The sequence below is a fragment of the Flavobacterium sp. H4147 genome (assembly GCF_029360735.1).
GTDB lineage: Bacteria > Bacteroidota > Bacteroidia > Flavobacteriales > Flavobacteriaceae > Flavobacterium > Flavobacterium endoglycinae.
Genome location: NZ_JARKNB010000002.1, coordinates 461,370 through 576,712, shown reverse-complemented (window position 1 = coordinate 576,712; position 115,343 = coordinate 461,370). Strand labels below are relative to the sequence as shown.

Genomic DNA, 115,343 nt, shown 5'->3' with positions numbered 1-115,343 from the left:
AACACAATGCAGAAGGAGGGCTTTTTAAACTGTTTCTGCCATCGATTATATCTTTTGTTTTACTGATAATCGGAATTGGTTTTGATAACTATTTTCCGCAGGATTGGTTTACAGGATATGCTAGAATTGTGTGGTATGCGATTGCGTATCTTCCGGTTGGGCTTCCAGTTCTTCGTGAAGCGTACGAAAGTATTGTGAAAGGAGATGTTTTCTCGGAATTTTTCCTCATGTGTATTGCGACAATTGGAGCTTTTGCCATTGGTGAATATCCAGAAGGTGTTGCGGTTATGTTATTTTATACCATTGGAGAAACCTTTCAGGGAATGGCGGTTAACCGAGCAAAATCAAGCATTAAAAGTCTTTTGGATCAACGTCCTGATGAGGTTCATGTTTTAGAAAACAATGTTGCAGTAAAAATCAAGGCCAGAGATGTCCAGATTGGAGCGATTATTCAGCTAAAAGCAGGGGAAAAGTTAGGTTTGGACGGTGAATTATTATCGGATTCGGCTTCCTTTAATACTGCAGCTTTAACAGGAGAAAGTAAACCTGATACTAAAAAGAAAGGTGAAACCGTTCTGGCAGGAATGATCAACGGAAATACAATTGCCGAAGTAAAAGTGACAACCGCCTACAACGATAGTAAATTGTCTAAAATTCTGGAATTGGTACAAAACGCTACAACCAAAAAAGCGCCAGCAGAATTGTTCATTCGAAAATTTGCTAAAATCTATACGCCAATAGTAGTATACTTAGCAATTGCAATTTGCTTAGTTCCGATGCTTTTCGTGGATAATTACGTTTTTAGCGATTGGTTATATAGAGCATTGGTTTTCTTAGTTATTTCTTGTCCTTGTGCGTTGGTTATCAGTATTCCGCTGGGTTATTTTGGAGGAATTGGCGCTGCAAGTAAAAACGGAATTTTATTTAAAGGAAGTAATTTTTTAGATAGTATTTCGACAATCCAAAATGTAGTGGTTGACAAAACTGGAACTATGACAGAAGGCGTTTTTAAAGTTCAGGAAGTTATTATAAAACCTGATTTTGATAAAGACGAAATCTTAAAACTGGTTAACGCTTTAGAAAGTCGAAGCACGCATCCAGTGGCAACAGCGATTCATAATCATGTCGGACCAATCGATTCTTCGGTTGAATTGAAAGATATTGAAGAAATTTCGGGACACGGATTAAAAGCTTCTTACAACGGAAAAGAATTGTATGTTGGTAATTTTAAACTTCTCGATAAATTCAATATTTCGTATGATATTGACCCATCGACTATTGTTTACACCACAATTGCCATTGCTTACGAAGGTAAATTTGCGGGCTATTTAACAATTGCCGATGAAATTAAAGAAGATGCTAAAGAAACCGTTTCTAAACTAAATTCTTTAGGGGTAAAACTGACGATGCTCAGCGGTGATAAATCGAATGTGGTTCAGTTTGTAGCTGATAAACTCGGAATTACAAAAGCTTTTGGAGATCTGCTTCCAGAAGATAAGGTGAATAAAGTCAACGAAATTAAAGCCAAAAACGAAACAATTGCATTCGTGGGCGATGGTGTAAACGATGCACCTGTAATTGCGTTGAGTACGGTTGGAATTGCAATGGGAGGTTTAGGAAGCGATGCCGCAATCGAAACTGCCGATATTGTAATTCAAGATGACAAACCAAGTAAAATAGCAATGGCAATCAACATTGGAAAACAAACGAAAAAGATTGTCTGGCAGAATATTATATTGGCTTTTGTTGTAAAAGCCTTTGTTTTGATTCTTGGAGCAGGCGGGCTCGCGACTATGTGGGAAGCTGTTTTTGCTGATGTTGGCGTAGCGCTGTTAGCAATTTTGAATGCGGTAAGGATTCAGAGAATGAAGTTTTAATGCAAATTTTTAGCAGAAGTAAATTAAATCTTCTGCTATTTAATCTGTAAATAAAAGAAGTTTATTTGCTCTGAAATAATTATATTGATTTTGGGTGAGATATACAATTTTAGCAATTTGATCTCCTGTGTAAATTTTATAAAATTGACCTTTTAAGTTGTTTTCATTTACAACAGATTTTATGAAATCAAAAAAATTAAAATCAATCCAATCGTTATCTATTTTTAAAGTTTTAGAATAAGATTTATTTCCCAGTTTAAATTTTAAAGTTGTTTTTTTCTTTTTTGGAAAGTCAAATTGGTTAGAAATATCAGAAGGATTGAATTCATTATCAGAGATTTTTGCAAATTCTTTCACTAATTCTGCGTATGGATCTTCTAAGTTTCCAAGTTCTGTATCAAACGAATAAATTAAATTTGGAAAAGCAGAAACAATTTCACTATTTTCCTGAATATCCATTTCTGCAACAACTTCTTTTCCTCGCTCAATTTCATCAGCTGTTAAGTTTGAAAATAAACCATTTTTAGTAAACTCTTCAAGTGCATTTTCAATTTCTTGACTTGTTGGTTTGTTTTTAAAATCTTCCGAATAAGGCATAATATAAGAAATTCGTTCAGACAGAATTTTTCCTTGTTCCTTATCTAAAGCCATTATTCCAAAAATTTGATTCGTTTTGTTTTCATTGTATACAGGAACTACATGAAGTCTGTAGGCAAAATTTAAGTCATTAAGAATTTTATTGAATATCTGATAATACTTTTGATAATCTATTTTATTTTCAAAAAAATCGTTTTCAGATAATTTATTGTATTTATAAAAACTTTTTTGCTTATAAACTTTTCCATTAGATCGGATAGAAACTATAAAATTTAAAAAATTGCTATCTCCAGAAGACATTTCATCATCTGATATGATTTTAAATTCAAAATCGGTATAAGCCAATTCTGGTAATAATGAAGCCGTTTGTTTATGAATTGCTTCTAAATATTCTTCGGGTTTATTGGAATAATTGTTAGGATCAATAATTGTAGCTTTTTCGCAGTAAAGAAGAAAATCAATAGGTTCCTTTATTTTTTCCTCATCTATCGCAGTAATAAGATCTTGATATTTGGTGTCTACTATTCTATATTCCTTAAGATGATCTGCAAACTCTTTAAGTTTATGTGGAGCCATATAATCGGCTTTGAAAGCCTTAAAGGTAATGTCACTGATAAATTGAAGTTTGTAACTATACGAATTATCGTTTATTTTCTGCTGAAAATACTGCTTCTGTTTTTCTGTAAGAAGCTCACATTTTTTAAGTTTTAAAAGATAATCAGTAAGATTTTCGTTTTCTTTTTTTTGTTGTTCTTCAGTTAGTTTTTGTGAATCAAAAATATCGTTTGATCCTATTTCAGAAAAGAAATTTCCGGTTGTACTTTTATATTCGCATTGAAATAATCCATACAAATATGAAGTGGTGTTTTTTGTTTGTAGTCGATTTTGACTTTTTTCAAAATCTTGTATTTGTTTTGGCTCAATAAGTTTATTATCAATTATCTTTTGTAAAATCAAATCTTGTAATTGTGCGTTTGCAAAATTGCTTGTGAAAATCAGCAATAAAATGATTTGTTTAAATAATTTCTTCATTCAAAACTCTTTGATTTATTTACTTTATGATATTTTTATTAAATCTGAAACACTTGGTAAATATATTGCATTTGAATATTAAAATTTAAGATTAATTATATTTTCATCATTCTCTAATGTAATTTCGGTTGGATTGCTTTCTGAGGGAATTTGTGTTGGATACCAATTTCGAGTTGGTTGTACTAAAATTAATAGACCGTGATGATCGCCAATAGCGGCAAATTTTTCTGTATTTGTATTTTGAGAAAAGAAATGTAATCCGTGTTCTTCGATTAATTGATTTCCCAGTTCGAGAGGGTTTTCGGTTACAATACCAATTTCGCTTATGTTTAAAATGGAAGCAGAGTTGAATTCGCCAACTTGTTCGTTATTAAGATCATGTCGGGCGATGAATTCCAGTAAATTTCCATTGTGATCGTAAAAATAAATCGAATGCGCGTTCCAGTTTTCAAAATGAGTTACAACACTTTCATCTTCTAAAACAATTAAATCAACTTTATCTTGGCACCACTGAATGGCTTCTTCAAGCTGATTCGCAGGAATATTAAAAGCAAAATGATATATAGAATTAAAGCCAGGATCTTCAACAAATTTTAAAATAGAAGTTCCGGCCTGAAACGTTATCGATTTTTGATCATTTTCTAGAATGAAAAGTCCAAAAAGGTTTTGATAAAAAGCTTTTGTTTTTTGAATATCGCTTGTTTTGATTTCTATCTGATCTATTCTCATAACTATAAATTTTGTAAAAGAAGAGGCTTCTTTTGAGTGATAGACAAATGTACTAAATGCCAGTAATACCAATGCTTACAGCGGTATTTTATGTATCAATAAAAGAATAGTAAATAATTATTGATTAGCATTAAACGGTGTCTTAAATTATGTAATAAAGCTATAAAAAAACAAATCGTATTTGTTGCAAGATTATCGAAAAATCTTTTCAGATTATAATTTACAAATTGAGATCAAATTGCAAATTTTGATTTTATTTCTAAACAAAAAAGCCCATTTCGCAACAAGAAATGGGCTTAATTAATTTGCAGATTTTGGGGCAAATGCAAATCATCAACTAAATTATTTGGGCATTTCAGGAATTATAATTCTTCGGGTTGGTGTGCTTAATGTTTCGATAAAAGCCAGCAAATCACTAATTTCTTCTTTGTTTAAGTCTAGTTTTCTTAGCATTGGATCTGCTTTGGGAATTAAGGTGTCTCTTGCTGTTCCTAAATATCTCTTTTGTACAGGAGATGGATTTCCTAAATTGTAGAATTCAACAACATCCAATAAAGTTGGAAAATGTCCGTGATGCATCCACGGTTTTGTATTTACCACTTCGCGGATTGTTGGCGTTCTAAATTTGCCAATATCTTTTACGTCTTTGGTTACATTATAACGTCCGAAATCTTCATTTTTAGTTCCGAATAAAGTCTGGCCATCATTATGAAACTTATTATCGCTGAAATAAGGCGTATTATGGCAGTTGATGCATTGCGCTTTTGTTCTAAACAAATGAAGGCCTTTTACCTGCTGATCTGTATAGATATCTGATTTTCCGCTTACAAATTGGTCAAATTTGCTTTTCGGGCTATTAATCGATCTTTCGAAAGTGGCAATGGCATATTGAATACGCTCTAAAGTCACCTTTTTATCTCCAAAAGCATCTGTAAATAACGAATTATAGCCTTGGATTTTAGCAATTCTATCAACTGCAATTGTCAGTTTTTCATTCATTTCTAACGGATCCTGAACTGGAAATTGCGCCTGATCTTCTAAACTTTTGGCACGTCCATCCCAAAATAGAGAACTGGCATATGCCGAGTTTAAAATCGTCATCGAATTACGTTTTCCGGTTTGACGGTCGTGGCCAAAAGAACGGGTTAAATTATCCGTCCATCCCAATTCTGGATTATGACAGGATGCACAGGCAATTTGTCCGCTTTGTGATAATCTTGGATCAAAGAACAAAATCTTTCCCAGACTTTCTTTTTCCTTCGAATACGGGTTATATGCAGGATACGGAACAGCAGGTAGTACGCCGATATCTTCAAATTTCGATTTATCGATGTTTGCATGTAATTGTGCCGCCGGCCATTTAGATGTATCTCCGCTGGAATACAATTTTCGCAATTCCTGAATATCGATGTAATCAGGATTTTCCACACTTTTATAAGCCGTTAAGCTTAGCAGGAAAAGAATAGGGAAGATTAGTTTTTTCAATTTTTTTGTGTTTTACGTTTTTGGTTTTTTATTGATGTTTCAGATTTTACGTTTCAAGTTTCAGGTTTCAAGTTATTGCGAGACGTGAAACCTGAAACCTGAAACTTGAAACTTTTTTAAAGTGCAACTTCTTTAGGACATTCAATGCTTAAAGCGGCGGGTTTTGGATAGGTTTTGTTGTTATACATTCTGTATTGTGCGGTTACGGTTCCGCCAAAAAGTTCTTCATTCGTCAGTTTTAATTCAAAGGTAATTTCAAATAATCCTGAACTGATTTCTTTGTAAGTTCCCGAACCTGATATCGCAATGCTGTGACTGTTTTTGTTGGTTCCTGTAATGGTTATATACTGTGGAATAACTAATACATTTCCTTCGGTTTTGCTGTTTCCGTTTGCTGGAAAAAATTCTAATGCCGATGTAATATTAAATCCCGGAGAGTTTGCTGCTGTTGTACTTTCGTTAGAAAACCATCTTTTTAAGTTGAATGAATTTGTTGTATTGGTTCCAGAAGCCACATTAAACCCAATTCTAAAGGCATCGTGATAAACATCATCATTTGGATTTGTAGTGCCTTTATCGCTGTACAAAATGGCATTTTCATGATCTTTTGTGACTACCACCGGAAATGTAAAAGCATTGTACGCCTGCCAAGCGCAGGTACCGCTTTTGTCAAACCAAGTTTCGCCATACGTTAAATAAAACTGATTGCTTAAATCATAAAATTTAGAAGCTGGATTTGAATTTACATCACGTGTTGATTTAATAGGTTTCACAATCTGAAGGATGGTGTTTCCTGTAGCGGTATAATTTCCTGTATTAACTAGTGAAATGGAAGATTCGTAATAGACATCATCATTTTGAATGTTTTCTAAAAGAGTTAAATGATAGGTAATAGAACTTCTGTTATCGCCATAAGGATCGTGGCTTAAAGAATAATTGAATCCGTCCAGAAACTTGAATATTTCAAGATTATCAATTTCAGATGGGAAAAAACCGTTTGGGAAATTAACTTTAAAATCAACCGTTTCTCCAGCTTCACCTTTAATTACTATTCGGTTTACTGGAAAAGTGTAATTAGTGGCGATAGTTCCTAAATCTATTTTAAAACTATTGTTTGGATAGGTTGTATTTAGATTTCCGATGTGAATATTTGGATCAGAAATGGTTTCGAGTTTTAAAGTAATACTTTGATTTTCTGTCCATCGTTTATTAAAAGAAACAAAAATAGTATCGGTTAATTTAGTTCCTTGAAAGACTAATTCGTTAACTGGATTTACGGTAAAACTTTCATTATCGTTTGAAGATGATACTGCACTAAAACTCGCACTCACAGCCGATTTTAAATTGGTATGCGTTAACGCAACCGGAATTTTTAAAGTCTTTACAGATTTATTTTCATAACTGCTCAATGGAACAGTTGAAGTACTTACAGCCGGATATTCTAAGGGAACTCCTGCTGATGTGGTTAAGAAATTGAATCTCACAAAAGGATCAACGGTAGAATCTAATCTGTAATCATCCTTTGAACAAGAGCTTAACAAAGCTGCAGCAGCCACTAAAAGCGATAAAATTTTAATACGATTCATTTTGTTTTAGGTTTGGATTAAGATTAATGTTGCGTCTTGGTATTGGAAGTACATATTTTAAAGACGGATAAGTCATGGCACAGCTAAGTGAAATACAGCCGTCATTTCGGGTAACATTTTTTTTGTTTCGGGCAATATCGAAGAATAAATGTCCTTCAAAACAAAGTTCTTTTCTTCTTTCTAAAAATAAAATCTCGTTTAAGTTATCAGTACTGTTAAGTGTAGTAGCATTGGCACGAGAACGAATGGTATTGATATCTGTTTTTGCTTCTTCCAAACGATTTAAAGCTATGGCAGCTTCGGCACGAATTAAGTATTGTTCGGTTAATCTAAAAGCAGTATATCCGGCATTTCCTTGAAACTTTTTGGTGAAATAATAATCCTTTTTTACCTGATTGCCTTCCACTAAAGTAGAAAGCGGCTGTTGAAGAAATAACTGTCGGCGTAAATCGGTGCTTTCGTATAGATTTAATAAATCTTCGGAAGCTACGTAACTGTTATAACTGGTTTCAGATGTATAACCAAAGATAGATGAAAGTGAACCTCCTACATCTCCTGCAGCATTTTTGGGAATCGAGAATTCTAATAAAACTTCAGATATTGGCAGATCCGATTGTTCCCATTGCGAAATATAATCAGCAGCATTTGTTAGTGTTACACCAGAATTGATAATAACATCATTTGCAGTATCGTAAGCATTTTGCCAGTCTTTTTTAGACAAATACACTCTTGCTAAAAGAGCTTTTGTATTAATGCTGTTGAAATACGAATAGGCAGGCCCGTTTAAAAGTGCCGTATTGGAATACAAAGGCAATGCCGTTTCGATGTCTTTAATAATCAACGCATATGTATTGGCGACGGTTTCTCTCGTTGGATATTGAATGCCTTTTGTAATGGATTGTGTATTGTAAACAATTCCCAGATGTGAAGCGTCTTCAGTATAACCGTAGTTTTGGCTGTAAACTTCACTCAACAAAAAATGTGTATAGGCTCTAATGGTTAAAGCGTGGGCTTTGATTAGGTTTTTTTCTGCTTCAGTAGCATCAGGCAAAGCATCTACAAATTCCAAAAGCAGATTGGTCTGATTGATAATATCATAACTTGTAGCGTAAAACGAACTAAAGTTAGATTCTTCGGCTTGATCGTCAAACGAATAAATATTGCTTATAACAGATGGAACGCTGATTTCGCCTTTTTTAGTACTTAATAGCGATGGTGTAAATTTTAAATTTCCGCCCTGTGAATCAGCATAAACGGCAAAACGCTCTGTTCGTAAATTGCTTTCTACATGTGAGTACAAACCGTAAATGGCTTGAAGAAATCCTTCTTTTGTTTTTAACTGTTCTGTTATCGAGATCTGGGTGCCAGGTTCCTGCTCTAAAAAATCACTGCAGCTTTGGAACAGAAAAACAACAGTAAAAAGCATCGGAAATGTTGATCGGATTATGTTTTTAATGTCTTTCATTTTCTTAAAATTTTGTATTAATTCCACATGAAATAGTTCTCGCTTGCGGATACGTAAAACTGAATTCTCTAATGCCATTCCTTCCCGCAGGACTTTTTTCTTTATACCAATACAAAGCATTTGATACATCTGCAAAAACAGTCAAAGAATCTAAAAATGTATTTTTTACGGGTACATTATAACTCAAATTGATATTGCTGATTTTTACATACGTAGCATCGTATATATACTTACTCATATTGGCAATCAGAGTGTTATTGCTTGGCGCTGGCTGCGAAACGATATCGCCTGGATTTCTCCAGTAATCATAAGCGTTTACAGACATGTTTCGGTTTGAAGTGGTATTGTATTTTGAAATAATCTGATCTGATACTAATTTATCGCCGCCTAACTGAAAAGCTCCTGTAATCGATAAAGTAATGCTGTTGTTTAAAGAGAAACTATTATTAAATCCTCCAAAAGCTTTTGGCTGAGAATCACCAATTGGAATCCAGTCCGCTTCAGAAAATAATCGGGCATATGTTGCGGCATCATAAACCTGTCCGTCTTTTTTAATCAAATCTCGTCCTGTTGCCGGATCGACACCAACCCAGTTTACACCCCAAATAGTACTGGTGCTGTAACCAATTTTTTGTGCAAGGGCTAGATTTGCTGTCGAATAATCACTTCCAAGACCTTTTAACTGTGTTACTTTATTATCGACAGTAGAAATATTAAAAGAAGAAGTCCATCTAAATTTACCATGCTGAAACCATTTAACTCTGGTGCTAAATTCGAAACCTTTGTTGTACATGCTGGCAGCATTCAATTGTACGCTTTCATATCCGTTTTCAGACGGGATTTCACGGCTTGCAATAATATCACTTAAATCATCATAGTAATATTCTAATGTCATTTCGATCGCATTAAAAATATTAAAATCGAAACCGGTGTTGAATTTGGTGTTTTTTTCCCAGCTTAATTTTCCGTTTGGCGATACGCTGGGAGAAGATTCAATGTTACCGTTATATCCGTTTTGAGAAATGGTGTACAAACCTTTTGAACGGTAAGAACCAATTCTTGAATTTCCAGTGGATCCGTAACTGATTTTTAATTTTAAGAAATCAATCCACGAACTTGATTTTAAAAAGTTTTCGTTGCTGGCCACCCACGCCAGACCTGCGCCACTGTTTAAAGCAACATTGGTATCGTTACCAAAAACGGAGCTTTCGTCACGTCTGAAGTTTCCTAATACATAATATTTCTTTTTGTAATTGTAATTAAGCTGTGCAAAAAACGAAACACGCGAATTGTAATTGATATCGCTGCTGTAAATTTGTTTGGCTTTTGATTCGTCGATTAACGGAGTCTGTAAATTATCGTCCTGTAAAGCATCTTGGATTCTGTTAATTGAATTTGGATTAACAAAACCTATTGCGGACTCATAATTAAAGTTTGTTTTTTCCTGAGAAAGTTCAAAACCAGCAACACCATCAATGGTATTATTTGGGTTTATTTCTTTATTGAAAAGTGCTTGTCCCTGCCAGTTCCACTTGGTAGAATTACGTTTGTTCAACAATCGTCGCCCCCAGTTGGGATACGTGATTCCGTCTAAGGTAAAAGAACCGCTTGTTCTTCCGCTTTCATTTTCTCCCGAAAAATAGCGATCTTGAACTTTGTCTTTGTAATCAATCCCAAATAGAGTTTGAAATCTAATATTTTTATTGAATTCGTATCCTAAATTAAGACTTCCTAAAATGCCAAAAGTTTCAGTTTCATTTTTGTTCTGTTCAATGGCCGCTAACGGATTTCCTCCTGTTGGTCCAGTTAATCCCATTAAAGAATACGAACCATCTTCATTATATGGAGAAAGAATAGGGAGGTAAGCAAAATCATAATAGATATTTGGCGCATCTTTTTTGATATAACTCGGATTTAAAGACAGGTTTACATCCCATTTTGAATGACGGTAGCCTAAATTTATTCCTGCATTAAATTGTCGGGTTTCATTTCCTAATTGCGGCTCGTCGATATTTAAATATGTCAAATTAGTACGATATGAAAATTTAGAAGTAGCCCCCGAAACACCAAAATTATATTTGTTGTAGATACCCGAATTATTCAATAAGTCAAACCAATTGGTATTGATGCCGTTGTAAGGAACAGGAACATAACCCGAAGTTGTATTTTTTAAATAATCATTTCGAAGTTCATTGTATTGCTCTCCATTTAAATATTTAATTTGATTGATTGCTGTTGATGCTCCAAGCTGATTGGAAAAAGTGAATTTGGCTTTTCCTTTTTTTCCCTTTTTAGTCGTAATTAAAATAACACCATTTGCACCATCGGCTCCATAAATACCTACGGCTGCAGCATCTTTTAAAACCGTAAAACTTTCGATATTATCTGGAGAAATCATCGCCAGCGGATTCGAAAAAGCTTCTGCGGTATTTCCCTTTCCGTTAAAAAAGTCATTATCGATTCCTACTTCTTCTGTCATAATAACGCCATCGATAATAATTAATGGCTGAGTAGAAGTTCCTAAAATAGAACCGCTTAAAGATTTTAAAGTTCCTTGTCCGCGAACATTTATTTTAACCGGACCACCCACACCAGAAGTATTTTCAATCAAAACTCCCGCAATTTGTCCTTCCAGCATTTTGTCGACACTTTCAGAAGCCTGCTGTACGGGAATATCTTTTGCTGTAATGCTTGAAATACTTCCTACGATTTCTTCTTTTAATTTGGTAGTTCCGTAAGAAGAAGTAATGATTACAGGATTTAGCTCATCGGTAGCTTCCTGAAGGTAAAAAACAAAATCTTTCTTGTTATCTGCTTTTTGATATTGTGTTTCCATTCCTAGAAAACCAGCTTCCAGAATCATATTAGAAATATTATTTCCTTTTAACTGATATACAAATTTTCCGTTAAAATCCGTAACAGCGCCCATTCCAGTTCCTTTAATACGGATTGTGGCTCCCGGAAGCGGTTGTTTGTCTTTTGCATTATACACCGTTCCGCTTATGAATCGTTCCGTTTCCTGTGAAGTAGCATTAGAAGAATCAGCAGGAGCAGAGCTGGTCAATAAAACCTGTTTTTTCTGAATGTAAAACGAAATGTTTTTGTCTTTTAATAATTGTGTTAGAGCGGTTTCAAGAGTTGCATTACTGACATCTAAATCCGCCAGCTGATCGGCATTTATTTTTCGTGTATTATAAAGTATCCTAAAGTCACTCTGTTCTTCAATAGTTTTGATAATTAGGCTTATAGGTTTGTTTTTGACGTGTATGGAAATTAATTTATTTTGTGAAAATCCTTTAAAACCAGATATGAGAATGGCTAAGAAAAACAGAATTTTTCTTAAAACGGGTGGTATCGTAAATGTCATGTTTATTTATTTATCGAGGATTGGTAATGGTTATGGTTTTGTGTGTAATAGAATAATTAAAAGGCGTGTCACGCTTTAGCAGCTCTAAAATGTTCTCGACACTAGATTCGCTGATTTTAATGGTACCTGTAAAACTCTGTCTGGCCAAATCAGAATTTTCGTTAATAATCTCAACATCATACGTACGTTGAATAATTTTGGCAATGGTAGAAAACGGAGTGTCTTTAAAAGCAAGTTCGCCTTTTGTCCAGGCAGCATAAAGGGCTGGGTCAACATGTTTTAAAATCAGTTTTTTAGAATTATTCTGCCACGTTGCCATTTTATTTGGCGTAAGCAGAATGGCATTTGAAGGATTTGCGGCTTCCGACATTTGAATGCTTCCTTCAATTAATGTACTGTTAACTGTCGGATTTTCAGGATAAGCGCTCACATTAAAAGTGGTTCCCAGAACTTCAATGTCAGCCTGATTTGCATGCACAATAAACGGATGCGTTTTGTCTTTGGCAACTTCAAAAAATGCTTCACCGGTTAAGTATACATTTCGATTTCCATTAATGCCAAATTGTTCTGGATAACGTAATGTTGTTCCGGCATTTAAACTCACAATAGTACCATCTGAAAGTTTAAGTTTGAAACGTTTTCCATAAGGAACAGAAAGGGTATTATAAATCACCTTTTGATCCTGAACTTTACCAAAGTAGATAATCTTAGTCGGAAATTTTTTTGCAATCAAATCACCTTTTTCATTTAACAAAGCGGTTTCATTTTTCCCTGAGAAATATTCCAGACGGCCGTCGCCCAATTCCAGAACAATTTCTTTTGAAGTTTCTGATTTGCTGTTAAATAAATAAAGCGAAGTTCCTAATCCTACAAACACTAAAACCACGGCAGCATATTGTGCATACCTTTTGATTTTGTTTTTGGGTTTCATTTGGATTACTGGTGCCGATTCAATTGATGCATCCAAAGAAAGTGTGGTCAATGCCCAGATTTTCTTTGCTTTTACAAATTGGTTTTTGTTTTCTTCCGATGCTTCTATCCAGTCAAAAAGTGCCTGAACTTCTTGTTCTGAAGCTTCGTTAGAAAGGTATTTATGTAGTATTTCCGATGTCATATCTGAGTTTTAAAACGTCTCACCATTTATAAGTACACCTCAGAATTAAAATACCCTATCTTTTTATGCTTAATTATTATAAATAAGTATAAAAATTAAAAACAAATAATCCGATAATTTGCTTTTTAAAATCTTCAAAGCCTTTGTCATGTGAGCTTCAACAGCTTTTAAAGAAATTCCCAGTTCCTCGGCGATTTCTGCATTTTTTTTATTCTCAAAGCGCTTTTTTATAAAAATCTCTCTGGTTTTTGGAGGTAAATCGCTGATAGATTGTTGAATAATTCGTTCTAATTCGGTTAATTCTAAAGTGTCGAATTGTATCGAATTTAAAATTTCGATATCCAATTCTCTTTCTTTGTGGTTTAAGAGGTCATTTTTGAATTTATCTTTCACTTTTTTGTGACGAATTAAATTCAAACATTTGGATTTGGCGTATGTAAACAGGAAAGCCTGAATTCCGTTAATAGATTCTATATTTTCCCTGTTCTGCCATAGGTGTAGTAAAGCTTCCTGAGCCAGATTTTCGGCTTCGTCCTGATCGTAAATAAACTGAAAGCTGAAAGATTGGATTCTCCTAAAATATTTATCGTAGAAAAACGCATATGCCGTTTCGTCTCCGCCTTTAAAGGAATGGAAAAGATTTAATTCGAAACTATGGTTATGGTTCATTAAACGAAATTTACTTTTGGAAAAGCAATATTAAGTAAATTTTAAAAACTACTTCATTCTGCCCTGAAAGCGGCAAATATAAAAGTTTATTTATATTAGTTCTAAATAAAATGTATTTATTGAAGGTTTTGAAAAATTTTATTCAGAATAGGTTTAAAATGAGTCAAAAGATGAAGTAATAATGAGAGAAAGGCATAAAAAAAACTCCCAATTCTATAATTGGGAGTTTAAATTTTAATTGAGAATTAAACTGACTCTTTCAGAAAGTTCTTTGGCTAATTCCGGTGTTTGTCCTTCTCTAATGACATACGGAATAAGTTTTCTTTTCTCTATAATTTTTTCCTTTGAATAAACCAGACTAAAGTAATTTACGGGCGAGTTAATATTTGTTTCCTCTTTTGGAAGTTCTTCATAATAATAACGGGATCTTTTTAAATCCGGATATTTATGGATCAGATAATCATTTAAAGTAGTACCATTTCCTTCTTTATATAAATCCTCGCGAAGAATTCCTGTTACCGTTATTTTATTGATAGTATGTTTTAAGCTTCGGTAGGTTTCTCGAGTCATTGAAAAATCAGAAGATTTTGGTTTTCCTTTTTCAGATAATTGCCGTACAACCGAAAGCCGCACATAATCACCATTGATTTCGGTAACCTTAAAAACAAAATATTTTTTTTCTGAACTCTGACTGCCATTAGAACCCACTTGTTTGCTGAAAAGAAAACTGCCTATCTGCAGTTTATGTTCTGGTGTAAGCATCGCTTTTTTCCACAAATAAGGCTGATATACGATTTCTCTAAATGCATAAATTACAAGAAGCACCAATATGCTTATTAAAAGTACTTTTTTCATTAATTTAAATTTGTTCGAATACTGTTTTTGTTGGTGTTTTTTCAAAAATTTTGCTAAAATAGTAAAATATTAATTCAAGTTACACCTGCATATGTTAAGTTTTTGCGATAAATTTTAAAAATGAATTTTGATCTTGTTAAAACTGAAATTTGTTGGTTTCAGCCTAAAAAAGGTTTGCAAAGCTTTATCAAAACTTTGCAAACCTTTGGATTATTTTTGTGGTTTGATAAAAAACTCAACGGTTTTTTACGAAATTCCGCCATCCAAAACCAATAAGTAAAAAGTTGAAAATCGCTAAAGGCAAAAAGGCTTTTAGAACACTTACACTTGTTGAATCTGTAAAAGTTTCCACTTTAAAATTTTGCCAGTTTTCTTGATCTACTGAAGCATTATCGAAGATTTTGGGATAAAAATACAAACGCATTTTTTCATGAAAAGTCTTTGTTTCTTTTAAGAATAAAAGCTGGTTTTGTAAATCAGATTTCGCAATTTCGTTTAATTGAATCTGTGTATGAAGCGTTGGAATAAACTGTGCAATTAATTCTCCGGCACGGTTTCGCTGTTCTAGTTTAGTTTCTAGTTCTTTTGATTCCGCTGCCGATTCGTCGTCACCCATTTGCTGCATAGCATAATACCACAGCCAGCTGAATTCTTTATCTGCTGGAATTTTATACGATCGAAACTGTGGATAATGTTTATAGAATTTCTCCATGGTTTCATTTTTATCTGTATCCCATTTTTCATGATAGGCATTTCGCTGTTTAAGTGTTAGTTCCAAAGCTTCTGGAACTTTGTATGTATTCACGATATAAGTGTTTACAGCGGCGGGAACAATAATAATTAAAAACAACCAGATGGTTAATAAAATAACTGCATTGTAATTGGAGTTTTTTTGAAGCGAAACAATAAAAAAGCATACTGCAAACCAAAATAAGATGTATAAAACAGCAATTCCGTAAAAGATTAGAAATGATTGATCAATTGGAATTTTAAGAAAGAAAACCGCAGTTAAAAGCAGTACCGTTACAAGTGCAGTTAAACTTAGGATTCGTACATAAAACAGTTTTAAAATGTACAAAAATGTGTTAGGGCTTTGTGTGGCTACAATTTTCCAAGTTCCAGATTCTTTTTCTTCAGAAATGATATTGTATGAAAAAGCAATAATCAAAAGAGGGAAGAGGTATAAAAGCACAAAACTAAAATCGATATTTCCAGCGAGAAGATTACTTGGATTATTAAGCTCCGAATCGTATTTCTGACCTTCGAGTCCGCGAATGGTAACACTTTGAATCGATGGATTTACATCGCGCTGTCCGATTGACAAAGCGTTTATTGGAAGCGTTTTATTGGCTAGAGAAAATTTGATGTAGTACAACAAAAGACCCATTTCGTCTTTATGAAAATTGGCATTTCGAGCAATATGTTCTTTTTGATAAGCGGCTGTTTCGGCAATATTATTTTCTTGTTTTTCTTGAAATTGATGCCCGATTAACAAGCTTATAAAACCAATAATCAGTAAAAAAAGCAATCCGATTTTGGTTCCTTTTGAGCGTATAAAATTTTTAAATAAGAGTTGTAACATAATTAGACTGCTTTAAGATTTTTGGAAGCAAAACGGATAAGGACAAAAAGAATAATTATCCACAGTACGATCGAGATGATGGATAGTATTTCTGTTTTTAAAACTTCTGTAATACCTTTTGGTTCATAATGAAATTCTTCTACATCAGCCCAATGTTCTTTGCCAATGGTGAGTGGTTTGTCATTCGGACCCGGCTTTTTATTACTGATGTATTTAACCTGTAACGCATTCATTTTCTGCGCCATGTTATAGCGGTATATTTCGGCTTGTTTTTGAAAATCGACGTACGAATCATAATCTGTATTGGATAATCCCATCGATATATTTTTCATTGCGATATAGGGATTTAAGAACGAAACCGCTTTTGAAAAACTATTCTGCTTAGCATACACTTTCAGCAATTCTTCAAGGTGTTGGTTGTAAATTTTCGAGCTTATTTTTTCGCCTTCTGTCATAATAAATCCGGAATAATTAAAAGGAAGTTTTTGTACCGAATCGACTTTGTAAACACGCAGCAGAGAATCTTTTATAGCTTTATAATGAACATCATTTGGGTTGTGGCTGTCGCCTTGTTTCAGAATGTCTTTTTCGATATCACTTCCAAATTTTACTTTGGAAGGAGCTTCATACAAATAAGCGCCCATTGCCTGGGTGGTTCTTGGCAGAATAATAGTCAATATCAACCAGATTCCAATTAAAGAAACTAATGCTTTTTTTGAAGTTTTGCTTGACGCAGAAACCACAACAGTAATTACGCAGAAGAACATCAGATAAATAAAATGAAATACAATAAATAAGATCATTTTGAAAGTTTCATCTGCCGAAATGGTAAAGTTTTGAAGGATCAGCCAAATAAAAAGCAAAACAATTATAGTGGGAATAAAAAGCATCAGAATCACACTAGCGATTCCGAGTACTTTACCCCACAAAAGCTGTTTCCAGCTGATTCCTTGACTTAAAAGAAGTTTTAAGGTTCCGTTTTCTCTCTCGTAAGCAATGGCATTAAATCCTAAAAAAAAGATAAGCAAGGGCAGTAAAATCTGTAAAACCATTGCAGTGCTGATTTCACCAAATCGGAGCAAACTATTGGAAAATCCAGCTTCAGAGAAATTGGCTGTGTTTTGCTTATGTGCTTCCAAGAAAATAGCATTTCCAAAAAAGGGTTCCATTCCAAATTCGAAAACACTTAAAGAAGTGCTTTTACGAAAAGCAAAGTTACCGTAATGTGCCATTCTATGCGGATTCTTATCGGGATTTTTCAACCAGTCTTCACGTGATTCGTGCTGGTATTTTTCGCTGGTTTCGTTTTGGTTTTTGTAATTATCCCAGCCGGAAAAAGCGGCAAACAATAGCAGTACACCAATAAAGAGGGTTATAATGTATACAGCCGAATTTTTAAATACAGATTTTTTAAAATGTTGGGCTATAAGAATTTCTGTTTGTAATAATTTCATGATCAATTAAAATTTATCTGTTGGTTTAATTTTTTTAAACACATAGAAACATAGTTTTTGAAAGATTTTAAAAAAGGTGTTTCACTTGTATAAATTCACATAGCTATGTGTTAAAATGTTTACCCCAACGATTTAAAATTTATAAGTTACCGTTAGGCTTCCGTTTCTTGGACTTCCCGGAAATAATCGTAAATAATTCTGTGCGCCTAACCAATAGGTTTTGTTAAGTAAATTACCAGCGTTTAAAGCAATTTGCACATTACTTTTACTAGGTTTATAAAACAAAGCAGCGTCAAAAATGGTGAAATCTGGAAGTGTAAAATCACGTGTAAACCAAGGAATTTTACTGCTCTGGTACTGAATTCCAAAACCAATTCCGAGGTCTTTTAAAGCAGAATCTCCGGCAAAATTATACCTCGTCCATAAATTAGCACTGTTTTTTGGCGTGTTTTGCTTTCGGGCTCCAATTAAGGCAGGGTTGCTGTCTTTGATGATTTCGGCATCAATATAACTGTACGAAGCATTAATCTGCCAGTCTGGAGTAATATAACCTGCTAAATCGCATTCGAAACCACGGCTTCTTTCGGCACCTCGTGTTACAAGCAAATCTGGATTAACAGGATCATTGGCGTTCATTAAAATATTGCGCTGGTTGATTTCGTATACAGCAGCATTAAAACTCATCGTATTGTTTAAAAATGTGGTTTTAATACCTACTTCTTTCAAATTACTTTCAAGCGGATCAAACAAACTTCCGCCTGGCAGCGAACCCGTTTGAGGCATTAACGTAACGGTGTTTGATTGCGGCTGATAACCTTCTAAATAAGTGGTGTAAATGTTCACAGCACTGTTAACTGCATACGTAATTCCGATTCTTGGCAGCAATGCCGATTTTTTAACGGTCAATTCATTGCTTGTTTCATAGTTGGTAATATCTTCAAACCATTCGTTTCGTAATCCCAATAAAAAAGTGAATTTTTCCCACTGGATTTGATCTTGAATATAAATTGCATTTGTAGTAGTTAATGCTGATGGAAGCGCTGTTCGCACATTCAGTATATAATCTTCAGGACTTGTAAGTGTATATTTTGGATTACTTAAATTGAAATATTCGACATTTGGTTTGGGCATAGTTACCCCATCAATAGTTACGGTTTGATAGTTAGAAGCATTTGCCAATACAAAAGAGCTGGCCACCGTTCCGTCTTTTAATACATAACCTCTTGCTGCATTTTGTCCGCCTCCTTTGTTTTTATTCCAGCTGCTTAAATCATAGCCTGTCAATAATTTATGATTGAGTTTGCCGGTTTTAAAATCGAAATTAAAATAGGTACTCAGATTGTCAATATCCCAGTTTTGCTGACGCTGTACAAATTGCATCATTGCCAGATTGGTAACAGGCTGATTGTTCATATCAACTGCAAAAGCGTTTGTAGTGCGGTGTTCCTGAAGATCTTCTGTCCAGGTTTGTTTCATGTAAGTAGCATTAAATCCAATTTTAGAGTTGAATTTATGTGCAAAATTGGTGGTTAGGATCATTTCTTTTGATTTGAAGAAATCACTTGGAGCACCCAGATTTAAACTAATTGGAGTTTTTGTTAAACTTGTTTTTCCGGCAACAGCACCAAAAATAGGTTGTCCGCGATCCAGAATTCCAGTCATGTCACTTAGAATCAGTTCAGTGTTTATAGCCGTTTTTTCATTCGGAATATAACTGAAAGAGGGTGAGAGTAGAAACGATTTATTGTTCACCAGATCACGAAATGATTTTGCCTGCTGATAAGCTCCATTTACGCGGTATAAAAGTGTCTTTGATTCATTTAAAGGTCCTGTAAAATCTAGTGTTCCGCGAAGTGTACTAAAACTGCCCACACTCATGCTGATTTCTTTTCGATCAACAGAAAGTGGTTTTTTCGTAACCAAATTGATACTTCCGCCCGGATCTACAGATGAAAATGTGGCACTCGACGGACCTTTTATAACTTCAACACGTTCGATATTGCTTGTTAAAGGCTGAAGAAAATAATACTGGCGTGTTCGCATTCCGTTAATGATCTGTCCTTCTTCATTTTGGCTGATTCCTCGAATGGTATATTGATTGTAATAACTGGCTGGAATTACTCCGCTGGACATTTTTACAGCATCGGCCAGATAAAATGCGGCTTTATCAGCAATAAGTTCTTTGGTTACAGTAGAAATGGATTGCGGAATGTCTTTGTTAAGCGTCGCCGTTTTTGTAGCAGCAAACGAATAATCGCTGTTGTATTTTTTTGACGATCGTCCCACAATTTCTACTGTTTGCAGTTCATTACGATCAATTTCTAAAGCAATATTTAAAAACTCAGCGGTTTTAATTTGCACGGTTTTATAACCTTCAGCCGTTATTTCTAAAGTTCCTTGACCTTCAAGTTTAAAATTTCCGTCTTGATCCGTTTTCACTTTCTGATCAGAATTTAACAATTGAACGGAGGCACCCATTAGGCTTTCTTTTGAAGCGGCATCAAATACTTTTCCTTTGATTTCTTGAGACTGCACCTGATTTACAAGACCTATTAAAAATAGGATAGAGAATATATTTTTCATCTTAAACCGTTTGTAAGTACAAATCTTCAAGTTCGTTAGCCGAAATTTTATCTGCTTCGATCACTGTGACTAAATTTCCCTGCTTCATAATGCCAATGTGAGAAGCTACTTCTCTGGCTCTGAAAATATCATGAGTTGCCATTAATATGGCCGTTCCATCAGCAGAAAGTTCTTTTAAAATCTGCGAAAATTCATTTGAAGCTTTAGGGTCAAGTCCGCTCGTTGGCTCATCTAACAACAATACTTTTGCCTTTTTAGCAATAGCAATGGCGATGCCCACTTTTTGACGCATTCCTTTTGAATATCCGCCCAGATTTTGATCGTGTGCGGTAATTTGCAAACCTGCTTTGTTTAAAAAATAAGTTAGCTCGCCTTTTGAATATTTGAAACCAGCCAGAGAAGAGAAAAATTTAAGATTTTCCAGTCCGGTCAAATTAGGATAAAGCATTACGGTTTCTGGAATATATGCGACATGTTTTTTGGTTTCCTGCGCCTTTTCGGTAACGGATATATTGTTGATTTCTAATTCTCCCGATGTAGGTTGAATGAATCCAAGAAAAAGATTAATGGTAGTGGTTTTTCCTGCGCCGTTCTGACCTAAAAGGGCAAAGATTTCTCCTTCGTTTATAGTTAAGTTCAGGGCATTTAAAGCGATATGATCGCCATATTTCTTGGTCAGATTTGTTGCTGTAAGCATAAATTTGGATATAAGTGGTTTAAAAACAAATAGAAACTTCAGGCATTAAAAGATTAAGGCCTTTGTTTGCGTTTGGATAAAAAAGTGATAGTCAAAAATAGGGTTGGACACATTAAAAAAATGCATCCAATATTTTTGCTTAGAATTATGTGATTGAATTAAATCGCAGGAGGTGCTCTCAGGGCAAATAGACTCCCTTTGAAATAGGCTGCAGAAAAGCTGGCATAAAAGAACTTACCAGTAGTTTCGGCCGTTATTTTATGAAATGAAAAAGTTTGAAAAGAATGTGGAATAAAAGTGCTGAACGCAAAATGGCATATCGGACAATTATTCTCGGCCGTATGACTGTGCGTTATTTGTGTATGTCCAGAAAGATTTTTGTGTTCACAGTGTTTTTCGAATAACTGCTTAAAAACATGCTCGTAGGAATGAACAGTCTGAAACAGCATTGCAAACAATACTGCCAAAGACATAACAAAATTCACTACTACAATTTTTCTTTTCATTCGGTGGTATTTCTGTGCAGAATTTTAGTTTTTATATAAATAAAATAAACGCAACAGCGTTGCAAATATAAATATCTTATTTTTGAAATGCTGCAAAAAAGGGCTTTATTTTTTTATAAAGCCAGCTCAAACCCTGCCAATACAACCGTTTTACAGGTTACTGTACAATAGTTGCAGTGTGTGAAAATCTGATGAGCCGTCGAAATATTTATGAATAACTTCTTGAAAAACAGGCTGATTGTTTTGAACGCTCGCGAATAATGTCATGCAGGATTTTAGCTTTTCGACATCACGGGTTCCAAAAATATCATTCACGCTTTCTTCTTCTTTTTTAATTAATTCAGAAGTAATTTCAATTAAGTGTTTTCCTAAAATAGGATGCTCTAAAAAGGCAATTGCTTCATCGGCATTTTTAATTTCGTAGAATTTAGAAGTGTCGCTCGATCCCATTCCTTTTATCTGCGGAAAAATAAACCACATCCAAGGAGATTCTTTTTTACCTTTTTTAATTTCGTCTAGAGCTGTTAAATACAATTTGTTTTGAGCGTCTAAAAAACGAAGTAATTCATTGTTATTGTAAGCCATTATTTACTGATATTAATTTGGGGTATCAGGTGATAAATCTACTGAAAATAACTTTAGTTGTATATTATGAAATCCTTTTTTTAATGGTAATTTTTTAAAATATTACAAACAAAATGTGTCATTAAAAACTGCTGTAGAAATTTAGCTGCAAAACATTACTTTTTGATGATTCTAAACTAACAGAATTTTGAAAGGCTGATTTTAATTAGCCAAAAAAATCTTGTTAACGACTTTTGATATTGTTATATAAAGCCATTTTTGTTGGTAATCCTGTTATAATTTTCCTATTTTTACCTAAATAGGACATTTGGCAAGGCTTTCAAATGGTAATTTTTGATTGAATCTTCTCTTAAAAATGTCAATTCTACTAATTGGGTTTCTGCCCATCTTAAAAAAATATACGCTTATGAAAATAGGATTAATCGGATTCGGAAAAACTGGAAAATCAGTAGCTTCAATACTATTAGAAAATAAAAAATTCAGCCTTGAATGGGTTTTAAGACAAAGCAATGTTTTGGAACACCGATCAGTTCCCGAGTTTTTTGGAATCCAGTCTGATGAACCCGGCTTAATCTATTCGAGTTCTCATACTTCTGTAGAAGATTTATTAGAAAAACATCCTGTTGATGTCATTATTGATTTTTCTTCAAACGAAGGAATTTACACGTACGGAGAAACTGCTGCCAAAAAGAAAGTCAAAATCATTTCGGCGATTTCTCATTACAAAGACAAAGAGCTCAAATTATTGAAAAAACTGGCCGATAAAACAACAGTTTTCTGGTCTCCGAATATTACACTTGGAGTAAATTATTTATTATTTGCCGCTAAGTTTTTAAAGAAAATTGCTCCATGGGTTGATATTGAAGTAAATGAAGAACATTTTAAAACGAAACAAGGAACTTCTGGAACGGCTGTAAAAATTGCCGAAGCTTTGGATATTGAAAAAGACAAAATCAATTCGGTTAGGGCAGGAGGAATCGTTGGAAAACATGAAGTCATCTTTGGTTTTCCGTATCAAACAGTTCGACTCATACACGAATCTATTTCGAGAGAAGCTTTTGGAAACGGGGTTATTTTTGTAGCCGAAAATCTAAAAGAAAAAGAAAAAGGACTCTACAATTTTGAAGATATTTTAACGCCTTATTTTGCGGTATAATCCAAAATCAAAAAACTCGCTAAATCGAAACAATTTAGCGAGTTTTTTTATTGATTGGATTGAAACTTTAATGTTTACTAATTGGGATTGCTTTGCTGCTTCCGTCAATTTTCAAGAAATAAACTCCAGCAGCCTGTTCAGAAATTGAAATGGTATTTCCTGAACCTTCTTTAATTTTTGCTCCCAAAACAGAATAAATCGTCCATTTTTGCTCTTTAGACAAGTGGAATATTCCTTTTGATGGATTTGGATACACAATGATTTTATTCGATTCTCCATTCGGATTTTCGATGCCCAGATTACAATTGTTTACCGTAAAATTCACCTTTTTAGTATTGCTTCCGTTAGAATTGGTCACTGTTAAAGAAACTTCTCTAGTGCCTTCCGTAGAAAACATTACCGTGTGTGGTCCTGCTCCAGTTGCAGTCTCAGGGTGTGCATCTGTACCAAAATCCCATGTATAACTGTCTACTGTACCAACAGAAACTGAAGTAAATACTACATCAGCATTAATACATCCTGTTTGTGCACTAAATTCGAAATCGGCAACAGGAGCAGTATTGTTTCCTGATAACACAAATTCCATTTTATTAATGTTGATGTCGTTTTCATCAAAATACAAGGTAATAACATGATCGCCCTGCGTTAAAGGAATATTAGGAACAGCAACGGTCTGCCATGCCTGAAATCCTCCCGTATTTGGAATGTTTAGGATTCCGGTTACATTTACTCCATCAACTTCTAAATGCAGTTTACGCGTGTTGTATGGAGTTGAAATACGTAAATTAATTGTGTAATTTCCAGTTGTATTTACTCTGGCAGTGTATTTTAACCATTCGTCTTTGGCAACATAAGCCAAGTTAAATCCGCCTTCACTGCAGGCTTCAGTTCCTACGCCGTCGCCAGGTCTGTAAGCTGTGTCACCACCGCCGTTTTTGTCTAGAAATGCTCCCGGACCAACATCGTAATTTTCAGCTTCTATAATTCCCGGAATTTGAGCAACTAATCCTTGATAAGGTGCATTTTGTAAGGTCGTTGCGTTGTAAAAAGCAGTATACGTTATGGTTCCGGCTGCAGGAGCTTTAAAGGTTTGATTGGCCATTCCGCCTTGAGTCCAGTGATCAAAATCGTAACGAATATTGTCAATATATTGCGGAGTTGGCGCATTTAAAGTTTGTAAAGCTGCATTAGCAACTACTTGTTTGGTTGAAGGTGCTGTAACAGGTTTTTGATTGAATTCTAAATTAAGCGGAACCGGGGAGCTAGTCACTGTAACATCAACCAAATTTGGTTTAATATCTACGAAATCTGTTGCTGTTAATCCGTTACTGTCCGTTACTTTTATGGTAAATCGGTACCAGACATTTGGTGTTTTTTCTCCTTGATTAGAAGCGGTAAAATCTCCTGATTTCACACCTTGCGGACTTGCACCTGGATGCGAATGTCCTGCTCCCGGAATGTCTTCGTGGAAAAGATCGATACTCCATGAAAAAGCACTTGCAGGTAAAGTTCCGTCTTCAACATCGGTAGCGGTAGCTTCAAAATGTACTACATCATCAGCATTCCATTTTAAACTTGGAAGCGGTGAAACGATTGATACTGTTGGTTTATTGCTAAATGGTGTAACCGTTAACGTTGCTGGATTACTGGTAATATTTCCAGCTGTATTAGTCACCACAACTTTATAATCGCCGGCATTTGCATTGGTTACGTTAGGAATAGTATAACTTGCTCCCGTCGCACCATTAATTGGGTTATTATTAAACAGCCATTGGTAAGTAAGACCAGTTCCGCTTGCCGAAACGGTAAAAGTTACCGGATTGGTTTCCATAATACTTTGAGAAAGCGGATGATTTACAATTGTTGGAGCGGCAGTTTCGATATAATCTAATTTGATTAAAGAACCATTGTTTCCATAAGCGCAATAGTATATATAGCCGTCATTTCCTAACATCATACCTAAAGCTTGCTGCTGCGGAGCTGAGTAAAATTCTGTCGAAACGGGATCTGCAATATTTGGATCAAAATACCTGATGGCATTTCGAACAAAATCTTTAATTATAAATTTACCATCCATATTTGGGTATCTTGGAACATCAGGATTGTACAAAACACCATTTGTTAAAGCATTTCCAATACTTCCTGTTGCATAGGTAAAGATAGGATTGGTAAATAAATTGGTTTCGGTTTGTTTTCCGTCTCCTCCTTGCGGATGTCCCCAAGCATAATTACGGATTGTTGGATTGCTGATTTCGTTTATTTCTTCCCAAGAAGTTCCAACATCCAAAACAAATAATTTGTTCGCTTTTGGATTGGCAACCAATCTCCACGGATTTCTAAAACCATACACCCAGATGCTTTGTCTTTGTACAGAACCGCTTCCGTAATAGGGATTTCCAGGAGCAGGGAGTCCGTTTTCAGTAATACGAAGAATTTTTCCTTTGTACGTGTCTAAATCCTGCGCATTTGTGTTCTGCTGACTGTCTCCAACAGTAACGTATAAATAGCCGTTAAAGAATTTTAAATCACCGCCATTGTGAAAGCCGCCTCCAATGGGTTCTAAAAGCAAAATTTCCTGTCTGCTTACCACCTGATTGGTGTTGTCAATTTGAACACGTTCAATTCGGTGACGGATTACAGTACCATCATTAATGGAATAAAATACATAAATGTAACCATTTGTTGCGAAGTCAGGGTGAAGGGTAATTCCCAATAATCCCTGTTCATTATCCGTAACCGTGTTTACGGTAAATACAGTTGAAACAGCATTGTTTTGAAATACTTTTACAATACCGCCTCTTTCTGCAATGAAAATTCTGCCGTCTGATGATTGTTCTAAGGCAAGTCCTTCTTTAATTACAGCAGTTGGAGCAAGATTTTGAGTGATGTACTGGCTGTAAGATTGTGATGAAATCAGTAAAGTCAGAAGTAATGTGAGGTAAATTAATTTTGTCTTCCTGAAATTAAATTGTAGTTTTTTTTCCATAATTATTCAGAATTTTTAAAGATTTGGGTAATCAAAATTAATCTTTTTCTGTACAATATGTTAAAATTAAAGTGTTATCTTTTTTAATTAAGATGAGAAACTTCCTTAGAGCAACACTACTACAGGATGAGAAGTTTTTTGTAAAGGTTTTGTAGTGTTTAATTAGAGTTTCTGTTTCATGTAAATTTTAAAAGATTAAACAGCTTACAGGGTCTCTTTTGGAAAATTTCGTTCCAAAAGCAAAGAAAAACTTAGCATCTTAGCCACTTCGCAACTTTAAAAAAAACTATTTCCCAATAATCTCTTTTCGGTGTAAAGTTCCCCAGTCTTTTAAGGCCATAATAACATTCGTTAGTGATTTACTATGTTCAGTTCTCGAATATTCAACTGTAGGAGGAAATGTATCATACACGGTTCTCGTAACGAGTTTATTGATCTCGAGATCTTTCAATTCTTTGGATAGCATTTTATCAGTGATTCCGTTTATGTCTTTTGAGATTTCCTTAAACCGTTTTGGCCGTTCCGAAAGTGCAATCAGGATAGGAAGCTTCCATCTGCCGCTTAAAATCTCCAATGCGTCTCTTACCGGCAGTAAAGCGGCCATACATTCTTTTGGTTTGCATTCTTTTACTGCAATTTCGTTTAGTAAATCTTCTTCTGTATTCATATTTTCTGCGTTACTATCTTAGAGGATAGCGCTATCCTTGAGGATAGTACTATAAAATGGAAAGTAAATGTAAATAAGTTTGTGTCGTAAAACAAATAATATAAAATTATGAGCCAAAAAATTCTTCAAATAATAACCAGCACCAAAGGCGATACTTCATTTAGTAATCAGTTGTCGAATGCTGTTATCGAAAAACTGAAAGAAACAGATCCCCAAAGTGTGGTGCAAACTCTTGATCTTTCTAAAACACCTCTGCCATATTTAACGGATTTGCATATCAGTGCCGTTTATACTCCAGAAGAAAACCATACTGCTGAGCAGACAGCTGCTATTCAATATTCAGATGAAGCGATAAAAAATCTATTAGAATCTGATGTTATTGTAATTGGTGTGCCGTTATATAATTTCGGAATTCCAGCAGTTTTAAAAGGTTGGATTGATCAGATTGCCAGAGCAGGAAAGACTTTCAGTTATGCCGATGGTTCTCCAAAAGGATTAGTAACCGATAAAAAAGTATATTTATCGATCGCTTCAGGAGCAATATTTTCTGAAGGTCCATATAAAAGCTACGATTTCTCAGAATCATATTTGCGAACTGTTTTAGGTTTTCTAGGAATGACTGATGTAACTACATTCCGCGTGGAAGGAACTGCGATTCCTGATTTTGCCGAAAATGCGCTTCCAAAAGCATTATCTTCGGTTGAAGAATTTGCTTTTTAATAGATATAAAAAATCCCAGTTTTTAAAACTGGGATTTTTTTGTTTTAAACGGTTTATGTTCTGTATCTTGACTCAAGATGATCATTTATATTGAATTGATTGGTTTCAATTTCATTTAAAATTTGTAGAAATGTCGTATTCATTTTCTGAATTGCAGGTCTAGCATCATGAACTAAAGAATATACAGAGTGATTTTTATCAACTGCAATATAATTTCCGTCTTCTAAATCATAAATAACATAAAATGTTCTGCCGTTATAATCAATATCAAATAATTCATTATAATTTAATTTCTCTTTCAGCTGGTTATCTAAATTATCATAGAAATAATCAATATCATTTGGCGGAAATTCAAAATGACTAATTGAAAAGCTTGTGTTATCAATAGAAGATAATTTAAATTCATTTAAATCGTAATGAGAATTCTGAATCTTTAAACCAGAAACTAGGTTATCTTGAATCAAAATTTCAATTTCTTCAAACTTGTTCGTTAATTTAGAAAATATCCTTAGACCAGAAATTTTAAAATTGTTTCCTCTTTTTTTAAACTTGTAGTAGGTTTCATTTTTATAAAACATAACAACATATTGAAATTCAGGAAATAGATCCCATTTCCCGAAATCAAAAAAAGTACTATTTTTTGTTTGTGTTTTTATTAAAGATACATTTTTTGAAAAATCTTCTGGTAAAGCATTTATTATGGCGTTAAAAAGAATTTTTTGCTCTTTTCGCTTAACGCTGAATTTGTAAGGGGGAAAAATTGTTCCCAAAATTTTTTGTAAAATATTCATTCTATTTTTCAATTATCATAGTAACACCTTGTCCACCGGCAGCACAAATTGAAATAAGCCCTCTCCCAGAACCTTTCTGGTTTAAAAGTTTAGACATAACACCAATTATTCTGCCTCCAGTTGCCGCAAATGGATGGGCCGTTGCGAGACTGCTTCCTTTTACATTTAATTTTTCACGGTCAATTGCACCTAGAGTTTTCTTTAAACCTATTTCGGCACTCAGTTCAGGACTTTCCCAGATTTTTAAAGTGGCCAAAGTTTGTGCGGCAAAAGCTTCATGAATTTCATAATAATCGAAATCCTGAAGGTTTAGATTGGCTTTTTCCAACATTCTAGACACAGCAAATAGCGGAGCCAATAAAAGGTTCTGCTGATTTTTGACATATTCTATAGCTGCGATTTCGGCAAAAGTGATATAAGCCAAAATAGGAAGTCCGCGTTCTTTCGCCCATTCTTCGCTCGCTAAAATCACGCACGAAGCGCCATCGGTTAATGGAGTAGAGTTTCCTGCAGTAAGCGTTCCGTTTACTTTATCGAAAGCAGGTTTTAATTTGGCTAGTTTTTCAATAGTACTGTCGCGTCTTAAATTATTATCCTTTTCGAGTCCATTAAATGGTGTGATCATGTCATCTAGAAAGCCTTCATCATACGCTTTTGCCAGATTTAAATGACTTCTTAAAGCAAATTGATCTTGATCTTCTCTTGAAATTTTATAATATTTTGCAGTGATTTCAGTATGTCCGCCCATCGAAAGTCCAGTTTGGGTTTCTTCATTACGAGGCACTAAAGGCGATAAATCTGTTGGACGAAGTTTTAAAAATGTTTTAATTTTTCCGCCTAATGATTTTGCTTGTCGGGCTTCCAGTAAAATTTTTCTCAGTTTCTCACTAACAGCAATTGGCATATCGCTGATAGAATCAACACCTCCCGCAATTCCTGAATCTATTTGTCCTAAAGCAATTTTGTTGGCAATGTAAACAGCACTTTCAATTCCCGTATCACATGCTTGCTGCAAATCGCAGGCTGGAGTAGCAGGATCAAGAGCGGTTTTCATTACACATTCTCGTATTAAATTATTATCGTAAGTATGTTTAATTACAGCGCCTCCAGCAACTTCACCTAACAATTGTCCTTTTAAATTGTATTTGTCAATAAGTCCATTTAAAGCGGCAATCATCATCTGCTGATTTCCAACATTAGAATAGGCAGTATTAGCTCTTGCAAATGGAATTCGGTTATATCCCACAATAGCTACTTTGCGGATGTTTTGTGTGTTATTCATACTTTTTCAGATTGGGTTCGATTGAAAATTTTGAAGTTAAAGGTAAGCAGATTTGGTTTTATTATCCTTTTTTGCAAGTTATATTTTAGTTTCTGAAATAGAAATTTCACTAAAAATTAGAATTAAAAAAGGCTTTAGCCAAACTAATCCAGTTTGGCTAAAGCCTTTTTCTTTTCGATTCATTTATGTAGCTAAAGCTCGACGCTATTTTATCCTTTTTTAATCAACGGAATCAATTTGGTTCCGATCAGTTCTATTGCATTCATTAACTGTGAATGTGTCAATCCAGCATTATCCATCTGGAAAGTAAATCGGTCGACACCACCAAGTGCTTCGCTGTGGCGCAGGATTTTTTCTGCAGCTCTTTCAGGACTTCCCACAATTAGAACACCTAAATCATCAATTAAACCATCAAATTTACCTTTTGTTACTGGAGGCCAGCCTCTTTCATAACCTAGTTTAGTCCAAAGTTCAGCATAACCTGGGTAGTATTCTTCAACAGCTTTTTCGGTTGTAGCAGCTACATATCCTGGCGAATGTAATCCGACTTTTAATTCGTGCGGTTTAAAACCAGCGGCTTGTCCTGCTTGACGATATAAATCAACTAAAGGTTTGAAACGATGTGTTTGTCCGCCAATAACAGCCACCATTAGAGGTAATCCTAAACTTCCGGCTCTGATAAACGATTCGGGTGTACCGCCAACTCCAAGCCAAATAGGCATTTTTTCCTGTAAAGCTCTTGGATAAACGGGAAGGTTATTCAATTCTGGACGAAATTTTCCATACCAAGTAATGAATTCGTTATCTCTTATCTGCAACAGCAGTTCTAATTTTTCTTTGAAAAGCGCATCATAATCTTTAAGATCATATCCGAAAAGGGGATAGGCCTCGATTGCAGATCCACGTCCTACAACAATTTCGGTTCTTCCTTTTGAAATTAAATCTAATGTGGCAAAACTTTGGTATACTCGTACTGGATCGGCGGCGCTTAAAACGGTTACAGCACTTGCCAAACGTATATTTTTGGTTCTGGCCGCAGCCGCGCTTAAAATCACAGCAGTTGCCGAATCCAGAAATTCTTTTTTATGATGTTCTCCAATTCCGAAAACATCAAGTCCGCATTGATCTGCAAATTCAATTCTTTGAAGAAGCTGTTCCATTGCGTCAACACTGCTCAAAGTGTTATTATCACCATACATTGCCGAAGCAAAACTATCTATTCCTATTTCCATGATCTAATTTTCAATTTTTAAATACCAAATTCCAATTCAATGACAATATCAAATTTTTTAAATTCCAAATTCCAAATTCCAAAATCTACAATCTACAATCTACAATCTAAAATCTGAAATTATCAATGTGAAAAACCAAATGAAATACTCGTTATAATAATCAGGATTACAATTATAGTGATAACCACATACAGGTAATCTTTCTCAAGCATAAATGAAAACAAGGAAAGCAAAACCCTGAATACAGGAGTTAAAAACAATAATATAATCCCGAAGAAAATTAAATATTCACCGCTTCCATCAATTACACCGCTGATAACGGTTGAAATTACTTCAAATATATTTCGGTCATTTTCTTTAAAAACAGAATAATCTTCAATTTCTTGTCCGTGGTGCATTAAATAAATAATACCGCCAATAAAAGCTACAGATAATGAAATCCAGACACCGTATCGTAATAAGTTTCCAATAATGGTTTGAAAATCTTTTTCTCCAAATTTTTCGTGCTGCATACTATTAGATTTTTCCATTAAGTCCGTTATAAATCATGTTAACTGCCAATACAAAAATCAGGCATGCGAAAAAGATTCTTAATTTTTTCGGATTGGTTCTTACCAAAACTTTGGCTCCAGCCATAGCTCCAAACAATACACCAATCACAACAGGCATACAAATTCCAGGTTCGATATATCCTTTTTGAATGTAAATTACAGAACTCGCCATTGCGGTAACTCCCATCATGAAATTACTCGTAGTTGTAGAAACTTTAAACGGAATACGCATAATATTATCCATTGCGATAACTTTAAAAGCTCCTGAACCAATTCCTAATAAACCAGACATCATACCGGCAATTCCCATCATACCAAAACCGCCAATTACATTTTTGGTTCCGTAGCTTACAACTTCGCCGTCATGCGTTGGGTAAGTGCCTTCAAGTTTTAGCTTTTTGGCCAGCGGACTCGATTCTAATACAATATGTTCTTCTTTCTTTCGAAGCGAATTAATAGCAGAAAAAATTAACGTAAGTCCGAATAAAACGGCGATGAATGAAGTAGGAGCGATTGTAGAAAGTAAAGCACCGCAAACGGCTCCAATAGTAGTAGCGATTTCGAGGAAAATCCCAAGTCTCATGTTGGTAATTCCTTCTTTTACATAAGCAGCTGCAGAACCCGAAGAAGTCGCAATAACTGAAACTAAAGCTGCACCAATGGCATAATGAATATCGACACCAAGAATAATAGTGAGGAGTGGAATAATGATAATTCCGCCTCCTAAACCTGATAATGAACCTATAAAACCGGCTAAACAAGCCCCAAGCAGCATAATCAGGGTAAAAGTAAGTACTGTCATTTAAGATATGTTTTTGTATTGGCTAATTTACGAATACATATCTGTTTTGAGAAAAATTATGACCTTAATAAAACCTTAAAAATTTTTATGACTATGGTTTTTTAGTCTCAGTATTCAGTTTTCAGTGACAGTATTCAGTATTCAGTATTCAGTATTCAATTTTTAATTTCGATTTAAAGACCGCGACTGCGTACTGTGACTGAAAACTGAAAACTGAAAACTGAAAACTGAATACTGCGACTGTAAACTAAAAACTATATCCTATTATCAACAGCAAAAGATGTCTTTCCAATATTTGCCAGTAACAAAGCTGCTGCGGCACTTGTCCAAACAGAGTAATCAAGAGGTGCTTTTACCGAAACTGAAACGGCCATAGAGAATGCAAAAAGAAACATTAAAATGGTAGTTCCTAAAGCCGCGATTCTGGTTTTGAAACCCAATAATAACAGCAGACTCAGTAAAACTTCAAAAAAAGTAGCGATGCCTCCTAGAATTTCCGCGGTTGCTTTGTTAGCAAAAGAATTAAGAGTTTGTGTGTAGATTACAAAATTTTCCCAGTTTCCCCATGCAACACCTGTAGATCCTGGTGCGCCCCAAATTCCAAATCGGTCAGCTACGGCTGAGAGCATTGTGATTCCTAAAACGATTCTTAAAATTAAACCTGCTTCTAATATGGTTATGTTTTTCATTCTGTAAAGTAATTTATTCAGTGGTATTTAATTTTTCCCCACTCTTTAAATTCAATTTATATCGAGTGGAAAATGGATTGTATTTTTAATAACGACATTCTAAGCTTCAAATTGTTTTATGTATAGGATTTGGATTTATAAACGCAGTTTAAACAAGAAATGACTTAAGTAAAAATCACTATTTCTAATGATTTTTACTGTTTGCCGAAGCCTTACATTTGTGACTGGATTTTTTGTTTTTTATTTTTTTGGAAGTATCAAAATAAGAATTTATGGCGACGAACTTCTTTTAAAAGTAGAATCCTATTTTAAATATTGGGAAAGAAAAGGGACGGATTTATCCGTCCCTTTTTGATTGTCTGAAAAAAGTTTTATTTCAAGGTAGTTTTAATTACAATTGCTGCTTGCTGTACTGCTGTTTGAATAGCGGGAACATTTGCAATTGGATTTAAAAGTCCGTAATCATGAATCAATCCGTTGTATCTAGTTAAGGTTACAGGAACTCCGGCTTCGTTTAGTTTTCTGGCATACGCTTCGCCTTCGTCTCTTAAAACATCATTTTCAGCAGTTTGCACTAAAGCGGGAGGTAAATCTTTTAATTCTGCTAAACTTGCTTGTAAAGGAGAAGCATATTTTTCGGTTCTTTTTGCAGTGTCAGGTAAATAATTATCCCAGAACCATTTCATCATGTTTTTAGTTAAGAAACGTCCGTTAGCATATAAATTATACGATTCAGTTTCAAAATTTGCATCGGTTACAGGCCATAAAAGAACTTGTAATTTAATATGAGGTCCTTTTTTATCTTTTGCCATTAAAGTAATAGCAGCCGTCATATTACCACCTACACTGTTTCCAACTACCGCAAGGTTTTTACCGTCTACACCAATTTCTTTTCCATTTTCGGCTACCCATTGAGTTGCTGCATAAATCTCGTTGATGGCAACAGGATATTGTGCTTCAGGAGAAGGAGTATAATCTGGGAAAACCGCTACAGCACCGCTTTCTACGACTAAATCTCTTACTAATCTTCTGTGAGTTGGATAATCACCTAAAACCCAGCCTCCGCCGTGAATAAAGATAAATACAGGTGCATTTGCTTTAGCGCCTTTTGGTTTAGTAATATGAATTTTTACTTTTAACCCATTTTGAGAAATTATTTTTTCAGATTCTTCAATACCTGAATAATCTACTTGCACTGATTTTTGTGCGCCAACCAAAACATTTCTAGCATCGGCAACTGATAATTGTTCAAGAGGTTTTCCGTCACCTGAATTTAATGCATTTAAAAAGCTTCTTACTTCTGTAAAAATTTCTGGGTCATTTTGTCCTTTAAAAGGTCTTTCTTGTGCCATAATTACGGTATTTAAAGTTAATAATGCTACTATAAATATACTTCTTTGAATTGATTTAATTGTTTTCATGATGTTATGTTTTAAATTTAATTATTTGATTTTTAGTTAATAAGATTTGCCTGCAATACAATTTCAAACGAAAAAGCCTGACTTACCGGACAAGTTTCTTCGGCACCTTTTGCGATTTTTAAAAATTCTTCTTCAGAAATGCCGGGAACTTTTGCGTTTAAGACTAAAAGTGATTGTGTAATTTTCCCTTCGTTTAAGGTAATGGTAGATTGTGTAGTTAATTCTTCGGCAATAAATCCTGCAGTCGCCAAATCTAGACTTAGTTTCATGGTAAAACAGCCGGCGTGTGCTGCTGCAAGTAATTCTTCAGGATTTGTTCCAATGCCATCGGCAAAACGGCTGTTGAAAGAATATTGAGTTTGATTTAATACCGTACTGTCTGTAGTCAGAGTTCCTTTTCCAGTTTTAATGTCACCGTTCCAAACGGCTTGTGCTTTACGTTTCATATCTAGTGTTTTATCATTTATAATTTGATAGGACAAAGATATGGCGGTAGTAAAGCCTGAAAAATAGACAAAAGTCTATTCTAATTGTACATTTTTCCCTTGAAGGTATTTTTTCTTGAAATTAGATGGAGTGTCGCCTACTTTGTTTGTAAAAAGGCGGTTAAAATAAGCCGGATCTTCGTATCCAAGCTGGTAAGCAATTTCTTTTACACTTAAAGAAGAATATCCCAAAAGTCGTTTTGCTTCCAGAATAATGCGGTCTTTAATAATATCGTTGGGCTGTGAAAGTTCTAAACGATTAAATTTATTAGAAAGCGTTTTAGGGGCAACGCCTAGAATTTCGGCATAATCTGCGACGGTATGTTTGCTTCTGAAATGAATTTCGACCAATCGGCTGAAATCTCTGAAGAAATCCATTTCTTTTGAAGGTTCGTCATTTAAAACTCCCAGCTGTTGTACTTTCCAGATTCGGGTTGCTTTTATGATAAGCTGTTTTAAATACGTTCGGATCATTTCTTCCTGTGAAGAATCAGGCGAAACAAATTCTTCTTGGATTTGGTCGTAAATGCCTTCTATAAAAACAACTTCTTTTTCAGGAAGAACAGTCATTGGCATTTCAAAAATATTATTGAATAATAATCCGTCGCAAGCCACTTCGGCATCATGAATTTGCACGCAATAAAAATCACGATTGTAGTACATGAAATAACCTTGCTTTTTTCCTTCTTTGGTAATTTGAAGGTATTGATTGCTGTTGATAAAGAAAAGGGAAGGACTTGTGGTTTGATATTGTTTAAAGTCAATCGTAATCAGATAATCTTCTGGTAAATAAAGTACTTTGATGTACGCTTTGTAATCGTCACTATTAATTTCGTCGACTGTTTCTTGATTTAAAATCAGAAATCCCAGTTTTTTATAATTAGATTCGAATACTTGGCGGTTCATTATCGTTTATTTTAAATCAAATGTAAGGATTAGACTTAGTCTGTTTTGTTTTTTTGAATATCTTTTTATCAGAATAAAAATCGAAAAGATTCTATTTTTAAGCTATCTGTAGATGCTCTAGTTTTTTTCCAACTAACGTTTTTTCGCCTACCACTTTAAAACCTATTTTTAGATACAAGTTTTTGGCCAGCGGATTATCTTCTTCAACCAATAATCCTAAAACATGATTGTTTTTATGTACGAATTCGTCAATAAGAAACTTTAAAATTTTTGAACCAATTCCTTTTCCTTGATAATTGGGATTTACGCCCAATGAGTCAATATAAAATTCTCCAGCTCTGGTTTCAAATTCAGGATCAAAATCGGGATTGAAATTTTTTCGGACATATTCAATTATCGGATTTCGTAATACTTCTAAATCAGAACCATTGTAGAGGTTTACAGCACCAATGATTTCATTCTCAGCTTCAGCGACATAACAGTTTTGGTAGGAATATTGATTGTTTTCCTGCTCAATAAAGTGCTGCAGGAAATCTTTCGCGGAAGCGTAATCTTCTTTTTTAATAAACTTATAAATGATATCTTCCATTGCAAGTAATAGAATTGGCGCAATTTGGGCTGAGTCTGATTTTTCGGCTTTTCTGATAATCATTTTTTTGGAAGTTTTGTTTTGCAAATTTAGGGAAATATTGGTTTAGCATAATTTTAAGCTTTTATATCGAAGCTAAATGTTCTCGCAAAGACGCAAAGTTTTTGAGCGTTGTAAATAAAAAACTTTGCGACTTTGCGACTTTGCGAGATTATATTTAAGTAGATAATAAACGAAACAAACTGCCGAATTTGTACCGATATAGTACTGAATTATACCACTTTTAAAATTTAGACAGCTTGTATCTTTGTTTTGTTATTAAAAATAAAAACACATATATATATGAAAGCTATAGGATTTAAAACCTCGTTACCCATAGAAAATCAGGAAAGTTTTATTGAATTTGAAACTTCAAAACCAGTGCCGGGCGCGCACGATTTATTGGTAAAAATTGATGCAGTTTCAGTAAATCCAGTCGATTTTAAAATTCGTCAGAGCAGTGCAAAAGACACAGTTCTGGAAACTCCAAAAATCATAGGCTGGGATGCTGTTGGAATTGTTCAGGCAGTAGGCGAAAAAGTAACTTTATTTGAAGTAGGCGATCCTGTTTATTATGCCGGAGATATTACCAAGCAAGGAAGTAATGCCGAATATCAGATTATTGATGAAAGAATTGTGGGTAGAAAACCAAGTTCGTTGAGTATTGAAGAATCGGCGGTAATTCCGTTGACTGCTTTAACAGCTTGGGAAATTTTATTTGACCGAATCAGAATTAGTGCCGAAAAAGACAAAGGAAAATCAATTTTGATTATTGGCGGTGCTGGCGGAGTAGGCTCGATTGCCATTCAATTGGCAAAGAAAATCGCTGGTTTAAAGGTTATTGCAACAGCATCTCGTCCTGAAACGGTTGAATGGTGCCAGAAACAAGGAGCCGATTTTGTGGTAAACCATAAAGATCTAATTTCCTCTGTTCGTGAAGCCGGTTTTGAATATGTAGATTATATTCTGGATTTTGTAGACAACAACATTTATTGGGATACAATGGTGGAATTAATTAAACCTCAGGGACATATCGCTTCTATAACGGGAAGCAGTGAACCTGTTGCTTTAACAAAATTGAAAAGCAAAAGCGTTTCGTTTTCATGGGAATTAATGTACACCCGTTCAATGTTTCAAACCGAAGATATGATCGAGCAGCATTATATTTTAAACAAAGTAGCAGATTTACTTGACGAAGGTGTTTTAAAAACGACTTTAAATCAAACTTTAAACGGATTTACAGCTGCCAATTTGAAAAGCGCACATGAACTTTTGGAATCTGGAAAAACGATTGGAAAGATTGCGATTACGTTCTAATTGAAATTTAAGAAACTGCTCTGTGATAGGTTGTATCTAATTATTTAGAATAATTTTAAATAATCTAATTGTATCGTAATTAAATTTATGTATTTTAGTCGCTTTATAGGCCAAATTTATACATAAACTTAAACCCAATTGTTATGATTTCAAAAAACACAGATCTTGGATTGTTGCTGGTACGCATCAGCGTTGGTGGATTAATGCTTTTCCACGGTATAGCAAAACTGCTGCATGGTATTTCTTTTCTTGTAGAGAATATGGGCGCTTTTGGATATGCTGTTTACATTGGTGAAGTTTTAGCACCAATTGCAATTCTTTTAGGTTTCAGAACCAGAATTGCTGCCGTTCTTTTAGCCATTACTTGTATTGTTGCCGTTGCGGTGGCACATGCTCAAGACATTTTTTCAATTAGTGATCACGGCGGATATGCAAACGAATTACTAATGCTTTATCTGTTTGGAGCGATGGCATTATTCTTTACCGGAGCTGGTAAATATTCGGTTTCCAAAACAAATACTTGGGATTAATCTTTGCTGTTTAAACATAATTGAAAGCCCTAAATAGGATTATTTAGGGCTTTTTTAGTGCAAGAGATGTAATTCTGTAAGTCTTTCCTTAAATTATGTAATTTTTTTCCGTTTTAATAGTTAGATATTTGTTGGAATATAACCCAAATTAAATAATAAATGCTATGAAGAAATTAAAGTACATTTTCATTCTTTCGAGCGCCTTACTGGCTTTTAGCTGTTCAAGTGACGATAAAGATCCAGAAAACGGTGGAGGTACTGTAACCAATCCAGTTGAGAATGGTCAGGCAAATACACAATACAAACCTGCATTTACTGGACAAACCAGAATTAATGGTATGACCACTAATACCGAATATAAAGCTGAAATTATAACTTCTGCATTAACAAGTCCTTGGGGCGTTAAAGTACTTCCTGATGGTCGTCTTTTGGTGACTCAAAAAACAACTGGAACAATGCGTATCGTTACAACTGCTGGAGTAGTAAGTGAACCTATTACAGGACTTCCTGCTGTTAATCCTGCGAATCAGGGTGGTTTATTAGGTTTATGTCTTGATCCTGATTTTGCAACAAACAGAATGATTTACTGGGTTTTCTCAGAAGCTGTTGCGGGTGGTAATATTTCTTCTGTGGCAAAAGGTAAATTAGCGGCTAATGAAAAAACAATTGAAAATGCAACTGTAATTTATCGCTCAAGTCCTGCTAATCCAAGTGATTTGCATTATGGCGGACGTATTCTTTTTGACCAAAACGGGAATTTAGTAGTAAGTACTGGAGAACGTTCGGTTTTACAAACAAGACCTTTAGCACAATCTTTAACAGCTAGTCTTGGAAAAGTAATAAAAATTACAAAAGATGGTCAGCCTGCATCTGGAAATCCAACTTTTCCAACGGCAGGAGCATTACCTGAAATCTTTACGTACGGACATAGAAATCCACAAGGATTAGCAATGCATCCCGTTACCAAAGAAATCTGGGAAAGTGAGCACGGACCAAGAGGTGGTGACGAAATCAACCGCTTAAAATCTGGAACGAATTACGGATGGCCGACTATTACCTATGGAATTGAATACAGCGGACAGCCAATTGGTGATGCGATTCAGCAGAAAGAAGGAATGGAGCAGCCTGTTTATTACTGGGACCCAGTTATTTCGCCAAGCGGAATGACATTCTACAGCGGTAATCGCGTACCTGAATGGGAAAACAACCTTTTTATTGGTGCTCTTAGCGGTATGCACATTGCGCGTCTGGTTATTAGAGATAATAAAGTAGTAGGTGAGGAAAGACTTCTTGCCAGCGAAGGCCAGCGTTTTAGAGATATTACACAAGGAGGAGACGGCGCTTTATATGCCGTAACCGATCAAGGAAGATTATACAAAATCGACAAAAAATAAGATTTTGAAATTTCTACATACGTAAAAATGGCGCAATACTGCGCCATTTTTCATTTAGGGTTACTTATCTTTAGAATGCTTTAGAAAAAAAGAAATTGAGGCAGTTTAAAAATACTTAAACAAATCTATACTGAAAATACGATCCTAGTTTGATTCTTATTTTATAAAACATTCCAAAGATCTTATAAAGTACAATCTCTTAATGTGATTTATTTTTATAAGTAATTTAAAATGAAAAAGATATGAGATCAATTTGGACAGGTTCAGTAAGTTTTGGATTAATTAATATTCCTATAAAAATGTTTTCGGCAGTGCAGGAGAGCAGTCTTGATATGGATATGCTGGATGCAAAAGACCATTCGAATATAAAATTCAAACGTGTCAATGAAAACACAGGAAAAGAAGTTGATTATGCCAATATCGTAAAAGGCTACAATTTAGAAGGTAAATATGTCATTCTGGAAGATTCTGATTTTGAAGCGGCAGATGCCATAAAAACCAAAACTATTGATATTGAAAGTTTTGCTTTCGAAAAAGAAATCGAAAGTATCTACTACGAACAACCATATTACCTTGAACCCGACAAAGGTGCTATGAATGCGTATGGCTTATTACGCGATGCGTTGCAAGCTTCTGGAAAAGTGGGCGTTACGCGATTTGTATTGCGAAACAAGGAAAGTCTGGCGATTTTAAAACCGTATAAAAATGTAATTGTTTTAAACAGAATCCGTTTTGAACAGGAAATTCGAGGAACTGATGAATTAAAATTGCCCGCCATGTCTAAAAAATCAACTAAAGAAATGGATATGGCCGAAAAATTAATCGATCAGCTGACTGAGAAATTTGATATTTCAGGTTTTAAAGACGAATATACTGCTAAACTTTTGAATATTATTAAAAAGAAAGCCAAAGGAAAACCACAAAAAGCAGCTCCAAAAATGAAAGTTGTTCACAAACAAAACGACGATTTAATGTCGATGTTAAAAGCTAGTCTTGAAACGAAAAAGAAAAAATCCTCTTAATTGGATTTTAATTCGTTTTGATTTTCTTCTAATTTGTGAATGATCTTTTTAATATTGGCACCTTTTGATAAAACAGGCGTCCATAAATCGCCTTTTTTCTCAAAACGTTTCAGCACATTTTTAATGGTAAATTGCGAAGGATGCAGTTTATCATTCACCTCGCTCCATTCCAACGGAGTCGAAACAGTTGCACCTGGTTTTGGGCGCACCGAATAAGGCGCTGCCAAAGTTTGTCCGCGACGGTTTTGTAAAAAATCGATATACAGTTTGTTTTTTCTCTTTTTAATGCTTCGTTCAATCGAAGTAATATCCGGAATTCGAGATTGGACTTCCTGGGCAATTAACTCGCCTAAAATTTTAATAGAGTCATAATCATACTGCGCTCCAAGCGGAATGTAAATGTGAAGTCCAGAAGCTCCAGAAGTTTTGCATAAACATTCGGTATCCAGTTCGTCTAAAACTTCTTTAACGACAAGAGCTGTTTTTACAACTTTTGTAAAATCATCATCTGCAGGATCTAAATCAATAACCAGCCAATCAGGATTGTGAATATGTTTGATAGTAGAGTTCCACGGATTCATCTCTATACAGCCTAAATTGGCCATATATAGCAATGTTTCTTTGTTGTTGCAGATCAAATAATCAATATTGGCATTATTCGATTCTGAAAAGACTTTTTTGGTTTTCAGCCACGACGGAATTTTATCGACATCAACGTCTTTCTGATAAAAACTAGGACCATCAATTCCGTTAGGAAAGCGGTTCATCGATTCTGGACGGTCTTTTAAATAGGGCAGAATCAACGAAGAAACTTCATCATAATAATGAATAATGTCGCCTTTGGTAATATTGTCCTTCGGAAAATAAACTTTGTTTTGATTGGTAAGATGCAGAACTGTTTTTCCTACTTTTAAATCATAATCATTTTCTGTTTTGATTTCCGTTTTATGGTCTTTTAAATCTATCATTTCTTCAGGATTGAGTTGTGTTTTGTTTTGATTTGGAGAGGATAAAAAAACTTCTTCTGCCTTTTTATCAATTCGGATTCCGAGATAAACCGGATGTCTTAAATTCTGGTCTTGTGTCCATTCTGAAAATTTCACTTGACAAACGACTTTCGGTTTAACCCATTGAATTTTATCTCGTAAAGGCACTTTTTCGTTAAGCGGAGATTTATCGATAAAATGCGGTTTAAGCTGCGTGTAAAGGTCTTTAAGAACAGTTTCTGTAAATCCCGTACCGCATTTTCCAATATATGTTAGCGTTTTACCATCATATTGTCCAAGCAGAATGGCGCCAAAATATTTTCGGGAATTTTTAGGTTCCGTAATTCCAATGATAATGGCTTCTTCTTCGTTGGCTGTTTTTATTTTCAGCCAATTGCTGCTTCTTCTATTAACGGTGTAAGTGCTGTCGGCCTTTTTAGCAATGATTCCTTCGGTTTTATTTTTAGCGGCTTTTTCAAACTGTTTAATACCGTCGCCAATCGTGTGTTCAGAATAATGAATATTCGAAAAATCGTATTTATTAAAAAGAATCTTAAGGAGTTCTTTTCGTTCTAAAAGCGACAATTCGGTTATGATATTTCCGTCTAAATTGAGTAAATCAAAAACGTAATATTTTAAGTTTCCAATTCCAGTTTTCATATAGTTTTGAAGGAGTTGAAAATCGGCTCTTCCGGCATCATTTTCTACTACAACTTCACCGTCCAGAACTACGGTATGATCTATTTTTTTTAATTCTTCGGCAATGAGCTTGAAATTCGCATTAAATGAAATTTCATTTCTGCTCAATAATTCTACTTCATGCGGATTAATAACGGCAATAGTTCGATAGCCATCATATTTCTTTTCAAAAATCCATTCTTCGTCGTCAAAAGGTTTTTCTTTTACAGAAGCAAGCATGGGTTTTAAAAATTCGGCTTTTTCAGTTTTTTTGCTGGTCTTTTTTTTAGCAGATGTTGTTTTAACTGGTTTTGCGGTAGTTTTTTCGGTTTTTGAAGCTGCTTTTTTGGATTTTTCTTCCAATTGTTCCAGACTTCTTTTCGAAATAACGGATTTGTCTTTTTCTAAAATATCAATATCCGAATCGGCATATTTATCGTCTTTTTTAATCAAAAGCCACGCATTTTCCTGTTTTCCATGAAGTTTAACCAATGAAAATTCGCCTTTAAGTTTTTTTCCTTTTAGAATAAAACTCAAACGCCCTTTTTTTAAATCGCTTAATAACTGCTTTTCGTCAGAAGCCGTTTTTTCATCAGAAGTATACGTTCCATTATCCCAAACAATCACATTTCCAGCACCATAATTTCCTTCAGGAATCGTGCCTTCAAAATCTTTATAACTGTACGGATGATCTTCTACCATCATAGCCAGACGTTTTACTTCTGGATCCATTGACGGTCCTTTTGGCACAGCCCAGCTTTTCAGAACACCGTCCATTTCTAACCTAAAATCGTAATGAAGATGCGATGCGGCGTGTTTCTGCACCACAAAAATCAATTCGTTTGCTGATTTCTCAATTTCCCCTTTTGGTTCGCGGGTTTGTTTAAAATCTCTTTTTTGTTGGTATTTAGACAGTGACATAAGCTGAATTAGTATTAAAAATGTTACTAGAATAGAGTGTAGAGCAAAGTGGCTACAATAGCAAAAATAATATGGGCAAAGAACAGCTGAATATAATAACCGTTAAAGTCAATTGGGGGTTGCTGCGAGGTTAATTTAAACATAAATACCCAGCTGATTATACCAATTACACCGCTGATAACTCCCAGAAGGATAGCACCTAATGGTGAAATTGGTACAATATCTTTAGCCCATACTATGTGATATCCCACAACAAATAGAAAACCTATAATGTAATGTATCAACCACCCCCAAGTTTTTTGAGATTTTTCGGAAAGACTTATATGAGTTTTCTTTAGAACATAGCCAAGTAAAACCGGTTCTTTATACAATTCTCTAAAGCTTTTAGACATTGCATAACTAAACAAAGTCATAGCCGTTGTAGCACCGATTGAAACTATAATTAGCTGTATAATAGTATATAAATTCATAAAATGCCTTTTTTGAATTAACTCTAAGTCAAAGTTAATTCAGTAAGGTTGGTTTACTTTATACTATTGGATTTTGTAATTATATAATTATCAGTATATAAACTCAACAAGTTTCTTAGTGTGTGATTATTTCAAGGCATTCTTTTAGAATAGAAATCGCTTTTTCCATTTCTTCTTTTTCTAAATGTCCGAAACCTAAACGAGTGGCAGTAAGATTTTTGGTTTGGTATAATATGGTTTTAGGCAGAAACAAACCTTTGTCTGAACATTCTTTTTGAAACGTAATCAGATTGAAATGATCCAGCCATTCGACCCAGATTGCCAGTCCGCGTGGTGGAATTTTAAAGGTAATACTGCCGTTTAGTTTTTCGTTGAGAATGGAAACAAAATGGTCACGGCGCTCTTTGTAGATTTTTTTATTTTTTTTAGAAAGACGATGCACTTCTCCTTCGGTAATCCATTCGGTTAAAACTTGTTCTTTTAAGACGTCGATTCCGGGTTCGAGAATGTTTTGATGTTTTTCGAGTTCTTTAATAAATTCAGAAGGTGCCGCGACAAAACCGTAACTGAAACCCGAAGGAAGCGATTTACCAAAAGAACCAATATAAACCACTTTTTGGTTAGAATCGAAAGCGGCTAAAGGCAAAACGGGATTATTATCGTAATGAAAATCAAAATCATAATCGTCTTCTAAAATCACAAATCCGTATTGATTTGCAAGTTCCAAAACTTCCATTCGTTTTTTAGCGCTGAGCGGAATGGTGGTGGGATAATGGTAACTCGAAGTGAGGTATAAAACCCGAATAACAGAAGTTTCGCAGATTTCTTTTAAACGTTTAGTGTCGATTCCGTCTTCATTAACAGGAATAGAAATAATCTGTGCTCCAGTATTGGTTAAAGTCATATTTGACATATAATAGCCCGGAGAAGCTACAACTACTTTATCGCCGGGTGCAATAAGCACTTTGGTCACAAGATATAAAGCAATTTCGTGGCTGCTGGTCGTAAGAAGATTTGATGTCGAAATGCGAATACCGCGCGTAAGATTGAGATAATTCGAAAAATGCGTTTTAAAGTTTAAATGCGAGCGAAGCTGCACCTGTTCATACGCTTTGAATGTTTTTCGTCTTTTTAATTTCGAAACATATAATCTTGCCAGAACATCGGTCTGCATTAAACGTAAATCAGGCATTCCGTCATTGAATTGATACGGGAGATTGCTTATTTCGGTTGGATTTTCAAGAATAGTCGAACGCTGAAAGCTAAAGCCGATATTGGTTTCTGCCGTAATTTCTTTTGTAATAAAATCGGTTTTACTTTTTTGTTTTTGCTGCGATAAAATAAAAGTTCCTTTGTTGGGAAGCGTTTCAATCCAGCCTTGTGATTCCAAATCCTGAAAAGCTTTGATTAGAGTATTTCGATTGACGGCTAGTACTTTACATAAAATACGGGTTCCGGGAAGTTTAGTTCCTTCGGGTAAAAATCCTGTTTGTATGGCTTTTATAAACTCAAAAACGATCTGTAGGTAAAGAGCAGTGTTTTCTTCTGGCTTAAGCTGAATAAAGCTTTTAAAAGGAATTTCAACCGGACTATCCATAATTATAAAACTGGTATACTTGATTAGTACGGCAAGGTACTACTTTTGCCAAAAAAACAATAACCAAGATGAAAAAAATCTATATTGCTGTTCTAACAGTGATTTGTACTAATTTTTACGCACAGACCAAAAGAGATTCCATTACCGAAATGGATGAAGTTATAATTAATGAAAACCGTTTCAGTACGCCAATTTCAAAACAAAACCGAAATGTATATGTGATTTCGAGTGCCGATATTAAAAAACTGCCAGGAAGAACGCTTCAGGAAGTATTGCAATATGCAAACGGAGTAGATATCAGACAAAGAGGACCTTTTGGAAGTCAGGCTGATATAAGCGTAGACGGAGGAAGTTTTGAGCAAACTGTTGTTCTTTTAAACGGAGCTAAAGTGATCGATTCGCAGACAGCGCACAATATGCTGAACCTGCCGCTGCCAGTAGAAGTGATCGAAAGAATTGAAATCCTTCGCGGACCAGCAGCGAGAACTTTCGGAATCAACAGTTTAACGGGAGCAATTAATATCATTACCAAAAAGCCTACCGATTCTGGAATTTTAGTAAGTACGTATGCTGGTTCTAATTTTGAAAAGAATACAGAAGGAAACGGAGATACTTTTTACGGAACAGGCGTTCAGGCAGGAGCAGTTTTAGGGAAAGAAAAACAACAGCATTCTATTTTTGCTTCTCATGATAAAAGCAACGGATACCGCTACAATACGGCTTTTGAAAACAATAAAATATTCTATCAGGGAAATGTACAGCTTAATGATTCTAATGAAATTTTAGGATCTGCAGGTTATATTAATAATGGTTTTGGTGCGAATGCTTTTTATGCTGCGCCGGGCGATAAAAACTCTACAGAAAGAGTGCAAACTACTTTTGCGAATTTACAATCGAGACATTCAATTACAGACAGCTGGAAAATTATGCCGAGAGTAAGTTACCGTTACAATTATGATGATTACCGTTATTTGGGTAATTCTAATTTAAATGTGGGAAGAAGTCAGCATTACACCAATTCAATTGCAGCTGAATTGAACTCAACAGTGAAGTTGTCTAAAGGTGAAATTGGTTTTGGTGCAGAATTTAGAAACGAAGATATTCATTCGTCGAATATTGGCGATCATGACCGAGAAAACGTAGGATTGTATGCGGAATACAGAACAAGTTTCTTCGAGAGATTAAATATTAATCTGGGAACTTATTTAAATTATAATTCGGATTACAAATGGCAGATTTATCCGGGAATTGATGCGAGTTATGAAATCACAGATTCGTTTAAAATTATTGGAAATGTAGGAACAAGCCAGAGAATTCCATCTTTTACGGATTTGTATTTAAAACAAACTGGAAACATCGGAAATGCTAATTTGGATTCTGAAAATGCTTTTCAGAGCGAAATTGGATTTAAATACAATAAAAAGACATTTACTTTTAATGCGAATTATTTTTATAGAAAAATTACCAATTATATCGACTGGATGCGTAATCTCACAACAGTGCCATGGCAGAGCCAGAATACTGGAGATTTAAGTACAAACGGAATCAATCTTCGTGGGACATACAGAATTGATTTTTCAAGAGATTCAAGATTGAATATCAATTTAGGATATTCGTATTTAGATTCGGATTTTAAAAGCTCTCGTACAGAGATTTATTCAAAATACTTGATTTCGTCTTTAAAACATCAAGTAACAAATACAATTGATTACCAATACAGAGATTTATCAATATTGTTTGCTACTCGTTTTAATGAGAGAATTACCGGACCATCTTACTGGATTAATGATTTTAGAGTAAGCCAGTCCATCAAGAAATTTACAATCTTCTTAGACGCTCAAAATATATTCAATGCTACTTATTATGAAGTAGGAGCAATTCCGCTTCCTTCAAGATGGTTTAGTTTAGGCGCAAAGTTTGTCACTTTTTAAGACCAGCTTTTCAGTAAATATTTCTGAAAAGAAGAATTGTATCATTTTTTTGGGAAAATTTAAAAGGCTCAATTCGTATGAATTGAGCCTTTTGTTTTTATAGCGTTTTATATGTTTATTTGATGGTAATCGTCATATTCGGAACTACAATTGTTCCAGTGGTACTTCCTGTGTATCTCTGCGCATATACTTCAATGTAATCCCCATTAACCATTTCAGTTCCTGCATTTAAAGGCAAAACCACAATATCATTGGTTGCTTGGCCTCTTCCGTATATTTTATACTGGCTTAAAACACTTCCGTTTTTAGCAATATAAATGATATAGGTTCCCGCTGCAGGTACTTGAAAAGAGATAGATCCTGTAATTTGGAAGATTCGTTTCTTTTTTCCTAAATATTTAAGCCTGTTTGCTGCATCAGTCGTAAATCTAAATAAATTAGAATACGTAGTAGTAGGTGTTCCACTTCCTACTTTTACAATATCACTAGGATTAGCAGTGTTGAAAGCAACTGAAAGTCCATTACCAACAGGATAGTCCATTGCGAAATCTCCTGTTGCACTGGCATCACTTTCGGTTGGGATTCCGGCAGATCTAACATTCCAGCTATTGTTGAAATTAAATCCTGTATATGATCCTGTGGTGTATCCTTTTACATATCCAGCTGTATTTGAACCTGTAAAAACTACTGATTCCAGAACAGCATCTCCGGTAATACTTAATCCGCTGGTAGAAACATCAAAACCAATTGCTGTACCGTCAACCTGGCTGAAACCTCCTTGTTTTTCAACTAATGTAAAGGTTCCGGTTAATTTTTCGTAAGTTCCGGCATTATTACTGAACCAGCCTAAATTGCTTAAGAGTAATTGTGTGATATTATTATACGTAATACCATTTGTGTTTCCGGTATATTGAATAATACTTAGAAATACCAAACCAAATCCAGAAACGGTTCCCACACTGGCTGAATTGGCTACAACAGAATCTCTAAAAATCAGGTTTTCTGTTGCTGCACCGCTAAGGTTAAAAACACTTCCTGTTGCAGCACGAAGCGTAACTGATTTAATACCTCCGCCCGTTGAACCTTCAAAAATGTTTCCGGTAGCTCTAAAAATTACATCTTCATTTGGGTCAAGACCTTGTATATAAGCGTTATTTAAATCTATTGGAAAGTTAAAAACGATGGTACCGTTTATTTCATATAGTGTATTGGTATTCAGAACATATTTTGATCCTCCGCCCGCTGCCAATTCTGCTGCTAGAACTACGGCTAAATTATCAGTACTTTTAATACGTTTAAAATTTAATCTAGGACTAACACCGCTGTTGATAGCCACCCACGAAGAGGTTCCCGAGGAGTAGAAATAAAAAGCTTTTAAATCGGTATCATAAACTAATAATCCGTCTGCAGGAGTAGCAATTGCAGTTCTTTGAACCGTGGTCATACGTGGTGTAAGCATTCCTTGTGTAGTAGAAGTAATATCCAATACAGAACTTGCATTTGGAGTTACAGTTCCAATTCCGATTTGTGCATGGGATGCGAATGAAAAAAGAATGAAAAAGAATGCTAGAAATGTTTTGAAGTCTTTAGGTATATACTGGTTTATCATAGCTTTTAATATTAGTTAATAGGTCGATTAAGGTTGTAGCTGTATTTGATAGTTAGTTTTTTGAATTGGTAATGATTATCTTTTGTGATATCTTTTCGTTATCTGAAGTTAAAAAGGCGGCGATATAAATTCCGTCGCTTAAACCAGATGTAGAAAAAGCATAGTTTTGTTCGGCGCCTAGATTGTCTTTAAACAATACCACTTTACCAAGCATATCGTATAATCTAAACGATTTAAAGTTTGTAGATTCAGGATTTGAAGCTCTTAAAACCTGATTGGTGTTATCTTGACTAATATAGAAGTTTGATTTCGTCGCTTCTCCAACACCAAGTGTAGAATTGGTAAAGGTAATTTTGAAGCGGTCAGTGTATACACCAGGAGCAACTGTAACTTCATAACTTCCATTTTTTAAGTCATGATACGAAGAATCCAATTCATCGTAGAGGTAAATATTTTGAGTATTGTCAAAGTTGACAACTATAGGAGCAGAAAATTTAAAAGTTGAACTGGTTTCTGCTTTTACAATAAGTGGAATTCTTTTAGAAGTATCAAAATTTACTCCCTGTATGATATAATTTCCTCCTTCCAGCCAAAAGTTAGCATCATTAGGAAGTGCCGAATCCATATTGAGCGCATCAAGTCCTCTGTCAACCCCATCAGTGGCTTCTGGTAAAAAGGCCAATGCAAGCTGTCTTGTAAATTGGTTGTTGATGATCGTATTTATTCGAATATGAGGAATTTCCTGAACTTCTTCTTCAGCTTCATTTTCGGTATTTTTAGAAGTGGTTTTGGCCGTAGTTTTATCTTTTGCAGGTTTGTTAAACTGCGACAATCCTGAACCTTCTTTGTAAAAAATACGATATGAATTTCTAAAAGTAACCGTTCCGTTTATAACACCGTTTATTACGAAACCTTGTCCGATAGGCGAATATTTTCGTTGAATCGAAAGTCCCGAAGATGGTCCGGTAGTATTCACACTTCCGTCAGGATTGTAAGTATTAAAAGTGGCAGGAACGTAAATACCATTTGAGCCTAATGATCCCGGAGAATAACTTCCGTAACCACCTTTGTAAGCTGTTAAAAAATGTGAATTTACAGTTTTATCCTGTTCCCAGAAATAGGCGATTCCGGTGCAGGCACTATTTAGCGGATCTAATAAAAAAGCATTTAAATGAAGCGCAGAAGGATAAGGATTTCCAGTAAGGGTAGAAGCATTGGAAGCGCCCACAGTTACGGTAATATTTCCGTCGTTTGGTTTTCCTCTAAAATCATATCTCTGAGCACCAGTTCCTCCGGGATTATTAGCACCGCTTCCTTCAGGATTTGTAGCATCTGAGCCGCTGGTTCCTTTCATGGTAAAACCTTCTCCAGGCGCAATTGTTGTATTGCCCGCTACCTGAACCCATTGCGAATAATTATTCGCATTGGTCAATTTATAAATCCAATACGAGGCAATCGCTAACGGATTTGAGGTTCCATCATAATTTCCCAATGCTAGAATTGTAGCAGGAGTAGACGCTGTAGAAGTTGTAGGCCTGTTTAGCAACGTAATTCCAAAGTTATTGTTTCCGGTAGATGAGGTGTTAATACCAACTGGAGAGCACCAATAATTGTATTCGAAATTATCTGAAGTTCCTTCTTGATAAACCGATATGGTTCCCGTTCCGGAATTGGTTGAAGTAGCAGTGGTTCCCTGTACAAGCTGAGAAAGATTTCGCAGATACAGATTTGAATTAGCAGCGAGATTTATATTCTGACCCACGTACAAAACCTGATTTTGAACGTATACAGGAGTGCTTGCGCCAACATATATTTGTGAAAAAGCTTGTATGGAAATCAGAATAAAAAGGAATGTAATTTTTTTCATAAACTTCATTTTTATTTTAGAATATACTTTAGATAGTAGAGATGATAAGGCTTAGAAATATGTTTTTTTTAGAAGCTTAATTTTATATTTCTTTTTAAGGACAAAAATGCCGAATAAGATTCCGGCAGCAAATAATATTCCTTCCAGTTCATTTATGGGAAGTCCCGGTGGATTAGGCCCCGTTGGAGGATTAGGTAAACCAGGCGGCGGCGGAGTCTGCGAAAAAACGGAAAGGGAAAACAAGAGGATTAGGCATATAATTCTTTTCATTTTTCATTTTTTATGTTAGGGCATATTTTAAAAAAACGATTTAAATGTTTTTAGACTAAGGCTCATAAAGATTACTAATCTTACAGATTTTACCTTTCTTTGGAAATCATGTTTAACAAATATAAAATTTAAACTCGTATAATTCTTACAGTATTTTTTTAAATTATTACATAATTCCCATGTTTTTAAGAGTTTAGACATGATAATTATGTAACTTCTTACGGAAATGCCTGCTTTTACGATATTTTGGACTCTTTAAGATTTCTTTTTGAATAAACGATAGGAAAGTGGAAATAGTAAAACGTTTTTTAAAAGATAACCCTATATTTGCTCCAGATTTTGGTCTATTTTTCATTAAGAAGAATAGTTAAAAGGGAATCAGGTGTAACTCCTGAACAGACCCGCTACTGTAAGTTCTATTACGTCTTTAAACGATACTTATGCCATTGTTCGCTGCCGCGGATGAGAAGGCTGTTTTAAAGATGGAACAAGTCAGGAGACCTGCCAGAATCATATAGTTTAAAACTTTCGTGGTATGAAGTGGAAAACAAAGAAATTACCGGCTGATATACAGCGGGATTCTTTTCTATGGTTTTTTATATCATCATCAGAAAGTTGGTTTAATTCAACAATGATGTACAATTTTAAGAAAACCTTTTTCGCCGCTTTTATTTTATTGATTCCTGTTTTGCTTCACTCTCAAACGTTGGCTGATAGTTCTCGGGTTTTAAAAGAAGTAGTTTTAAAAACGAAACCCTATCAGGAAGTTATTCCTGTACAAAGCCTTTCGGGTGTTTTGCTCGAAAATCTGTCGGCTCATAATGTGGCAGATGCGCTTCGTTATTTTGCCGGAACACAAATAAAAGATTACGGCGGAGTGGGCGGACTCAAAACTGTTGATGTACGTAATATGGGTACGCATCATGTGGGTGTTTTTTATGATGGTATTCAGCTTGGAAATGCACAGAATGGTGTAACCGATCTTGGGAAATATTCGTTAGACGATATGGAATCACTTACGATGTATAATGGACAAAAAAGTGAAATTTTCCAGTCGGCAAAAGACTTTTCAGCGGCATCTACAATTTATTTACGCACGAAAAGACCTGTTTTCAGCGGAAGCAAAAAATCAAATCTGCTCGTTCGTTACAAAACCATGTCAATTGATTACCATGATCCTTCTTTGCGTTGGGAACAAAAACTGAGCGATCATGTAAGTATGAGTGTCAGCTCTGAATTTATTAAATCAAATGGTCAGTATAAATTTAGATACAAAAGAAAAAATCAGGACGGAAGCACGGCTTATGACACTACAGCAACGCGTTGGAACAGCGATATACAAGCGCTTCGATTTGAATCAGGACTTTATGGAAAAATCAATAATGGCTCTTGGGATGCCAAAGTGTATTATTATGATTCTGAAAGAGGGGCGCCGGGTGCTATTGTAGAAAATAAATTTAAAGATGGCTTCAGACAGTTTGACAAGAATTTCTTTACTCAGGCTTTTTTAACGAAAGATGTTTCCGAGAAATATAAATTCCAAATCAGAGGTAAATACGCATACGATTACACCCATTATATTGCAAGAGATACCACACAAGTTTTAGGAGAACCTGTAACCGAAGGAGCCCAATCTGACGATAGTTATTATCAGCAGGAAGTGTATTTTTCGGCAGTAAACATGTACAGTATTTTAGAAAATTGGGATGTTTCTCTTTCCACTGATTTTCAGTACAATAAATTAAATGCCACCAGAAGGGGAATTCAAACTCAGTTTTCTTTTCCACAACGTTATACTGCATTATTTTCATTGGCAAGTTCCTATCGATATGACGGATTTAAAGTTCTTGGAAGCGTTGTGGGTACTCGTGTAATCGAAGAAGTTCGTTACAATGCAAAACCGCCTAATAAAACCGAATTTACGCCTGCTTTGTTTCTGGGTTATACACCATTTAAGCAATATGATTTTAATTTAAGAGCGTTTGCAAAACGCATTTTCAGAATGCCTACTTTCAATGATTTGTATTATACAATGATTGGTTCCAGTACTTTACGACCGGAATATATGAATCAGTACGATGTTGGTTTTACATATAACCTGCCTTTTAAAGAAAGTTTTTTAGACAGACTTTCAATTCAAGCCGATGCGTATTACACGAATACCAAAGATAAAATTGTCGCTGCACCAACCGGAAATCTTTTCCGTTGGATGATTACCAATATAGGGCAGGTGAGAGGTAAGGGAATCGAAACAGTTTTAAATGCGGCAGCCCATATTGACCAAGTAAATCTTACTGCCAATCTTACTTATACATACTCTGAAAGTCGTGATTTTACAAAATTTGTTGGTTTAGAAATCTCATCTTATGGCGACCAGATTCCCTATACACCATGGCACAGCGGATCGGCAATTTTGAATGCTGGATACAAAACATGGAATTTTAATTACAGTTTTATTTACGTTGGAAAACGGTATAACGGAAATGTCAATAATATCAAAGTAAATGAAGTTCAGCCTTGGTACACTCACGATTTGGCTGTGCAGAAATCTTTCCTCTTCAGCAAATACAAATTGAATACTGCCGTGGAAGTGAACAATACTTTTAATCAGCAATATGAAGTGATTTACAATTATCCGATGCCGGGCAGAACCTTCAAATTTATAATCAGTATCGAATTATGAAAAAGAACCTTATACAAATAATTCTAAGTGCTTTTGTAATCTTTAATCTGGTTTCGTGCCGAGAAGATGAAACGATTTTTCTTTCTTCAAATACTAATGTGGCGGCTCCACGAAGTGATGGAAATATTGAGGGATTTTATCTGCTCAATGAAGGCAATATGGGAATGAACAGAGCCAGCCTTGATGTCTTTAATTATCGAACTGGAAATTATACTACAGATGTGTATTCAGAACGAAATCCATCGGTTGTAAAGGAGCTTGGAGATGTAGGTAATGATATAAAAATTTATGGTAACAAAGTATATGTTGTTATAAATTGTTCGAATAAGGTTGAAGTACTTGAAAAGTGGACTGCAAAGCGAATTAAGAAAATTGATATTCCTAATTGTCGTTATGTTACTTTTTACAGAGACAAGGCTTACGTAAGTTCGTATTCAGGTCCAGTAGCGATTGATCCGAATGCCGAAATTGGATTTGTAGCCGAAATTGATACTACTTCTTTAGAAATAAAACGTAAAGTTACCGTTGGTTATCAGCCGGAACAAATGGTAGTGCATAACGGAAAATTGTATGTGGCCAATTCGGGTGGCTATCGTGTTCCTAATTACGACAGAACCGTTTCGGTAATCGATCTTGAAACTTTTACTGAGATTAAAAAAATTGATGTTGGCATTAATTTGTACAGCATGCAGATTGACAGCAGGGGAGATATTTATGTGAGTTCACGAGGAGATTATTACAACACGCCGTCAAATCTTTTTGTAATTGATACCAAAACCGACGAAAAGAAAATGCAGCTTGATATTCCCGTTTCGGGAACTTGTTTGGTCGATGATCTATTGTATTATTACAGTGTATCATGGAGTTATTTAACGGGAAGCAACAAAGTGAGTTATGGGATTTTAGATACTAAAACCAAGAAAATCGTAACGGACAAAATTATTACTGATGGTACCGACAAAAAAATAATGATTCCGTATGGACTTCAGGTAAATCCCGAAACCAAAGAAATATATATTACTGATGCTCAAAACTATGTCGTAACAGGATATATCTATTGTTTTACTCCCGATGGAAAATTAAAATGGAAAACCGCCGCTGGAAATATTCCGGCTCATATTGCTTTTATTACGAAGAAGTAAAGTTGTTAGTTGTCAGTTGTTAGTTTTTGGTTTTTGGTTATGGGTTAATTAGTATTGTGGTGCTCTAAATTATATTGTAAAGAATACAACCTATAGCAGGAAACCACTTAACTATTCTGTATAGGCTATTATAGGATTGTATCCTTACAGAAAAGGAGCGTAACAGATTCAGTTTAAATTTGTGTTCATAGTTTTTGTTTTTTTATGGGATTAAATGTTTTATGGATGATCTATAATACTGATATGATAATTCCATGTTAGTTATCTATTTGACGTTTAACAAAATATCGGCTATCTGACCTATTAAAGCGGAATTTTGAAGAATTACAAAAGAATCTTCGTCTTCAGAATCTGTATCATCAACATCTGATTCCATTTCTGCTTGTGATATGTCTTTATCTCCTGCAGCTCCTGTAAATCTTTTTAAGGATTTTAATCGGGATTCTAAAATCGTTACTAGATTTACTAAATAATCCTCTGCTGATTTTATAGAATTCATTAAGGTCTGTAGTTGTTTTTGAGATGATTTAGAGATCCAGCCATATCCTGTATAATCACCTAGAAGCGCTTGTTCACCTAACTTGGTAAAATAAGCCTGACAAGCCATACAGGCTACTTTTGTACCGCCAATTTCTTGTATTTTATTTTTTGTATCCCTAATACTGGCTAGTATGGCTGATTCAGCGTGTATATTGTCTTTATTAGCAGGGACTCTCATACGTTTTTTAACATGCGCTCTGGCAAACTTTCTGGCACTTGTACCAGACACACGTTGGGCATTATGTTTATTTTCATCAAAAAATTTACGTACAATTCTTTTTTTCAAATCTATTTTTGATTCTCCTTTTTTAGCTGCTATTGAATTTTTAAAAGTACCTTTGACTACTAATTTTCCTTTTGATTTATAACTGACTGATTTTGCAAGATCTTCAATTCCTTTTACTCTTCGATTTACGCTTATAGAACGTATATTTTGTCTGTAATAATCTCCTAATACACTTTTGCTATTTATTCCGGTTTTCTTGTTTGAATTTGCCGTATTTCCAGATACATAAATTGACTCAGAAGCATCTAATGTTGATTTTACTAAAGCAATTTGTACCTCTGGGGTAACATTGTTCTTTTGTTTTGAATTAACCAATTCTTTTATCATCGAACTGAAATTGGCTAATCTTGCTTCGTGTTTTGTCATATGAAGGGTATCTGTGGTACCCAGTCCAGTTAAATGAACGGCGGGATTCATTGGCGTTGTAGCTGAATCTGTTCCTAACTCTGCTTTTATTTTATGAATATTGGCTATTTTGTCATTTGCTTTTGCAATATGCTCATTTAGTTCTTTCATTTGTCTTTCGAACTTCTCTTTGGGAGTTTCCTTTTTTTTAACCTTTTGAAAGGTAGAAGAAGAAAAATGCTTATTGAGCAGTTTTTTATTTGGATTTAAAACCAATTGATCATTAGCTGTAGCTTTCTTCCCCATTACATCAGCTTCATTTTCTAAACCCTTATTATCATTTACATTTACTTTACCTTTCATTTGCAAAGTAGGTTTTACCCGTCCTTGTTTTTGCTGTACTACGTGCCAAGCTTCATGTGGTAGATGTTTTTCTTGACCAGATGCCAGATGTATATTTGTGCCTTGTGCATATGCATGTGCATTCAGCTTTGCCGGCTTGTCTGAGTTATAATGTACTTTTATGTCATCCATAGAATGACCAGAAAGATTTTCTATGCCTGATTTCAGGTTATCTGGTAATCCAGTATTGTTTGCTTTTTTTTGTAAAATAGATGCAGGGCGGTTATCCTGAAGTTCGACTGCCTTATTCTGGATGACCGTGCTGTTTGAATTGGCAGCAGCTGAATTGGTTTGGGATTGGGCTTTTATTTTTTGATATTGTTGCATATAGAATCAGTTTAATAAAAAAACGTTATTTACTTGTGGTGTTCCATAGTGTTTTTATTCTTTTTTGTTTCTCCATTTTGCCTAATATCAGCGTATGAATTCATACTTTAGGTTTTGGTTTATTGCCAATCTCTGTAGACTCTGCATTTTTAGAGTTGCCTTTTGGTTATTACTCAACAGATCGTGTTATGCTGCCAATAATTGCATTGGGGAGTTGATTAATTAAAGAGTTTCTAACAGTACTGACTGATAGGGTATGTAAAGCATAAATAACCACATTAAATCCAGCATTTCCATTAAGCTCGGCATGCCCTCCATTTCCTCCAGGAATATTGTCTATTGCATCATCTATCTGATCTCTGGTTACACCATTTACTACAAGACGAAATGTATTTGATCTAGCTCCAATACGTTGGATTAATTTTTCTTGATTATTGCCAACTTTTCTTTGAAGAGTAATGTTAGTAGTATTGATTAATTTTTTTTGAATTGTTCTTTCAGGCCTATTGTCCATAAGCTGAAATGTAGATTTACCCTTACTCTTTTTCTGAGCAACTACAGATGCTGCTGACTGGCTTTTTTTTTCTTCTTGCGTTTTGTCTGTATATGCTTTCATTTTTTCTTTTAAGTTTATTTTCTTTTGAAAAGAAGTTGCTTAGTAATAAGGTGTAAAAAAAGATGGTTTTTACATTAAATAATTTTTTGCGAGTTTCTTATTTGCCTCCTTTTGCCGCATTTTCTGCAGCTCTTTTTGCTTGTAATCGCTCTCGTTCCGCAGCTCTTTTTGCTTCTCTTTTTCCGTCTTTTTCTGCTCGTTTTTCTGCATGTTGTTTACTTTTTACATTTCCATGACCTGGGTCTTTTCTAGCCATACCTGTTCCTGAAGCTTGTTTAGGATGCTTTGTTAATTGTGCCACATTCTTTTTGCTACTAGATATTGCATCTCCTATTTTTCTTTGCAAAATAGATTCTGGACGGTTATCTACAATTGCCTTTGAATTCTTATCATTATTCTTGTTTTGAATAACAGAGTTAGCAACTATAGTACTTTTATTTTCTTTTGAATTCTCTACTTGTTCATACATGATTTTAAATTTTTTAATTGGTTATTTTTAGTGTTTATAATAGAATATAATTTTGCTCTAGCTTTTATTAATATCTCGGCGATGGGGGTGTTTTCTAAAACTCTTTTAAGGTTGCTATTTGAAGTTTTTAAATTTTTCTAATAACTTTTCAAACTCCACTCGTTCGGTTTCTATTTTACGCTCATTCATCGCTCGTTCAATTTTTAGTTCGACAATTCCTAAAACAGATTTTTTAACGATTCCTCCCAAATTGGAAATGCTATTAAATTCACGTAGCGCTTTCTCAATTTCTTTCGGATCTTGGGCAACTTTTGGTGTAGCTACGGCTTTAGCAGGTACTGTTATATTATATCTTTTTTCAAATACCTCGCGACTATTTATTTTTCCGGTAGTTGGGTCAATAACGACAGATTTACCACCAAAAAAATCGGCATGCGGTTGAACTACCAGCCATGCATGTCCTTCGTCATCGGTTTTGTCATATCCTCCTTCCATTGTAGTTGGAATACCCAATTCTGCCAATACTAGATGAAAAAATGCTGCTTTTTCCCAACAAGTTGCAGCATCACCATGTAACATGACACCCAATCCTCTTTCTCTACGTGTCTTGCCATCTTCAAGAGGTTGTCTATGTTCATCAAAAGCATCTATTTTTCCTTGACGGTTATAAGGAATTCCTGTATGCACATGTTCCATAGCATGCGTAAATTTCTCTCCTAGACTGACATTTGCATGTTTAGCTGCAGAACCTTTTTCAAATTGATCTTCTAAATAAGCATCAGCATTTGGATTAACTCTTAAACGGGTTTTACCAGAGGGCGTATCAAAGTGTCTGTCGGTTTCATCTACCATATTTACATTTGTGCCGAGACGCTGTATTACGGGAAGGATTGCATTGCTAATTTTTGTTGGGACAACTTTTTCAGCTTTTGAATTAGTAGTCAGATTTTCTTGATGTGCTTTTAATTGCATTTCCTGAGGAGAGAAATTTGTTGCTATCTTTTTATTTTGCACGATATCTTTCGAAGCCTTACTCTTAAATTGATACGCTTTTGCCCCCATAATATCTGCTTCTTTTTCCAATCCTATGTCATTGTTTACAAGGGTATTGCCAATTTTTACGGTAGGTTTTACACGTCCTTCCATTTGCTGTACCACATGACCAAGTTCATGAGGCAGATGTTTTTCTTGGCCAGGTGCAAGATGAATATTTGAACCTTGTGCATATGCATGGGCTTGTACGGCAGCTGGTTTGGATGAATTATAGTGCACTTTTACATGATCTAGGTTTTTATTGCTCAAATTTTCCATTCCTGATTTCAAATTATCGGGCAAACCAGTAGTATTAGCTTTTTTCTGAACAAGATTTGATGAAGTACTGCTTAGTTTTTGTTCTACAGCAGATCTCGTACGGTTATCTTTTAACTGAACTGCTGAAGTGTTTTTATTCTCGTTAGCTGCAGTAATCAAAGGAAGATTTTCAGGTGATTTTTTATGTTGTAGTGCCATTTTTTCATTTTTTAAATATGTATCTTATTTAAGTTTTCAACAATACAATTTCTACAGGCCCCAAAGCCCCCGAATAATCAATTGAAGAACAAAAAGGATGGTTTTTAATAAGCAGTTTTAAATATTCAAGTTCTGGATCGTAATACGGAATATCGATTTTTTGTCCAGTAATAAGTTTTATTAAATAATGACTCTTTATCATTTTTAATTTGAAAAGCGGCTGGTGAACTGTGTACAATATGTTTTCCATTTCGATTAAAAAATCATCTTTAGAAATTGAATTGGTAAACTTATTGTCGTATTTTTTTAACAGAAAAGTGATATGAAGCTCGATTTTTTCGACCAATTCATCAATTGATTTTTTTTCTGTTTTTACAATTAGAAAAAGACTTTTGGTCGTAATTAAATATCCGTTTACGACTAATTCATGCTCTTTTATGAAATGATTTAAGGCCATTACGATTACAGTGCTTCTGTAATTAAAATCAAAATGTTTCTTCCAGTTCCCTAGTTTCAGTTCTATTTCATGCGAATAAAAATGCCTTTTAGAAACCATTGATGCAGGTTTATCATCCGTTTTTCTCATATCAGTTCATTTGAGTGACACTTATAGTTCGGTTTTCTTTTTTAAATTCACGCCTGATGCCTTCAATTAAAACGGGAAGGGTTACTATTGTTTCATTTTTTTGAATGGATTTCAAAGCGCAGTATCGAAGTACATTGACAATGGCACCTCCGGCAAGCTCATATTTTTCGGCTATATTTTCCAGATCAATAGCAGGATCAAGCTGGCATTTGCCTGAAAATGCATTTTCCCATAAAAGCAATCTTTCATCGGCTGCAGGCATCGTAAAATGTATCATAGATTGAAACCTTCTCGAAAAAGCTTCGTCCATATTTTCTTTTAAATTGGAAGCCAGAATAACAACTCCCGGAAAATCTTCAATCCGCTGTAACAAATAACCCGTCTGCTGATTGGCGTGTCTATCGTTTGAAGATGAGGTTTGTGTTCTTTTTCCAAAGAGAGAATCCGCTTCATCAAAAAACAGAATCCAATCTTTATGCTGAGCCGTATCAAATATTTTCGAAAGATTTTTTTCGGTTTCACCAATATATTTAGAGACAATCATCGAAAGATCTACTCTGTATACTTCGCGATCACTGCTTTTTCCTAATAAGGTTGCAGTCAGCGTTTTTCCAGTTCCGGGCGGTCCATAAAAGAGTGTTCTGTAACCTGGTTTTATCTTGTTGTCAAGTCCCCATTCGTTCATTAAAACGGAACCGTACTTCAGCCAAGCTTCGATTTCAAGAACTTGCTGCATGATATGATCTTCCAATACCAAATCAGACCAATTGAGTTTGGTGGAAATCTGTTGGGCAGGAAATGAAACACTGTGTTCCAAACGCGGTAATGTTCCAGTTAGGAAAAATTGAAGCCAGCGTTCGTTTACTGAAATCAGCTGATTTAAAAGCGGAACATTTGCTTCCAAAGCTTCAAGAAATATAACATGCTCTTTTATTAGAATATTTGATGCATGAAGCACTTGCAGCATTTCAACACGAAGTTCAGGATCGACAGCTGTTGCTAAAAAAGCAAAAGTTTGTCCCGTGGGTAAAAAACCGCTGTGATTTTTGCTGACAACACCTCCAAACTCCGTAAATCCACGATCATACATGGCATTTTTACTGAAGAAAATATCCAGTATTTCAGGTCGTATTTGAGGAGCCAGAACTAGAGCCAGACAAAGGCGCTCGTACAGATTAAGATTCCATTCGTTTAATTTTTGGTGGTAAGCGCTGTTTTCTTCATCAAACCCATCAGGCATGGGAATATCCTGCCATCGGTTTTCATGACCTTCCTGAAGCAGATAACTGCAGATTACCTGATCGATAACCTTTTGCAGCCAATCCATTTCGGCATACAGCGAAGCTACATTTTGATTAGTTTCCATACCCTTCAAATAATTTCTCAATGTCATCCAGACTTGCATTTGCCCATTTAAAATAGAGTAGTGCCGTATTTGGATTTAGTTCATTCGACTGCATCATATCCAGAAGATGATCTTGTGCGTTTTGCAGTACTCTTTCTGAATTAAATTCGACCGTATTATCAAAATGGGAATTAAAAAGTTCATTTGTCCATTCAGAAGAATGATTGTTTCTGCTGATAAAATCACTAATGAAATAGGAAATTTTTTCCTCTTGAACGATCAGTTTTTTAGCTTTAAAATAAGCCGGTTTTCGTTTGGTTTCGTGATGATAATAATCGATGTCTTTGGATTGTATCGTTTTGGTATTTGAATGTCCGAAAAGATCAGCCAGACCAAAATTTTCAGTATCACTTGCGAGTTCGAGTTCGGCAGAAGATTCTCCTGCAATAGCAAGGGTGGTGCTGTTGGCTGTGGCACTTTCGGTCACTACATACAATTCCCTAAAGGAATAAATAGACTGTGTAAGCTTTATAATCAGGGATTGCTGAATTTCGTTCCAGTTATTAATTTTTACAGATTCGGGCTGTTCTGCTTTAAAAATAAAACTGCCCGGATTTGCAAAAGCCAATATCTGACGGCTGAATTCAAACTGCCCGTCAATAGGAGCCTGGCCATGTCCTCTTCCCGAATACGGTTTTGAAATACCATCGCTAAAACTCCAGTTAGCACTATTCTGTGGTATGGTACCGCTTAAATCAACATCCTGAGGGTTTACAATCGAATTGCGATATAAGTTTCCCAGTAAAACGATTTCTCCGTTTTTGATTTGAAAATAATCTCCCGGAAACAGGTTTTGATTTAGGGGTTTTGTGGGTACAAATCCTCCTGTTTTTAAGTAAAATTGTCTGTAGAAATTTTTATAAATACGATCCATAAACTTAAAAATTAGTGAGTTTAAGTCCACTGTACAGAGGACTGTACAATGGACATTTTGAGTTAATTAAGATGCCAAAGCCGCTGCGTTTGCTGCTGCTAGGGCTGCTTGTAAAGACTGTAATTTAATTTGTGCTTTATTCAAATTAGTGTTGGCAATATTCAGCTGTTTGTTCGTCTGGTCATTTGCTGTTTTGGCATTTTCATACGCTTCTTTAGCATTGTCGTAGGCTCTGTAAAGAAGGGCTTGTAGTGAATTTCCAGAAACAGCTTTTGTAGAAATTGCTAAATCATGATTTTCGCCTGTAAGGGTTTCATACAGTTTTGTAGCTTGTTTGTTTTCAAGTGTTATTACTGCTTCAGCCTCTAAAACAGAAGCTTCAGCCGCAACCGTCGATTTTAAAGCAATCAGTGTGAGCGCAACGGCGTTATTAGCATCTGTTCCCGCTGAAGCCAGTCTAGCAATCAGATCATCAGAAATCAATGGATTTAACGCTTTTTTGCGAACTACCAGATTGGCCAGTTTATTTACCAATTCTACAGAAAAAATTAATTGGTTAATAAGCTGACTGATACTGCTAGAAACAATCGAAGTACTTGCTGATGACAAAATCATTTTGTTAAACGTGATGTCTGAGTTATAAGCCAGATTGTAAGCGTTTTGAACAACCTGATCGACCAATGCCTTATTGCTCAAAGCATGTGTACGGTTGTTTTCTGCAGTAAGTAAATATCCTTGGTATCTTTGTGATTTTTCTACAAGCGATGTTACAATAGCTTGCTGCTGCTGTACTTCTGCGGTTGTATCTATAACTTGATTTGTTAAGGCATCTATTTCAGATTTTTTCTTTTCGGTAATTCCATATTTTGTTGAAATCGGAGTTAATAATAAAGCTTCCATATTTTTAGAATATTAATTATTTATGATTTTAAATTGTAAGTGATAAGATCTGTGTTTTCCCAGTCAGAAAGATTGTTGGAATATTGGGCACTGTTAATTTTATTGCCATTGAAATAGGAAAGAACTACAGGAATATATTGTTTTTGATCCACTAATGGATTTCCAAAATTATCCGTTGTTGTACCATCAATATTTACATCATAGGTGTCGAATGAAGCATTCTCTGCTTTTTCACCTTTAGCGGGAACGGCAGAGATGTAACTTCCCGCTGGAACATTCTCGGCAAGAGTTAGGTTGAAGAAGAAAGCACCGCTGTTTTGAATTGGTTTTGGATAATTTTTCTCTACTTCTGCTAATTCTTCTTTTTTAGATTTCTGCTGATTTTTGGCAGTACTAAGTCTTGTATTTGCTTCTGCCAATGAATTTTTAAAATTCGAAAGGTTTTGTTTTGCAGCTGCATTTTTTGGATCCTTAGCCAGTTCAGCTGTTAAATGCTTAATGTTGGCATTTAGATTATCTACTTCCTGACTCAGCTTATTAATTTCATTATCAAATAATTCGATAGTTTCATTTAGCTGTAAAATTTCAGTTTTGTCTTCCAGCGTTGTTAAATCTTCATTTGTCAACAAATCATCCGGATAAGGCAGAAGAATGAATCTGTAATCAATATTTTTATCGCTTACTAAAGCATCTTTTTTAACCTTGAACTCGTAATCGTATATTTTTGAACGTACAGGTTTGTCAGCTTTGTGTAACGTATGCGTTAATTTGAAAGATTCAGATGCCACAGAAAGATAATCGTCAAATGTGTTGATTTCTTTTTTGTAATCTTCTGTAAATTGGATTAGTAAAAAAGCAACATATTTTTCTCCTAGTACAATAGCTTGATTGTCTGAGTCTAACAGATTCTCCATGGCAATTACAGCTTTTAATTCCTGATCAGGATTTGATGGTGTAGGAACTCTAAAATACTGTGAAGAATTGCGTAGTAAATCTTCGGCAGTAGAAATCGTAAAGAAGGACTTTTTACTTTCTTTTACGATAATGATATTATAGCTTCTTACCGGATCTTTTATAACCTGATTTGCCGCATCTCTAAATGAAAAAGGACTTTTAAAAGGATCGAATGAAACGGTAAACGTTTTTTTAACAGAATCAAATGGAACGGGTACCGTAACTACTAAATTTTGGTTGAAATTTTTATTATTGATATCATACGCTTTTTTCGCCGCTTCGTATTCCACTTTACTGCATTTAATAGCACCTTCGGCACTTCGAGTAGTCATGCTTGCCTGCGACTTCGTATCATTATCGGCTGTTAAAATCGCGGTAATTGCAGTCAAATCTGCTGTGGTAACCTGAAGCAGACTGTTTACAGAATCGCTGGTTACTTTTGCTTCATCGGCTACAACTCCCGAAGTTACTTCTGCAATAGAGGCTGATGCTTCCATAGCCTGCTGTGAAGTTAACTCGGCATTGTACGCTGTTTTGTTCATTAAACTATACACTTCTTCACTCTGACGGTAAATCTGAGATCCGTAATCGGCAGCGTTTATAATACTAAAAATGCTTCCTACATCGCTTGCCAAACGTACAATCGCATTGGTCGCCACTTGTATGTTTGCTGCAGCAACTGCTACGTTGTTTACAGATTGCGAGGTATACGTTTTTTGCTGGTTGGCAGACAGTAAAAGGTTATCGGACATGTTTTTGTTTTTGACAGCCACACTGTTAATGTGCTGTTTGTCTTCGTACATTTTAGTTGTAGCGTCCAGTTTTTCATTGGCTACAATCTCGGCGCCCTCTGCGTAATACAGCGTAAACATAGAGGCATTTAACTGCGAATCGAGTTGTTTTTTACCCAATTGCTGACTTTCTAATGAAGTTAAAACACTAGAATGTAAATTTTCATTGTAGGTGTTCATAATGGTTCTTTTTATTGATTAATTACTTATTTTATAGGATCTTATTTTTAGATTTAGTAAGGCCAGACTACATGAAGCGGTTTTGCCATCCAGGGATATTTAATAATTGAGAAAGCAAAAGGCGATCTGGAAATCAATATGTCGTAAGCTCTTTTTTCTACGACAAGTTCCCAGCGTTCTTCATGCTCGGTTAAAAGACCGTTTCGTACGAGCCAGTTTCCTCTAAAACCATCAATAGAACAATCTCCAATCGCATCCCAATACGAAATTGCAGCAGTGATTAAACCGGTAATTAAGGTTTTGTTTTGTTCCGGAATTTCGATTTCATCGGGTATTGGCTGGTTAAGCGGAAGTCCGCACATGACTTTGTTCAGCGGTAAAAAATTCTCTTCGGTTACGGTAAGTCCGGTTACCACATATTGTAAATACTGTGCTGCGCTTATCTGATTTTCAATACTGGTAAATTCGTTATTATGAACCAGATTTAACCTTTCAAAAAGCATATGGACATAACTGTTCAAAAGCACGATTCCAGCATTTCGAACGGGAATACTTTCTTTTACAGTAGTTTTTGTGGATTTAACGGGTTTTTGTTTTTCAAATTCTGAAAGCATTTCCATGTTCTTTTTCGTTTTAATAGTTTGTTTTTCTACCTGTGTAATTTCCCTGAAACTCAACTGAAGCGACAGCGGAAATTGATAAATGTGTTTTTCGATATCCATAAGGAAACTCTTTTTAGAAATTCCTTTTTTAGTTACGACTTCCCAGATTAATTCATTCCAGATTTTATCAATCGAGATTAATCTCCAATTGTCATTTGCGGCAGCGTTAAGTACTTTTCGCAACAGCAGACTTTGTAAATCTTTGGCATGAATTCCTTTTATAGTAATGCGGCCCAAAGTGTGATAGAATTTTTCCAGAATACGTAAATACGATTCTTTGCTCTGATCCAATTTGCTTACAGAAGCGCAAAGAACATTGAAATGAATATTTCGGCTCAGCCAGTCTGTTTGTGCTTCAGAAACAAATTCTTTTTTTAAAATCTGAAAGAATATTTTAGTGTCGGCAGCAATAATTTGATTTAATAAATCACTGATTTCAATGTTTTCCGAAAGATGAACTAACAACGGAATTTCTTTCTGACAGATAATTGAAACATACCAATCGTATTTTTCTTTAGCTGTAAATTTTTGGTCAAAGAGTAAAGACTCTGACGATCTTGTTTTTACTGGGTTTTCAAACGTATTTTCATCTAGAAATGCATCATTTTCAGTTTCTTCACTCAAAACATCTAATAGCTTTTCTGTTACGTAATTATCTTTTATTTCTTCGTACGTTTTTTTAATTTCTATGTTTTGAGAATCAATGCCGAATTTGTTTTTCGCATATGTAGTAAATGCTTTTTCAATCAATTTTTGAAATAGAACCTGATTTCCTTTGTACGCATTATAATTTAAAATAACAGTCCAGAATATTTCATTTAAATCCATTGTGATACGCGCATTCGAAACTGATTTTGATTTTGCAATCCAGATTGTTTTTTCCTTAATCCAATTGGTTTTTAGCGATTTTCCGTTCTTTAAAAAATATCCGATTATAGCATCGCTTTCTTTTTGGTTTTGTTTTCGCAATGTTGAAAATCTAGGATCATCATAATGAGCCGTAAGTACATTGGCCAGCGAAGTTTGCGCTTGCTGCGATGTATTTTGTATTAATAAAGCCAGTTCAATAATGTTTATCGAATTGTTGTTTTTCAGCTGGATTAAAAAGCTTCTTTTAATGGAAATTCCAAACGCTTTGATTCTTTTGGATTGAAGCAGTTTGGTAATAAACCTAAAATAATCAATGTGTTTGACAGCCGTTGTTTTTCTGGATAATTGCAGAATAACCGTTTCAAGAAACACAGACGAATTATGTTCTGGATGCAATAACATTTCTTGAATACTAAACAGCAGCAGATCATCTGTTAAAAGTTCTTCGGGCAGATCGTATTTTTCTTTTGAATTTAATATTTCATATACCATTTGAACCGTTTGTATCAGTTTGGTTTTCTTATAATTGGCCGTTTTGATAATCAATTGCAAAAGCTCTCGGTTTAAAAGAAGCGGAATAATTTTTTTGATGAATTCTTTGTTTTCATACGAAAGCATCACTTCAAAAGCCGTTTTAGGATGCAGATAAATATTCTTAATTAATGATTTCTGCAAGTCTTTAAAAACCGTATTTTTTGAAGCACTTTTTTGGAATTCGGTTTCTAGTTTTACCACCAGATTTTTAAAATGAACCGCCGGATAATTCGAATTTTTTTTGTCGATTTCATGGCAGTACATGCTGTTTAAACGCGTGTAAAGTATAGCCGAATTACTATTTTTTGCCGTTACCGGAACAACAGCGCTGGTAAACGATCCCAATAATTGAACTGGTTCTTTATGATTTGCTTTGCTCAGTTCTGTAATACAGTGCAGTAAAAAAGTAGTATGAGCTGCATTTTTATTTTTGATGAGAAAAGCAATCGACGTCTGCCAAAGGAATTTCGGATTGTTTTTTAGTTTTAATACCGAACTCAATGTATTTAAATACAATACCGAATCTAGATTTAAAGATGAAGAATCAGTATCTAGTTTTGAAAATAGTATTTTAATGGCATTTTCATCTAAATCTTCAATTAGAGCAAAAACAGCCGTTTCGTTTTGCAATACACGGCTCAGCAACGTTTTGAATTTCGACGGATTTTCAGAATTCAATACCGCAATCAGTTCGTTGAGATCGTTTTTCTGAGTTCTCAATTTACGCTCTGATTTATGTATTAAAAGCTTTTCTAAAAGATGCCAATAATTGGTTTGTACCTGCGGAACAGTATGATGCATTTTTTGTGCTTCATATTCCTGAGTCAGCATTTTTAAAGTGTATATAAAATCGTTGTTTCTCGTGGTATTGTCGGATATTTTAACCACTGTATTTTCAATCAAAACAATCAGTTCGGCATAGGCAATATTGTAATGATTAGCCATTTGCAGAATACTGCTTTTCATAAAAGCGACTTTATTAAAAAGCGTTCCGCGTTCCAAAAGCAGGAAGTTTAAAATAAAAAAATACAGGTTTTTTCTAAAACTTGCGGTACTGGTTTGTATAATCGTTTCCTTCACCTGAAGCGTTGTAATAATCGAACTAAACTCTATTATCGTATCGCTGTTGTTAGGTTCAAGCGCCGTAATTATTTTGTTGACGTTTTTTTCATCAAACTGCCAAGAAATTCTTTTGCGGACTTGTTCGTGTTTGATTCCTTCTTTTTTGATAATGGCAATAATTTCCGCTAGATTGTTCTGAAGTAGTTCTGCCATAATTTGGTTTACAGAACCTTCTTTGTTTTGGTAACTCCACGGTAAAAATCCCTCAATTAGAAAAACAGTCAGGTTTTCCAGAATTGATTTTTCTTTGTTGTAAACCGATATTAAATTCTGTTTCTGATGGTTCTGATAAATAATCAGTTCTTCGATTTTTTCTTTTAAAAGCGTGCGTATTTTGGTACTCAAGTCAAATTCGAGATCACTGTAATCACAGATTCCCAAATCGATTTCTAACGATTCTATACGCCAGCTTTGTTCAGGCGGGCATAATTCGTTAAATACAGATGCAGCTTCTCCCGGAAGGGAAATTTTACTCCAGTGGCTCAATCGCTCCTGAAGTTTAAATCCTTCTTCTCTTTGGTCAAAAGTAGTGTTCCACTTTAGACTCGATACAATATGGCGGTTAATTTCTTCCATGGTTTGACTCTAAAATTTGGTTTAAACTACTAATAACATTCAGGGCAGGCTGAACAGGTTTTAAATGCACCGCGGCTTCTGCCTGACTTAATGAGGTCAAATCTTTAAATCGCAGGCTTTTGTGCCAATTGATATAATTGAGAATAAAGGCGCCAAAATCCTGACTGTTTATAAAAACACATTTGAAGCTTAGATTGACAGGCAGACTGATTTTTAAAAATTGTTTCAATCGTTGTTTGAATTCCTTGGTTTGAAAAGCCGGCACAAAATCGGGAAACAAAATCAATAGGTCTTTTTTAAATACTTTCGAATTCATCGAAACGCTTCCGTCGCCAGAGGCAATACTTATTCTGAAAGCATAATTAGAAACTTTAGATTTTATGAATTCATTTTGGTTTTCTATAATAGATTCAGTTTCTGATGTAAACGCAAATTGAGTTCCCGAAAAGGACAAATAGCCATTTTGCAATTCTTGGTCTAATACCGTTTCACTAGAAGTATTTAAAATATTATTTAACTGAGAAATGGTTTGAAAATCAAGGTTTTCAGACTGATATAAAACAGTGTTTTCTTGATTTTCCTTTATAATTTGAAGATTAAAAAACAGTGATTTTAAAAGAAGTGCTGTTTCCAGAAAAATACTTCCTTTTCTTTTCTCGATAAACCACAACGTTTTCTGAACCGTCATATACACATTAGAATCGGTACTTTCTGGATTGCTTTTCAGACTTTCGAATTGGGCATTTATAAAATTGGAATAAATGTTTTTCAATCCAAACAACAAGTTTAGTTTCAATTCAATTCCTGAAAAATTGTTGAAATCGTTTTGGTGTATTTTTTCTTTTTTGTTGAGTTCTTCTGATTTAAAAATAAAATCAGTGGTGTGTTCATTTATGTATTGAAAATGCTTTTCTTTCATCTGAAAGAAAGTTTCATCAGGTTTTCTTTCCGTTGTCTGTGCTGTTAGGAAATTATAAGCTTTTTGACGGTTGTAGGACAATAATCCTAAGTTTTGCAGATACAGACTTTTTACAATAATCTGGTCTTTTCTTTTATCGCCGGTATAAATTGTATCGTCAATAATCGAATCGATTACTTTAGGTGATTCGCCATGTCGGGCTAAAAGATGGTTGAGCAGTTTGTTTCTGCGTTCCAAATTGGTATCTTCTTCCTCCATAATCTTCATTAAACCAAAGATGTACGGATTGTACGGATCTTGCTGGTATTCGAACCAGCTTTTCTCTTTTAGTTCGGTTTCAGACTCATTTCCTGTCGAATAACTAAACGTTTTATTGTCTTTTAATAAAGGTTTAATATGCGGAACATTGTACAAGGACTGATAAAAATAACTTGGCGAAAACATTTTGTACGGAACGGGATATTCAAGATGTTTCTGCTGATATTTATCTTTTACCGCATAAAAAGTTTCTTCGTCTGAGGGTGCGCCACAAACCGAATTTTTAAAAGAAAATAGTTTCGAAATATTTGCCAGCTGCGAAAATTGATTCGCTAAAACTTGATCAAACAAGGTTAAATAGCCTTTTAATTGGCGTGATTGTGCAATTTTTACAGGCTGCGAATGATCTTCTATAGTATCTGCACCAACGCCGTACTGCTCAGGGAAAGTATTCTGGATAGAGTAGTAGGTGTTAATATCTCTAAAACTGCTTTTAGGCAGTTTTTTGGTTTCTTTTTTATTGAGAATCGCGGTGGTTTTCTCGTACGTATCTTCAACAATATTTAAAGCATTTACAGTAATATCGCAAGGCAGATTTTTACCGTTGCAGCTTAAAACAAGATTATTGGTTTGATAAGAGTTTAAAACATCAATAGCAATAATCTGATTGATTTGTGATTGTAAAACAGAAACCGCTTTTCCATCCTGAAGCAGTTGTAATCCCGAAACCGAAACCACGCCGCTGATGGATTCAATTATCGGAATTAAATCAATTACTTGTACAGAATCTGTTTTTAAAGTCAGTTCATTATCAGGAATCCAGCCGTTTTTTAAGTTTGGACCGTCATATATTTCGGCAGTTGTGTATTCAGAAATTAAAGCACTTTCGTAACCTGTTTGTACTACTTTGGCAAAAATAAACGAACGAATTTTATCCTGTAATTCCAGTAAAAGATCATATTGATTGATGTTTTTCTGGATTTCGATTAAACAGCTTATCAAGCAGTTTATAGGCTGTAGCGCGATAGGTTTATTGAATAATTCGCCTAAATTTCGGCTTTGGTTCAAATAATAATACGCTTCATTGCAAACATTGTCACGATCAGAATCATTGCTGATTTGCGGACTTATATAAAGATAAAATTGATAGACTTTGTTAAACGGATAATTGTTGCTGTTGAAAGTTGTAATAAGCACATTATCAATGTTTGGTACGGCATCTATCAGGTATTTTTTATAATCGTTTATGGTGTACGGAGCGGTCGTTAAAATCTCTGCCGGCAGATAAAACTGGTCTTCGATTTCAATTTTTCCGTTGGAATTAGTCAGGATATCTGGTATGCTGAAATCGGTACAATAACCTAATTCTGTAAGGGCATAACAGATTTGGTCTAAAATAGTAATCCCGGGATCTGACGGATTAAAATTCGTCCATTCGTACCCAATATGACTTTGGATATAGCCAAGCGCTTTCTCTTTCAGGCCGGTAAAATCCTGATGGAGCGGAAGCTGATCTTTTACTATGTAGTTGACTGTATCCATTTTTTAGTTTGAAAAAGTAATGTGATGCTGCGGAGCTGAAACCAATAAGGTTCCTGATCCTTCTGCTTTAAGCGATGTTCTGTTAATAATGCATTTATCGGCTTTGCTGTTATTTAAATAACTTGAAAACGAAAGGTTGTTGACTACTCCCACGCCTTCAATACTCTGAATAAAAGAACTGACTTTGGCGTTAATAAGTTCATGACCAATTTTTACCTGACGCTGGCTGCTTTCAATCCACGGTGACAAGTATATTTTCAAAGCCTGATTGACATTTTTTTGTACCAAAGTGGGCTGATAACCGTTTAGAACTTCAATTTGAACCGAAACAATCACATATTCCAGATTGAAATTGGATACGTTAAGATTTAAAAACGGTGAGGCATTTTCTTTTAAAAAAGCTTCAACCTGATCTTCCAGACAATTGTTTACCAGCGGAATAAAAGCATTACTGTCTGTAGCAAACGACATTTTTTTGGCTAAATACACCTTGCAAGTATTGGACTTGTTATGATTCACCACTTTGGTATAATAGATGTCGCTGAAATTTTCTGTGATAAGCGTATAAAAATCGGCAGGGTTGGCGGCTCTGTTTTTGGTTTTTATACTACTGCTGATGCGCTGGTTTCTCTGCGTATCGTTTTCTGCAGCTTTTCCTCCAAAAGAAGGAAATGGCTGTGAGATTACGGCTAGTTTAGGAATTGCTGTCTGCGGTTTGCTGATAACACTGCTGCCAACTTGCGGAATTGTGGTATCCAGAAGAAAAGAGGTTCCTGTACGCTGTACACTGAATCCGTTAGTTTGTACAAAAACGGTTTGTGAATACGCGTCTGGACTGCCGGAAACGACAATAGAAATCCAATTGTTTTTTCCTGGCATAAAAACTCCCGTATTGTTGCAGTCCGCAGGAATAGAAAGTTCAATAATACCAGAACATCTAAATTGATTGGTACCATCGGAAAGTACTCTTAGCTCTTTCCAGCCGGAATCGTTTAAATAGAAATACTGAATACTGTTTTCTGGGGTTACCGTAATTGAATTTCGGGATAATTCCAGATAGAGATTTAAGGTGCTGTTACAGATTAACTGTTCCATTTCGATGAATAAAGCTCCTGAATATTCAAATGAAGGATAAAGAGGCACGCCTCCCGATGTATCGTTTGAATTACCTGTAATGGCTGTATTGGTAGAAACTGTCGCTTGTGCATCACTGTCATATATTTTATAACTGCTGAATGGCGAGTATAAAAAATATTCCAGCGGATAATCTTCGGCTGAATTATCAAATTTGTAGGTTTTACTGGCCGAATAGTCGGCTTTTATTGTTTTGATTTTAGGCGAAAAGGGCGGATTTGCCGATGGTATAAAATCCAGAGTTTCATCTTTTTTGGCAGTAGCAATAAGACTGCCGTTTTGCAGCGCAATACTCGCTACAATGTTCGGATATATTTCTGAACCAAAGCCATATTCTGGTCCTGACAAAAGCATTTTGATAAAACCTGATGAACTTCCATCTGTAAATTTTAAAGGCTCGTTCTGAATATTTGGATCTCCTTTTAATACCGTATTTGTATTTCCCTGAGGGGCAATATAAATATAATGGCTGCCGGAATCTGTTGTAGAAGCTTCGGCATTCTTTTCCTGATCAACATCAAACAAATAAACAGGATTTACGGCAGGAGTAGTGGGTACAAATACACAATTTGGACCTGTATAATCGTATTTATACAATTCAATTTCGTTCCATGATTTATTTTCAAGCAAATCAAAATCAACTGTAAAAGAATAATTCGCAAAATACAAATTCACATTTTCGGATGCTGTCTTTTTTGAAAAAAGCCTAATTAAAGGTATTCTAGAAGCCGTAGGATTTGGTTCGGTAATAGGTTTTGTTGTTGGCGGTGCTTTTGGCGGTATGGGCTGCGGAACTAATTTTGACAAATATCTGTTGTAGGAATCATAATAAGTTGAAAAATCAGTTGGCAGTTTATCCCAGTAAATATGAATGCTGAAATTATTTAACGGTTTGCTAAATATCTCGCTGCTGCCAATAATAAAATTCGAATTCTCTAAAGCAATTGGCCCAAAAGGAGGAAAGGGATTTTTGGTATTCAATTCTCCAAAATCATTGTAAAGCTGTAAAGTAGTAACATCGGTTACTTTTACAGAAATGGTTATGGCAGTAACTTTAGGTGAAACTTTTGGATTATCAATATTTTTAAATAGAATCTTCAGCATTGGCCAGCTGGTTGTTAAACCGTCAGGATTTACCAAGAATGGTTCAATTGCAATTGTCGAAGGATCAATTTTAATAGTGATAGTTACTGTATTTCCTCCGCTGACTACAAAATTGGAAGGAGTCAGTACTATTGGGAGCCATTCTTTTTGTGTGCTTAGAAAATATTGGGCATTTTGCAAAAGACTTAAACTAATAGGTGCATCAAAACTAAGGTCAAGTGTTATTGTTCGATCTCCTTCACGCAGTAAAAGCATAGGCGATGCAAAAGCAATTCCTAAAGGTAAAGCTTGAATGGCAGGATTGTTTTCTCCAAATGTAGGCCAGCTGATTACGTTGCCATCTTCATCTTTTTGAATCGCTGTCGGTTTTGCAATGGGTTGTAAATTATACGCTCCATTCAGCAGATTTTGATAATTGAGTGTATAGGCGCTCGTAACAATCGCTGGATTTAAAACGCTGTTTTTTTGAGCGGCAAATAATATCGGATTTTTTTGTGCATCAACGCCTCCATTAAACAATGTTCCGGCTGGCAAAACATAAACAGAATCTGGCTGCGAGAGCGTAGCACTTAAAAAAGCTGTATCGGCAGAAGCAGGTAAATTGGTTTGCTTTAAAATATCAGAATAATAAAAATCCAAGTGTTTTTGAGAAATACCGTTTAACTGTTCCTGCTGTACTTTTAAAAGATCGATAAAAGAACGCAAAAGGGTAGTGTCTGGATAACGGCTTTTTCTGTTGCTTAGGTTTTTAAATTCTGTTAAGGCATGAAAAATGGTTGTTTCCAGAAAATTGTATAATCGATCTCCCGTTATGGTTAATGCATTTAAGGAAGCAGCATTTTTATTTCCTGTTTCTAGAAAAACTTGTTCGGTATCAAAACCAAAAACTTCCCAGAAAGGTCTTTTGCCTTTGTTGCTATTCCATAAATCATCATTAATATCGACATACGTATTGCTCGGTAATCCAGCAAATCCAGCGTTTAATGATTGCGTGTATAAATACTGACGGAAAGACTGAACGGCCCAGAAATCGGCACTCAGCATATTTTGTACTTCATGCAGCATATATTTTTTGAGATTGTACATCTCATCTGTCATCTGCATATAATACGTCCATCTTTCTATTATTTTATAGGTTTCAGTAAGATGGTCAAATAGTTTGTTTAAAGCAGTTGAAGTCTGATTGGCTGAAGCCTTTGTTTGATTTAGTTTCTGTACTTCGTTGCAGTTTGTTTTGTATTGCGAATGCAGTTTTTTATAATTGGTTTTGGAAATAGAAACTACTAAAAAAACGGGATCTTTCAATAAAAACGGATTCCAGCTGCCTTCGATTGCATTTTGGTCATTGTAAAAATTGATCAGTCTGCTAAATTCTGCAAGAAAATGCAGCCAGTCATGCTCTTTCCTTCCGTCTATTAAATGCGGAGCTGGAACGAGTGACTCGTTAATGGAATTTAAAGCACTATTTTGATCAATTGCAATCATTTTTTTCGGGCTAGGTTAGTTCCTTCTTTTAAATGGAAAGGAAATACATAGTTGTGTCTTGTATTAGTTTGTGAATAGACATAAATAATCAGCACTTCGATGAGTCCGTTTAAGACATCTGTTGAAGCAATTTGTACATCCTGAACCAGTATTCTGGGCTCGTAACGAAGCAGGGCATATTTTATCGTTTCAATGATTTCTCCTTTTAGGGCATTATCAATTTTTCTGAACATAAATTGCTGCAAACCAGATCCAAAATCTGATTCTAAAGTACGTTCGCCCTTGCGGGTGTTGAGAATAATATTGATAGATTCGTTTATATTGGCTTCATTTGCCGATAAATTAAGCTGATAATTACCCGCAGAAAATGATACGGGAAACGACCATCCCGAACCTAAAAACAAACTCTCTTTTTTACTGATGCTATCCACCTATCATTACGGTAAATGCTCCCAGAATAATAGTTCCTCCGTGAGCGGTTTTATCTCCCATTCTTGCGGCAGGCATACCGCCAATCATTACTGTTGATGATCCTTGTATAATCGAATCTGGTGGTCCAACACAAACAAGCATATCGCCAACTCTTGCTGCAGGTAATCCTGCTATTAAAACGGTTGGCATTCCTGGGCCTACGACTGGTCCGCCTACATGAGGGATTGGCGGAAGACCTGGAGTTACCATTGGACATTCGTGAAAATCTGTAAGTCTTGCTGCTGGTGGCATATCTTTTATTTTTAAAAATTAATTAATCATTACCATAGCTCCTTTAAGCGTTAACTGCATACCGCCTTGTACCTGAGCCATTTGTGCGCCTTGAGCAGAGTACTGCATATCGGCATTTTCTTTAATGTTTAGTCCTTTTGTAGCAACATCACCACCGCTGGACTGAATAGTAATTCCTTGTGTTCCTTTGATGTTTACATTTTGCTGTGCCGAAATATTGATGTTTTTCTGACTGGAGATATCTATTCCGCTCTCCGACATTACAATACTGTTGCTGTTTTGATCTTGAATGGTGATTTTTTTGTCTTTATCGCTTAGAATAATGGTGTTTTTACTTGGAGTAGCTACTGTCCAAACTTTGTTTTCATCATCAAATTCAACTGAAATTCCAGATTTTGATACAATGGCTTTGGTGGAGTTTTTGTTATTCGGTGTTAATCCTGTAAAAGGTTTTATGCCGCTGCTGCTGTACATACTTCCTAAAATTACCGGATAACGAGGGTCTTCGTTAAGAAATCCAAGAATAACTTCGTCTCCCACTTCTGGAAGGAAAAAAGCGCCGGCACCGTTGGTTGAATAAAAGTTAGAAAGTCTTGCCCAGATTCCTTGTCCGTTAGGATCAAACAACGGAATATTAACTAGAATTCTAAATTGACTGTCTGGATCTTCAGACATTTGTTTTACCGTACCGTTAAATAATCCTCTTACTCCGGGAATAAGTCCTGAAGCGGGAGGTGCCATAACATCTGGTTCTTCGGTAAACCAAAGCGGGGAAAGTCCTAATTGAACTTCTGTAACCCAATTTCCTTGAGATAGATCGTGAACAACGCCGCCAATAAGGTAATCACCATTGAAACGGCTTCCAAGACCTGCAAAAGTCATGTACTTTCCGGGATCAACTAAACTGGTCCCTATAAATTTGGCTTCGCCTGTTATTTTAGAATATTCGCTTTTAATAATCTGCGCTTTTGACCAATTGGTTAAATCAGCAGTTTCTAAAGGTGCAGTGGTTTGGAGTTGGAAGGTCGAAAGTCCCACAACATCAGATAATTTTTTGGTACTCAAATTTCCTGCTCCGCTTACATTAGCTGAGGCTTGACCATTTACAACAGCCTGAGTTTTAAAATCCCAGCTGTTGGCAGTTGCATTTCCTAATTGTGTAACGGCATTTAACTTGGCATTGAATTCATATAAATTATCTCCATAAGTCACTGTCGCCACTGAGGTAGTCGTATTATCTGGAGCTTGAACGGAAACGGTTCCGTTTATAGTAGTTACGATTAATCCATTGGCTTCAGCAAGCGATAAAATATAATCCCAGTCCGTTACATAATATTGTACTTGTTCTGGCCATTGTGTTGAGGTAGACGCAACGCTTGGTGTTAATCCTGAATAAGTTCCTATAATTGAGCTTATAATATCACTGTCTTTTTGTTTGGAATAGGTAAGACTTTTTCGTCCTACAATCATTTTTACGGCTTCATCACGGCATTCTACTTCCAGAGCAGATCCTATTAAAGAATCAACACGAACTGTTTGGCTCATGATGATTCCTTTAAAAATGACCGTATTTGTATTGTCATAACCTGCTTCAATACTGATAGTGCCACCTGGAACAAAAGTGTCTGAGGAACTTGCTGTAAAATCCTGAACAGTAGGATCACCGTCTAGAATTGTAATTTTGGCACTTGAAATTCGGTTTACTCTTTTTTCAACGTGAATAGCATACACGCTTAATTCGTCTGGTACAGTTGCACCATTTACTTTAACTGTGAATGTAGCGATTCCACCACTTGATATGTTGTTAGAAGTACTCATGATTTGGAGGGTATTAAAGGTGGAAATATTAATTTGTCGATACCACTGAGGTTTCTGAATTTGTTTAGTTTGTTATACGCTGCAACTTGTACGTAATAGGAATCATCATTCCATGTTTTTAAGCAAAGCTGAGGCAGAGACATTCCTTCGGTTACCGTTACGATATGCGTAAGGTCTGGTGACTCGGGAGCGTCTGTTCGGGTTACAGTTTCCGGAGAAACGTATTGGCTGAAAGACAGTGAGATTTTGGCTCTCAGCGGACTTCCGTCTGGTTTAAATAAAGTGTAAGAGATATCAATTGAATTGAGAACTCCGCTGAAGGTAATGTCTTGTCCCCATTGTATTTTTACAAAGTTCGGACGGTGAATTTTACCATTATACGTGTAAATAATGGTTTCCAGCGCTGTAATTTCCTGAGACATGCTGATGCGTTTTGGATCTACAATTCCGGTACAGTCAATTACAATTTCAAAATTCAGTTTATCGCTTGGGGTGCTTTTATACTTCTGCGAAGTCGAACTTGTGGCCGGAGCCTGTTGTTCGTTGTATTCGATGGCTTTTTCCAGTTTAATGTTTTCTGGATTTATCATAACGGTATACGGATTCCCTGAGAGTTTGTTTTGAAACTCTTCATCGGTATAACCAGTCATTTTTAATAATTCCAGACTTGCCATTGGTTTGTTTTTTTAACGTTTGTAACTGTTCTCCTGATTTTTCTCAGAGATTAATCTTTTGCATTCTTCCAAAACTTGTTTTCTAAGCAAGGAAAGTTCTTTTTCTTTTGCGGCCGAATTGCTTTTGTTGTGCGAACTCACAATTTCAGTTTTGATAACCAGCTCTCTTATTTCGATGGGCATGATGATTAATTAAAAAGTTTGTCAAAATTGGTATTCGATGAAATATTGAAATAGGTATAAGCAAGCTCGATAGATTCGATTGCGATACCACTTTCCTGAGAGTTTAAATCAGAAATAGAATATTTTACCGGATACGCATTGTTAAAAGTCCACTGCATACAAACAATACCGCTGGCATTCAGCAGACTTAGTATTACATTGTGCGGCTGGATAGGAATTGCCAATCCTTGATCGATACAATTGGCACACCAGCTTACTAATGAAGATCCTACAGGTACAATGGCTCTTTTTAAAACTAAGTTTGGACTGTTAGAAACTGTTGGGAGGCGGTACTTAAACCTATTTTCGCCTCCGCAAACAATTTCTTCTATACTTAGTTCTTTAGAAATTCCTGACACCTCTTTGAAAGCCGCATCCACACCCGAAAAAGAGAGTGTAAAATAAAAGCTTACAGGATAATCATTATTTTCCGCCATTTTTAATAATTAATTGTTCATGAGCAATTTCAATAGTGTCTACTGCAACTTCATTTCCGTCTGATTTTAAATCAGTACTGGTAATTTTGGTTGGCCAGGCATTATTTAGTGTCCATTGCATGGTTACACCGCCTTTTTCGTCCAAAAGTTTGATGATTACCGTTCTTCTTTTAATGGTATTCATAACCACCTGCTGGTGCCAGTCCCAAAAAGTATTATCGTTTACAAAAATGCCTCGCTTCATGGTTACGTTGCCGTATTTTGTAATTCCCGGCATTTTTTCTACAGAAAAAAGCGGGCTGTTGCTTTTGCGATATTCTATAATTTGGTTTTCGACATCCATTCCTGTAACTTCTTGAAAAGCTACTTTTGTCAATTCAGTTCCCAGGTCTACTTCAAACCTGAACTTTGGCATGGGCCATGTTGCGCCTTGTACGCTTCCGTCATCTGTTGCCATATTCTTGTATTTTTATTTAAAAGAAATTCTTTAAGAGATTAATGATTTGATTAACTAGAAGTTGCCATCTGTTGTTGAAAGGTCAACACGATAAACTCTGCTGGATGTACTACCGCTACTTTTACAGTAACATTCATAAAACCATTCAAAATATCATCTGCTGTCATAGTCGAACCCAATCCGCAGGCTACTGAAAAAGCATCAGAAGCACTTGCTCCTTGCAAACCGCCTTGTTTCCAGATAGAAGTAAGGAAACTGCTGATCATTGCAATTACAGCTTCCCACGTATTTTTGTCGTTTGGCTGGAAAACATATGCCTGAGTAGCCAGTTTACACGATTGTTCAAGGAAAATCATAGTTCTTCTAACTGGAATATACCTCCAATCCTGACTGTTTCCATCTAATGTTCTTGATCCCCAGATTAAAATACCAAGTCCGTTAAACTTGCGTATCGCGTTAATGGATTTACCCGAAACGGCATCAACGTTTAAATTGGCCTGCTGGCTTTCAGAAATGTAAATAGGAAGCGATGCTGTACCTACAATAGAAGTATTCGCAGGAGCCTGCCACGGACCAACCGCATTATCTGTAGTGGTAATAACACCCGCCATTGCACCACTTGGAGGCAGTATATTAGCAGTGTTTAATACATGTTTGATAATCTGTCCGTACGTTTGGCTGGCGATAAGCAGAGCGTTGTTATTCTGCGTTACGGTTAAACCGCTGCTTGGATTTTGGATATTGGCAATAATCGTAGCAATACTTTGATTTGGTGCGCTTGGCGGATTCAAAAGTGTTTCCAGCTGCTTAACATCACCACCAAATAAATTGGTATAATCAATATCAGTATTCTGCATAATGGTTGTTCCGATAAACGGATAATACGCCATACCATAGTTTAACCCAACAGAACCTGTATTCATTCTGAAATTCGTAATATCTTCAGTATACAAAATAGGATCTGGAGCATCACCACCAATAATGTCAAAAACACTCATAGCAGTCTGCATTTGTGTACATTGTAAAAGCATTTGCTGCATTAAAGTCCCGTTATTTTCAAGACTTAACAAAGTAGCTTCTGGGCAGATGTACATGGTTGGTTCTGGCTCATTCAATAATAAAGAAAGACCGTTTGTAAGATCGTTTAACTGCACATTAGGATTTACAATAGGAGTGCCCGGCGTTCCAGGTTTTCCAGAAGGTGCTCCATACGATCCAACCGATACGATATAAGCATCTCCACCGCCATTTTCGTAAAAAAGTCTCACACTATTGTACAAATAATAAATCGTGTTCGGATCTGGTACTAATGAATAGTACGATCCGTTAATTAACATGTAATCACCTTTCGCCGGCTGGCTTTTCTGCTGTACTAAATAATATTCAGGACTGTATTGTTTAGACGGACTTGCAGGAAGCGGAGGATCCGGTAAACAAAAAAAGGTTTGAAAATCAGAGAACGAAGTGATTCTAACCGGTACATTAACGTACGATTTTCCCTCGTAAGAGGCCTGTGGTGTATACCCTATAAATGCCGGAACTGCTGTTGCAACTGCTACAACCGAATTTGGAAAAGCATTTAATTCTTGAATATAAACACCAGGAGTTTGAATGGTAGATAAATTCATTGATTTTTAATTTTTAGTGTTCATTTTAAATTTTGTTATAGATAAATATACATGGGTGATGTAACTTGGTTTTGTTCTTTATTGCTAATGATATTTATTCGGGAAACATCGGGTATGGGGAGTCCTTTTATGATTACTTTTCCTTTTGAGTTTCCTTGATCGGTTCCTGATGATTCACTTTTATTGATGAGATCAAACTTGTACTTGGGTTTTTCGCTCAGCGGAATGTTATTAGTATCCGAAGTAAATAGCAGTGCCTTTTCGCCCGTTTGAAGCGTGACTTGTTCCGGGCCTTTAAATTGGATTGAACCTTTCTGCGTTACCACAGGATTGTTTAACGGCAGCGAATTTTTATTGATAAAATAATACTGCCATTGTGTGGCTCTGGCTTCAAAACTTATTTTATATAAAATAGGATTATTTGATACGTTTTTGAGATCTTCAAAATAGATTTTTAAATTTCCGAAGTAGCGAGCAATTGGAGCTATTTCTAAACTTTGGTTTAATACCAGAGTAGAAGCGTTTTCTTCATTTTGTGTTTTTTGGCTGCTGTAATTTACCAGTCCAAGAAAGTTAACCGGCAGATCTGTAAAAAGAAGAAAGCTTGGATTACTGCATTTAATATTAAATTCGAAAAAATCTTGTGAAGCAGTTTTAGAAATATAATCTAAAGTGTCTGACAATGTTGAGGTTGGGTTGGCAAATAAATCAAATCCGTTGGAAACAGTATTGATCATAAAACCGAATTTCTTCAATATCTTATCGGTTTTATCTGTTGGAATAAAATGCAGGCAATTGCATTTTGTATTATCATAAAAGGTATGATAAACAGCAGTATTAAGAAGCTTTATGTAATGACTCTGTTTCATGGCGCTGCCGTATTATTGATTTGCGATACACCCGGAATAATTTCAGTAGTTTCATGACCCTGAACTTTAATCAGTTTTATTTTGTAAATAATCGAAGGCTGATATTTCGCTCCCATGGCAGTCCATAAACTGTGCATTTGGTGGTAGGATATTTTCTCATATTCAAATTCAAGTCGGTTTAAACCCGATGGTATTGAAGAAGAGGAACTGGCATCTATATAATTATTGACCTGAAAGAAATTAATAACAACGTCAAGTGTTTTTAAAGATTCGCTGTAATCGTCAAAATTGCAGCTGATGAGAAGATCTAAATTGTATCTTTCCGTTTCATTGAAACTCGAATAACTTCCATCATTCAGTTGTTTATTTCGAATGTAAAAAGGCTGATTGGTTTCTTTCTCAATATTAATTAGCGATAAAACGACTTTATTTTTATTGTTTTTTGGGAATACACCACTGGTATCGACAAGGTAATTTAAGACGGTTAAATCGTCGTCGACAGCAAGACGGTTTTTTAAAAACTGTCCCAGCAATTTACTCGTAAACCATAAAGAATCATTTATCATTTTTTTGTCATTTTTATATGTTGGGGCGCATATCCCTGACTACATGGTAAAATTACTTTACATTTCATTTTAAGTAAGAAATACCGTATGCACTTTTCGTATACATTTTCTACATTTTGAAATTTCCCGTAGACAAATTGTAGACAAATCTGGTGTTTTACGTAAAAGAGTGCGTTTTCTAAGTAAATGAGTTATAAAGTTTGAGAATTGTTGTGTATTTTATATGGTTGGTTGGTGGTTGGTGGTTGATGGTTTATAATTTATAGTTTATAGTTTATAGTTTATAGTTGATAGTTGATAGATGTTTGTTTTAGTTGATTGTTGAAAGGTTGAATTATTTTGAAGAGGAAAGTAATCCAGAAAAATAAAGATAAGTACTGAGGACAGGAATTATAGAGTTCAAGAAAAAGAAGCGTAAAACCAAAAAAAACAGCCAAGAAACACCAACCATCAACCAACAACAAAAAACCTAAGAAACTGTTCTTAAGTAGGAAATAATGTCTTGGTCTTTGTTTAGGGTGAGTTTCTTTTTCAAGCGGTATTTGTGGGTGCGTACGCTGTCCTGATTGATGCCCAGAAGATTGGTAATGTCATTATTGCTCATGTTCATCTTGATATAACAGCAATATTTTAAATCTTTGGAACTTAAAGAAGGATGTTTTCGGGCAAGCGTTAGAAGAAAATTAGGATTGGACTGTTCAAAATAGATTTTGAAATCGTCCCAGAGTTTATTGTCGTTTGCAACTGCTTTTATCGAATTTACGATCGACATCAATTCCTGACGAATAGAATCATTTACATTAGGAAAAAGATACGAAATACGTTCTTTTACTTTTTTCAGAACCTCGACTTTCTGATCGAGTTCCATTACATAATGACTTAATTCTTTGGTATAGCTGACATCGTTTCTCTGATAAGCTGCTTCTGCAAAAGAAAGTGTTTTAGTTTTGGAAGTTGTTTTTTTTAGAAGAAATATTGATCTGATTCTGTATATCAAAAAATCAGCATTATTAAGGTGGTTAAAAGAATAGGTAAAAACAATGCAGTTTTTTGACCAGCAGGATGATTCGCATTCATTACTCTGCGTTAAGCATAAAATTGGAATATCAAGATGTTCCGAATTGAAACTGCTGTCCTGAATAATCGCTTGGTTTTTTTTGAAACATAAAATAATCAAATCCGGTTGTAAAGAATCGATTGTACTGTTTAAATCGGAAGCTCTGGTTACTGATATAGTTGAAAAGGCAAAATCAGACATTGAAGCAAGAATGTTCAGCACTCTGGTCAATACCAAAGTATCATCACATCCAATCAATATTGATCTCTTTTCGAGCATTTCAGGTTCGGTTGATTAGTTTTGGGGTTTTTGAAAACGAAGCCTAAATTACCGAAATGATGCGTTTAAGAAGAAAAATATGTCATAAGATGCCTTTTTTTTGTCATGAAATTTTCTGAGGGATATTTAAGGCGATTTTCGGTTGATTATTTTTAATCTGGAACTAAAATTTACTTCCGAAATAATGGTTCCTGCAAAAATTAAACTTCCGCCCAAAAGTAAGCGCCAGGAAAGGTTTTCACCTAAAATAAAGAAAGCTCCAATAGCACCAAATACTGGTTCAAACAAATAAATAACCGCCACACGTTCTGCAGATAAATAGCGCTGAGAAATATTGGAAACCGTGTACATATATGCAGTAGAAAACAAGGCACAGTAAATCACGCCCATCCAAAATGTATTGTTTTCAGGTAACCAATTGGATTTAGAATCTGTAAGCGCGAGGCAAAAAGTAAACAGGGCACAAAATGCGAACATGGGAACAATTGAATACAAAAGATTCTTTGTAACAGAATGTTTTTCCACAGCAATTAAGTAAACCGCAAAAGCAAATGCTCCGGCAATTGTAAATAAATCACCCAAGTTTATGGTAAATTTATCTTGAATAGCAATAATAAACAAACCTGTTAAAGCGGTTAAAGCGGCAATCCAGATTTTTAAAGACGTATTGGTTCTGTAAACCGCCAGTTTTAATAACGGAATAATAATTACAGTTAATCCCGCAATAAAAGAACATTGTGAGGCATCAGTATATTTAAGTCCAACCGTTTGCAGCTGAATACCTAAAAACATAGGAAAAGCTAGAATGGCTCCGGTTTTTACAGCTTCTATAGTCGTGTTTTTAACGTATTTCCAAAAAATAATGCTTAATACAATTACGGCCAGCAAAAAACGATAAAATAAAAAAGTGTTTGGCGAATAATCTCCAATAGCCATTTTGGTAATCGAATATGAAATTCCCCAAAATGCTGTGCCTATAATCAGCAGAATCAATAAAAGCTGTCTTCTTTCCATTTTAAATCAATACTTTTTTCATCATTAAATCTGTTTGTTCGTCATCTCCCAATTTAAAAATATGAGTATCAAATTGTACAAAACCATTTTTAGTATAGAAACTTACTGCTCTGAAATTCTTTTCCCAAACGCCAAGCCACATATACGACGCTTTTAATTCTTCAGCGGTATGTTCTGCCTGCGCGTATAATGCTTGTGCGACTTTTTTTCCGTGAAATTCTTTTGCCACATAAATGCGTTCAATTTCCAATGCATCAGCTGATTCTTTTTCAGTCTGCGCATCGCCAGTATTCAGTTTTAAATAACCAACTACTTTTTCATCTAAAACAGCTAAATAAAAATAGGAGGAAGGATTGTTAAGTTCAGCTGTTAGTTTTTCAAGAGCGAAGCTTTTATCCAAATATTTATTCATGTTTTCTTCACTGTTTACATCAGCAAAAGTTTCCGAAAAAGTTTGTCTGCCAATGGCTTGTAATTGTATTACATCATTTGTACTGGCTTTGATTATTTTTAGTGTATTCATTTTATTTTTTTTAATGCGTTAAAAGCTGTTTTTTGTTTTTGATAAATGCGTAAATTGCATCAATGGATTTACAGCAGATTAAATATTTTTTGGCTCTTGCCAGCGAACTTCATTTCTGGAATACTGCCGGAAAAATGAATATTACACAATCAGCACTCAGCCGTCAGATTCAGTCTCTTGAAAACCAGCTTGGTGTGCAGTTGTTCGAGCGTAACAAACGCAATGTAAAACTTACTGCTGCAGGCCAGTTTTTAAAAGAAAAATGGGAGGTCGAAATGAGTAAACTCGAATTTATTCATCAATCGGCCCGCCAGATTCAGCTAGGAGAGAGCGGTACGATTACCATTTCTCATCCTGATTCTATTTCGGCTTCGATTATGCCGGATATTTTATCGCGTATTTCAGCGGCTTTTCCTAAACTAAAAATCAAATTGGTTCAGGTTCTTTACGAAAACCAACAGGATTTTCTGCGTAATTATAAAATCGATCTGGCCATTACCAGAGATATTAATAATGCTAAAGACATTCGTTCAGAAAAAATCCACACCGATCATTTAGCCATTGTGGTTCCAGAGAATCATCCGTATCAAACACCCGCCGATCTGACTAAAGAAACACTTGCTTCTCAAAAGTTTATTCTGCCTACTAATGATGAAGGAAGCAGTTACAGCGATCTGATTCAGCGTTTATTCAATTCTTTCGAAAATGCTCCCGAAGCGTATCTTCATTCTGAATTTGGATCAGCAATTATTGCTTTGGTTCGAAAAGGACTCGGAATTGCCATTTTGCCGGATTCGTATCTTTTTCACGGAATTTCGGGTATCCGATTTATCAAACTGCCTTTAGAAACCGATTTGTATATCAACTGGAGAACCGAAGACCATAATCCTGTTTTAGGCAATGTTCTAAAATTGATTATTCCGTAAACTTAAGACCGTAACATTTCGATATGCGGAATTCCATCTTCATCGTAAACTTCGCCTTGTTCAACAAATCCTAGCGATTGATAGAATTTGGATAAATGATATTGCGCACTAATTCGGATATCTGCTTTTCCAAATTTTTCTTCACAGCCCGCGATGGAAGCCTCCATCAGTTTTACTCCTAAACCTAATCCGCGGTGTGAAGGTGCAATTACAACACGTCCGATTGAAATTTCAGGATACGAAATTCCAGCTGGAACCAAACGTGTTACGCCAGCGAGTTCATTATCAATATAATATAATAAATGATAACTTTTCTGGTCTTTATTGTCTAAATCCAAATAGACACAATTTTGTTCGACTACAAAAATTTCGCTCCTCAACCGAAGCATATTGTACATTTCGTGATTGGTTAATTCTTCAAATGATCTGATGATATGGTTGAATGTCATTTTTAATTTTGGCTTTATTTTTTGACAAAGATAAAACAGAGAGTAATGTGGTAAAATGCTATTTTTTTATCATGTGATGCTGAAATTGCATTAATTAGTTTTAAAAAATCTCAAATTTTAGATTCCAAATTCCAAACCCACAATACAAACCCAAAGTTGAAACTTTAGGCTATGTTTTAATACTTTCCGAGAAATCTTATTTGTAGTAAACTTTGACAAAGTTCTGCCGTAGAAATTACATAACGTATCTATGTGTTAGAAAACTAGTTTCTTTCCATTTTCTTTTTTGCGGAAGAAAATTCTATGTTTCTATGTGTTTAAAACAAAAAAACTTTGCCAAAGTTCTGCTGTAGAAATTAAATAAACGTATCTATGTGTTAGAAACTAGTTTCTTTCCATTTTCTTTTTTGCGGGAGAAAATTCTATGTTTCTATGTGTTTAAAAACAAAAAAACTTTGCCAAAGTTCGAAACTTTGACAAAGTTGAATATTAAGTAAAATATATTTTTAGTGCGAAACCGCTTTTAAACCAACGATAGAACCAACCAAAGTCGCTAAGAAAAACAATCTCCAGAAAGCCGCAGGTTCTTTAAAAACAAAAATGCCGACTAAAACCGTTCCAACAGCTCCAATTCCAGTCCAGACAGCATAAGCAGTTCCAAGAGGAAGAGTTTCGGTTGCTTTCATTAATAAAAGCATACTTACGGTTAGAGAAATCAAGAAACCAATATACCAATAGTACATTTCGGTTCCAGTTGTGGTTTTTGCTTTTCCAAGACACGAGGCAAAAGCTACTTCAAATAAGCCTGCAATGATTAAAATAATCCAGTTCATAGAGTTAAAATTTTGTCGTGCAAAGTTCTTTTATACAATTGATAAAAAATTTAACAAATGATAAAAAATGAAGTTATTTTAGGGTTTGACTAATAGCGCAAAATTTAACTTTAACACATAGAGACATAGATTGTTTTACTGCCGTTAGGATTACAAAAAAAGCAAGCTTTAACACATAGCTATGTGTCTTGAAATTAGTGAAATGCCTTTTTAAAGTCCACTAGAGCTATGTTTCTATGTGTTAAAAATAATTCAATCGATGGTGTTATTTCAATTCAGCTCGAATTCTGCTTAAGCTGACTTGCGTAATTCCTAAATAAGAAGCGATATGTCCTAGTTGCACTCTTTGAATCAGTTCGGGATGGTTTTGCATCAATTCTAGATACCGTTCTGATGCATTTTTGAATTGTTTTGAAATCAAACGTTCTTCGGTTTTGATGAGCTCTTTTTCGGCAAATTTTCTTCCCCAATTCGCAATATGAACATCTTCGCTGAACAGTTTTTTTAAGTTATTGGCTTTGAGTTCATAAAGTTCACAATCTTCCAGAAGCTCAATGTTTTCATATCCAGGCTGTTCTTCAACATAACTTTTCATCGAAATTACGGTTTCACCTTCTTTTCCAAACCAAAACGTAACTTCATTATCTCTTTGAATATAAGCTCTTACCAATCCTTTTTTGATAAAATAAATATTAGATTCTACTTTATTGGCTTTGAGTAATATATGTCCTTTCAGAAAAGAGATTTCTGAAATATTGTTTTGCAGTGCCAGTTTAGATTTTTCTGGCAGTTCGTGTATTTGATCAAGAATAATGGAAATTTCCATTGATGGGATTTTAGTAATTTAGAATAAAGGTAATCTTTTGGGATACTTATTTTCAACATATAGAAACATAGTTTTTAATATTTAAAAAAGGCATTTCACTAATTAAAATCCAAATAGCCATCTATATGAGGAAACTTGTCTCTTTTGCCCGCTTTTTTGAGATAAAATATCTTTGTTTTTTATGTGATAAAGGTAAAAAGTAAACTGTAAAAATATAGTTTATCTTCAAAAAAAAATCCCATTTCAAATTTGAAATGGGATTTACAACTGCAGAATTTGACGTACTAATTCAAAGGATTTGCAGCATTATTGACCAATATTAACTAATTATATTACTCCTCCTAAAGCTTTATACAATAAGACTTGAGAATTTGCATTCCTAAGCTGAATATCAACAAAATCAAGTTCTGCCTGCAGTTTGTTTTTTTGCGCATTGATGATTTCAAGATAATTGGCATAACCGCTCAAATACAAGTCATTTGAAACATTTACCGCAATTTCGAGATGATCAATTTCTTTTAATTTGTATTTCAAAACATCTTCAAAAGCTTCGTTTCGATGCAGTAATGCACTTAATTCATTAAAAGCTGTGGTGATTGTATTTTGATATTGTAGAAATGAAATTTCCTGTTTTCTGTTCGAAACATAAAATTCCTGTTTGATTTGTCCTTTATTGAAAACGGGAGCCGTTAATCCGCCTAATATCTGCCAAGCGAAAGAACCAGTGTCAAAAAAAGTATTGAAAGAAAACGAATTAAATCCTGCATATCCCCCTAAGTTTAAAGTTGGGAAGAAGGCAGCGCGAGCCGCTTTTGCATCAGCGTTGCTGGCTAATAATTCAAAATACGCTTCAGAAACATCGGGCCTTTTATGAATGATAGAATCCACACTGATTTTCTGGTTTAAAACTTCCAAATGTCCAGATAGGAAATCACTGCTTCTGTCGATTTTTCCACCCAATTCTCCCAAAAGCGTTAGTAACGCTTTTTCAGTCTGATCGATGCTTAAATGCAATTCGGCAGCTTCGGCATGAATGTTATTGTTTTGTGCATTAAATTGTTGTACAGCAAGTTCAGTCGCTTTCCCAACAGATCTTTGTGCTGAAACAATATCAAGCGCTTTTTCCTGCGTTTTTAAGTTGTTATCGTAAATCGCTGCTTGTTTGTCTAATGCGATAAGTTTGAAATACAAATCAGCAACATCACTTAAAAGTCGGGTTTGTAACAATCGCATTCCGGCTTGTGAAGCAAAGTATCTCTGCTGTGCTGCTTTTTTACGATTGCTCAATTTTCCCCATATATCAGCTTCCCAAGAAACTTTTCCGCCTAAAAATAAGTTGGGTGTAACATCTTCATTAATTCTTTGTTTTTCGTTGATGTTCTGCGAAAAGTTGGTGTCAAAATTACCAACACCATCCATTGTATATTTTCCGTAATGTGTTCCAGAAATATCAGCTGCTAGATCCAAAGAGGGAAGAAGTGCCAATTTCGCCACTTTTAAATGTGAATTGGCAATTAAAATTCTTTCCTGCATAATTAAATAATCAGGATTTTTGGCAATGGCTTTTTTTAATAATGTCTCTAATTTTGGATCTTTAAAAAAAGTTTCTGTCTTCAGCGGAATAAAAGGCTTTAAACTATCTGCGGAATTTTTTCTCTGTGCGTCAAAATTTTCCGGGAGTTTTACAGAATCTAATTTCTCTGTGATTTTTGGTGCCGAACAAGCTGTTAAAAGTAAAATACCAGTAATGATAATGGCACTTTTGGTTGTCCTTATTACATCAGTATTTTTATATTGATTTATTATGTATTTCATTGTTTTAATTTATTTTGTTCTCCTTTGTCTAAAATTTTATTTTAACACATAGAAGCATAGATTTTTCTTTCTGTAGAAGGAAATGGAAAGAAACTAGTTTCTAACACATAGTTAAGTGAACATAAGCCAAAGTTTCAACTTTGTTTTTTTGTAATTACCACTCAGCTATGTTTGTTTAAGCTAAGTGAACGCCTTATCACGCCTTCAAAATCCTATGTTTCTATGTGTTTTAAAAAAAGACAAATTAAGATTTACTCATTCGTTTTTCCAATTTCGCAAACAGTATGTAAAGTCCTGGAATAATCACAAGGCCAAACACAGTTCCAATCAGCATTCCTCCAGCGGCGGCAGTTCCAATTGAACGGTTACCAACAGCACCTGCACCTGTGGCAATACAGAGCGGAATTAATCCTGAAATAAAAGCAAAAGAAGTCATCAAAATAGGTCGGAAACGAAGTCGGGCTCCTTCAATAGCGGCTTCGACAATATCACGTCCAATTTTATTCTGCGCCATAGCAAATTCTACAATCAGAATGGCATTTTTGGCGAGAAGACCAATCAGCATGACGAGTGCCACTTGAGCATAAATATTATTGTCTAATCCGACTAAAAGAAGGGCAAAATAAGACCCAAAAACTCCAACAGGAAGACTTAATAATACTGGGAATGGAAGCAATAAACTTTCGTATTGTGCTGCCAATAATAAGTATACGAAAAGTATACAAAGTGCAAAAATGTATATCGTTTGGTTTCCTGAAAGAATCTCTTCACGTGTCATACCAGACCATTCGAGTTCAAAACGGCTTGGCAATTTTTCAGCGGCGATTCTTTCGACGGCTGCAATGGCTTCTCCGGAACTGAAACCTTCAGCTGCTTCACCATTGATCATAGCCGACATGTACATGTTGTAACGTGTTAAAACCTCTGGACCGTACACTCTTTCTAATTTGATAAATGTTGAAAACGGAACCATTTCGCCCGCTTCATTCTTCAAATACATATCTAAAATGCTTTCTGGATTTTGACGAAACTGCGGACTCGCCTGAACCATAACTTTATACATCTGCGAGAAACGGATAAAATTGGTCGCATAAAAAGATCCTAACATCGTTTGTAAAGTGCTCATCGCATTATCAACCGAAATTCCTTTTTTGGCAGCCAAATCATAATCAATATGAATTAAATACTGCGGAAAAGTAGCATCAAAGCTTGAAAAAGAGTTCTGAATTTCTGGTGAAGCATTTAATTCTGCGATGAATTCTTTGGTTACTTTATCAGTATTTGTAATACTTCCTCCAGATTTGTCCAATAAACGAAGTTCGAAACCACTCGTGTTACCAAAACCGGGAACAGTGGGCGGCGCAAAAATTTCGATCTGGGCATCGGCAATGCCTTTTGTTTTTTCGGAAAGCTGTGCGATAAAGTCATTTACAGAAATATCACGTTCGCTCCAGTCTTTCAAGTTAATCATTCCCATTCCGTACGAAGCTCCGGCAATTTCGGTTACAATACTATATCCGGCAAGAGTGGTAACGTTGTCAACTCCTTTAATGCTTTTTGACAAACGAGTGACTTCGTCGAGAACTTTTTCGGTACGTTCTACCGTTGCTCCTTGTGGTGTTGTCACACTCACATACACCATTCCCTGATCTTCAGACGGGATAAATCCTGATGGTAAAAACTTGCTTGTTCCCCAAGTAAACAAACAGAAAAGAACCAATAAACCAATTGTAACAGTAGTTCTGTTGGCAAATTTCACTAATACTTTGATGTATTTTGAAGTTACATTATCGAACCAATTGTTGAATTTATGGAAGAAACGGTCTAAAAGTGATTTTTTCTCTTTGTTTGGATCGTGTGCTTTCAGCATAATAGCACAAAGGGCAGGAGTTAGGGTAAGGGCGTTAATACCCGAAATCACAATACTAATGGCCATCGTCAGCGAGAACTGTCTGTAGAAAACTCCAACCGGCCCGCTCAAGAAAGCCACCGGAATAAATACAGCAGCCATTACAATAGTAATTGCAATAACGGCTCCGGTAATTTCTTTCATGGCACTAATAGTTGCTTCTAACGGTGCCATATGTTCTTCGGATATTTTTACGTGAACGGCTTCGACGACGACAATGGCGTTATCGACTACAATTCCAATTGAAAGGACTAAGGCAAAAAGGGTCAATAAGTTAATCGAGAATCCCATCATCGACATAAAGGTAAACGAACCAATAAGTGCCACTGGAACTGCCAAAACAGGAATCAACGTAGATCGCCAATCTTGAAGGAAAATGAAAACCACAAACGCTACCAAAATAAACGCTTCGATTAAGGTTCTGATTACTTCATGAATAGAAGCATCAAGAAAACGCGAAACGTCATACGCAATATTAAAATCCATTCCCGGTGGAAAGGATGTTTCTTTTAATTCTGCCATTTTTTCTTTTACGCTGGCAATTACTTCAGAAGCGTTTGAACCCGGACGTTGTTTCAACATAATTGATGCCGAAGGTTTTCCATCGGTTTTAGAAACCATTCCGTAACTCATCGCTCCAAATTCGATATTGGAAATGTCTTTTAATCGTAAGATCGTTCCGTCTGGATTGGCTCTTAAAGCGATTTCTTCGTATTGTTTGGGTTCAAAGAATTTTCCGCCGTATTTAATTACGTATTGCAACTGATTGTTCATTTGTCCTGAACCTTCACCCACTTTACCCGGAGCAGCAGAAATGTTTTGTTTTTGAAGCGAACTAATTACTTCATTTGCCGAAATATTATACGAAAGCATCTTCTGCGGATCCAGCCAGACACGCATTGAGTATTCTTTCTGTCCCATGATTTCGGCACGTCCAACACCATCAATACGTTTTAATTCCTGAAGAATATTAATATCCGTAAAGTTGAAGATAAACTGTTCATCCTGAGTTTTGTCGGTACTCGTAATGTTCAAGTACATCAACATACTATTTACCTCTTTTTCGGTTGTAACTCCGGCACGAATTACTTCTTCGGGAAGTTCATCTAGAATTGTTGTAACTCTGTTTTGTACGTTTACGGCAGCCAGATCGGGATCAGTTCCGACTTCAAAGAAAACCTGAATTAAAGTCAAACCATCGTTTGAGGTTACGGTTGACATATACGTCATTCCGGGAACTCCGTTGATGGCTCTTTCTAACGGAAGTGCCACGGCATTGGCAGAAACCTCTGCATTGGCACCTGTATATTTTGCTGTAACGGTTACAGACGGTGGTACGATATCTGGAAATTGGGTAATGGGAAGCTGGAACAACGCCAGTAATCCCAAAAGAACTATCATTACCGAGATGATTAATGACAATATTTTTCTTTTGATAAATAACTCTATCATTCTATTTTTTTTAGATAAATAATTAAATAACTGATTACAAGGCTAAAACCTACATTTGTTTAATGTTGATTTTATCACCGTCTCTCAATGATTGTGTACCTTCTTGTACAATCAGGTCGTCGCTTTTTAGACCTTCATTTAAAATGTAAACATCATCAAGAGTAGTGGCAATTGTAATATTGGTCATTTTAACTACTCCATCTTTGTTCACGCGGAAAACATATTGTTTGTCCTGAATAGAAAAAACAGCTTTCTGCGGAATTAAAATTGCATTGGTTTTGGGTTCTGAAATAATCAATTTTCCAGAAGTTCCGTGTTTGATAAATCCCTGCGGATTGTGAAATTTTGCTTTGTATTGAATTGATCCCGTTTGTCTGTCGATTTCTCCGTCGGCAGTACGTAATTCTCCTTTTTGGTCGTAAACTTGTCCGTTTGGCAATACTAGTTTAATATCACCTTGCGTGTTTAGAGTTTTGTCCTCCATCATTTGGAAATAGGTATTCTCAGGAATTGAGAAATACGCGTAAACATCGTCTAATTGAGAAACAGTGGTCAATAAAGAACCGTTTTCTACTAAACTTCCTTCTTTAAACGGAATACGGTCAATTGTGCCGTCAAATGGCGCGCGAATTGTGGTAAAACTAATCTGCTGGTTGATGGCTTTTCTTTCTGCGTTTGCATGGGCTACTTTCGCGGAAGCGGCATCATGTTTTGCTTTCGATAATTCTAATTCTTTGTCGGCAATTACCTTTTTATTGAAAAGGGTTTGTGCCTGCTCTAATTCTACTGTTGCGATACGTAAATCGGCCATTGCATTTTTGTAAACGGCTTCGGCTTTTAAGAGCTGGATTTGAAGTTCAACATCGCTTATTTTAAATAGGATTTGTCCTTTTTTAACTTTTTGTCCTTCGCTTACATATACTTTATCGAGAAGTCCCGGAATGCGGACATGAATTTCTACATTGTTTTTGGCGTGGACATCGGCAACAAATTTGCTGGCAACAACGGTGTCTTTTAAGGTGATTTTATAAACTGGAAGTGTTTTGATTTTATTGGCATTTTTTTGGGATTTATCGCCGCACGAGACTAAAACAAATAATGCTAAAGTGTATAATAGAAAGTAATTTTTATAACTATTCATGATTAGGTTCTAATTTTTAAATAAATAGGTTCTCTCCCTTACTCTTTGGATATAGGGAGTTTAGATAATGTTGAAATTGGATATGAAAATATAGCTGGATTTTTCCGTTTTCAGGAAATGCTATTTTGGTGAACTGTTTTTACAGAAATAACAGCTCGGTTCGCATACGCAAATGAGGTATTATTTCAGAATTTCTGAAACTATAAAAACAACGAGATTGTAAAACCTAGAATAATTGGTATAAGTGAAGGTGGGTATGCCTTTGAATTTGGTATATAGAAGCTATACCGTATATTAAGCTCTTTTTGTAAAGCTTGAAGTTAATTAAGCTGCTGAAATACGGAGCTTTAATGGTACTTTGTTCTAAAGTAGTAGCTCTGGATTTTATTTTCTTTTTGAGATTGTAGTGAACTTCTAGATTTTTTGAAGAAGAGAAATCCGAAGAAAAAATCTGTGTATCGTCGGCTGCAACGCTGTCAAGTGTTATGCAATGACCGAAATGTGCGGGCAGTTTATAGGTTTCGGTGCCTCTGAAGAAGGAAAGCAGCGAAAGTAAAACGATATATATGAACTTATAAGGTTTCATTTATGGCACAGCAGAAATTATATAATTTGTTACTTGGAAAACAAGGCTTATAATGGTTGATAGTGCGCCAAATATAGCAATTTGAAAAATAACGATTCTTAATTTTATTCTAAAACTATGCAGAATTAAAAATATGATAACTTTGGAAGTTGATTTTTACATATTCTTTTAAGAATCGTTATTTCAATTCATAAATTTTTATTCGGTTATTCTTTGTATAAAATGATAGTCGCTTTATAGCCGGTTCCTACATTCCACTGACTGGCTTCGATGACTTTTCCCGTATCATCAAAAACCTGAAATTCAGCAGTATTAGGTGAGGCTGAACCTTCATTCAAAGCTTCAAAATCTATTTTGTTCATTCCTTTTTCCAAATTGATTTTAAAACCTTTAAACTCTCCAACCAGACTTACTTCGGGTTCAATAACTTTTTCATTTAACCAGACTCTGATTTTATCGCCATCGACATAAGCTGCATCACGGTAGCGGACAGTAGAAGTATTTGAATGGGTTACAAAAGCTCCTAAATATTCATTTCGTCTGTAAAATATACCTTCAACATTGGCTTCTCTTTTATAAAAGGTATTGTTTTTAAAAAGTTCATCTGGGTTGATTTTTAAAACGATCGGGTCTTTTGGAAGTGCTGGATCTGTAGCAGGAGGCGTTTCCTTTGGCGGAATAACTTCTTTACTCTCTGGAGTTTTAGATTGAACCGGCTGGTATTTTCCCTTTATTTCTTCCTGTGCAAATCCTTGCAGCGAAAGACCGATTGTAATAATTAAAAACAATATTTTTTTCATACTTTTTTACTTGATACTAATAAATTAAACGCATTGGCTTTTATTTAATAATAACAAGTAATTAAAGTATTTATTGCCCGTATGGGAATTTTGTAAATCAGTTTATTTGATTCCGAGCAGACTAAAAAGTTCTTCTTTTTTATTCAGTGCAATAGAGATGTTTTTTCCGTTTATAAGTTCTACCATATTTCCATTGATACTTTTAACCGCTTCAAGATTAAGGATAAAAGATCGCTGTACTCTAAAAAAGGTGGGCAGATTCAGAATTTCATCCATTGATTTTAAAGTAAGCTGTGTCGAATATTCGGTGTTTGGAAGCACGATTTTCAAATAATCACCCTGAGCTTCTACATAAAGAATTTCGTTAAGTAAAATACGGACTAACTTTCCTTCTGATTTAATGAATATTTTATCGTTTACTGCTTGTTCCATTACAGGCTGTTTGGTAGAAATACGTTCTTTGGCGCGGTTAACGGCTTTTAGGAATCGGTCAAAGCGAACGGGTTTTATCAAATAATCGGTGACACCTTCATCAAAACCATCCAAAGCAAAATCACGATGTGCCGTAATGAAAATAACCAGCGGCGGATTGGTTAAGGAACGAAGTAATTCCATTCCGTTTATTCTAGGCATTTGAATATCGCTGAAAACAAGATCAACCTGATTTTCTTGTAAATAAGTCAGTGCTTCAACCGGATCGCCAAATGAAGCCGAAAGATTCAGAAATGAAATATCTTTTACAAAAGTTTCAATAACTTCTCGTCCAATTGGTTCATCATCAATAACGATGCAGCTTATTTTTTCCATTAGTATAAATCTATTTTTAAAGAAACCTTAAATTTAGTTTCCAGATTCTCGATATGTATTTCGTGTTTGTCAGGATATAAAAGCTGCAATCTTTTACGTGCATTTGCAATCCCGATTCCGCCAAATTCTTTTTGAGTTTGTTCTTTATCCTTGTCATTTTCAAGACTAAAGAAAAGCTGATTGTTTTCGACTTTTATTTCCAAAAACAGAAATGAATCATGATTGTTTTTTAAACCGTATTTAAAAGCATTCTCTACAAAAGTAAACGTAAGTAAAGGCGGTACAAAATGCCCGAATAAATCTCTTCCAGAAGCAATTTTGTATTGAATATTTTTATCTGCAGTATAACGCATTTTTTCGAGCTCGATATAATTTTTTATAAAATCGAGTTCCTTCTCCAGCGATACTTTTTCATTACAGGATTCATACAAAGTATAACTCATAATATCCGAAAGATTCAAAATAACTTCGGGTGTTTGATCGTCTTTTTTTAAAGATAGTCCGTATAGGTTATTCAGCGTATTAAAAAGGAAATGCGGATTGAGTTGTGCCGTTAAAAACTGTTTCTCCATATTGATATTTTGGATTTCAAGTGCCGCTTTTTGGTTTTGGATATTCAATGTTTTATTATAAAGCCTTGAAATTTCAAAAAGTATCTTAACAAAGAAGAAAGGAGAGAGGATGGATATAACAATAAAGGCTTGTGAAATAAGGCGTTTCGGCGATACGGCCTGCGCAAAAGTCTGATCTGCCGCCATCTTGATAGCACCTTTTAATTCTCCTGATGGTATTTCAAAACCAATGTAATGATAGAGTAATGATATAAAATAAGTAATAGCAATCCATATAAAAATGCAGATTGGAAAGGTTATCAACAACAAGAAAATAATTCTAAAACCACTGCCGGAAAAAATCTTTGGCAGAAATAGATAAAAGAACAAATAGAATACCACTGCATTGACCGTTGTCATTCGAATTGTGAGAATCAATGCATTTTGATACGACAGATGATAGGCGAGAACATAACTTAAAAACAGTAGACATGAAAAGCCAAACCACATTGCTAAATGCAATAGTATTCGGTTTCTTTTGCTGTAAAAATGATCAAAATTAAAATCCGCTATTCTTTGGGCTAAATGATCGGCAAAGACTTTTTTTTCGTGCATGTATTCTATTTATGAAGCAGATTCAAAGATAGTTTTTTTGAATCTGCTTCTTCATTTTTATTTATAATATTCTAATTACGGCATTCATGAGATTAATACAATTATGTCCGAGAATTGGAAGAACTATATTTCCAGAGAATTTTCGAAGCAAACCCACACTTAAAGAAGAAACCACAGTAAGGTAAATGATTGTGATAAGATCAAATTTAAACTGATGATCTTCGGTTAAAACAGCTCCGTGTGCGATAGCAAATAATAGTGTAACAATAATAAATCCCCAGCCGAATTGAATTCCTTTACAGTTCCATTTAGGCTCAAAAGCTTTGTCAAGAAGCCAGAAACCAATTCCTCGAAAAGCCAATTCTTCGGTCAAACCTGGCATTGTGGCCTGGAAAGCGAATGTTTCTAAATCGAAAGCAGCGCCTTTTGGAAACAAAATCATTTTAAAAATACAGTCAAATAGTAGAAACCCTAGAAATACCAAAATTCCAAATCGAAGCTGTTTTGTGGAATTGGTTTTGTTTGTAAAACCTATCAACTGGCGTTCTGTTTTATTTACTGAGAAAATAATAACAAGTGAAAGAATGAGACTGAATAATTTTCCCGCCCATGCAAATTTTAAACCTATAATTTTCAATGAAATAAACTGATGGCTTAATTGCTGAATATAACAATCGGTTAAAAAATACAGTAGGAAGAACAACAGGTATTTTAGATTGCTTTTTTTGCTGGTAACGAAAGCCAGAATAATAAACGGAAGTAGTAATAAAATCCAGACGAAAGGAGTAAGTAGTGACATAGTTGATTAATTTTATACGTCAAAAGTATTTTCATTGCCTAAGATTTGAAAAACCTACCGACGAGAATAGTTTTTTTACCGATGGAAATTGGACTATTCTAAAAAAGACGTTTAAACAAAGTTTATTCGGACGTTTAAACAAAGTCGAAGATGGAGTCACAATCTAATTTTGTCTCATTCATAATAATTAAAACTTTATAAAAATGAGACAAGACAATTATCAAGGAAAATTACAGAAAGCAATAAATTCAGGTTTTAACGCTTCATCAACCACAACTGATGTCATTAAGGGAATTGATTTAACGGGAAAAACAGCGATTGTAACCGGCGGTAATACCGGAATTGGTTTAGAAACTGTTATTACATTGGCTTCGGCTGGAGCAACTGTAATTGTTCCGGCGAGAGATGTCGAAAAAGCAAAGAAAAACCTGCCGGATTCGCTTCCTATTGAAATTGAAAAAATGGATTTGGTAAACCCAGAATCAATTGATGCATTTGCTGAGAAGTTTTTGGCATCAGGAAGACCACTCCATTTATTAATTAACAATGCGGGAATTATGTGGGTACCGCTTCGCAAAGACAGTCGAGGGATTGAATCTCAGCTTGCAGTTAATTACTTGGCGCAGTTTCAGCTGACTGCCCGATTATGGCCGGCATTAAAAAAAGCAAATGGCGCAAGGGTTATTAATGTTTCTTCTCAAGGACATCAATTTGGATTATTTGATTTTGAAGATCCTAATTTTGAAAACCGTGAATATGAAACTTTATTAGGTTACGGACAATCGAAAACTGCGGTGAATTTGTTTTCAGTCGAACTGGATTATCGTGCGCAATCCCACAATGTAAGAGCATATTCGCTTCATCCGGGCTCGATTGGCGGAACTGAATTAGCAAGAGAAGCGCCATTAGAATTGTTTCAAAAATTAGGTTATGTAGATGCAGAAGGGAATATATTACCAGAGGTTGCAGCTTCTTTAAAAACAATTCCACAGGGAGCGGCAACGACAGTTTGGTGTGCGGTTAGTCCGCAGCTAGAAAATATCGGCGGTGTATATTGCGAAGATTTAAATATTGCTCCTTTAGCCACAACAGTTTCAATAACTCCAGGTGTTCGAGAATATGCTGTAGACGAAAAGAATGCCAAAGATTTATGGAACTGGAGTGAAGAAGTGACTGGGATTTCTTTTGGTATTTAGGCTTTAGTCGCAGTGTTCAGTCTCAGTCTCAGTCTCAGTTTTCAGTCTCAGTCACAGTGAATACTAATTAGCAAACAGTAAAAAGTAAAAACTGAACACTGCGACTGAAAACTGCGACTGAAAACTGAACACTGCGACTGAACACTGAGACTGAACACTGAGACTGAAAACTGAAAACCGAAAACCCAAGACCGAAAAAAAACTATTTTTGTAATTATAAAAGCACTAAACCGCTCTGTTATGGAATATAAAGCCAAGTATATAACCGATGATATAAAACTTTCCTGTTATGAGGATAAGTTTTTCAAATCAGATATTATGTTTGAACACCATATGCTGATTTGGTTTATTTCGGGGGAGACTAAAATCGTTCAGGCGGATGCTTCTTATGTATTTCAAAAAGGCGATATTTTTTTAATCCCGAGAAATCAGTTGGCGACGATTATTAATTATCCTAAAGATGGCGAACCACACAAAACAGTTGTGATGCATTTGTCGGTTGAAAGATTACGGGATTTTTATGCGAATCTGGATGTAAAACCAGATGCATTGCTGTCGAAAAAAATATATTCATTTGACAATCATCCGTTACTGGAAAGTTGTCTGGCTTCTTTGGTTCCGTATTTTGAAATGAAAGATCTGCCGGAAAATATCGCTTCACTTAAAATTACAGAAGCCATTAGTATTCTAAGAGCAATTGACAAAGGAATTGATAATGTTCTTGCCAATTTTGAAGAACCTGGAAAAATTGATTTAGCGGGTTATATGGAGAAGAATTTTATGTTTAATCTGCCATTGGAAAAATTTGGCTATTTAACCGGAAGAAGTCTTACGACGTTTAAAAGAGATTTCAGCAGAATTTTCAATACCACTCCGCAGCGCTGGCTTACGCAGAAACGTTTGGAACTAGCGCATTATCAATTTGTAGAAAAGAAAAAGAAACCTATTGATGTGTGTTACGAAGTAGGGTTTGAGAATTTATCCCATTTTTCTTTTGCTTTCAAAAAACAGTTCGGTTATGCGCCAACTGAATTGATAGAGCGGGTGAGGACCTAATTTTTACTTTTATAAAGAGATGCTTAACGGCATCTTTTTTTATGCCTGATTTTTTTTCTGCTAAAAGAATTGTAAAACAAAAATCACCACTTCAGATTTCGGTAACAATTCCTTTTCATTGTTAATATTATGTTTCTATTCCTGGCTTTTTATTAATGTAAACGTAACGTAACTGACCTACCCTCAGGTCTAATTTTGAAGACATATAATAAAACAAAATACGTAGTATATGTCCTCTTTTAAAAAAAGAAATCTTCTTCCCCAAACAATTCATTTTAGTGTTTCTGCAAACGCTTTTTATCTGCCAATCAAAACCAAAGTGACTTGTTATGTATAAAGAATTAACCGATGAAATTCTTGTAGAATTATTGAAGCAGGGAAAAGACAAAGCTTTCGACGAATTGTATTTTCGGTATAGAGATTCACTGGTTCGTTTTGTATACGTCAGAATGAAATCAGTACCTATTTCTGAAGAGATTGTTCAGGAAGTTTTCACCAGTATTTGGGAACGACGTAAAACGCTGGTCATTCAGAAAACATTTGCGGCTTACATCTACACTTCGGTTCGCTATATGACTTTAGATTATATAAAATCGCATACTGTTACCGATCAATACATACAAGAGGTTTTAGATAAAAATACCGTTTCCTATACGAGTCATAATGCTACCGAAGATTCTATTTATTATGAAGAACTGCAAAAGGCGGTAGACAAAGCGGCGATGCTTCTTCCTAAAAAATCAAAAGAGGTTTTTATTCTGAGCCGGGTTAAACAGTATACCAACAAAGAAATTGCCGACGAACTCAACGTTTCAATCGATACGGTAAAATATCACATCACATATGCACTGAAATTCATGCGAACCTATCTGGGGGAGTTTAATTGAAACGTAAAATTCAGATTAAGAAGTCGGCTTTTTTCTTAACAGAAGCGTAACCTCATGCACCTACCTCAAAATACAATTCCAAAGACATACTATTAAAGACATAAAGAAATTATAATGCCTGACAATTTACATAAAGAAGTAAAGAATTTTTTAGACGGAAAATATTCTCCAAAAGGACAAGAAATGTGGAACAAGTGGTTCGACAATCCGGAGGAAGTTTCTGAAAATATAGACATGATGAAGTCCAGCCGTTCGAAATTGCAAAAAGAATTAAGAAACATCAAAAAAACAAACAGCGTTATTCCGCTTCATTATAAAAACTGGCTTGCTGCGGCTTCTGTTGTTTTTCTAATCGGATTATCTGTGTTTTTTTATCAATCATCTGCTTTTGTAGAAAACAAACAATTCACAGTAAAATTGGGCGAACATGCCGAAATAAAACTAAGCGACGGAACCCAGATCTGGTTAAATGCCGGAAGTGTTTTAAAATATCCTACAGCATTTAAAGGCGATACCAGAGAAGTATACTTAACAGGAGAAGCTTTTTTTGATGTTGCAAAAGACAAAAAACATCCATTTATCATTCACACTAATAAAATGGATACCAAAGTACTCGGAACCAGTTTTAACGTACAGGCATACCCAGATCAAACAACACAGGAAGTTTCGGTTATGACCGGAAGAGTAAATGTGAAATCGACAGTTACCGAAGAAAATGTATATGTAACACCGGGACAAAAAGTAGTATTTAAATCTCACGATAATAAACTTCAGGCTTTTAAAGATATCCCAGTGAATACCATTTCGCTGTGGCGAAAAAATATAATGGTTTTTGAAGACACACCTCTGCCAGAAGTAATAGCAACTATCAATCGCAATTACAATGTAGCTGTCGAAATTAAAAACAAGAATTTGAGCACACTAAAAATCAGTGCTTATTTTAAAGAATTACCAGCAGATCAAGTAATTGGTTTGGTATGTAATATCATCAATGCCAATTACAAATTGGATTCTGGAGTGTATACAATTCAGTAAAACATCAAAAATTAAACTACGTAGATCAGATAATCAAAAACAAAACAATTAAAACTAAAAATTATGAATGAAAAACAAATGCGGTATGCCGTAAAGTGTCATAGTATAAGGACAATAGGAAAAAATATATTCCTGTTTATGGCTTTATTTTTTGCAGCACTGACAGTAAAAGCCGGGAATGTTGACATTAACAAAAGAGTGACTTTAAAGGTTGAAAATGAAAGTATAAAAAACATTTTCCAAAAGATAGAAAACCAAGTCGACGTGCATTTTATGTACGAAAGCAGTCAGGTAAACACCAATCAGAAATTAAGCTTAAAATTAAACAACGTAACGCTTGAACAAGCGTTGGATAAAATCTGCGGTATTGCATTACGATATGAAATTGTAAGCAACAATATCGTAATTAAGAAAAATCAAAAAGCAGATCAGAATAAAATTACCATTTCGGGTACTGTTTTCGGAGGAGATGACAATATGCCGTTACCAGGTGTTGGTATTAGAGATAAAGGTTCTAACGCAACTGCTACAACAGATTTTGACGGAACTTTTAAAATGGAAATCAACGCACCTGAGGCTGTACTTGAATTTTCGTATGTGGGTTATGTCACTCAAGAAGTCAAAGTAAGCAAATCAGAAACTATTACTGTAAAATTGGCTGCCGATATGAAACAGCTTCAAGAAGTTGTAGTAATGGGGTACGGAAGTGTAAAAAAGAACGAAGTTTTAGGTGCTGTAGGTGCGGTTTCTATGAAAGAAGCATCAAGCAGAACCTACAATAACGCTGCCGAATTGTTACAAGGAACCGTGGCCGGAGTTACTGTAATTAACGACGGTGGAGATCCAACAGCTGCGCCAACAATCAACATTCGTGGTATTGGTTCTTTAAATGCTGAAACACCGTTAATTGTTTTAGACGGAATCATTTACAGCGGTTCATTAAATACTTTAAATCCAAATGATATTGCTTCAATCAGTGTTTTGAAAGACGCGGCTTCTGCAGCAATTTACGGCGCAAGAGCTTCGGGAGGAGTAATTTTAATTACGTCGAAAAAAGGAATTTCAGATAGAATCAATGTCAATGTAAACTATCAAGGAGGTTTTCAGAATGTGGCCAAAAAACTAAAGGTTTTAAACGCCGCAGAATATGCTGATGCGATGAATCTTGCTAGAGACAATGCAGGTTTACCAAGAATTCCTGCGTTTGATCCTGCTTTTGAACCAACGGCAAGAACAACAAAAACAAATTGGATGGATGAAATTTTCCATACAGGAGAAATTCAAGATTTATCTCTTTCGATAAATGGAAAAACAGAAAAATCAAATTTCTTTCTTTCGGGAAGCTACAGAAAAAATGAAGGAATTTTGTTGAATACGTACAGTGAACGTTACACAGCAAGAGCCAATTCATCTTTTAAACTGGCTGATAATTTTACTATTGGAGAAAATTTATCATACTCTTTAACAAATGGACAGACGGCAAATACAGCAAGTTCTTATACAGGAGCCATTCAAGCCGCAATTTTGTATCCGCCTAACGCGACGATTTACAGAGAAGATGGTTCTGGACAATTTGGTGGAGTTCCAGAAAAATATATAGGTTCTTACGGAGACGTTATTAATCCAGTAGCGTATTTAAAAAGACTGGACAATAAAAATCCAATTTCTACCATTTTGATCAATCCATATGCAGAATGGGAAGTTGTTCCGGGATTAAAATTGAAAACAAACTGGGGTTATACCAGAATTCAAGATAATGCAAAAGATTTTACTGTAAAAGTTACGGAGCCAGGAAAAATATTCGATTTTAACCGTTTGACTCAAAAATCTTTGACGATTACCGATTTATTAAGCGAGCAGACTATTTCTTATGAGAAATCATTTGGAAACCACAATCTTAAAGCTTTAGCCGGATACACGTATCAAGAAACTAAAAAAGATTTCTACACAGTTGAAGGAACTGGTTTTGACAACGAAGATCCATCTCAGCGTTATTTATTAAATGCAAAATTAATCCAGCAGACAGGAGCCGGATTATCAGACGAAATTATTTCTTCTTATGTTGGAAGGTTAAACTACGATTACAACCAGAAATATTTATTATCGGGAATTGTACGTCGTGACGGAACTTCAAAACTATTATCGCAAAACCGCTGGAAAGTATATCCTTCTGTTTCGGCAGGTTGGTTAATTTCTGAAGAAAATTTCATGAAAGGTTTAGAACCAATCATCAGCAATTTAAAACTTCGTGCAAGCTGGGGGCAAATTGGAAATTTAGGAAACCTTGGACCGTATCAGTTCAGTGTTCCTTTAGTACAAACTCAAGCGTTAATTGGAGCAACTCCAACGATCAATTACGGATATGCTGAAAGTGAATTATCAAATCCAAATTTAAAATGGGAAAGTTCAGAGCAGACGAATGTTGGTTTAGATTTCACCATGCTGAACAACAGTTTAGTAGGATCTGTTGATGCGTATATAAAGAAAAACAAAGATATGTTGGTTCGCGACCAATTACCAGGAGTCTCAGGAACGCCGCAAGGAAGAATTGTAAACTCAGGAGATGTTGAAAACAGAGGAATCGAGGTAAGTTTAACGTACCAAAAAACAAAAGGAGAATTTAAGTATGACATTACCGCAAATGCAGGATTCTTAACTAATAAAATTGTTTCGATTAAAGACGATTTAACCTCATTAGAACCATTAAACCTAAGCCGTGTTCGTAGTTTGCCTTTGGCTAATATTTATCAAGTGGGAAGTCCGGTTGGTGCTTTCTACGGATATGCAACAGACGGGTTATTTCAAAGTAATGAAGAAGCAAAAGCATACGTGAACTCAAAAGGTGTGGCGTATCAGCCAAATGCAGTTGCCGGAGACATTAAATTTAAAGATGAAAATGGCGACGGTGTCATCAATAACAGCGATAGAGTAGTGCTGGGAAGTCCGTTTCCAAAAACAACATACAGTTTAAATGCCAATTTCAAATACAAAGGATTTGACGTGAACATTTTCTTTAATGGTGCAGCAGGAAACAGCGTTTTCAATGCTGTGAAATATACGGGTTTAAATGCTTCTTTTCCAGGATATAATTTACTAGCGGATTCTAAAAATGCGTGGTCACCAACGAATACCAATACAAACGTTCCAATACTTTCTTCTACAGATAACAATAACAACTTCGGACGTATTTCTGATTTGTATATCGAAGACGCTTCTTTCCTTAGATTGAAAAACGTTTCGATTGGGTATACGGTAAAAGAAAATTGGTTAAATGGAAAAGCAAAACTGAGATTCTTTATTTCAGGACAAAACTTATTTACGATTACAAAATACTCAGGAATGGATCCAGAAGTTGGTCTTAAAAACTTCGGAATGGACTTAGGACGTTACCCGCTTTCACGTATTTACATGACGGGTGTTAATGCAACTTTTTAAAAAATAAAAACAATTCAAAATGAAAAAAATAAGTCTTTTAGTATTGAGTTTACTGCTTTTGGCCGGTACTTCGGCTTGTGAAAGCGAACTTGATGTAGTGCCTCAGGGAGCGCCTTCAAGCGGAAATTTCTGGAAAACTCCAGCAGATGCAAAAGCAGGGGTAAATGCCATTTATGCTTTGTATTCGGACGATAATATGTACGGTCGTGGTTTTTTCTGGCTGAACAATGCCAGCGATGACATTGGAACAAAACCAAGACAAAACGCAGAACGTATCAAAAACTTTATTGTAGATGGATCAGAATCAGATACCAAAGATATCTGGAGAATTCACTACGAAATTATGAAACGATGCAACGACGTAATTCGTAACGTTCCCAATATTGCTTTGGATGAGAAAACGAGAAACGGAATGTTGGGTGAAGCCTATTTTAATCATGCGGTAATGCATTTAGAATTGGCGTATCATTATGGAGATGATCGTGCCGGAATTCCAATTCAAGACAGAGAAAATCCAACCAATGTCTACGTGCCTCGTGCTAAAAACGTAGCCGAAAATTACGCATACATTGCTGCCGATTTAATCAAAGCGGCTGATTTATTACCATACTTTAACGAAATGACTTCTGACAATTACGGACGCGCACACAAAACTGCTGCTTGGGCGTATTTGGTTCGTACGTATTTGTATGCGAAAGACTGGGACAACGCTATAAAATATGCGAATATGATTGTAGCAAGCGGCAAACACAAACTGCTTGATAATTTTGAAGATGTATTTAAAATCAGCAACAACTGGTCTTCAGAATACATTTGGTCAGTAACTTCAAGTGCCGAAAATACTTCTTTAGGTTCTATTTTTCCAGGAGTTTGTTTAGAAGATAAAGGATGGGGAGTTTACAACGGATGGGGAAATTTCTATCCAACAAAAGAATTATTCGATGCCTATGCTCCAAATGATAAAAGACGCAGCGCTACGATTTTACAAAAAGGAGATAAGTTTGTGTATTTTGGAGAAGAAGTAACTTTTAACGAAGGAAGTCATGTAGTAAGTTCAAGTAACAGAACCGGTTATCAGTTTAAGAAATACATGGAACCATTCAGTTATCCAAAAACAACATCTGGCGGAGTAGATATTCGTTATGTAAGTGCAAATGGAGATAAACCTTCAACAGCTTTAAACGTACCGCTTTTACGTTATGCAGATGTCATTTTAATGCTGGCAGAAGCGAAATTAATGAAAGGTCAAAATGCCGATACAGAAATCAATATGATCCGTCACCGTGCAGGTCTTGCAGATATTTCGGGAGCTACAATGGTTGATTTAAAAAGAGAAAGACGCTGCGAATTAGCAGGCGAATGGACAGATCGTCATTTTGATTTAGTTCGCTGGGGAGATGCCAAAGAAGCATATGCAAAACCATTGCACCATTATAACGGAACCGTAATTTATCCGGCTCGTAATTTTAATCCTGCTGTACACCACGTTTGGCCAATACCACCAGATGAAATCGCAGTGAGCAAAGGCGCCTTGTTTCAAAATGAAGGCTGGTAATAAATAATTTTGTTGTGTTTTTATAGTTTTTTTTCACTGCAGTCTTGGTCAGGAGGCTGCAGTTGTAAAAATATTATTACGCGAATTTAAACAAAGTATAACGCCTCTACATATAAGAAAAGCTATGTTTCTATGTGTTTAAAAAATAGCAGAAACCCTTTCTCATAAAGTTACCTACAGCTTTAAAAGAATAAAAAATCATTTTCGATGAAAAAAATAGTCACCCTTTTTTGCCTTCAATTTTGTTTGTTTGTACAAGCACAAGAATACACTTCATCCAACATTCATTCACATAACGATTACGAAAGTAAACTGCCTTTTTACGGAGCGTATTCCAATGAAACCGGTATTATCGAAGCCGATGTTTTTTTAGTAAACAACGAATTGTTTGTAGCGCATAATTCAAAAGAAATTACAGCCCATAATACCCTTAAAAGTATGTATTTGGAACCGCTTTCTTCTAAACTAAAAACGTTGGAAGGAAAAGCATATCCAAGTAATAAACCTTTGATTTTGATGATCGACATCAAGTCGGATGCTGATACGACTTTAAAAGCCATCACGCAGCAATTAAAAACATTTCCAGATATTATTTCGAATAAAAATATAAAAGTGGTTATTTCTGGAAACCGACCTGTTGCAACACTTTGGGCAACATACCCGGATTTCATTTATTTTGATGGAAGATTAACCGAAAATTACACATCAGATCAATTAGCACGTGTTGAAATGATTAGTGAAGATGTAAAAGAAATCACGGTTTGGAATGGAAAAGGTGTTCTAACACAACCAGATTCTGAAAAAATTCAAGCAATCATTAAAAAAGTACACGATCAGAATAAAAAAATCAGATTCTGGGCAACACAGGACAATGTCAATACTTATATGACTTTAATGAACTTAAAAGTCGATTTTATAGGAACAGATAAAGTAGCTGAATTGGCGCAGTTCATCAATAATATCAAAACGACATTCTACCAGAATACGGAATTCCACCAAGCGTATATTCCTAAGAATAACTTCAAAAACAAACGTCCGAAAAATGTAATTCTCCTTATTGGCGACGGAATGGGATTAACTCAAATCTATTCAGGTTATACTGCGAATAAAGGACAATTGAGTTTGTTTAATATTCCAACACAAGGATTTTCGATTACCAAAGCATCAGACAGTTACATTACCGATTCGGCTGCGGGCGCTACGGCTATGGCAACAGGACATAAAACCAATAATCGTTTTATAAGTGTTGACGAACAGGGAAAACCGCTGGAATTAATCACACAGCAATTGGCTAAGAAAAACTATAAAACGGCAATTATTTCTGCTGGAAATATTACAGATGCCACACCAGCTGCTTTCTACGCGCATCAGACAGAAAGAAGTTTAAGCGAACCAATTGCCAATGATTTTCTTTCAAATTCTTCTGATATTTTAATTGGAGGAGGACAGAAAGAATTTATATCAAGAAAAGATGGTAAAGATTTAGCAAAAACATTAATTGAAAAAGGATATACATTTTCAGATAAATTTGCGAGTTTGGACACGATCAAAAACAACCGATTTGTAGTTTTAGAAGATGCTGCAGTAGTTTCAATGAAAAATGGGAGAGGAGACTTTCTAACCAAATCGTTCTCTAAAACAGTCAACACTTTTTCGAAAACAAAAAATCCGTTTTTCATCATGGCCGAAGGAGCGCAAATTGATTACGGCGGACACCAGACAAACGTAGAATACGTAGTTCGCGAAATGCTGGATTTTGACAAATTAGTAGGAGAGGCAATGGCTTTTGTAGACCAAAACCCTGAAACACTTTTAATTGTAACTGCAGATCACGAAACAGGCGGACTTTCATTAATCGACGGAAGTATCGAAAAAGGCTACGTTCACGGAAGCTTCAGCACCAACGATCATACAGCAGTTCCAGTTCCGGTTTTTGCATATGGTCCGGGATCTCAGAATTTCTCAGGCGTTTACCAAAACACCGAAATCTATTCTAAAATTATGGAATTGGTTTCTAAGAAGTAATTTTTTAAAGTCCGCATTAATTACTAATGCGGACTTTTACCTTCATATCCATTTTAATTTCTGTGCCAGCGTACAAGCTTCGGTGGTATTATTAACTTTCATTTTCTCGAGGATATTTTGTCTGTGTCGGCTGACGGTATTAATGCTGATGAAAAGAAGAGAAGCGATTTCTTTACTTTGTTTGCCTTTTTGGAGCATTTTTAAGATCTCTTTTTCCCTGTTGGAAAGAAAAGTATTGTTTTCGGTTTCAATTTGGTTGATGATATTTCCGTCTGCTGTATTTACAATTGCACCTTCATAATTTAAAGCTTGCAGGAAATCAAAATTGTAGAGGCATAATGCGAGTTCTATATTTTCATGCTCAGGATTTGAAAAATAATACATTTTGTGCAGGAGTGATTTATCGGCATTTTTGTCGATAAGCCGCAAACGGCTTATTACACAATAATCATGGCGTTCTTCGATTGGAATGGTTTTAATAAACTGAAAGAACTTGAGTTCTAAAACATATTTTTGAAGCACATCATCGGGATTTAATTTGTTAAACAATTCTTCTTCCCAGATGGTTTCTATTTCCTGCATTTGTTTTGATTGAAAAATAGCCAGTTCGTTGGCAATTTTTCCAGAGTACACATAACTTTTATTATGGTACAGGTCGCTCAAAACAGCAATTCCGTTTTCTAGTTCGGCAAAATTTTGAGCAATTTGCTGACATTTTTTCAATTGCACATCACTTTCTGAATTACCTGAAATAGGCTGTTGTAACAATTGTATATTCAAATCATTTTTGATATTCTTCATTCAAAAAAATGGTTATTTATAAGTATTGTCTTCTGCGTATATAGAAAATATATTTGTGTGAAATTTTAGACGGAAATATAATAATTAAAATGGGATTTAAACTAATTCTGAAATTCTTATTTTTTGTATTCGACTTATTATCAATTTACTTCAGCTAAATTGATCTTAAAGTTGTTGAATTAACCAAAACTGTAACCTTTATGAAACAACTTCTGATTATTCTTTTTTCTGCCGGTATTTTTTCGGTTTCGGCACAAAATGCTTCTCTTATAAAAAGACTTGACGGCAGTACGATTTCTGCGGATAGTCTTACAAATGCGATAAAAACCTTTATGAGTAAAGGCAATGTAAAAGGAATTGGAATAACCGTTTTCAATTCTAAGAAACCGGTTTTTATGAAAACATTTGGTTACAGCAATGTTGAAAAACAAAAAGAATTACAAACCAATACTAATTTATACGGTGCCTCTTTAAGTAAAGCCGTTTTTGCTGTTTTAGTATTGAAACTGGTTGAAGAAGGCGTTATAACTTTAGATAAACCGCTTCAAAGTTATCTGCCAAAACCTATTTATGAATACGAACACAAAGTATGGCATGAAGATTTTACAGAATTAAAATCAGATCCGAGATATACAAAAATTACGGCCCGTATGTGTTTGGATCATACAACTGGTTTTCCAAACTGGCGCTGGTTTGAATCGGATGAAAAATTACGCATTAAATTTGAACCGGGAACAAGATACAGTTATTCGGGAGAAGGACTCACGTATCTTCAGGTGGTGTTAGAAAAAATTACCGGAAAACCTCTGGAAGGACTGGCTCAGGAAAAAGTATTTAAGCCTCTTGGAATGACGAATTCTAGTTATAAATGGCAGGATAAATTTGAAAAAGATTATGCGTACGGCTACGAACATGATAATTCGCTTCAGGAAAAAGACAAAGACAATGCGCCAAGAGGAGCAGGAACACTTGAAACAACTTTAGAAGATTACAGTAAATTTCTTTCGGCTTTGCTGAGTAAAAAACTTCTAAAAGAAAAATCATATAAAGAAATGTTTAGTCCGCAGATTAGAATTCATTCCAGAACACAATTTGGTCCGGGTGCGGTTGAAGACGGAAATTGGAACGACAACATTCAGCTTTCGTATGGTTTAGGATGGGGAATACTGCAGTCGCCATACGGAATTGGCGCTTTTAAAGAAGGGCAGGGTTCGGGTTTTCAAAATTACGGAATTATTTTCCCTGAAAAAGGAATCGGAATGCTCATTATGTCTAATAGTTACAACACAGACAGTATTATAAAATATCTATTAGAAACGGGAATAAAAGATACTTTCACACCATGGCAGTGGGATCAATACATTCCGTATGATAAAAAATAGTTAATCCTGTTTAAATTCTTTTAGAGACCCATCATCATTAAATTGTATCGAATACCTTTCGCGGCTTCCGTGTATGCTTGTTGGATACCATTTTAGCTGATTTTTCCAAATCGAAATGTACACGCTTGTTAAAGGCTCTGCACCTTCGATTTCGCTTGCTTTTTGATTATAGATTTCGGCAACTTTTGAAGCATTTATAAAGTTTATTTTAGAAAGCGGAACCAATCGGCCTTTAATATCGTCATGCACTGATAACTGAACCGGTCTTGGTTCCGACCATTTACCGTCTTTGTATTCGTAAGTATCAACGTATTTTGGATTTTTTGGATGTTGTAATAACACATTTATGCTCCCGTAATTATAAAAATATACTGTAGAGTAAACAAATATTTCTTTTCCGGCATACTGTGGTAATTTTTTTAATTCTTCCTCCGCTTTTTGCAAAATTTCTGGATGCTCTAAAAGAACTATTTTTTCGTTTGCTGTAGTTTCAGAATTTGAAGTTTCGAATTTTTGTTCTTGTTCCAATTCATGTTCTTTTTCGACAACAGTATCATTAGGTTTAAAAGTTTCATTTATACTTTGTGTTATCTGCTGGCAGCTTACAAGTATCGAACAAATAATCGTTGCAATAATCAGTTTTTTCATTATTAAAGAGTATTTAAATCTGAGGTAAAGGCAATTTGGCTTGGATTTTCCGGTAAATAAAAGATAGAAATGTATTCCTGTTTCGTAATATCAAGATCAAGCAGTCCCACCACTTTTTTCAAACTGCTGCGATGCAGCTGATTGTGAGTATCTGTATATTCCAACTCAAATCGCATCATAGGTTGTTCGTTAATATACGTTCCGGTCTGGCTTACTTTGATTAATTTGGCTGAAGTTTTAATTCCTTTAAATTTAATTACTAGTGAATCATCGCTTAATCCCGTTATTTTTCTAAATATAAAGCCTACAAGTATACGATAAAACAATAATATGGCTGGACAGAGAATGAGCGGATGCCAGAAAGCTAGAAATCGCCAGCCCATACCGTAACTTTCTGTTCGGTATGAAAAAATGTAATACGCTATAACTGCAATAGAAAGAATAACAAAACCTAATATTCTCAAAGCAAAACTTCTAAAATTTATAGAAGCTTCAGATGAAGCAATCATCATATAAGGCGGCTGGTTCATATCCCGATCTAATAAGATATTCAGTTTATTGCCACTTTCAAAACGTTTTGCCAGCGGTTTTAGATCGGTTATAGTCGTTTTGTGTGTGATTTCAGAATCAGATAAATTTTTGAAACACAATTCAAGTTCGTATGTGTTGTAAACTGAAGTTGCTTTTGAAATTTTCTGAGCATTTAAAATTTTAGATTCTCGAAGTACTCCATGCGCTTTTATTTTTGCCATATTTCTTCTGGTAATAAAAAGCTGTAGAATCCACTTTCTAAAATAACCAACTAAAAGAATAAGCCACAGTAATATAGAGAGAGCAAGATAAGCTAAAGCCAAATAAGGATTTCCGTCTTTTAAAGCATCAATATCAGATTCGCTTTTAATGTTGTAATACAAAAACATGGGAAACGGAATAGCAAAAAAGAGCATGTAAAGTGCCCAAAAGGTTAAGGCAAGATTTTTTTTCATTGCTTACAAGATTTTGGGTTAGATAAAATAATTTTTGGCATGTATTTTCATTTGAAATCTAAAAAACACTTATGAATTTATAAGGTTTTTCTACAGATGGTATCATTCAAATTTAAGGAAATAAGAATTGTATCACAAAATTTTTTTGTTATGAAATAGATATTAAACCATTCTTAAAAGAAAAAATGCACAATATTCAATGTTGTTTTCTTAAAGTGAGAAAACCATAATTGTACAAAATAGTTATTGTTTTTATAAACATAGTTCTACCTTTGCGACAGATTTTGGTCTGTTTTTTTCAATTTTTAAGAAAAACAGTTAAAAGGGAATCAGGTGTAAATCCTGAACAGACCCGCTACTGTAAGTTCTATTAAGTCTTTAAACGTTACTTATGCCATTGTTCGCTGCCGCGTATGAGAAGGCTGTTTTAAAGATGGAACAAGTCAGGAGACCTGCCATAATCACATAAGTTTAAAACTTTCGAGGAATAAAGTTGAAGACAATAACTGCACCGGCTATTTTGTAGCGGGTCTATTTTCGTATTGTTGTTTGGTTACGTTCCCGAAAATTAATTTTTAAAATTAATAGGTAATGCATCGTATCCAGCAAACTCGTTTATTTTCTTTTCAAGCAATATTGCTGAACATACATCATGTGAATATTTCTCATGATAATTTTCCAATTATTCAGTTGCAGATTTTTTCCAAAATCTGTTGAATCATTTATGTTCTATCAAATAAAATCTCAAATCTGCTTTTCACATTTCACATCTTCCCAAAAAAACAATGAATTCAACTAAAATTCTAAAAGCCACATTTTTATTTCTTTTTCTCTTTGGAATAACAGCCTGCCAAACCGATAAAGAAGAAGAAACCGAAACGACAGTAGTATTAAAAGAATCATATACAATTGATCGATTTAAAGTGCTCAACATTGCTCTTGATTTATCTGCTGATGCCAAAATAAAATGGCGTATTAATGATTCTGTAATTTCAAATACAGCGCAACTGGATTTTATCAGTCCGTATTTAAAAAGTTATCCTTTGTTTTTAGAGGTAGAAAAAAATGGTGTATTGAAGATTTACGAATCTAAAATTAATGTCATTAAAGAAGCAGGAACCTATAGTAAATACATTTCGAACGTATTTGATTTTCGTCCAGCAGTGGGGCAGTTTACCAATGAAATTCCGCAGTATGCAGCTGGAAACACAGAAGCTCAAGTGATTGCTTTGGCCAAAAAATCTTTGGTAGGTTC

General features: G+C 35.2%; 92 protein-coding genes and 2 riboswitches (2 of these 94 cut by a window edge). Of the genes, 20 read left to right on the top strand and 72 right to left on the bottom strand.

Annotation, left to right across the window (positions count from 1 at the left end; translation table 11 throughout):
* Window positions 1-1,877, top strand: the 3' portion of a protein-coding gene (locus P2W75_RS10240; protein WP_276380346.1) for a heavy metal translocating P-type ATPase. Its footprint begins 124 nt before the window's first position; only the last 1,877 of its 2,001 coding nucleotides appear in the window; the start codon falls outside the window, past its left edge; its stop codon occupies window positions 1,875-1,877.
* A 39-nt stretch (window positions 1,878-1,916) separates the two neighbouring features.
* On the opposite strand, the gene P2W75_RS10235 is transcribed toward P2W75_RS10240, so the two are convergent.
* The 15 genes from P2W75_RS10235 to P2W75_RS10165 all read right to left on the bottom strand — a co-directional run bounded on the left by P2W75_RS10235 (window position 1,917) and on the right by P2W75_RS10165 (window position 22,183).
* Window positions 1,917-3,506, bottom strand: a complete 1,590-nt coding sequence (locus P2W75_RS10235) for a hypothetical protein (RefSeq protein WP_276380344.1) — start codon at window positions 3,504-3,506, stop codon at window positions 1,917-1,919.
* A gap of 78 nt (window positions 3,507-3,584) precedes the next feature.
* A complete protein-coding gene (locus tag P2W75_RS10230; protein WP_276380343.1) occupies window positions 3,585-4,235 on the bottom strand; it encodes a VOC family protein in 651 nt (216 codons plus the stop codon).
* 342 nt (window positions 4,236-4,577) lie between these two features.
* Window positions 4,578-5,720: a cytochrome-c peroxidase gene (locus tag P2W75_RS10225; protein WP_276380342.1), complete on the bottom strand. Its 1,143-nt coding sequence runs from the start codon at window positions 5,718-5,720 to the stop codon at window positions 4,578-4,580.
* A 116-nt stretch (window positions 5,721-5,836) separates the two neighbouring features.
* A complete protein-coding gene (locus P2W75_RS10220; RefSeq protein WP_276380340.1) occupies window positions 5,837-7,306 on the bottom strand; it encodes a hypothetical protein in 1,470 nt (489 codons plus the stop codon).
* Window positions 7,293-8,771 (bottom strand): RagB/SusD family nutrient uptake outer membrane protein, encoded by a 1,479-nt coding sequence (locus P2W75_RS10215; RefSeq protein ID WP_276380339.1) that lies wholly within the window; start codon window positions 8,769-8,771, stop codon window positions 7,293-7,295. The genes P2W75_RS10220 and P2W75_RS10215 overlap by 14 nt, the downstream gene beginning before the upstream one ends.
* Window positions 8,772-8,775: 4 nt before the next feature.
* Window positions 8,776-12,138 carry a SusC/RagA family TonB-linked outer membrane protein gene (locus P2W75_RS10210; protein ID WP_276380338.1) on the bottom strand — a complete coding sequence of 1,121 codons (3,363 nt, stop codon included), beginning with the start codon at window positions 12,136-12,138 and terminating at the stop codon, window positions 8,776-8,778.
* Window positions 12,139-12,148: 10 nt separating this feature from the next.
* Window positions 12,149-13,252, bottom strand: coding sequence for a FecR family protein (locus tag P2W75_RS10205; RefSeq protein ID WP_276380337.1), 1,104 nt, complete (start codon window positions 13,250-13,252; stop codon window positions 12,149-12,151).
* A 69-nt stretch (window positions 13,253-13,321) separates the two neighbouring features.
* Window positions 13,322-13,921 carry an RNA polymerase sigma-70 factor gene (locus tag P2W75_RS10200; protein WP_207296582.1) on the bottom strand — a complete coding sequence of 200 codons (600 nt, stop codon included), beginning with the start codon at window positions 13,919-13,921 and terminating at the stop codon, window positions 13,322-13,324.
* 234 nt (window positions 13,922-14,155) lie between these two features.
* Window positions 14,156-14,776, bottom strand: a complete 621-nt coding sequence (locus tag P2W75_RS10195) for a hypothetical protein (protein ID WP_207296581.1) — start codon at window positions 14,774-14,776, stop codon at window positions 14,156-14,158.
* Between the two features lie 235 nt (window positions 14,777-15,011).
* On the bottom strand, window positions 15,012-16,358 hold the full coding sequence (locus P2W75_RS10190; RefSeq protein ID WP_276380335.1) for a DUF3526 domain-containing protein: 1,347 nt from the start codon (window positions 16,356-16,358) through the stop codon (window positions 15,012-15,014).
* Between the two features lie 2 nt (window positions 16,359-16,360).
* Window positions 16,361-17,812: a DUF3526 domain-containing protein gene (locus P2W75_RS10185; RefSeq protein WP_276380334.1), complete on the bottom strand. Its 1,452-nt coding sequence runs from the start codon at window positions 17,810-17,812 to the stop codon at window positions 16,361-16,363.
* Window positions 17,813-17,944: 132 nt separating this feature from the next.
* The gene (locus tag P2W75_RS10180; protein ID WP_276380332.1) at window positions 17,945-20,395 is read right to left on the bottom strand and encodes a TonB-dependent siderophore receptor; all 2,451 of its coding nucleotides are present in this window, start codon (window positions 20,393-20,395) and stop codon (window positions 17,945-17,947) included.
* Window position 20,396: 1 nt separating this feature from the next.
* A complete protein-coding gene (locus tag P2W75_RS10175; RefSeq protein ID WP_276380331.1) occupies window positions 20,397-21,092 on the bottom strand; it encodes an ABC transporter ATP-binding protein in 696 nt (231 codons plus the stop codon).
* 158 nt (window positions 21,093-21,250) lie between these two features.
* Window positions 21,251-21,598: a hypothetical protein gene (locus tag P2W75_RS10170; protein ID WP_276380330.1), complete on the bottom strand. Its 348-nt coding sequence runs from the start codon at window positions 21,596-21,598 to the stop codon at window positions 21,251-21,253.
* Window positions 21,599-21,748: 150 nt separating this feature from the next.
* The gene (locus tag P2W75_RS10165) at window positions 21,749-22,183 is read right to left on the bottom strand and encodes a DUF1810 domain-containing protein (protein ID WP_276380329.1); all 435 of its coding nucleotides are present in this window, start codon (window positions 22,181-22,183) and stop codon (window positions 21,749-21,751) included.
* Between the two features lie 406 nt (window positions 22,184-22,589).
* On the opposite strand from P2W75_RS10165, the gene P2W75_RS10160 reads away from it, so the two are divergent.
* Window positions 22,590-23,339, top strand: coding sequence for a dihydrodipicolinate reductase C-terminal domain-containing protein (locus P2W75_RS10160; protein WP_276380328.1), 750 nt, complete (start codon window positions 22,590-22,592; stop codon window positions 23,337-23,339).
* Between the two features lie 67 nt (window positions 23,340-23,406).
* On the opposite strand, the gene P2W75_RS10155 is transcribed toward P2W75_RS10160, so the two are convergent.
* A complete protein-coding gene (locus tag P2W75_RS10155) occupies window positions 23,407-26,325 on the bottom strand; it encodes a PQQ-dependent sugar dehydrogenase (protein WP_276380327.1) in 2,919 nt (972 codons plus the stop codon).
* A gap of 286 nt (window positions 26,326-26,611) precedes the next feature.
* Window positions 26,612-26,992 (bottom strand): helix-turn-helix domain-containing protein, encoded by a 381-nt coding sequence (locus tag P2W75_RS10150; protein WP_239023206.1) that lies wholly within the window; start codon window positions 26,990-26,992, stop codon window positions 26,612-26,614.
* A gap of 108 nt (window positions 26,993-27,100) precedes the next feature.
* Here P2W75_RS10150 and P2W75_RS10145 point away from each other — a divergent pair, with 108 nt between their 5' ends.
* On the top strand, window positions 27,101-27,712 hold the full coding sequence (locus P2W75_RS10145) for an FMN-dependent NADH-azoreductase (RefSeq protein WP_276380326.1): 612 nt from the start codon (window positions 27,101-27,103) through the stop codon (window positions 27,710-27,712).
* Between the two features lie 53 nt (window positions 27,713-27,765).
* Here the strand turns inward: P2W75_RS10145 and P2W75_RS10140 are convergent, their stop codons facing one another.
* From P2W75_RS10140 to P2W75_RS10095, 10 genes are all read right to left on the bottom strand, one after another.
* Window positions 27,766-28,503, bottom strand: a complete 738-nt coding sequence (locus P2W75_RS10140) for a hypothetical protein (protein ID WP_276380325.1) — start codon at window positions 28,501-28,503, stop codon at window positions 27,766-27,768.
* Window position 28,504: 1 nt separating this feature from the next.
* Window positions 28,505-29,785, bottom strand: coding sequence for an acetyl-CoA C-acetyltransferase (locus P2W75_RS10135; protein WP_276380324.1), 1,281 nt, complete (start codon window positions 29,783-29,785; stop codon window positions 28,505-28,507).
* A 209-nt stretch (window positions 29,786-29,994) separates the two neighbouring features.
* Window positions 29,995-31,017 carry an LLM class flavin-dependent oxidoreductase gene (locus P2W75_RS10130; protein ID WP_276380323.1) on the bottom strand — a complete coding sequence of 341 codons (1,023 nt, stop codon included), beginning with the start codon at window positions 31,015-31,017 and terminating at the stop codon, window positions 29,995-29,997.
* 122 nt (window positions 31,018-31,139) lie between these two features.
* Window positions 31,140-31,547: a DUF1634 domain-containing protein gene (locus P2W75_RS10125; protein WP_207296568.1), complete on the bottom strand. Its 408-nt coding sequence runs from the start codon at window positions 31,545-31,547 to the stop codon at window positions 31,140-31,142.
* Window positions 31,534-32,370 carry a sulfite exporter TauE/SafE family protein gene (locus tag P2W75_RS10120; RefSeq protein ID WP_207296567.1) on the bottom strand — a complete coding sequence of 279 codons (837 nt, stop codon included), beginning with the start codon at window positions 32,368-32,370 and terminating at the stop codon, window positions 31,534-31,536. Before P2W75_RS10120 ends, P2W75_RS10125 begins: the two co-directional genes overlap by 14 nt.
* A gap of 254 nt (window positions 32,371-32,624) precedes the next feature.
* Complete coding sequence (locus P2W75_RS10115; protein ID WP_276380322.1) at window positions 32,625-33,059, bottom strand: DoxX family membrane protein; 435 nt, start codon at window positions 33,057-33,059, stop codon at window positions 32,625-32,627.
* A 371-nt stretch (window positions 33,060-33,430) separates the two neighbouring features.
* Window positions 33,431-34,480 carry an alpha/beta hydrolase gene (locus tag P2W75_RS10110; protein ID WP_276380320.1) on the bottom strand — a complete coding sequence of 350 codons (1,050 nt, stop codon included), beginning with the start codon at window positions 34,478-34,480 and terminating at the stop codon, window positions 33,431-33,433.
* 32 nt (window positions 34,481-34,512) lie between these two features.
* Window positions 34,513-34,926 (bottom strand): OsmC family protein, encoded by a 414-nt coding sequence (locus P2W75_RS10105; protein ID WP_276380319.1) that lies wholly within the window; start codon window positions 34,924-34,926, stop codon window positions 34,513-34,515.
* Between the two features lie 75 nt (window positions 34,927-35,001).
* Window positions 35,002-35,871 carry an AraC family transcriptional regulator gene (locus tag P2W75_RS10100; RefSeq protein WP_276380318.1) on the bottom strand — a complete coding sequence of 290 codons (870 nt, stop codon included), beginning with the start codon at window positions 35,869-35,871 and terminating at the stop codon, window positions 35,002-35,004.
* 97 nt (window positions 35,872-35,968) lie between these two features.
* A complete protein-coding gene (locus P2W75_RS10095) occupies window positions 35,969-36,523 on the bottom strand; it encodes a GNAT family N-acetyltransferase (protein WP_276380317.1) in 555 nt (184 codons plus the stop codon).
* 279 nt (window positions 36,524-36,802) lie between these two features.
* On the opposite strand from P2W75_RS10095, the gene P2W75_RS10090 reads away from it, so the two are divergent.
* The 4 genes from P2W75_RS10090 (at window position 36,803) to P2W75_RS10075 (ending at window position 40,762) form a co-directional block, all read left to right on the top strand.
* Window positions 36,803-37,816: a zinc-binding alcohol dehydrogenase family protein gene (locus P2W75_RS10090; protein WP_276380316.1), complete on the top strand. Its 1,014-nt coding sequence runs from the start codon at window positions 36,803-36,805 to the stop codon at window positions 37,814-37,816.
* A gap of 143 nt (window positions 37,817-37,959) precedes the next feature.
* Window positions 37,960-38,346, top strand: a complete 387-nt coding sequence (locus tag P2W75_RS10085; protein ID WP_276380315.1) for a DoxX family protein — start codon at window positions 37,960-37,962, stop codon at window positions 38,344-38,346.
* A 164-nt stretch (window positions 38,347-38,510) separates the two neighbouring features.
* Window positions 38,511-39,740 carry a PQQ-dependent sugar dehydrogenase gene (locus P2W75_RS10080; RefSeq protein ID WP_207296559.1) on the top strand — a complete coding sequence of 410 codons (1,230 nt, stop codon included), beginning with the start codon at window positions 38,511-38,513 and terminating at the stop codon, window positions 39,738-39,740.
* A 242-nt stretch (window positions 39,741-39,982) separates the two neighbouring features.
* Complete coding sequence (locus tag P2W75_RS10075) at window positions 39,983-40,762, top strand: Ku protein (RefSeq protein WP_276380313.1); 780 nt, start codon at window positions 39,983-39,985, stop codon at window positions 40,760-40,762.
* On the opposite strand, the gene ligD is transcribed toward P2W75_RS10075, so the two are convergent.
* The 3 genes from ligD to P2W75_RS10060 form a co-directional block, all read right to left on the bottom strand.
* Entirely contained in the window at window positions 40,759-43,347 is a 2,589-nt protein-coding gene (gene ligD, locus P2W75_RS10070) for a DNA ligase D (protein ID WP_276380312.1), read from the bottom strand. The genes P2W75_RS10075 and ligD overlap by 4 nt on opposite strands.
* Before the next feature lie 26 nt (window positions 43,348-43,373).
* The gene (locus tag P2W75_RS10065) at window positions 43,374-43,817 is read right to left on the bottom strand and encodes a hypothetical protein (RefSeq protein ID WP_207296556.1); all 444 of its coding nucleotides are present in this window, start codon (window positions 43,815-43,817) and stop codon (window positions 43,374-43,376) included.
* Window positions 43,818-43,932: 115 nt separating this feature from the next.
* Window positions 43,933-45,414, bottom strand: a complete 1,482-nt coding sequence (locus tag P2W75_RS10060; protein WP_276380309.1) for a PLP-dependent aminotransferase family protein — start codon at window positions 45,412-45,414, stop codon at window positions 43,933-43,935.
* A gap of 68 nt (window positions 45,415-45,482) precedes the next feature.
* Between P2W75_RS10060 and P2W75_RS10055 the strand changes: the two genes are divergently transcribed.
* The gene (locus P2W75_RS10055) at window positions 45,483-47,345 is read left to right on the top strand and encodes a TonB-dependent siderophore receptor (protein WP_276380308.1); all 1,863 of its coding nucleotides are present in this window, start codon (window positions 45,483-45,485) and stop codon (window positions 47,343-47,345) included.
* A gap of 115 nt (window positions 47,346-47,460) precedes the next feature.
* Here P2W75_RS10055 and P2W75_RS10050 read toward each other — a convergent pair whose 3' ends face one another.
* The 3 genes from P2W75_RS10050 to P2W75_RS10040 are packed head-to-tail and all read right to left on the bottom strand — an operon-like array spanning window position 47,461 to window position 51,091.
* Complete coding sequence (locus tag P2W75_RS10050; protein ID WP_276380307.1) at window positions 47,461-48,954, bottom strand: hypothetical protein; 1,494 nt, start codon at window positions 48,952-48,954, stop codon at window positions 47,461-47,463.
* Between the two features lie 52 nt (window positions 48,955-49,006).
* A complete protein-coding gene (locus tag P2W75_RS10045) occupies window positions 49,007-50,821 on the bottom strand; it encodes a T9SS type A sorting domain-containing protein (protein WP_276380306.1) in 1,815 nt (604 codons plus the stop codon).
* Window positions 50,822-50,872: 51 nt separating this feature from the next.
* Entirely contained in the window at window positions 50,873-51,091 is a 219-nt protein-coding gene (locus P2W75_RS10040) for a hypothetical protein (RefSeq protein WP_276380304.1), read from the bottom strand.
* 323 nt (window positions 51,092-51,414) lie between these two features.
* Window positions 51,415-51,615: riboswitch (cobalamin riboswitch) on the top strand.
* A gap of 11 nt (window positions 51,616-51,626) precedes the next feature.
* On the opposite strand from P2W75_RS10040, the gene P2W75_RS10035 reads away from it, so the two are divergent.
* Together P2W75_RS10035 and P2W75_RS10030 are read left to right on the top strand one after the other, a co-directional pair.
* Window positions 51,627-53,774, top strand: coding sequence for a TonB-dependent receptor (locus P2W75_RS10035; RefSeq protein WP_276380303.1), 2,148 nt, complete (start codon window positions 51,627-51,629; stop codon window positions 53,772-53,774).
* A complete protein-coding gene (locus P2W75_RS10030; RefSeq protein ID WP_276380302.1) occupies window positions 53,771-54,916 on the top strand; it encodes a DUF5074 domain-containing protein in 1,146 nt (381 codons plus the stop codon). The genes P2W75_RS10035 and P2W75_RS10030 overlap by 4 nt, the downstream gene beginning before the upstream one ends.
* Window positions 54,917-55,181: 265 nt before the next feature.
* On the opposite strand, the gene P2W75_RS10025 is transcribed toward P2W75_RS10030, so the two are convergent.
* The 25 genes from P2W75_RS10025 to P2W75_RS09905 form a co-directional block, all read right to left on the bottom strand.
* Complete coding sequence (locus tag P2W75_RS10025; protein ID WP_276380300.1) at window positions 55,182-56,816, bottom strand: DUF4157 domain-containing protein; 1,635 nt, start codon at window positions 56,814-56,816, stop codon at window positions 55,182-55,184.
* Window positions 56,817-56,985: 169 nt separating this feature from the next.
* The gene (locus P2W75_RS10020; RefSeq protein ID WP_276380299.1) at window positions 56,986-57,432 is read right to left on the bottom strand and encodes a hypothetical protein; all 447 of its coding nucleotides are present in this window, start codon (window positions 57,430-57,432) and stop codon (window positions 56,986-56,988) included.
* A 97-nt stretch (window positions 57,433-57,529) separates the two neighbouring features.
* On the bottom strand, window positions 57,530-57,901 hold the full coding sequence (locus P2W75_RS10015; protein WP_276380297.1) for a hypothetical protein: 372 nt from the start codon (window positions 57,899-57,901) through the stop codon (window positions 57,530-57,532).
* A 114-nt stretch (window positions 57,902-58,015) separates the two neighbouring features.
* Window positions 58,016-59,410, bottom strand: coding sequence for a DUF4157 domain-containing protein (locus P2W75_RS10010; RefSeq protein WP_276380296.1), 1,395 nt, complete (start codon window positions 59,408-59,410; stop codon window positions 58,016-58,018).
* A 28-nt stretch (window positions 59,411-59,438) separates the two neighbouring features.
* Entirely contained in the window at window positions 59,439-59,996 is a 558-nt protein-coding gene (locus P2W75_RS10005) for a hypothetical protein (protein ID WP_276380295.1), read from the bottom strand.
* A gap of 1 nt (window position 59,997) precedes the next feature.
* The gene (locus P2W75_RS10000) at window positions 59,998-61,362 is read right to left on the bottom strand and encodes an ATP-binding protein (RefSeq protein ID WP_276380294.1); all 1,365 of its coding nucleotides are present in this window, start codon (window positions 61,360-61,362) and stop codon (window positions 59,998-60,000) included.
* Window positions 61,352-62,275 (bottom strand): hypothetical protein, encoded by a 924-nt coding sequence (locus P2W75_RS09995; protein ID WP_276380292.1) that lies wholly within the window; start codon window positions 62,273-62,275, stop codon window positions 61,352-61,354. Before P2W75_RS09995 ends, P2W75_RS10000 begins: the two co-directional genes overlap by 11 nt.
* A 66-nt stretch (window positions 62,276-62,341) precedes the next feature.
* Window positions 62,342-63,175: a hypothetical protein gene (locus P2W75_RS09990; protein ID WP_276380291.1), complete on the bottom strand. Its 834-nt coding sequence runs from the start codon at window positions 63,173-63,175 to the stop codon at window positions 62,342-62,344.
* A gap of 20 nt (window positions 63,176-63,195) precedes the next feature.
* On the bottom strand, window positions 63,196-65,100 hold the full coding sequence (locus P2W75_RS09985) for a hypothetical protein (protein WP_276380290.1): 1,905 nt from the start codon (window positions 65,098-65,100) through the stop codon (window positions 63,196-63,198).
* A gap of 53 nt (window positions 65,101-65,153) precedes the next feature.
* On the bottom strand, window positions 65,154-68,864 hold the full coding sequence (locus P2W75_RS09980; RefSeq protein ID WP_276380289.1) for a contractile injection system tape measure protein: 3,711 nt from the start codon (window positions 68,862-68,864) through the stop codon (window positions 65,154-65,156).
* Window positions 68,851-71,583 carry a hypothetical protein gene (locus P2W75_RS09975; RefSeq protein WP_276380288.1) on the bottom strand — a complete coding sequence of 911 codons (2,733 nt, stop codon included), beginning with the start codon at window positions 71,581-71,583 and terminating at the stop codon, window positions 68,851-68,853. The genes P2W75_RS09980 and P2W75_RS09975 overlap by 14 nt, the downstream gene beginning before the upstream one ends.
* A 3-nt stretch (window positions 71,584-71,586) precedes the next feature.
* The gene (locus tag P2W75_RS09970; protein ID WP_276380286.1) at window positions 71,587-75,306 is read right to left on the bottom strand and encodes a baseplate J/gp47 family protein; all 3,720 of its coding nucleotides are present in this window, start codon (window positions 75,304-75,306) and stop codon (window positions 71,587-71,589) included.
* On the bottom strand, window positions 75,303-75,737 hold the full coding sequence (locus P2W75_RS09965) for a GPW/gp25 family protein (protein ID WP_276380285.1): 435 nt from the start codon (window positions 75,735-75,737) through the stop codon (window positions 75,303-75,305). The genes P2W75_RS09970 and P2W75_RS09965 overlap by 4 nt, the downstream gene beginning before the upstream one ends.
* Window positions 75,730-76,029, bottom strand: coding sequence for a PAAR domain-containing protein (locus P2W75_RS09960; protein WP_276380284.1), 300 nt, complete (start codon window positions 76,027-76,029; stop codon window positions 75,730-75,732). Before P2W75_RS09960 ends, P2W75_RS09965 begins: the two co-directional genes overlap by 8 nt.
* 18 nt (window positions 76,030-76,047) lie before the next feature.
* Window positions 76,048-77,847: a type VI secretion system tip protein VgrG gene (gene vgrG / locus P2W75_RS09955; protein WP_276380282.1), complete on the bottom strand. Its 1,800-nt coding sequence runs from the start codon at window positions 77,845-77,847 to the stop codon at window positions 76,048-76,050.
* Entirely contained in the window at window positions 77,844-78,521 is a 678-nt protein-coding gene (locus P2W75_RS09950) for a hypothetical protein (protein ID WP_207296537.1), read from the bottom strand. The genes vgrG and P2W75_RS09950 overlap by 4 nt, the downstream gene beginning before the upstream one ends.
* Window positions 78,522-78,533: 12 nt before the next feature.
* Window positions 78,534-78,704 (bottom strand): DUF5908 family protein, encoded by a 171-nt coding sequence (locus tag P2W75_RS09945; protein WP_207296536.1) that lies wholly within the window; start codon window positions 78,702-78,704, stop codon window positions 78,534-78,536.
* 5 nt (window positions 78,705-78,709) lie between these two features.
* Window positions 78,710-79,180 carry a phage tail protein gene (locus P2W75_RS09940; protein WP_207296535.1) on the bottom strand — a complete coding sequence of 157 codons (471 nt, stop codon included), beginning with the start codon at window positions 79,178-79,180 and terminating at the stop codon, window positions 78,710-78,712.
* Complete coding sequence (locus P2W75_RS09935; RefSeq protein WP_163411038.1) at window positions 79,167-79,637, bottom strand: phage tail protein; 471 nt, start codon at window positions 79,635-79,637, stop codon at window positions 79,167-79,169. Before P2W75_RS09935 ends, P2W75_RS09940 begins: the two co-directional genes overlap by 14 nt.
* A 50-nt stretch (window positions 79,638-79,687) precedes the next feature.
* Window positions 79,688-81,265, bottom strand: a complete 1,578-nt coding sequence (locus tag P2W75_RS09930) for a phage tail sheath C-terminal domain-containing protein (protein ID WP_276380280.1) — start codon at window positions 81,263-81,265, stop codon at window positions 79,688-79,690.
* A gap of 35 nt (window positions 81,266-81,300) precedes the next feature.
* Complete coding sequence (locus P2W75_RS09925) at window positions 81,301-82,134, bottom strand: hypothetical protein (protein ID WP_276380278.1); 834 nt, start codon at window positions 82,132-82,134, stop codon at window positions 81,301-81,303.
* The gene (locus P2W75_RS09920; protein ID WP_276380276.1) at window positions 82,131-82,700 is read right to left on the bottom strand and encodes a Pvc16 family protein; all 570 of its coding nucleotides are present in this window, start codon (window positions 82,698-82,700) and stop codon (window positions 82,131-82,133) included. Before P2W75_RS09920 ends, P2W75_RS09925 begins: the two co-directional genes overlap by 4 nt.
* Before the next feature lie 469 nt (window positions 82,701-83,169).
* Complete coding sequence (locus P2W75_RS09915; protein ID WP_207296531.1) at window positions 83,170-84,036, bottom strand: LuxR C-terminal-related transcriptional regulator; 867 nt, start codon at window positions 84,034-84,036, stop codon at window positions 83,170-83,172.
* A 126-nt stretch (window positions 84,037-84,162) separates the two neighbouring features.
* The gene (locus P2W75_RS09910; RefSeq protein WP_276380275.1) at window positions 84,163-85,050 is read right to left on the bottom strand and encodes a DMT family transporter; all 888 of its coding nucleotides are present in this window, start codon (window positions 85,048-85,050) and stop codon (window positions 84,163-84,165) included.
* Window position 85,051: 1 nt separating this feature from the next.
* The gene (locus P2W75_RS09905) at window positions 85,052-85,573 is read right to left on the bottom strand and encodes a GNAT family N-acetyltransferase (RefSeq protein WP_276380274.1); all 522 of its coding nucleotides are present in this window, start codon (window positions 85,571-85,573) and stop codon (window positions 85,052-85,054) included.
* A 62-nt stretch (window positions 85,574-85,635) separates the two neighbouring features.
* Between P2W75_RS09905 and P2W75_RS09900 the strand changes: the two genes are divergently transcribed.
* Window positions 85,636-86,499, top strand: coding sequence for a LysR family transcriptional regulator (locus P2W75_RS09900; protein ID WP_207296528.1), 864 nt, complete (start codon window positions 85,636-85,638; stop codon window positions 86,497-86,499).
* 2 nt (window positions 86,500-86,501) lie between these two features.
* Here P2W75_RS09900 and P2W75_RS09895 read toward each other — a convergent pair whose 3' ends face one another.
* From P2W75_RS09895 to P2W75_RS09845, 11 genes are all read right to left on the bottom strand, one after another.
* The gene (locus P2W75_RS09895) at window positions 86,502-86,948 is read right to left on the bottom strand and encodes a GNAT family N-acetyltransferase (RefSeq protein ID WP_276380273.1); all 447 of its coding nucleotides are present in this window, start codon (window positions 86,946-86,948) and stop codon (window positions 86,502-86,504) included.
* 506 nt (window positions 86,949-87,454) lie between these two features.
* Entirely contained in the window at window positions 87,455-87,781 is a 327-nt protein-coding gene (locus P2W75_RS09890) for a multidrug efflux SMR transporter (protein WP_207296526.1), read from the bottom strand.
* A 265-nt stretch (window positions 87,782-88,046) separates the two neighbouring features.
* Window positions 88,047-88,607, bottom strand: coding sequence for a Crp/Fnr family transcriptional regulator (locus tag P2W75_RS09885; RefSeq protein ID WP_276380272.1), 561 nt, complete (start codon window positions 88,605-88,607; stop codon window positions 88,047-88,049).
* A 327-nt stretch (window positions 88,608-88,934) separates the two neighbouring features.
* Window positions 88,935-90,422: a TolC family protein gene (locus P2W75_RS09880; protein ID WP_276380271.1), complete on the bottom strand. Its 1,488-nt coding sequence runs from the start codon at window positions 90,420-90,422 to the stop codon at window positions 88,935-88,937.
* Between the two features lie 244 nt (window positions 90,423-90,666).
* Entirely contained in the window at window positions 90,667-93,783 is a 3,117-nt protein-coding gene (locus tag P2W75_RS09875) for an efflux RND transporter permease subunit (protein ID WP_276380269.1), read from the bottom strand.
* Window positions 93,784-93,832: 49 nt separating this feature from the next.
* Window positions 93,833-94,924 carry an efflux RND transporter periplasmic adaptor subunit gene (locus tag P2W75_RS09870; RefSeq protein ID WP_276380267.1) on the bottom strand — a complete coding sequence of 364 codons (1,092 nt, stop codon included), beginning with the start codon at window positions 94,922-94,924 and terminating at the stop codon, window positions 93,833-93,835.
* A gap of 226 nt (window positions 94,925-95,150) precedes the next feature.
* On the bottom strand, window positions 95,151-95,510 hold the full coding sequence (locus tag P2W75_RS09865; RefSeq protein ID WP_207296521.1) for a hypothetical protein: 360 nt from the start codon (window positions 95,508-95,510) through the stop codon (window positions 95,151-95,153).
* 206 nt (window positions 95,511-95,716) lie between these two features.
* A complete protein-coding gene (locus P2W75_RS09860) occupies window positions 95,717-96,310 on the bottom strand; it encodes a hypothetical protein (protein ID WP_276380266.1) in 594 nt (197 codons plus the stop codon).
* A 102-nt stretch (window positions 96,311-96,412) separates the two neighbouring features.
* Window positions 96,413-97,117, bottom strand: a complete 705-nt coding sequence (locus P2W75_RS09855) for a LytTR family DNA-binding domain-containing protein (RefSeq protein ID WP_276380264.1) — start codon at window positions 97,115-97,117, stop codon at window positions 96,413-96,415.
* Complete coding sequence (locus P2W75_RS09850) at window positions 97,117-98,283, bottom strand: sensor histidine kinase (RefSeq protein WP_276380262.1); 1,167 nt, start codon at window positions 98,281-98,283, stop codon at window positions 97,117-97,119. The genes P2W75_RS09855 and P2W75_RS09850 overlap by 1 nt, the downstream gene beginning before the upstream one ends.
* A 61-nt stretch (window positions 98,284-98,344) precedes the next feature.
* Window positions 98,345-99,082: a CPBP family intramembrane glutamic endopeptidase gene (locus tag P2W75_RS09845; RefSeq protein WP_276380260.1), complete on the bottom strand. Its 738-nt coding sequence runs from the start codon at window positions 99,080-99,082 to the stop codon at window positions 98,345-98,347.
* A gap of 203 nt (window positions 99,083-99,285) precedes the next feature.
* On the opposite strand from P2W75_RS09845, the gene P2W75_RS09840 reads away from it, so the two are divergent.
* The 7 genes from P2W75_RS09840 (at window position 99,286) to P2W75_RS09810 (ending at window position 110,271) form a co-directional block, all read left to right on the top strand.
* A complete protein-coding gene (locus P2W75_RS09840; protein WP_276380259.1) occupies window positions 99,286-100,278 on the top strand; it encodes an SDR family NAD(P)-dependent oxidoreductase in 993 nt (330 codons plus the stop codon).
* A 240-nt stretch (window positions 100,279-100,518) separates the two neighbouring features.
* On the top strand, window positions 100,519-101,334 hold the full coding sequence (locus P2W75_RS09835) for an AraC family transcriptional regulator (protein WP_276380258.1): 816 nt from the start codon (window positions 100,519-100,521) through the stop codon (window positions 101,332-101,334).
* 329 nt (window positions 101,335-101,663) lie between these two features.
* The gene (locus P2W75_RS09830) at window positions 101,664-102,221 is read left to right on the top strand and encodes an RNA polymerase sigma-70 factor (protein WP_276380257.1); all 558 of its coding nucleotides are present in this window, start codon (window positions 101,664-101,666) and stop codon (window positions 102,219-102,221) included.
* A 114-nt stretch (window positions 102,222-102,335) separates the two neighbouring features.
* The gene (locus P2W75_RS09825) at window positions 102,336-103,256 is read left to right on the top strand and encodes a FecR domain-containing protein (protein ID WP_276380256.1); all 921 of its coding nucleotides are present in this window, start codon (window positions 102,336-102,338) and stop codon (window positions 103,254-103,256) included.
* Window positions 103,257-103,394: 138 nt separating this feature from the next.
* On the top strand, window positions 103,395-106,691 hold the full coding sequence (locus tag P2W75_RS09820; RefSeq protein WP_276380255.1) for a TonB-dependent receptor: 3,297 nt from the start codon (window positions 103,395-103,397) through the stop codon (window positions 106,689-106,691).
* Window positions 106,692-106,710: 19 nt separating this feature from the next.
* Window positions 106,711-108,246, top strand: a complete 1,536-nt coding sequence (locus P2W75_RS09815) for a RagB/SusD family nutrient uptake outer membrane protein (RefSeq protein ID WP_276380253.1) — start codon at window positions 106,711-106,713, stop codon at window positions 108,244-108,246.
* Between the two features lie 207 nt (window positions 108,247-108,453).
* Window positions 108,454-110,271, top strand: a complete 1,818-nt coding sequence (locus P2W75_RS09810; protein WP_276380250.1) for an alkaline phosphatase — start codon at window positions 108,454-108,456, stop codon at window positions 110,269-110,271.
* A 42-nt stretch (window positions 110,272-110,313) separates the two neighbouring features.
* On the opposite strand, the gene P2W75_RS09805 is transcribed toward P2W75_RS09810, so the two are convergent.
* Window positions 110,314-111,072, bottom strand: a complete 759-nt coding sequence (locus P2W75_RS09805) for a response regulator transcription factor (RefSeq protein ID WP_276380249.1) — start codon at window positions 111,070-111,072, stop codon at window positions 110,314-110,316.
* 200 nt (window positions 111,073-111,272) lie between these two features.
* On the opposite strand from P2W75_RS09805, the gene P2W75_RS09800 reads away from it, so the two are divergent.
* Window positions 111,273-112,454 carry a serine hydrolase gene (locus P2W75_RS09800; protein ID WP_276380248.1) on the top strand — a complete coding sequence of 394 codons (1,182 nt, stop codon included), beginning with the start codon at window positions 111,273-111,275 and terminating at the stop codon, window positions 112,452-112,454.
* On the opposite strand, the gene P2W75_RS09795 is transcribed toward P2W75_RS09800, so the two are convergent.
* Together P2W75_RS09795 and P2W75_RS09790 are read right to left on the bottom strand one after the other, a co-directional pair.
* A complete protein-coding gene (locus tag P2W75_RS09795; RefSeq protein WP_276380247.1) occupies window positions 112,455-113,102 on the bottom strand; it encodes a hypothetical protein in 648 nt (215 codons plus the stop codon). It lies immediately after the preceding gene.
* A 2-nt stretch (window positions 113,103-113,104) separates the two neighbouring features.
* Window positions 113,105-114,088, bottom strand: coding sequence for a hypothetical protein (locus P2W75_RS09790; RefSeq protein WP_276380246.1), 984 nt, complete (start codon window positions 114,086-114,088; stop codon window positions 113,105-113,107).
* Between the two features lie 268 nt (window positions 114,089-114,356).
* Window positions 114,357-114,563: riboswitch (cobalamin riboswitch) on the top strand.
* Between the two features lie 310 nt (window positions 114,564-114,873).
* Between P2W75_RS09790 and P2W75_RS09785 the strand changes: the two genes are divergently transcribed.
* Window positions 114,874-115,343 carry the 5' end (the start) of a cell surface protein gene (locus P2W75_RS09785; RefSeq protein ID WP_276380245.1) on the top strand. The gene runs 727 nt beyond the window's last position, so 470 of the gene's 1,197 nt are visible here — the first part of the coding sequence; the start codon lies at window positions 114,874-114,876; its stop codon lies beyond the right edge, outside the window.

What these genes read in the sequence shown, in the direction of transcription:
- P2W75_RS10230 (WP_276380343.1), bottom strand. Translation starts at nt 4,235, where the DNA reads ATGAGAATAGATCAGATAGAAATCAAAACAAGCGATATTCAAAAAACA.
- P2W75_RS10010 (WP_276380296.1), bottom strand. Translation starts at nt 59,410, where the DNA reads ATGGCACTACAACATAAAAAATCACCTGAAAATCTTCCTTTGATTACT.
- P2W75_RS10215 (WP_276380339.1), bottom strand. Translation starts at nt 8,771, where the DNA reads ATGAAAGACATTAAAAACATAATCCGATCAACATTTCCGATGCTTTTT.
- P2W75_RS09820 (WP_276380255.1), top strand. Translation starts at nt 103,395, where the DNA reads ATGGCTTTATTTTTTGCAGCACTGACAGTAAAAGCCGGGAATGTTGAC.
- P2W75_RS10085 (WP_276380315.1), top strand. Translation starts at nt 37,960, where the DNA reads ATGATTTCAAAAAACACAGATCTTGGATTGTTGCTGGTACGCATCAGC.
- P2W75_RS10125 (WP_207296568.1), bottom strand. Translation starts at nt 31,547, where the DNA reads ATGGAAAAATCTAATAGTATGCAGCACGAAAAATTTGGAGAAAAAGAT.
- P2W75_RS09815 (WP_276380253.1), top strand. Translation starts at nt 106,711, where the DNA reads ATGAAAAAAATAAGTCTTTTAGTATTGAGTTTACTGCTTTTGGCCGGT.
- P2W75_RS10220 (WP_276380340.1), bottom strand. Translation starts at nt 7,306, where the DNA reads ATGAATCGTATTAAAATTTTATCGCTTTTAGTGGCTGCTGCAGCTTTG.
- P2W75_RS09910 (WP_276380275.1), bottom strand. Translation starts at nt 85,050, where the DNA reads ATGGAAAGAAGACAGCTTTTATTGATTCTGCTGATTATAGGCACAGCA.
- P2W75_RS09800 (WP_276380248.1), top strand. Translation starts at nt 111,273, where the DNA reads ATGAAACAACTTCTGATTATTCTTTTTTCTGCCGGTATTTTTTCGGTT.
- P2W75_RS10050 (WP_276380307.1), bottom strand. Translation starts at nt 48,954, where the DNA reads ATGATAAACCAGTATATACCTAAAGACTTCAAAACATTTCTAGCATTC.
- P2W75_RS10115 (WP_276380322.1), bottom strand. Translation starts at nt 33,059, where the DNA reads ATGAAAAACATAACCATATTAGAAGCAGGTTTAATTTTAAGAATCGTT.
- P2W75_RS09835 (WP_276380258.1), top strand. Translation starts at nt 100,519, where the DNA reads ATGGAATATAAAGCCAAGTATATAACCGATGATATAAAACTTTCCTGT.
- P2W75_RS09865 (WP_207296521.1), bottom strand. Translation starts at nt 95,510, where the DNA reads ATGAAACCTTATAAGTTCATATATATCGTTTTACTTTCGCTGCTTTCC.
- P2W75_RS09855 (WP_276380264.1), bottom strand. Translation starts at nt 97,117, where the DNA reads ATGGAAAAAATAAGCTGCATCGTTATTGATGATGAACCAATTGGACGA.
- P2W75_RS09960 (WP_276380284.1), bottom strand. Translation starts at nt 76,029, where the DNA reads ATGCCACCAGCAGCAAGACTTACAGATTTTCACGAATGTCCAATGGTA.
- P2W75_RS10040 (WP_276380304.1), bottom strand. Translation starts at nt 51,091, where the DNA reads ATGAAAAGAATTATATGCCTAATCCTCTTGTTTTCCCTTTCCGTTTTT.
- P2W75_RS10135 (WP_276380324.1), bottom strand. Translation starts at nt 29,785, where the DNA reads ATGAATAACACACAAAACATCCGCAAAGTAGCTATTGTGGGATATAAC.
- P2W75_RS09895 (WP_276380273.1), bottom strand. Translation starts at nt 86,948, where the DNA reads ATGACATTCAACCATATCATCAGATCATTTGAAGAATTAACCAATCAC.
- P2W75_RS09840 (WP_276380259.1), top strand. Translation starts at nt 99,286, where the DNA reads ATGAGACAAGACAATTATCAAGGAAAATTACAGAAAGCAATAAATTCA.
- P2W75_RS10015 (WP_276380297.1), bottom strand. Translation starts at nt 57,901, where the DNA reads ATGTATGAACAAGTAGAGAATTCAAAAGAAAATAAAAGTACTATAGTT.
- P2W75_RS10100 (WP_276380318.1), bottom strand. Translation starts at nt 35,871, where the DNA reads ATGAACCGCCAAGTATTCGAATCTAATTATAAAAAACTGGGATTTCTG.
- P2W75_RS09825 (WP_276380256.1), top strand. Translation starts at nt 102,336, where the DNA reads ATGCCTGACAATTTACATAAAGAAGTAAAGAATTTTTTAGACGGAAAA.
- P2W75_RS10095 (WP_276380317.1), bottom strand. Translation starts at nt 36,523, where the DNA reads ATGATTATCAGAAAAGCCGAAAAATCAGACTCAGCCCAAATTGCGCCA.
- P2W75_RS09845 (WP_276380260.1), bottom strand. Translation starts at nt 99,082, where the DNA reads ATGTCACTACTTACTCCTTTCGTCTGGATTTTATTACTACTTCCGTTT.
- P2W75_RS09870 (WP_276380267.1), bottom strand. Translation starts at nt 94,924, where the DNA reads ATGAATAGTTATAAAAATTACTTTCTATTATACACTTTAGCATTATTT.
- P2W75_RS10195 (WP_207296581.1), bottom strand. Translation starts at nt 14,776, where the DNA reads ATGAAAAAAGTACTTTTAATAAGCATATTGGTGCTTCTTGTAATTTAT.
- P2W75_RS10035 (WP_276380303.1), top strand. Translation starts at nt 51,627, where the DNA reads ATGAAGTGGAAAACAAAGAAATTACCGGCTGATATACAGCGGGATTCT.
- P2W75_RS09810 (WP_276380250.1), top strand. Translation starts at nt 108,454, where the DNA reads ATGAAAAAAATAGTCACCCTTTTTTGCCTTCAATTTTGTTTGTTTGTA.
- P2W75_RS10105 (WP_276380319.1), bottom strand. Translation starts at nt 34,926, where the DNA reads ATGAAACGTAAAGCACAAGCCGTTTGGAACGGTGACATTAAAACTGGA.
- vgrG (WP_276380282.1), bottom strand. Translation starts at nt 77,847, where the DNA reads ATGAGTACTTCTAACAACATATCAAGTGGTGGAATCGCTACATTCACA.
- P2W75_RS10160 (WP_276380328.1), top strand. Translation starts at nt 22,590, where the DNA reads ATGAAAATAGGATTAATCGGATTCGGAAAAACTGGAAAATCAGTAGCT.
- P2W75_RS10080 (WP_207296559.1), top strand. Translation starts at nt 38,511, where the DNA reads ATGAAGAAATTAAAGTACATTTTCATTCTTTCGAGCGCCTTACTGGCT.
- P2W75_RS09985 (WP_276380290.1), bottom strand. Translation starts at nt 65,100, where the DNA reads ATGAACACCTACAATGAAAATTTACATTCTAGTGTTTTAACTTCATTA.
- P2W75_RS10120 (WP_207296567.1), bottom strand. Translation starts at nt 32,370, where the DNA reads ATGACAGTACTTACTTTTACCCTGATTATGCTGCTTGGGGCTTGTTTA.
- P2W75_RS09925 (WP_276380278.1), bottom strand. Translation starts at nt 82,134, where the DNA reads ATGAAACAGAGTCATTACATAAAGCTTCTTAATACTGCTGTTTATCAT.
- P2W75_RS09945 (WP_207296536.1), bottom strand. Translation starts at nt 78,704, where the DNA reads ATGCCCATCGAAATAAGAGAGCTGGTTATCAAAACTGAAATTGTGAGT.
- P2W75_RS09940 (WP_207296535.1), bottom strand. Translation starts at nt 79,180, where the DNA reads ATGGCGGAAAATAATGATTATCCTGTAAGCTTTTATTTTACACTCTCT.
- P2W75_RS10060 (WP_276380309.1), bottom strand. Translation starts at nt 45,414, where the DNA reads ATGGATAGTCCGGTTGAAATTCCTTTTAAAAGCTTTATTCAGCTTAAG.
- P2W75_RS09795 (WP_276380247.1), bottom strand. Translation starts at nt 113,102, where the DNA reads ATGAAAAAACTGATTATTGCAACGATTATTTGTTCGATACTTGTAAGC.
- P2W75_RS09915 (WP_207296531.1), bottom strand. Translation starts at nt 84,036, where the DNA reads ATGCTCGAAAAGAGATCAATATTGATTGGATGTGATGATACTTTGGTA.
- P2W75_RS09890 (WP_207296526.1), bottom strand. Translation starts at nt 87,781, where the DNA reads ATGAACTGGATTATTTTAATCATTGCAGGCTTATTTGAAGTAGCTTTT.
- P2W75_RS09805 (WP_276380249.1), bottom strand. Translation starts at nt 111,072, where the DNA reads ATGAAGAATATCAAAAATGATTTGAATATACAATTGTTACAACAGCCT.
- P2W75_RS10065 (WP_207296556.1), bottom strand. Translation starts at nt 43,817, where the DNA reads ATGAATTTATATACTATTATACAGCTAATTATAGTTTCAATCGGTGCT.
- P2W75_RS10020 (WP_276380299.1), bottom strand. Translation starts at nt 57,432, where the DNA reads ATGAAAGCATATACAGACAAAACGCAAGAAGAAAAAAAAAGCCAGTCA.
- P2W75_RS09975 (WP_276380288.1), bottom strand. Translation starts at nt 71,583, where the DNA reads ATGGATACAGTCAACTACATAGTAAAAGATCAGCTTCCGCTCCATCAG.
- P2W75_RS09935 (WP_163411038.1), bottom strand. Translation starts at nt 79,637, where the DNA reads ATGGCAACAGATGACGGAAGCGTACAAGGCGCAACATGGCCCATGCCA.
- P2W75_RS10075 (WP_276380313.1), top strand. Translation starts at nt 39,983, where the DNA reads ATGAGATCAATTTGGACAGGTTCAGTAAGTTTTGGATTAATTAATATT.
- P2W75_RS09900 (WP_207296528.1), top strand. Translation starts at nt 85,636, where the DNA reads ATGGATTTACAGCAGATTAAATATTTTTTGGCTCTTGCCAGCGAACTT.
- P2W75_RS10030 (WP_276380302.1), top strand. Translation starts at nt 53,771, where the DNA reads ATGAAAAAGAACCTTATACAAATAATTCTAAGTGCTTTTGTAATCTTT.
- P2W75_RS09980 (WP_276380289.1), bottom strand. Translation starts at nt 68,864, where the DNA reads ATGGAAGAAATTAACCGCCATATTGTATCGAGTCTAAAGTGGAACACT.
- P2W75_RS10045 (WP_276380306.1), bottom strand. Translation starts at nt 50,821, where the DNA reads ATGAAAAAAATTACATTCCTTTTTATTCTGATTTCCATACAAGCTTTT.
- P2W75_RS10140 (WP_276380325.1), bottom strand. Translation starts at nt 28,503, where the DNA reads ATGAATATTTTACAAAAAATTTTGGGAACAATTTTTCCCCCTTACAAA.
- P2W75_RS09880 (WP_276380271.1), bottom strand. Translation starts at nt 90,422, where the DNA reads ATGAAATACATAATAAATCAATATAAAAATACTGATGTAATAAGGACA.
- P2W75_RS09875 (WP_276380269.1), bottom strand. Translation starts at nt 93,783, where the DNA reads ATGATAGAGTTATTTATCAAAAGAAAAATATTGTCATTAATCATCTCG.
- P2W75_RS10235 (WP_276380344.1), bottom strand. Translation starts at nt 3,506, where the DNA reads ATGAAGAAATTATTTAAACAAATCATTTTATTGCTGATTTTCACAAGC.
- P2W75_RS09885 (WP_276380272.1), bottom strand. Translation starts at nt 88,607, where the DNA reads ATGGAAATTTCCATTATTCTTGATCAAATACACGAACTGCCAGAAAAA.
- P2W75_RS10165 (WP_276380329.1), bottom strand. Translation starts at nt 22,183, where the DNA reads ATGGCTTACAATAACAATGAATTACTTCGTTTTTTAGACGCTCAAAAC.
- P2W75_RS10155 (WP_276380327.1), bottom strand. Translation starts at nt 26,325, where the DNA reads ATGGAAAAAAAACTACAATTTAATTTCAGGAAGACAAAATTAATTTAC.
- P2W75_RS09790 (WP_276380246.1), bottom strand. Translation starts at nt 114,088, where the DNA reads ATGAAAAAAAATCTTGCCTTAACCTTTTGGGCACTTTACATGCTCTTT.
- P2W75_RS09920 (WP_276380276.1), bottom strand. Translation starts at nt 82,700, where the DNA reads ATGATAAATGATTCTTTATGGTTTACGAGTAAATTGCTGGGACAGTTT.
- P2W75_RS09990 (WP_276380291.1), bottom strand. Translation starts at nt 63,175, where the DNA reads ATGGAAGCTTTATTATTAACTCCGATTTCAACAAAATATGGAATTACC.
- P2W75_RS09930 (WP_276380280.1), bottom strand. Translation starts at nt 81,265, where the DNA reads ATGAATTTATCTACCATTCAAACTCCTGGTGTTTATATTCAAGAATTA.
- P2W75_RS10180 (WP_276380332.1), bottom strand. Translation starts at nt 20,395, where the DNA reads ATGAAAAATATATTCTCTATCCTATTTTTAATAGGTCTTGTAAATCAG.
- P2W75_RS10055 (WP_276380308.1), top strand. Translation starts at nt 45,483, where the DNA reads ATGAAAAAAATCTATATTGCTGTTCTAACAGTGATTTGTACTAATTTT.
- P2W75_RS10170 (WP_276380330.1), bottom strand. Translation starts at nt 21,598, where the DNA reads ATGAAAAGAAAAATTGTAGTAGTGAATTTTGTTATGTCTTTGGCAGTA.
- P2W75_RS09970 (WP_276380286.1), bottom strand. Translation starts at nt 75,306, where the DNA reads ATGATTGCAATTGATCAAAATAGTGCTTTAAATTCCATTAACGAGTCA.
- P2W75_RS09995 (WP_276380292.1), bottom strand. Translation starts at nt 62,275, where the DNA reads ATGGATCGTATTTATAAAAATTTCTACAGACAATTTTACTTAAAAACA.
- P2W75_RS10190 (WP_276380335.1), bottom strand. Translation starts at nt 16,358, where the DNA reads ATGTTACAACTCTTATTTAAAAATTTTATACGCTCAAAAGGAACCAAA.
- P2W75_RS10150 (WP_239023206.1), bottom strand. Translation starts at nt 26,992, where the DNA reads ATGAATACAGAAGAAGATTTACTAAACGAAATTGCAGTAAAAGAATGC.
- ligD (WP_276380312.1), bottom strand. Translation starts at nt 43,347, where the DNA reads ATGTCACTGTCTAAATACCAACAAAAAAGAGATTTTAAACAAACCCGC.
- P2W75_RS09905 (WP_276380274.1), bottom strand. Translation starts at nt 85,573, where the DNA reads ATGAATACACTAAAAATAATCAAAGCCAGTACAAATGATGTAATACAA.
- P2W75_RS09850 (WP_276380262.1), bottom strand. Translation starts at nt 98,283, where the DNA reads ATGCACGAAAAAAAAGTCTTTGCCGATCATTTAGCCCAAAGAATAGCG.
- P2W75_RS10210 (WP_276380338.1), bottom strand. Translation starts at nt 12,138, where the DNA reads ATGACATTTACGATACCACCCGTTTTAAGAAAAATTCTGTTTTTCTTA.
- P2W75_RS10205 (WP_276380337.1), bottom strand. Translation starts at nt 13,252, where the DNA reads ATGACATCGGAAATACTACATAAATACCTTTCTAACGAAGCTTCAGAA.
- P2W75_RS09860 (WP_276380266.1), bottom strand. Translation starts at nt 96,310, where the DNA reads ATGAAAAAAATATTGTTTTTAATTATTACAATCGGTCTTTCGCTGCAA.
- P2W75_RS10145 (WP_276380326.1), top strand. Translation starts at nt 27,101, where the DNA reads ATGAGCCAAAAAATTCTTCAAATAATAACCAGCACCAAAGGCGATACT.
- P2W75_RS09830 (WP_276380257.1), top strand. Translation starts at nt 101,664, where the DNA reads ATGTATAAAGAATTAACCGATGAAATTCTTGTAGAATTATTGAAGCAG.
- P2W75_RS10130 (WP_276380323.1), bottom strand. Translation starts at nt 31,017, where the DNA reads ATGGAAATAGGAATAGATAGTTTTGCTTCGGCAATGTATGGTGATAAT.
- P2W75_RS10005 (WP_276380295.1), bottom strand. Translation starts at nt 59,996, where the DNA reads ATGAGAAAAACGGATGATAAACCTGCATCAATGGTTTCTAAAAGGCAT.
- P2W75_RS10025 (WP_276380300.1), bottom strand. Translation starts at nt 56,816, where the DNA reads ATGCAACAATATCAAAAAATAAAAGCCCAATCCCAAACCAATTCAGCT.
- P2W75_RS10200 (WP_207296582.1), bottom strand. Translation starts at nt 13,921, where the DNA reads ATGAACCATAACCATAGTTTCGAATTAAATCTTTTCCATTCCTTTAAA.
- P2W75_RS10175 (WP_276380331.1), bottom strand. Translation starts at nt 21,092, where the DNA reads ATGCTTACAGCAACAAATCTGACCAAGAAATATGGCGATCATATCGCT.
- P2W75_RS10090 (WP_276380316.1), top strand. Translation starts at nt 36,803, where the DNA reads ATGAAAGCTATAGGATTTAAAACCTCGTTACCCATAGAAAATCAGGAA.
- P2W75_RS09950 (WP_207296537.1), bottom strand. Translation starts at nt 78,521, where the DNA reads ATGGCAAGTCTGGAATTATTAAAAATGACTGGTTATACCGATGAAGAG.
- P2W75_RS10000 (WP_276380294.1), bottom strand. Translation starts at nt 61,362, where the DNA reads ATGGAAACTAATCAAAATGTAGCTTCGCTGTATGCCGAAATGGATTGG.
- P2W75_RS10185 (WP_276380334.1), bottom strand. Translation starts at nt 17,812, where the DNA reads ATGAAATTATTACAAACAGAAATTCTTATAGCCCAACATTTTAAAAAA.
- P2W75_RS10110 (WP_276380320.1), bottom strand. Translation starts at nt 34,480, where the DNA reads ATGAAAACAATTAAATCAATTCAAAGAAGTATATTTATAGTAGCATTA.